Raw genomic sequence first — 115,343 nt, 5'->3', positions numbered from 1 at the left:
CATCATCTCCAGCGTCTCGACGGTCGTCGTGATGCTACTCGGAGTGCCAGCGGGGTACGCGTTCAGCCGATACCGCTTCCCCTTCGACAATCTGGTGTTCGTGTTCATCCTGTTCACCCGGTTGTTCCCGCCGATCGGTCTCGTAGTCCCGTACTACCGTATCATGACGGAGTTCGGACTGCTGAACACGAAACTGGGAATCATCATCGCCAACGTGTACCTCTGGCTGCCGCTGGTCATCTACATCATGCGGAACTTCTTCATCACGATTCCGCAGGACCTCGACGAGGCGGCGCGCGTGGACGGTTGTACGAAGATTCAGGCGTTCGTCCACATCGTCCTCCCGGTCGTCATGCCCGGCGTCGCGGCCGGTACGATTCTGACGTTCCTCTACTCGTGGCGCGAGTTCCTGTTCGCGTTCACCGTCAGTACGGACCTGTCGTCGATGACCATCCCGGTTTCGACGTTCCTCTTCGTAGGCGACACGTCCATCCAGTGGGCGTCGATGGCCGCGGCCGCCATCGTGGCGACCATCCCGTCGGCGCTCGTCGTGTTCTTCTTCCAGCGATACATCGTGGTCGGACTCACGGGAGGGATGAAAGGATGACGCGTGCCGCAGGAAACCGTGTGCCGTGGTATCGTTCGACACAACTAAATCGCCGCGCGGAGAAACGATTACAACGATAATGGGGGACAGAGTATGAGTGATTCCATCCGAGGGGAGGACCCGCAGGTTGCGGAACGCGGCCACGACGAGGCGCGAAGCGTCAGTCTCGAACTCGACGGACTGACCAAAGTCTTTCACGACGACGAGGGCGACGTAATCGCCGTCGACGACGTGTCGATGGACATCTACGACGGCGAGTTCGTCGTCCTCGTCGGGCCGTCGGGGTGCGGAAAGACGACTACCCTGCGGATGATTGCGGGACTGGAAGAGCCGACCCAGGGGAGTATCGTCCTCAACGGCCGCGACGTTGCGGGCCTCGAACCCCGCGAGCGGGACGTGGCGATGGTGTTCCAGAACTACGCGTTGTATCCTCACAAGACGGTTCGGGAGAATCTCGGGTTTCCGCTCCAGATTCGACACTTCCCGAACGACGAAATCGAGGACCAGGTCCGGGACGTGAGCGAACTCCTCGGAATCGGCGAGTTGCTGGACCGACGGCCCGGCGACCTCTCGGGCGGTCAGCAACAGCGGGTCGCGCTCGGTCGCGCCATCATCCGCGACCCGGAGGTGTTCCTGTTCGACGAACCGCTCTCGAACCTCGACGCCAAACTCCGAATCGAGATGCGGACGGAGTTGAACAAACTCCACGCCAGAGTCGGCAAGACGTCGGTGTACGTCACCCACGATCAGGAGGAGGCGATGACCCTGAGCGACCGAGTCGCCGTGATGAAAGACGGGAAACTCCAGCAGATAGCGCCGCCCCAGACCGTCTACGAGCGACCGGCGAACCTCTTCGTCGCCGGGTTCATCGGCGAACCGCCGATGAACTTCTTCGATTGCGAACTCGCCGAGCGCGACGACGGCACGTGGGTCGTCTCGGACGTGTTCGAACTGAAGTTACCCCAACCGATGGCGGCGAAACTCGACTCATGGGACGGGGACGTGGCGAATCTCGTGTTCGGCGTTCGCCCGGAGGACATGACCGACACGACGGTCGTGGAGGAAACGTTCTCGCCCGACACGACCTTCGAGGCGCACGTGAAGGTCGTCGAGCCTATCGGGGCGGACAAGGACCTCACGCTCGCACCGAGCGAATCCGCTCCGGAGGAAGACGAGTTCACCGTCCGAGTCGACTCGAACAGCACGGCGACGTCGGGTGACACGGTTACGCTCGCGGTCGACATGTCGATGTCACATCTCTTCGACAGGACGACCGGCACGAACCTCACGCTCTGATTCGCATGGGCGAAACGTACACGGTGGCGTTGCTCGGATTCGGTCGAATCGGACGCGCGCTCTACGACTACGTCGAGTCGGACCCGGACTTCGAACTCGGATACGTCTTCGTCCGGTCGCAAAAGGAGGGCGTCCCGGCGGACAAGCAGGTAACCGACCCGTCGGAACTCACGGACCGACCGGTGGACCTCGTCGTCGAAGCCGCCACGCACGAGGTGGTCGCCGACCTCGGCGAGACGGTCCTCGAATCGAGCGACCTGATGGTCCTCTCCGGGTCGGCGTTCGTCGACGAGGAGGTAGAAGAGCGCCTGGTGACGACGGCAGAGGCGAACGACACGGACGTGTATCTACCGCACGCCGCGCTACTCGGCATCGACGGCCTCGTGGACGCACGGGACGCCCTCGATACGGTGTCGATTCGGGCGACGAAAGCCCCGTCTCACCTCGATTTCGGTTACGCCGACTCGCTCGACCCGGACGACGTGGACGGCCGGACGGTCCTCTACGAGGGGCCGGTTCGCGGCCTCTGCGAGTTGTTCCCCCGGAACTTCAACTCCCACGCGGCGGTGGCACTGGCTTCGCTGGGGTTGGACGACACCGAGTCGAAACTCGTCGCCGACCCGAGCGCCGACAGTGCAGACCACGTCATCGCGGCGTCCGGCGACGGGTTCGACCTCGAAATCGTCCGCCGGAGTGCGATCGAGGGAGTGACCGGCGATTACACGCTCGTCTCTATCTGGGGGTCGGTCCGACGCGTTCTGGACGCAGACGGCGGGGTGACGTTTCTCTAAATCGGACGCGACCCCGGCCCTGCCCCAACGTACAAATCAAAATCCGTGGTAACGTTAGTCATGGCAACGTGTCCGCACTGCGAATCCGACATCAGCGAGTGGGCCCAGCGACTGGAGCAGGCAGACCGCGCGAGTACCCCGAAAGTCTGGACCTGTCCGGAGTGCGATTCGGTCCTCGGCATCTCCGACTGGGGGTCGGAGTAGCGTTAGCGTTTCCGTTTCCGTTTGCGTTAACGCTCATTCGCTCTCGACGTTCCAGCCGCGGAACCGGGATATCGCGCCGTGTTCGTCGATGGCGTACGCGCCGAAGGGGAGACCGGGGTCGATGTCGTAGGTGATTCTGGCGGTGTCGTAGTCGCCCTCGACCTGCGAGACGCCGTGGACCGAGTCGGCCTGGGCTATCCACCAGACCACCCGGTCGAGTTCGCTGTCGGGGTCGGTCGCGGCGACCTCGAACCGGACCTTCTCGGTGGTATTGTAGTTCGTTCTGAGGATTTCGGCTGTCGGCTCCAGACGCTCGACGACCGGCGGTAGGTTTCCGTCTGAACCGACCTCGACTGTCCACTCGACCACGTCGATGGGCTCGTCGCCCTCCCTTGACGCTTCGCCCTCGCGGTAGACCTCCGAGCGAATCCGGTAGGTACCCGGCGACTCGAAGCGGTGGGTGAACGTCGCTCGACTGCTCGAACCGAGGTGGCCGTAGAACAGATCGGGACCGACGCGCCACTCGCCGTCCACGTACCACTCGGCCGAAACGTAGTCGCCGGGATAGTCGCTGACCACGGTTTCGAACAACACCGAGGTATCCGGTCGAACCGTGATTTTCCGCTTCGGACTGCCGCGCGAGACGGTGGGAGAAGGTCGGGAGGGCGTCACCTCGCTCCCGTTCAGCGAGACCGTGGCGGGACCGGCGAGCGCGAACGCCGTTACCTCGCCTCCGACAGCGAACTCGTCGACACCCCTGTCGGGTCCGACGTGGCCGACCGCCCGGTTCCCGTCCACGATGTCGCCGCGGTCGAATTGCCGGACCGAACCGCTGGCCGTGAATTCGTAGACCGCGACACCGCCGCCGTCGCTCTCGATGCGGAGGCGGTCGGTGCCCGACCCGGCGTCGAAGTCGTCGCTCGTGAGCGACCCGGCCGGGCGCGAGAACGACGACGGTTCGACCCGCGTGTCGTCGCGGTAGAGGGTCGCCGGACCCGCGAGGACGAGGCCGGTGACGACGCCGGAGTACCGGAAGGTGTCGGTCCCGCGCTTCGGACCGACGTTGCCCGCGGCGTGACGACCGGTTACCCGGTCGCCACTATCTACCTGTCCGAGCTCACCGCTCACCGTGAACTCGTAGGCCGAGAGTCCGCCGCCCTCGCTCTCGATGCGGAGTGTCTTCGAGCGCGTGCGGTGCGAGGAGACGGAGTGGCTGACGAACGGTGTCGCCCCCACGGCGGCGGCCCCACGTTTCAGGAACCGCCGTCGAGAGTTCTCGTCGTGCATACGGAAACTACGAGAAAGAGAACGAAAGTTATACTCCGCGTATCGGAGGTAGCCCTCGTCTAACTCCCGGAATCGACGGAGTGAGAAGTTCCGTCCGCTCGCGTCGGCGCTCGGGCTAGGTCCTCTCGGAATCGCTGGCCTGTTCGTCATCTCTACCAGCGCGGAGATTTTGACGGTTCCGAGTCCGAAGCCGAGTGCGACGGTAGATAGCTAATAGACATATAAATAATTTCTACTACCATATAAATACACATCTAAGAAATGAAAATCAATCCCGTCCCGAAAATCGACCCACCAGTTCAGAACTCCGTGACGACTTCGATGCCGACCGTACCGTAGTCGCTCATCGCGGCGAGACGGTCGGGCACGTCACCGAGTGCGACCTCGTTCGTCACCAGTGCGGCGGGCGAGACCGTCCCTCGGTCCATCATCCGGAGGAGTTCGCCGTAGCGCGTTGGCGGCATCCCGCGAGAGCCGAGAAACGTGATTTCGCGCATCGTCATCGCGTCGGTCGGGAGCGCGACCTCCCCGCGCTCCTCGTCGGTCGTCAGACCGAGTTGGAGGTGCTGGCCGCGCTCGCGGAGGCACGCGACGGAGTTCCGACAGGTCTCGGCGACGCCGAGCGCGTCCACCGAGACGTGCGCCCCACCGCCGGACGTGAGACCACGGATTCGCTCCGGCACGTCCTCGACCTCCCCGGCGTTCACGGTCTCGTCCGCACCCAACTCGCAGGCCTTCGACAGTTTCTCGTCGGCGAGGTCGACCGCGACGACGTTCGCGCCGAGCGCGTCGGCGACGTGGACCGCCGAGAGGCCGACTCCGCCGCAACCGTGGACCGCTACCCAGTCGCCGGGCGTGAGGTCGGCGCGGTGGGCCAGTCCGTGGTACGCCGTGGCGAACCTGCAACCGAGTCCGGCCATCTCGACCGGTGAGACGTTCGGCGGGAGCTCGACGGCGTTGTAGTCGGCGTAGGGGACGTGGACCTGCTCGGCGAACGCGCCGGGCGCGTCGGTCTCGAACCCGAGCGCCAGTCCGTCCGCACAGACGTTGCCGTGGCCGTTCCGGCAGAACTCGCAGTCGCCGCGACCGAGGTTGAACGGCACCGCGATGCGGTCGCCCTCGCGGACGCGCTCGACGCCGGACCCCACTGCGACGACGCGCCCGGCGGGTTCGTGGCCGAGAATCTGACCCTTCGGCACTCGGTCGTCGGCCCACTCACCGTGGCCCTGCCACGCGTGCCAGTCGCTCCGACAGATGCCGCAGGCTTCGGTCTCGACGACGACGCCGTGGGAGTCCGGTTCGGGGTCGGGCACGTGCTGGATTTCGAGCGGTTCGGCGTACTCCCGTAGAACTGCGGCTTTCATGGGTACGAGGTCGGGAGGAAGGTGGTTAAATCGGTGGGTCGCGGCCAGACGTTCCCGGTTTCATCTCCGTCCAGTAATGAATACCCGGGTATCGGTCTTCTACGACGGAGGCTGTCAGCCAGAACAACACCTGTTAATGGTTCTTAGCCCGGGAAATATTAGCCAGACTGGCCAGTGAGTCGACTATTTCCAACCGCAGTACGGCAAGCAGTTCAAGTTCCGCGTCAGGTTGAATTACGGTCTGCGTACCGGGTTTCCGATACTTAACTATAAAATATGAAGAGTAGTAGTCGTGCAGTATGACACCAAAAGACACACTCACGGCCGATGTCGGGCGACGCACGTACCTGCGCGCGCTTGGCGGCACGGCTGCGCTGGGAGCACTCGGAACGCCGGGGTACCTCAGGCAGGACGACTCACTGACGGTGGGACTCTCGACGCACTTCACCTCGGGAGCGTGGGTTACAGCCGTCGTCGAAGCAACGCGGTTCTACGCCGAAGACAGGGGCTTCGACTACAACCTCTTCACCACCGGCGGAGAGAGCCAGAAACAGATTTCGGACATCCGCCAGATGGTCAACCAGGACTTCGACGGCATCGTTCTCGTCCCGTTCAACTCGGAGGCCATCGCATCGGTCGTCGAAGAAGCGACCGAAGCGGGCGTGCCGGTCTTCACCGCCGACATCGACGCCGCCACAGACGCCGTAAAGATGCACATCTCCTGGAGCGACGAAACCGCAACCCGTCGCACGGCAGAGATGCTCGTCGAAAATCTCCGCGAACAGAAACCGGACCAGGACAGCTACACGGTGCTCGAAGTTCGCGCCCCGCCGGGCCGAGACATCGCGCGACTCCGCCACGAACCCTTCGTCTCCGTTCTCGAAGAGACCGACGACGTCGAACTCGCTGGCACCGTGGTCGGCGACTGGGTGCGTTCGACCGCCAAACAGCGCGTCCAGGAGTGGGTCAACGCCAACGAGGTGCCCGACGGCGTCTACTCGGCGAACTTCCTGATGAGTCTCGGAGCACTCTCCGCACTCCAAGAGATGGACGCCACCGCACCGCGCGGCGAGGACGACCACGTCGTGATGACGCAACTCGACGGCTCGGCCAACACCCACCAGGCCATCCAGGATGGACTCATCGACGGGGCAGTAGACCAGCCGAACTACTTCTACGGACCACTGGCACTGGCGTGGCTCGAACGGTACGTCGAGCAGGGCGAACAGGCACTTCCCGAAGTGGGTTCGACCGTCACTGCATCCGGAGGCCAGACTACCCCAACCGGTACACCGACCGGGACCCCCACCGGCACCCCAGCCACGACCACGACTCCGGCGACCGACGGCGGAACCGAATCATCGACCATCTCCATCGAACCTGCCGAGCATCGCGGCGTCGAACTCTGGCAGGAACCCATCTGGTCACCTGCCGAAGTCGGCGAAGCGTTCGGCCATCGACAGTTCGTGACGAGCCATGTCGAGATAACCGAAGAGAACGCCGAGGCACCCTACCTCTGGGGTAACATCTGGGGCCCGGACGCCGCCATCGACGACTAACACTCCCCTAATCCGTTATGGCGACTGCTGAACACGTCCCGGAGTCGATGGAGGTGGACGACCTCTTGCTCTCGCTCCTCGACAACATGATCTGGCCCATCCTGGTCCTGATGTCGCTCGCGGTATGGCTGGTCGTTCCACGGACGTTCACCAACCTCCGGTCCATCGAGTTCATCCTCCACGGATCCGTGGGTCTCGGATTCGTCGCGCTCGCCGAGGCGGTCTGTCTCGTCTCGGGTAACTTCGATCTCTCGGTCGGCTCCATCGCTGGCTTCTCGGCCATGCTCGCGGGTCTCGTCGTCTCGGCCAACAAATGGAACCTCATCTCCGACCCGCTGCTCGGTGTCGCCGTCATCCTCGCCATCGGTCTCGTCGTCGGGACGACCAACGGCGTGATGGTCGGCAAGGTCGGTATCAACCCCTTCCTCCAGACACTCGCGTTCCTCATCATCCTGCAAGGGGCGAAACTCACGCTCAGCACCATCACCATCACCGGATTGCCGGACGGCTACACCCGAATCGGCAACGCTCCCGAAATTTCGGTCGGTCTGCTCTTCGCTACCTTCGCGCTCCTCGGCTTCGTGATGAAGTACACTCCGTTCGGACAGGCAGTGTACGCGGTCGGGAGCGACGACGAGGCCGCCCGCGCCGTCGGCATCGACACCGACCGGGTCGTCATCGCGGTGTACGCCATCAGCGGCGTCCTGTCCGCGGCGGGCGGACTGATGTTGACGGGATTCATCAACGTCGTTCCGCCGACGATCGGCGACGAACTCGTCTTCCCGGCGTTCGCTGCCGCGGTCATCGGCGGCGTCAGCCTCTACGGCGGCCGCGGCAAGGTCACGGGAGCGCTCGGTGGCGTCCTCCTGCTCGGCCTGATACAGGCGGCACTGAACGTCAGCGGTACGCCACCCGAACAGGTGACGCTGGTGAACGGACTGGTCCTGCTGGCCGCGATACTGGTGTACAGTTCCCGGCGGCGACTACGCGAGCGAATCCTCTCACGGCAGGTGGAACCACGTGACTATGGACAGTGACCGTCCCGCCGACACGACGAGCAACTCTACGACCGACGCAGTTACGGCAGACGACGCGGGCAGGGAGCGCGACGAGAAGGTTCGACTGGAAGGCGTCACCAAGCAGTTCGGTCGGGTCGTCGCCGTCGAGGACGTGACCCTGTCGGTGTACGAGGAGGAGATTCTGGCGCTGGTCGGCGACAACGGCGCGGGCAAGTCCACGCTCACCGGCATGATCTCGGGCATCCATCGGCCGACCGAGGGCCGGGTCGTCTACGAGGGCGAACCGGTACGCTTCTCGAACCCCCACGAGGCCCGCGAACGCGGCATCGAGACGGTGTATCAGGACCTCGCACTGATGGACGACCTCGACGTCGCTACCAACATCCACGTCGGGAAGTTCCCCACCCGCGTCTCGCTCGGACCGTTCGGCGTCATCGACTGGGACCGAACCTACGAGAACACGCGCGAGATACTCGATTTCCTGAATCAGGACGTTCGGCCGGACACGGAGGTCGTCTTCCTCTCGGGCGGCCAGCGCCAACTCGTCGCCATCGGACGAGCACTATCGTTCGACCCGGACGTGTTCGTCCTCGACGAACCGACGAGTGCGCTGTCTGTCGCGGGGACCGAACTCGTCCACGAGACGATGCGTCAGTTGCAGGCCGAGGGCCACACGCAGATCGTCGTGAGCCACAGTCTCGAAGACGTGTTCGACCTCGCCGACCGCATCGCGGTCATGTACCGCGGACAGCTCGCGGACGTGGTGGACCCGGACGAGGTGGACAAGGAGACCGTGACCGACCTGATCACGACCGGAACTCGTCGGTAGCCAATCCGACAGCCAGCCTTCTGCTCGCCCTGCCGGACGCGAGCCGGGGGAGTAGGACGCGAGGCCGGCGGGAAGCGGGGAAGACAGGAGGTAGACGCAATTAGAGCAATCCCCAGACACGTTTAGAGAACAATTTTGTTCCCTAGGAATTTCTTTGTACTTCTATTCTCGTTCAGATGCCCGTTCCCCCGAGGTCTTATGCCCCAGAATGTGTTACCCTCTACCATGTCTAAGGGGGAGAAATCGACGACGGAGACGTTCACCATGTACGTCGGGGGAGAACCGACCGCCAGCGAAAGCGGCGAGACGACCACGGCGACGAACCCGGCGACCGGCGAGTCGCTCGGTGAGGTGCCGAAGGGAACCCGAGAAGACGCCCGGCGAGCCATCGCGGCCGCCCGCGAGGTCCAGCCCGAGCTAGAAGCGATGACCGACTTCGAGCGAGCCGAGTTGTGCCACGAACTCGCCGACGCCGTGGAGGCGAACCACGAGTCCCTCGCGGAGTGGCTGACGAAGGACCAGGGCAAACCACTCTCGGAGGCCCGCACCGAAGTCGAACTCTGCGCCAAGGAGTTCCGGAACGCCGCCGAGGACGTGAAACGGGCCGAAACCGAGGTCATCCCGTCGGAAGACCCGGACAAACACATCTACACGATTCGCAAGCCCCACGGAGTGCTGGGCGTCATCACGCCGTGGAACTACCCACTCAACATACCGGCCGAGTACCTCGCCCCGGGGGTGGCGGTCGGCAACGCAGTGGTCTGGGTTCCCGCACCGACCACCTCGGTCGTGGCAGTGAAACTACTGGAGACGTTCGCCGAGGCCGACGTGAGTCTCCCGGACGGCGCGCTCAACCTCGTCACCGGAGACGGACCGGTGGTCGGCGACGAGGTAGTCGTCAACGACGGCACGGACGCCATCGGCTTCACCGGCAGTCCCGAAACCGGCGAGGAGATAGCCAGCAAGGCCGGGACGAAACCGACGCTGCTCGAACTCGGCGGCAACGGCCCCGTCATCGTGCTGGACGACGCCGACCTCGACGCCGCGGTCGGGTGTACGGCGTTCGGCTGTTTCAGCAACGCCGGGCAGATATGCTCGGCCAGCGAACGTGTCCTCGTCCACGAGGACGTGCGCGAGGAGTTCACCGAACGGATGGTCGAACGCGCCCGCGAGATGCAACTTGGCGACCCGACCGACCCGGGCACCGACCTCGGGCCGCTGAATAACGAGGGCGTGGCCGAGAAGATGGACCGGCACGTCGCCGACGCGCGCGATAAGGGCGCCGACGTGCTCGTCGGTGGTGGCCGCGCGGACGACCAGCCCACGGACCGCTACTACGAGCCGACCGTCCTCTCTGGCGTAACGACCGACATGACCGTCAACTGGGAGGAGTCGTTCGGCCCCATCGCGCCCATCATCGGATTCGAGAGCTACGAGGAAGCAGTCGAGATCGCCAACGAGATCGACCTCGGTCTCACGTCGAGCGTCTTCACGAGCAACCTCGAACTCGCCGAGTACTTCGCCGACCGCATCGAGACCGGCATCGTCAACGTCAACGACAGCAGCGCCTACTGGGAGATACACACCCCGTTCGGCGGCTACACCGGCAAGCGGAGCGGCCACGGCCGCATCGGTGGGAAATACTCCATTGCGGAACTCTCCCAACTGAAGACCATCGCCATCGACCACGGCAATGCCCGGTCACCGCTAGACACCGCGTGACCCGCAGAACGATGCAAGAAGTCACCACCGAGGACGCGCCAGCCGCCATCGGACCGTACTCGCAGGGCATCGTGGACGGTGACCGCGTCTACGTCTCCGGACAGGGACCGCTGGACCCCAAGAGCGGCGACGTAGTCGGCGACGACGCGAGCGAGCAGACCACCCGGACACTGGAGAACGTCGCGGCAGTACTGGACGCCGCAGATGCCTCGCTCTCGGACGTAGTGAAGACGACGGTGTTCCTGATCGATATGGACGATTACGAGGCGGTCAACGAGACGTACGGCGAGTACATGTCCGAACCGTATCCTGCCCGGAGTGCGGTGGAGGTCGCCGACCTGCCGGTCGACGTTCGGGTCGAAATCGAGGCCGTTGCCACCCGCAGGTAGCTACTCGTCGTGCGTATCGCAGACCGTCTCACTCTCCTCCTCGTTCTCGTGGTGAATAGAGCGTAGCAGGTCGGCGACTTCGTCGGCGAGTCGGTCGAATATCTCCGCGCCCTTCTCGGCACTGGCGAGTTCGGGTGCGCCGATAGCGCCGGATTCGGAGTACTCGTCGAACGACCGGTACACCGACAGGGGGCCAGTTCCGAACAGGTCGACTGCCGCGCGCTGGTAGGTCTCATCGGAGAGCGATCCCTCGATGCGGCCTTCGCGCACGAGTTCGGGGTGAAGGTCCAACAGGAGTGACGTCTCGAACTCGCCGCCGTGGGCCATACCACCGGGGTCGCTCTCCCGAACGTCGTCGATGAACGTCTCTGCGAGGTCGAAATAGGTCAGGCCAAGAACCTCCGTGTCGGGATGGCCGACCCCGATTGTACTGGTCGCGCTCTCGATCAGCGAGGCATTGCCACCGTGACCGTTGAGCAGGAGGACGGCATCAAAGTCGTTCTCCAGCACCGCGTCGGCAACCTCTTCCAGAAGGGTCACCAGCGTCCCGTGTTCGACGGTAATCGTTCCGCCGAAGGGGAGGTGGTGAGGCGAGTACCCCGTCCAGACCGGGGGCGTGACGAGTACCGGAACGTCGTCCGCGGCGGCCCGCGACGCGCCCTCCGTGCCGACCGCTTCCGCGAGAATGGAATCGGTGGCGACCGGCAGGTGATGGCCGTGCTGTTCGACGCTTCCCACCGGGACGACCACGATGGAACCGTCGCGGTCCCCGACGGTACGAATCTCGGGATATGGTTTGCCCGCCCACGAGACCACCGAGTCGAGACCGGTAGCGAACATGGGCGAAATACGGTGACGACCGGCAAAACAGTTCGCGTTTCGTAGATAACTATACCGTTTCTAAAGACGTATTTATAATGGTTTTGGTATTATATTTGTGTCTCTGGTCGTGGCGTCCCGCTCGCTGTCCTAGCGAAGCTACGCCGTCACTCGACCTCACCCATCCCTTTCCGCCCCCCACCTATCGCTTTCCGCGACGCACAGAACTAAGGGCGAAAACGGAGATTCTTCGCACATGGAGTACGTGAGACTCGGTTCGACCGGCACGAAGGTATCCGAAATCTGCTTCGGAACGTGGCGATTCGCCAAGGAGACCGACGGTACCGTCGAGACCAACCGCTCGACCGCCCACGACCTGCTCGACACCGCCTACGAACGCGGCGTGAACTTCATCGACACCGCGAACGTCTACGGCGACCCCAACGGCACCGCCGAGGAGTGGATCGGCGACTGGTTGGCCGACTACGACCGCGAGGAGTTCGTGCTGGCCTCGAAGGTCTACTTCGGGTTCGCCGACGGCCCGAACGACAGGGGCCTCTCGCGCAAGCACATCCGGAACCAGATAGAGGGCACGCTCGAACGCCTCGGAACCGACTACCTCGACGTGTACTATATCCACCGCTGGGACGACGAGACGCCCATCGAGGAGACGCTCCGGACGCTGAACGACCTCGTGCGCGAGGGGAAGGTCAACTACCTCGCCGCGAGTTCGATGGCGGCGTGGAAACTGACCAAGGCGCTCTGGACGAGCGATGTGGAGGGTCTCGAACGCTTCGAAGTCACGCAACCTCGATTCAACGCGGCCTACCGCGACCCCGTGGAGGACTACCTCGACCTCTGCGCCGACCAGGACCTCGCCGTCTGCCCCTACTCACCCCTCGAAGGTGGCTTCCTGACGGGCAAGTACGAGCGCGAGGGCGACGGACCGGAGGGGTCGCGCGGCGACCTCTACGACTGGAAGAACCGGTTCGACGACCGCCAGTGGGACGTGCTGGACGCGATTCGGGGAGTCGCCGACGAAGTAGACGCGACCCCGGCGCAGGTGTCGCTCCGGTGGCTGGCAGACCAGCGAGAGTTCCAGTGCATCCCGATCGTCGGAGCGCGGACGACCGACCAACTGGAGGAGAATCTGGGCGCGAGCGAGGTTTCGCTGTCCGACGAGCAGTTCGAGCGCGTCGAGGAAGCCTACCGATAGCACTCCGCCACTGTCTCGACGCCTCGACCTCCAACGGGACGAAAACCGGTTTCTTATCACGGCCTGCTTCGGAGAGTCGAACGTGAACCGAGACGCATTCGTGACCGGCCGAGACGTGGATCACGACGGAGTGACGGGCCGACTGTTCGAGGGGTTCGGTCCGGACCCCCACCACGGCGTTCTCGTCCTCCACGGCTCCGGCGGTGCCGGCGGATACGAAGAGGACTACGCCCGACTCCTGGCCCAACACGGCTACACCGCGTTCTGCGTCGAGTACTTCGGCGCGCCGGGGACCCCGGACTCGCTCGAACGGGTCTCGCTCTCGTACTTCGAGCGCGCAATCGAGTGGCTGACCGAACGATCGAACGTCGCCTCGGACAGAGTCGGAGTCGTCGGGTTCTCTCGGGGCGGCGAGGCCGCGTTGCTCGTCGGGAGTCACTGCCAGCAGGTCGGTGCCGTCGTCGGATACGTCTCGAGTGGTTACGCCTTCCCTGCACCGACGTGGATGGCGGGCATCGAGGAGGAGGGACCGGCGTGGCTCCGCGACGGCGAGCCCGTTCCCTATCTCCCCGTGGAGGGCGTCGCCGACGTGGACATGGCGGGGTACGACGACGTGGTGACGACCGACGTCGACGCCGCTGCACTGGCGGTCGAGCGCGCGACCCCGGAAGAACTCGAACGCGCGGCGATTCCGGTGGAGCGAACCGACGGGCCGGTACTGGTAGTGAGCGGCGATCAAGACACGGTGTGGCCCGCGTCCGACCTCTCCGAGGTAGTCGTCGAACGTCTCGCGGCCCACGGCCATCCGTGGCCGTTTCGACATCTCGCGTCTCCCGACGCCGGGCACGCGATTCGAGTCCCCTACCGATTCGACGGTGGGGACGACCCGGAGGCAGAACACGAACTCGGCGGAACCAACGCCGGGAACGCCCGCGCCGCCGCCGACGCGTGGCAGACCGTACTCGACTACCTCGAGCGCGGTTTGCGGAACAGGGAGGGCTTCGCGTAGCGGCCACGCCACAGTCAGGACGCTTCCAGCGAGTCCACCACTTCGCGGAACTCCTCGCCGTCCAGGTACTGCGACGCACCTGCCCAGACCGCGTAGCGAACGCCGTCCTCGGCCCAGATGGCCTCCCACGCGCCCTGCTCCTCGGTCAACGCAGCGTAGTGGACGGTCGTTCCGCGGAGGTCGGTGGACTCCCGCACCTCGCCCGACTGGTCGGACGATTCCGGCGGAAGCGACGGCGCGAGTGGACTCTCCTCGTCGGTCGCCAGCATCCAGAGGTGGTCGCTCCCGTTCTCCCGGTTTCGGAAGATCAGTTCCGTCGCGTCGGCCTCCGAGAACGCGAGCGCGGAGTCGAAGCCGAACTGCTCGCCGGACGGGACGAGCGCCGGAACCGGCGGGTCGGTCCGGAGCGCGACCGGCGAGAGCGCGAGGCTGTCCTCGTAGGGATGCTCGGGGGCGTAGTCCCACAGTCCGTGGGGGACGACCGGCGGGCGACACTTGTAGCGCGCCCAGTAGTCGAGCCGATGGAACGGGACCTGTCGGACGCGGCGCGCTCCCTCGGGGTCCGCGGGCGTCAGTCCGTCGAGGAGGCGGGTCAGTTCGTCGTCCGTGAACTCGCCCTCCGAGACCGAGAGTTCGATTTGGGTCCGGTCGCGCTGGACGCACGCGCCGCGCTGGTCTTTGTAGTCGGTGCCGAGCCACCCTACGGCGTCACCGCACTCGAACGGGGTCGGCTCCGGGGTGCGCCACAGCGGGGCGATGCTCGCGGCCGACGGTGCCCAGTCGTAGAGGAACTGCTTGAGTCGGAGTCGGCGGCCCTCGCCCGCGACGACCGTCCGGACGCTACAGGGGTTGCCGTCGCTGTGTGGCGTCTGGTCGATGTCCTCGGCCGACACGTCGGTCGGGCGACCGGGCGGTCGTTCGGGGCGGCGAGTGACCGTCTCGACGCGACAGTCTTCGGGGAGCCACTCGGCTTCGAAGACGACGAAGTTCACCGCCGCCTGCGCGTCGGCGGGCGTGGTCTCCCGCGGCGGGGCGGCCGCGTCGGTCAGTCTGGCTTCCGGGTCGGCGGTCTGCCAGACGGTCATCGAATCACGCTCGCGCTGACGGGGAGTGTCTCCATGGAATCACGTTCGCTCGACCCCGGGGAAAGTGTTGGCTGAATTGGGTTTTCGTTCGGTTTCCGATACGTTTCGGAGTCGCGTGCGCCGTTCGTCCGCCGAGATTTCCGGCAAGGCCGGAATTTTATAGCCTCCCCGAAAACGAACTCCCGTGACCGACGATTCGTCGCCTACCGATTCGTCTCGCCGCCACACCATCGGTCTCGTCGCCGGACTGTTCGCGCTCTCGGCCGCGGCGGGGGCCTACGAAATCGCTCCGGCGAGCGTCCTGCCGCTCGTCAGAGAGTCGCTCGGCGTGGGGCCGACCGCGGCCGGATGGCTCGTGAGCGTGATGTACCTCACCGCCGTCGTCGCCAGCGTCCCCGTCGGCGTCGTGCTCGACCGTGTGCGAGTCCGCCGGGCCGTCGCGGTGGCCGCGGTCGCGCTCCTCGTCGCCGGAGCGTGGGGCTGGTTCGCCGCGGTCGCGGGGGCCTACTGGTGGCTGTTCGCCTCGCGCATCTTGGGCGGGTTCTCCTACGTCGTGGTCTGGAACGCGGGCGCGAATCTGGTCGGACAGGCGGTCGAGCCCGACGTTCGAGCGACCGCGGTCGGCGTGTTCACCGCGAGTGCGCCCGTCGGATTCGCGCTGGGGCAGTTCGGCAGTCCGCTACTGGCCGACCCGTTCGGGTGGCCCGCCACGCTCCCCACCTTCGCGGCCATCGCGGTGGTCGGCGTCGGAGTCTTCCTGCTCTCGACCCGGGGCCGGAGTCTCGCGGTCGAGACCGGCGCACCCGACCGCAGGGAGGTACGGGACCTGTTCGCCAACCGGGCGGCGTGGACGCTCTACGGTCTCTGCTTTCTGGCGTTCTCGCTGTATCTTTTCCTCAACAGTTGGCTCCCGAGCTATCTGACCGACCGACTCGGGGTCTCGCTCGCGCTGAGCGGTCTCCTGACCGCACTGTTCCCCGCGGTCGGCGTCGTCTCGCGGACCAGCGGCGGAGTCATCTCGGACCGACTGTTCGGCGGGAAGCGCCGCCCGGTCGTCCTGCTGGCGTTCGTCGTGGCCGTGCCCGCGGTCGTCGGGTTCGTCGTCGTCTCGCGGGTCGGTGCGGCGGTCGCGCTCCTCGTCGTCTCCGGGTTCGCGGTCCAACTCACCATCGGCCTGCTATACACCTACGTCGCCGAAGTCGTCGCTTCGGCGGTCCGGACCACGGCCATCTCGATGCTGACCAGCGTCGGCCTGTTCGGGGCGTTCGCCGCGCCGATCGCTGGCGGCGCGATAATCGACCGGGCGGGCTATCGCCCGGCGTTCCTGCTCGCGGGCGTGGTCGCGGTCGCGGGCGTCGTGCTGGCGTGGTACGCGCCCGACAATCGGTGAGATTCGTATTCGATTTCATTAGAAATGAATACCGTCCCTAAGGACAACAAAATATATCTAAAAGACAGATTCTACTGTCCCAAGTCCTCTATCGACCCCGGGGGCGCGGGTTCGCCCGCCACGGTCTCCTCGTGCAGATGACACGCCGCCGGATGTCCGGCCTCGGTCTCCCGGAGGTCCGGATGGTCGCTCTCGCAGACCGTCTCGAACTCGTCGGCCAACAGCGCGCGGGCGGACTCCGCGTCGGCGTCGGTCACGAGCGACTCGACGGCCTCGCGTAGCACCCGGTCGGCGCTCGGGTCGGCGAGTCGGTCGGGGAGGTCGAACTCCGCACGGAGCGCCCACCGGAGTTGGTCGGCGGTGACTTCCTCGGTCGTCTCGGCGTCGGTCTCCGCGACCGCGAACTCCCGGAGACCGTCGAGGTCGAACTGGCCGCGTTCGAGGCGGACGCGCAGGTCCATCACCGCCCGCCAGTTGGCCTGGTCGAACTCGTAGCCCTCCGGTTGGATGATCTCCGGACAGCGCGTGTGGAACCGACAGCCCACGGGCGGGTTCGACGGCGACGGCACGTCGCCAGAGAGTTCGATGCCCTGCCCGCGCTGGCGGGGGTCGGGCGAGGGCATCGACGCGAGCAGCGCGCGGGTGTAGGGGTGCTGTGGACTCTCGAAGAGGGTCTCGGTCGGCGCGAGTTCCACGATTTCGCCGAGGTACATCACCGCCACGCGGTCGCAGACCTCCCGGACGACCCCCATGTCGTGGCTGATGAACAACATCGAGAGACCGAACTCCGCTTGCACGTCGTTCAACAGCGAGAGGATTTCGGCCTGCACCGACACGTCCAGCGCGGAGACGGGTTCGTCGGCGACGATGAGGTCGGGATTGACCACGAGCGCCCGCGCGATGGCGATTCGCTGTTTCTGGCCGCCCGAGAACTCGTGGGGGTAGCGGTCGTAGTCCGACGCCGAGAGTCCGACGCGCTCCAGCAGGTTCTCGACGATACGCCGTCTGCGGCGTTTATCGGCCATCCCGTGGACGACCAGCGGTTCGGCGACCGACTCGCCGACGGTCATCCGCGGGTCGAAACTCGACGTGGGGTCCTGAAATATCATCTGGGCGCGCCTGCGGAATCGCTTGAGTTCGTCCGAATCGAGGTCCGTCACGTCCTCGTCACCGAACCTGACCTCACCCGAAGTCGGCTCTTCGAGTCGGAGCATCGCCAGCGCCGCGGTGGACTTTCCGCATCCCGACTCGCCGACGAGACCGACCGTCTCGCCGGGGTAGACATCGAACGAGATGCCGTCCACGGCCCGGACCCGCCCGACTTCGCGTCTGAGGACGCCCTCGGTTATCGGGAAGTGCTTGACGAGGTTCCGGACCGAGACCAGGGGGTCGTCCTCAGGCATCGTCGGCCTCCCACTTCTCGTCCGCGAGACCGTCCTCCGGTCCGCCGTCGGCGAGACCGCGGTCTCGCTCCGGATGCGAATCCCGGTCGGGTGTCCCGCCCTCGGTGACGACCGAGGGGTCGTGGCTCCCGTCGTAGTAGACGCAGGAGACGCGGTGGTCGTCGCCGAACTCGTAGAGCGGCGGTTGCGCGCCTTCCCCGCACTCGGGGAGCGCGTAGGGGCATCGCGGGTGGAACCGACAGCCGTCCGGCGGGTCGGTCGGGTCCGGCAGGCGGCCGGGGATGCCGCGAGCGCCCGACCCGCGACCGGGCAGGCAGTCGAGGAGGGCGCGGGTGTAAGGGTGGGCCGGGTTCTCGAACAGGTCGTACACGTCGGCGGTCTCCATCACCTTCCCGGCGTAGACGACGACCACGCGGTCGGCCACCTCGGCGACCACGCTCAGGTCGTGGGTAATGAGCAGGACCGCCATGCCGAACTCCTCGCGCAACTCGGCCAGTAGGCGGAGAATCTGGGCCTGAATCGTCACGTCGAGCGCGGTGGTGGGTTCGTCGGCGACCAGCAGGTCGGGGTTCGCCGCGAGCGCCTGCGCGACCACCACGCGCTGTTTCTGGCCGCCCGAGAACTCGTGGGGGTAGTCGCCGAACCGGGTCGCGGCCTCCGGGATTCCCACCCTGTCGAGCAGGTCGATGGCTCGCTGGCGGGCCTCGGTCTTCGAGGCGTCGCTGTGGAGTTTGACCGCCTCGGCGATCTGCCAGCCGACGGTGTACACCGGGTTGAGCGCGTTCTGGGGGTTCTGGAAGACGTGGGCGATGCGACCGCCGCGAATCTCGCGGAGTTTCGCCTCCGAGAGGTCCGCGAGGTTCCGGCCGTCGAAGACGACCTCGCCGTCGATTTCGCCGGGCGGGGATTTGACGAGTCGAGTGATGGCCTCGCCGGTCACGGTCTTTCCCGACCCCGACTCGCCGACCAGACAGACCGTCTCGCCGGGGTACACCTCGAAGGAGACCCCGTCGACCGCCCGGACCTCGCCCTCCTCGGTCCGGAAGCTGACGTTCAGGTCCCGGACCGAGAGGAGGGGTTCGCGGTCGGGAGCGTCCCGGCCGTGCCTGTCGCGGTCGGGGCCGTCGTCCGCGGGCGAGTCGCGGTCGGGCGCGTCGCGGTCGCTCACGATTCGCCCTCCTGCCTCGGGTCGAGTGCGTCCCGGAGCGCGTCGCCGAGGAAGTTGAACGCCAGAATCGTGAAGAAGAGGAAGAAGCCCGGAATCGTGGATATCCACCACGCCGACGAGAGGTCCCCCCGGCCGTCGGCGATGACGCGACCCCACGAGGGGACCGTCGGGTCGCCCAGGCCCAGGAACGAGAGCGCGGCCTCCGCGAGGATGAGGCCCGGAATCGTGAGCGTCGCGGCCGTGATGACGGTGTTCGAGACGTTCGGTACGAGGTGCCGCCAGATGACGTAGGGCGTCGAGGCTCCCGCGCCCTTCGCGGCCCGGACGAACTCCTCTTCGCTCCGCTGGAGCGCCTCGCTCCTGACGAGTCGGGCGATACCACCCCACCCGGTCACGCCGAAGATGACGATGAGCAGGAAGAGGCTCCCGCCGAACAGGTAGACCAGCAGGAGGTAGAGGAAGAACGTCGGGAACGTCAACTGGATGTCCACGTACCGCATCAGGATCTCGTCCACGTACCCGCCGAGGTAGGCCGCCGTGGTCCCGACCGCGGTAGCGAGCACGATGGTGATGAACGTGGCGATGAGACCGACCTGCATGCTCACCTCCATCCCGAAGACGACCATCTTCAGGATGTCCTTGCCCTGTCCGGTCGTCCCGAGGGGATGCTCCCACGACCCCTGGCACTGCCCGCCCACCGTCTCGCCGGCGCAACTCACCGGCACCGACGAGTCCACGCTGGCGAAGACCGGCGGTTGATACGCCGAGAGCGTGTCGAGTTGCGGCGGTTCGACGAGCGCGGTCCCCACGGTGCCGACCACGAAGATGACCACCAGATAGACGAGGCTCACGACTGCCGCCCGGTTCTTCCGGAACTGCCGCCAGTAGTGGACGGTCAACCGACGGTCGACGACCAGCGGGACGACCCCGTAGAAGACGAACGCGAGCAGGGTCAGCAGGAAGAGCCAATCGACAGCCGAGACGTTCCACCCCACCACCGGAATCGTCGGTTGGCCGTCGGCCACGACGAAGTAGTCGTAGGCGAGTAGGACGGCGTAACCCGCGAGCGAGACGAGGAACGCGATAGTTCGTCGCGGCACGGCGAACCCGCCGAGTTCGTCCCAGTCTACGTCCTCGAATCGTTCGGGCGTCGGTTCGCCGGAGTCGGTCGCCATCAGGGTTCCCCCTCCGAGTCGTTCCAGTGCATCATCTATCACCGAAGTCGATTCGCGGGTCGAGGACCGTGTACGCGATGTCCTGTAGCAGGTTGCCGATGACCGCGATGAACACCGGGATGAAGGTCGTGCCGAGGACGAGCGCCGTGTCCTGATTCAGGATGGCGTCGAGGCTCAGTCGACCGAGTCCGGGGATGCCGAAGACGACCTCCACGAGGTAGGACGTCGTGAGGATGAGACCCAGCAGGTCGCCGACGAGGATGGTCGAGAGCGGGACGAGCGCGGGCCGAAGGATGTGGCGCGTCAGGATGCGCCGACCGTCCGCGCCCTTGGCCTTCGCGGTCTTGACGAACTCGGCGTTGACGTACTCCAGCGACTCGGCCCGAGCGTAGCGCATCTCGCTGGCTATCGCCGCGGTCGTCAGCACGAACACGGGCAGAATCAGTTGTTTGGCGTTCTGGACCGAGAACGTCGCTACGTTCGGGTCGAACAGGACGGGTACCCATCCCAACTGGACGGCGAACACCAGAAGCAGGATGATGCCGAACCAGAAGTTCGGGATGGAGATGCCGAAGAAGGCGACGAAGGTGCCGGCGTAGTCGGCAAGCGTGTATTGGTGGGTCGCCGAGTAGAGACCGATGGCGATGCCGACGACCGTCGAGACGAGGACCGCCGGGACGCCGTACATCAGCGAGTAGGGGTACGCGTCGAGTATCGCCTCGATTACGGGTTGGGAGCGAGTGTCCGACCACCCCCATTCGAGGGTGAAGACGTTGACCATGTAGTTGGAGTATCGCTCCCAGAGCGGGGCGTCGAGACCTCGCCGCGTCTCGTACGCTTCTCTGGCCGCCTCCGCATCGCCGCCGCCCTGGGCCGCCTGGAACTGGAGTTGTGCGGCCTGCGCGTCGGGCGTGATTTCCAACAGCAGGAACGTGATGGTGAGGATGACGAACGTCGCCACGAACGCCCACGCGAGTCGCCGGGCGACGTACCAGCGCATGCTCACCCGAGCATCACTCCTGCTGGAAGTACCACGTGTTGGAGTTCCACCCGAAGTCGAAGACCTCCTGAGGTCCGACGACCTCGTCCTGGAAGCCGTCGATATCGACGCCCATGTTCATGAAGTTACACGGCTGTTCCTCGCTCAGAATGCCGAAGATTCGGGCGTACAATTGCTGGCGCTCCGATTCGTCGGTCGCGCTCGACGCCCGGTCGTAGAGGCTCGCCATGTCGGCCTCGGGCACGTAGCCGAAGTAGTTGGTCGAGGAGGTCCGGGTCCAGAACGACCGCGTGGAACTCGGCGTCCGCGGAAACGTGTTGAAGATGATGCCGTACTGCATGTCCCACGACTCCTCGCTGACGGCCTCGTCGCGCGGTCCGGCGTTGAACGGCCCGGCGTTGTACTCGGGTTCTCCCTCGCCCTGGAAGGAGTTCTGGGCGTACTTCTCCAACAGGGTGTTGAACTGCACGCCTTCGAGTTCGACGTTGATCCCGATGTTGCCGTACTCCTGCTGGATGAACTCCACTGTCGTCCGGGTCGTCTGGGTCCCGACCGGCCAGACGAGTTTCAGGGTGAGTTGGTCGCCGCCGGGACCGACCACGGTGTCACCGTCGTAGGTGTACTGAGTTCCCCCGAGGGCTTCTTCGAGGCGGCTCCGGGCCTCTTCCGGGCTGTAGGCATCGCCCACGCCGGTTTCGACCACTTCGGAGTCGTCGTACCACCGGGAGAACTCGGGCTGGAAGGTGTGCGCGACGTTCCCGAACCCGCGCAGAATGTTCTCCACGACCGCCTGCTTGTTCACCGCGAACGAGAGGGCGAAGCGGACCTCCCTCTTCCGGAAGGGTTCCCACCCGTTCGCACGCTGGTTGTAGATGAGCAGCGAGTTGAACGGTTGCGGCGCGACGTTGACGTTGATGTCCTGATTGTCCTCGAACTGCGAGACCTTGTTCTCCGGAATCGAGGTCTGGGTGAGTTCACCTGTCTGGAGCGCCGAGAGGCGCGTACTCTCCTCCGGAATGACCTGATACGTCCAGCTCTCGAAGTACGGCGCGCCCTGCCACGCCTCGGCGTCGTACCCCTCGGGAATGTCCTCGACGTTCTGCATGTAGTAGTCGTCGTTGCGGGTGGCGACGAACTCGGCCTCGCGGTTCCAGCGCTCGAAGTTGTACGGTCCGAGGTTACCGGAGTAGGCCAGGGTCTGGACGTCCTCGTCCTGCTGGAGTCCCTCCAAGTCCTTGTCCGGGACGTACTGTTCGAGCAGTCCTCTCGGCATGCAGAACTCGCCCCACATGACGGGTTTCAACGGGAAGGCCGGGTCTACTTCCGGGAGTCGGATTTCGAAGGTGAGTTCGCCGGTCTGTTCGACCGGGATGAACTCGTCGTTGCGTATCCAGTCGCTCTGGTTCGCGTAGCCCGCCCAGTTGTCCTCGGCCTGAAAGACCTCGGTTATCATGTACACCCAGTCGTCGGCGGTCATCTGACCGTAGTCGCCGCCCCACTGGAGACCGTCCCGAATCTCGACCGTGTAGGTCTGACTGTCCTTCGTGGAGATGTCACACCAGAGCGGGAAGACCTCCGAGTTCGGTGGCGGCGTCAGCGCGTACGAACTGTCCAGCGTCAACGCGACTCGGTTGGCCGATGGCACGTCCGCGATCTGGATGAAGTTCAGCGTCTCGGCGTCTGTCGCATCGCCAACGACGTAATCACCTCGTACCTCTCGCTCGCCCTGAGCGGTCGTCTCCTGTCCGCCTTCAGTAGTCGTTTGCTGTGCCCCCACGCTCCCGGTTCCCACACCTGCGGCCCCTGCCGCACCCACACCCAACACCTTCAACAGTCCACGGCGGTTCGGGAACAGAAGTGCGCTCGGCGTATCACTTTGTTCCTCGTTGCCGAATGACATGGAAGTATATAATGGACTATGATTAAATATACACTTGGGTTTACCCCTTCTCACGCCGGTTGAATTCAAATCCGTTTCGGCGTTGTTTCCCGGCGTCAGTGCGTGAAGTTCGCGTTCGGTGCTTCGTCGGAAGGTATTTTGCCTCTGGAAAACGACTACTACAGTCGGACGGGGGAAAACCATGGCAGACAAACCACACCAGAACTTGGCCATCATCGGCCACGTAGACCACGGGAAATCGACGCTAGTCGGGCGACTCCTCTTCGAGACGGGGAGCGTCCCGGAACACGTTATCGAACAGCACAAAGCGGAGGCCGAAGAGAAGGGGAAAGGAGGGTTCGAGTTCGCCTACGTGATGGACAATCTCGCCGAGGAGCGCGAGCGCGGCGTGACTATCGACATCGCCCATCAGGAGTTCCAGACCGACGAGTACTACTTCACCATCGTGGACACGCCCGGCCACCGCGACTTCGTGAAGAACATGATTACGGGGGCGAGTCAAGCCGACAACGCCGTCCTCGTCGTCGGCGCGGACGACGGTGTCGCACCCCAGACCCAGGAACACGTCTTCCTCGCCCGGACGCTCGGCATCAACGAACTCATCGTCGCCGTCAACAAGATGGACGCAGTAGAGTACGACGAGACCCGCTACAAGGAGGTCGTCGCCGAGGTCAAGGATCTGCTGGATCAGGTGCAGTTCGACACGCAGGACGCCGAGTTCATCCCGATTTCGGCGCTGGAGGGCGACAACGTGGTCGAGCGAAGCGACAACATGGAGTGGTACGACGGCCGACTGATTCTCGAGTCGCTCAACGACCTCGAAGAACCGGAGCCACCGACCGACGCGCCGCTCAGGCTTCCGATTCAAGACGTGTACACGATTTCGGGCATCGGGACGGTCCCGGTCGGACGCGTCGAGACCGGCATCCTGAACACGGGCGACAGCGTGTCGTTCCAACCCAGCGACGTCGGCGGCGAGGTCAAGACCATCGAGATGCACCACGAGGAGGTTCCCAAGGCCGAGCCCGGTGACAACGTGGGGTTCAACGTCCGCGGCGTGGGGAAAGACGACATCCACCGCGGCGACGTGTGCGGACCCGCGGACGACCCCCCGAGCGTAGCCGAGACCTTCAAGGCTCAAATCGTCGTGATGCAACACCCGAGCGTGATTACGGCGGGTTACACGCCGGTCTTCCACGCCCACACCGCGCAGGTCGCCTGCACGCTGGAGTCCATCGACCAGAAGATAGACCCCTCGTCGGGGGAAGTCGAGGAGGAGAACCCGGACTTCATCCAGTCGGGCGACGCCGCCGTGATTACGGTCAGACCGCAGAAGCCACTCAGCATCGAGTCCTCGTCGGAGATTCCCGAACTCGGAAGCTTCGCGATTCGGGACATGGGCCAGACCATCGCGGCCGGTCGCGTGCTAGAAGTCAACGAACGCTGAGACGCCGGGGACCGCCTCGGCCAAGAGAACCCGGTTTCGAGCGAGTCTTCGGAAAGACGTACGAATTAATCGCCGAAAAGCCAGAAATTCCAATCCTCGTTATTCGGGATAACGAGTAGCAAAGAGATTGGACAAGTATTAGTGGTCCCCATAGCAAGCACCGATATCACTCGTCGATGAGCATCCCGGAAATTCCATTCGTCCATCAAATACGCGACTGGGGGCCTGATGACCGAATATTCGATACTCTGTTGCTCGTTGGCCCACTCGTTATTGCGGTTTTTGTTTTAGTAGGCCGAACCTCGGTTACGATGGGGCTCGCTGCGACGTATCTCGTCGCATTCGTCACGTACGTGCTGTACAAGTGCGTTCACTAACCCCCGATTCGAGTAACACGACAAAAGTAGCGTACGAACGAGGACCCCTTCTTCGAGTGCGGTCAACCATCACTGCACTCCCCCATCGATCGAACCCTATCGGCTACAGAGTATAAACACCTCCACACAGGATAGTTTCTGTATGGTCGAGTTCGAGGCGCTATCCCGCGACGTAGGCAGGATACTTCAGGCTCTTTCGGGTCTGATGTTCGTCTCCATCTTCGTATCCGTTGTCTGGGGGGAGTATTACGCCGTTCCGGGCTTGCTCATCTCCGGTGGAATCACGCTCGTCGTCGGGAGTGCCCTCACTCGTATCGTATCGGAAGAGGTGGAGATCGGAAAGTTACATGGAATGATTATCGCGGCCAGCGGATGGTTTCTGGTTGCGGTTTTCGGGAGTCTTCCGTTCTACCTGATCGCATTGACCGTTCGGAGCAATCCAGCCGTTTTAGCCACACCCGAACTGACGCCAACGCTCGACGCCTTCACGAATCCCCTCAATGCCCTCTTCGAGAGCATGAGCGGCTTTACCGGCACGGGTCTCACCATGACCGACGACGAGAGCGTCCTTCCGCACACACTCCAGTGGTGGCGGTCGTTCAGCGAGTGGGTCGGCGGTGTCGGCGTCATCGTCCTCACGACGGCCATCCTCGCCCGGCCCGGCAGCGGGTCGCTCACCCTCTATGAGAGCGAAGCGCGCGAAGAGAAAATCCATCCAAGTATCGTTTCGACCGTCCACACTATCTGGTGGATTTTCCTCTTGTTCACGTTCCTCTCGATTACGCTCTTGTGGTTGGCCGGTATGCCGATCTGGCACGCCATCAATCACGGCATGACCGGCCTCTCGACTGGGGGTTTCAGCGTCACTGATGGGAGTATCGGTGCGTACGACAGCGTCGTCATCGACTTCACGCTCGTTCCCGTCATGATTCTCGGGGGTATCGCGTTTCCCGTGCACTACCTCGTCCTCCAAGGCGAACTCCGGAACTTCTACACCGACCTCCAGACCCGGTGGTTCTTCGTCTTTCTCGCCCTCGGCAGTGGAGTACTGACTTCGCTACTCGTAATCACCGGCGTGTACGACTCGGAGTTCGAGGCGTTTCGCTACGGTCTCTTTCAGTTCGTCTCCGCGCTATCGTGTACCGGGTTCCAGACTGCTGGACGCCTCGGGCCGGCGTGGCCCGCAGAAGCGCAGTTAGCCATCGCGTTCGCTATGTCGATCGGTGCGGCGGCAGGTTCGACCGTCGGTGGCATCAAACTCATCCGCGTCGCGACGTTTTTCAAGGGAACGCTGTATCGTATTCAGGGTGTATTCTACCCGGACACGGTGATTCGCCGGTTCGAATTGGATGGACGGAAACTCTCCGACGAGGAAGCGTCTCGAGAGATCGAGGAAGCAGCCATCATCTCGTTTCTGTGGGTCGTGTTCCTGTCGGTCGGAACTGTCGTCCTACTCCTCGTCGTTCCGAGTGGGCCGAACCAGTTCACGTTGGAGAACGTTATTTTCGAGGTGACGAGTGCTCAAGGGAACGTTGGCCTCTCCGCAGGCATCACCGGGCCCGAGATGCCAACGCCAGCGAAGGTCATGTTTTTGTTCAACATGTGGATCGGCCGATTGGAGATTATCCCCGTACTCGTTCTGATTCGGAGTTTGTTCGAAACGTTCGACGGGTACTCGTAACATCGGGAGCGTCTTCCAGTCAGTTACTTGCTCTGTTGCAGAATGTACTTCGCGGGCTTTCTTCGTCGGTCCTTCGCAGCGTCGTACTGTTCTTCTCTACGGGTACAGAGTACCGGACGTTCAGAGGAGTCACCTCCGATGACGACCGATTTGGCCCCTACACTTTGGGAACCTGCAGTTGAACACTGCCTCGATGTACATCATCATCGTCGGAGCGGGACAAATCGGCACTCCACTCATCGACCTTGCAACAAGCACAGGGCACGAAGTCGTAGTAATCGAACAGAACACGGCCAGAGCCGACGAGATCGCAGATTCGTACGACGCTCTAGTTGTCAACGCAGACGCCACGACGATGAGTACGCTCGAAGATGCAAATATCGATCGGGCTGATGCCCTCATTACCACGACAGACGTGGACGCGACGAACGTGATGGTGTGCCTGCTCGCCAAACGGGTCGGAGTTCCATCAGTCGTCTCGGTTGTTCACGACCCCGACCACATGGACCTGTTCGAAGAGATCGGTATCAACATAATGGAGAACCCTCAGCGATTAATCGCTGAACACCTCTTCCGGTCCGTCGTCCGTCCGTCGATCGTTGATTACATGAAAATTGGCGAGCAGGCAGAAGTGTTCGAGATTACTATCGACGAAGATGCACCGATCGTTGGAAAGACGATTCAAGAGGCCGCGTCGGAGAGACTGCTAAAACCAGACATGCTCATTGTCGCCGTCGACCGAAGCGAAACGGACGAGCCAATCACTCCGAAAGGCGATCTCAGACTCGAACCAGGAGACTTAGTAACCGTGTATTCTGGTTCTGGGGCCACTCCCGAAGTAACAGATGTATTCGGCCACTACGAAAACCCCGAGTAACGTTCTTCCTCGGTGTCTTGTTGGCCGTCCCGAATCCTTGATGTGTAGCCAGAAATCGGACGCTCACAGTTACAGGAACTTAAGACGAAAATCCGTTATCTGACTCACGGGCGGAGAGAATAGCTACACCGATCGAGAGTAATCCTCACGGATAGGGTGTGGCTGGCCAGTAACCGAAACGGTCGCGAGCGATGGGAGACACCGCGACGTCACTTCAAGTTCCGGGACGCGGAGGCTTGTCCCCCTACAGAAGCCGTGGCCAATCCGACGAGGCCGCGACTAATAGACCGACGCCTGTGACGAAGATGCGCCGAAGCCGGTGTGTGTAACGAGGGTTTCTGTAGTTGTCGTTTCCCCACGGTAGAGGGGACGTTTCACGACGGATAACGTCGCGCGACGAACGACGAACACGCCGTGTACGGGACTTATAGGCACTGTCACGGCGTGACCATCGTTCACCGAGAGAGGGGATAGTGCGTCCGAGCATCTCGCTAGCTGTGATAACGTATGGCACAGAAACCGCGTGCATCGACTGCGACTCGGTCCGTGGCGAGCGATCGCCGGACGTTCCTGAAATCGCTCGTGTTCGCTCTTCCGTTCGGGCAGTCGATTCGGGGGATAGCCGACCAGTCAACCGGTTCGTATCCGCCCGGCTACGAAACCGACGATATCGATGCCACGCGCGCCCTCGCACAGCACACTCAGCGTGTCACCGGTTCCACCTCCGTCCACACGAACGTCTCGTATGCGGCGACCGCCAACGGCGGTGCATCCGTCCGTAGGGTCGAAGCGTGGACGGACTTTCGGCGGAACGTCCAGTTGGTAGACGCCACAGCGGTGTACGCGACCGGCCAGCGGTATGCCGCGGACGGGGTGGTGTACACGAAGACGGCGGTCAGTTACGCTGACACCGTCAGCTACGACCGTACGCGCGGCGACATCCTCGTAGACCGCTCCACGGGCGTCAACGTCTTGGAGAGTTTCCTCCCCGACCTCGACTTCGGTATCCACGAGACGACGACTGCGAATGGCCGACGTCTGTACACCTACGAGGCCTCCGATTTAGACGGCGAGTCGTTTACCATCTATATGCGGCGGGCCGAGACCGTACGGTCGGCTACTGCGTCGCTCACCGTCGATGAACGGGGCCAAATCCACGCCTTCACGTTCGACCTCGACGCGTGGGGTGACGACGGTAATCCGCTGACCGTCGAGACAACCGTCGAACTCGACGGCTTCGGCCAGACGACTGTCCAGGAACCCGAGTGGGTACAGACCAAGTTTCGGCAGGATTGAACCGATCAATCTCTGTTTCCCCCGCCATTTACGTACGCTCCCTCCGTGAGTGACCTTCGAGACGGGTTCGTCGTTCGACCGGATAGGTCCCGTCCGAATCTACAACTGGTAGTTTCCGGCGGGTATCTCGCCTCGTTTCGGTAGCGAGAGTACGCTGGACGATACCCGAAGAACTCCTGTTTCGACGTCGTTGGTTTCTCGATGGCAACGAGTCTGTACGCTGAAATAACGTCGATTATACTCTCTCCGTGTTCACGATTTCTCTCCGCGCGTGGCGAGTCGTCCTCGTTTTCGGACAGGCCCACTACGCGACAGGACGACGTCCGTGTGTAACCGTATCCTGTCGCTAGTAGTCTTGTACTACCGTGTACAGTCCTGAACAATATCGATTATTAATGGTCGTATAGCTGGTCGACGTAGGACAGAGGAGGGAGAGAAACCTGACCGAACACAGGCGTGCCAGTCTCGACTATCATGACAACACCACTCGACGACATCGCGTTTCTCGCGAACTCCGAAAACCGCGTGACGGTTCTCGATGCGCTCGCAACCACTCCTCGGACACGGCAGGACTTGCTCGAAGAACTCGACGTCTCACGCGTCACTCTCGCACGCATCCTTCGGGATTGTAAAGCGCGGCACTGGGTGGAACAGAAAGACGAGGCGTACACAGTGACACCGCTGGGTGAGTGGATCTACGACGAAATCACGGACGTCCTCGACGTACTGGAGACCGAACACCAACTCCGTGAGGTGTTACCGTGGTTCCCGATCGACGACGTCGACTTCGAGATAGAGTGGCTACGCGATGCCGAGGTCGTCCGCCCGACCGAGAGTGACCCGACGACGCCGATTCGGCGTGCCGCCGTCCAGTTGCGTGGCGGAACCTCCGTCCGGGTTCTCACGATGCAGGTAGTCGCCTCCTTTTTCGACATCGTCGGAGAGCCTCTCGTCCAGGGCGAGATGGCGTTCGAAGCCGTGGCTACACCTCGCGTTTACGAAACGATCACGAACGACTCCCGGATGGCGGTTGCATTCCGCGAGTTGGCCAACGCGGAGGACGTGACCTTCTTCGTCACCGACGACGTTCCGTTCGTCCTGCACGTCGTCGACGATAGCGTACTCATCGGTCTCGTCGACGATGACGGAACACCGCGTGCAGCGATAGAGAGTGCCGACGAGACCATCCACGCGTGGGCTATCGATCTTTTCGAGACCTACGTCCGGCGCGCAGAGCCGGTCACCCGTGAGGCAATCACGGCGTGAGTACGACGGTGCTGACCGACCGAGTACGCATCCCCCGTCGGCACTCCGTAGACCGTCGTTCGCTACAAATTACTCGTACCCGGTAGTTCCCAGATAAATTCATACCTATTTATAATGAGGTTCAGAGTATCGTCCAGTATGAACGCAGCAATAGACGAGCTCGCGTTCCTCGCCAACTCGTCCAACCGAGTGGAAATCCTCGACGCCCTCGCCGACGCGCCACGTACACGATACGACCTTCTCGAGCAAACCGAGATCTCCCGCGTGACGCTCGGTCGTATTCTCCGTGAACTCGAGAACCGTCGTTGGATCGTCCGACGTGACCGAGAGTACCGGCTCACACCACTTGGCGAGTGGATCTGCGACGAGTTCACCGACGTGGTGGAAGCGGTGGAAGCCGAACACCAGTTGCGCGAGGCTGTGCGGTGGCTCCCGTCGGAGTTAGTGACGTTCGACGTTCGTTGTCTGCGTGGTGCCGAAGTCATCCTGCTCGACGGAGCCGACATGACCAAACTCGAACGACGGATACTCGAGTTTCACCGCTCCGGCGAGTGGATTCGTGGCTTCGCACGTGGCGTTTCTCCGGAAGCCGTCGAGAACCACTGGGAATTGGCTCTGTACGAGGGAACGCGAATCGAGATGGTCGTAACACCGGATACACTCGACGCCCTCCAGAACGACCCGCCGTCGGTCCAGCGATTCCGTGACCTGCTCGACCACCACCGCGCCCACTATCTCTTGTACGAAGACGTCCCGCTTTCGGTTGGAATCGTCGATGACACCGTCGGAATCACGCTTACGGACGAGCGGGGAATTCCCCAAGGAGGCGTGGCGACCGACAACGAGGCCGTCTACGAGTGGGCCGTGGATCTCTTCGAGACCTACTGGGAGAAAGCAGAAGTGATCGATCCCGACTTGCTCACTGAATGAGGCCACGGTTACTGGGACACGACAGTGTCGTCTACCTCTCGATTCACCCTGTAACCGGCAACTACGTCACGTTCGTGGCGTGTACGTCGTTCACCCAAGAAGGTGTTACGAGAGGGGAGCGTTCCCGCAAGTGTGGTAGATCATGGCAATTCGATCGCGCGAAGCGGCCGACGACGAGTCTCCAAAACACGGCCGACGGACGTTCCTCGAAGGCGTTGGCGTGGCCACAACGACGGGGCTATTGGGGTCAGGTTCAGCGACGGCGTGCACACTGTCTGAATTCTCCCGTTCAGTTGGAAACGAAGTGCCGGAAGACGCCTGGCGGCAGTTCGCCCACGACCCCGGCAATACCGGCTACAATCCCGTCGCCACCGGGCCCGCCGACCGGAGACGACTCGGCAACGCCGAGCTGGCGATCTCCCTGCCGGAACTAGTCGAGGTGAAGTGGCAGTACACCTCGCCTGCGGGGAGTATCTGGCTGCCAACCATCGCTGACGACACGCTCTACGCTGGCGACTTAGACATGCACGACCCCGAGACGAGTCCGGGTACGGTACACGCGGTGAATCTGTCGGACGGCACGGAGCGCTGGCGTGCCAACGTGGCAGACGGTGCAACGAGCGCCACGGTGGTCGGTGATACCGTTTTCGTCGAGAGTTGGGATACGAACGTGTACGCCCTGGATGCGGCGACCGGCGAGGAACGCTGGCGCTACGACGCACCCACTGCACCGCCGGGCGAGATTCACGTGTACGACGGCACCGTCTACATCCCAAGCCGAGATACTACCCTGTACGTGGTCGATGCGTCGACCGGTGACGAACGGTGGCGGTTCGAGGAGATCACTGCCGGCGGGCCAGGGATTCCCGCTATAGCCAACGACACCGTGTACGTCGCCACGCCGGGGGCACAGACTGCTGCCGGGAACAGCGTCTACGCTCTCGACGTGGCGACAGGAGCAGTGCGCTGGCAGTTCGATGAACCGCGGCAGACGACGACGCCGATTGCACCGGATAACACGACGGAGGCGCGAAGCACGGTCTTCGTGGCTGAAGGCCCAGGTGAGGGCTCTGGAGAGGGTGTCGTGTACGCGATCAACGCTACGACCGGGGAGCAGCGCTTCCGATTCGACGCGCCAACGAGTCGGACGCTCGGGCTTGCGGTCGCTGATGACACCGCCTACGTCGGGAGTATCGACGGCGCCGTGTACGCGTTTTCGACGAAGACTGGTGAGGAACGCTGGCAGTTCGAGGAACTCAGCGGCCCAATCGCGTTCGTGCCGACCGCGGTGCCCGAGACCGTCTATATCGCCCACTCCGACGGGAATCTCTACGCGCTCGACGGGGAAACAGGCCGACTCCGCTGGCAGTTCGACGAGGCTCCCGGCGGTGTTCTCTCGCCATCGCTCGTGGGTGACACGGCCTACGTCGCGAGCGGAAACGGTACCCTGTACGCGGTGTCGTGACTCGCTGCATCCACGTATTGGGATAATCGCTCCGGTGTTCGGTATCCGTTCCGGAAGGAGGACGAAAATCACGATTCAGACGTTCGTAGTCTCATCACCTCCCGTTTCCCAGAGGTCGAGAACGAACTCCTGACAAAGAGGTAGCCGGAAGTGCGAGACCGACCCTGTGGTTGGCTCAACTACAGCCGATGCCCACAGCCACACTTCCCGATGCAGTAGCTCGTTCCCGCACCGGAGAACTCGACGCCGAGTGTCGCCAACACCCCCAACAGGCTCGAGAGAGTGTCTTCCCGAGGCCGAACCGTCGCAGCCGTCGCCCCGTACGGCATCGCCCCGACCGGAATCGTTGCAGTAACCTCGCCGCTGGCATGGTCGATGACCTTGACCTCGTCGTTCGTCTGCACGGGCACGTAGAGGCGCTCGCGGCTCGGCCCCCACGTGCCGACGAACGCCGACCCACCGAGGTCGATTCGGTCGGTCACCGCGCCCTCGTCTAGATCGATTACGGTAACGTCGTTCGAATCGGGCGTGAACACGTACGCCCACTTCGAGTCGGGGCCGATCTCGCTCGTGAACGCACCGTTTCCGAGTCCGTCGTCGGTCGTCAACCGTACCCTCTCGGTGGGCGCTGCCGGGTCACTGGTGTCCCAGATACTCTCGGTCCCGGATTCGCCCTCGAAGTTCTCTACGAGCAGTACGTCCCCGTTCCAGCCAGCGGTTCCCATGAACGGTTGGACGGCACCCGCACCGTCGTCTGGAGCAACCGATATCTGATTTGCGAGTTCGAACGCGTCGATGTCGATTACCGTCAGGGTGTCTGCGAAAATATCGGGGACGTAGGCGTACGCGCCGTCGGGATGAATGGTCACGTCACAGGGCCCCGGCCCATCGTTATCGCCACGACCTTCTTCGTCCGTGCGGTCGATCTTCACCGTGACCTCGCCGAACGAGTCGGAATCGGGGTCGGCGTCGATGCGATACTGGGTGTGGGCCGGTTCCCGTGCACTTACGACGAGATGCTTGCCATCTGGTGTCACTTCCTGCCAGTTCGCGCCCGACCCAGTCTCGACGGCTGCAACCTCCGAGAGCGACCCGACTTCCACCGCCCGTACGCCGCGGTCAACGTTGAGCCACAGGGGGTCGCTCGGGGTATCCGTCAACTGTGGTGTGAACTGGTTCGACGGGAACGACGACGTCAAATCCAGATACGGAGTGGCGACGACTTCGTCGCTGGCGGCGTCGATGACACTGACCGTCATGTCCCCGGTATTGAACACGAAGATGGTCTCGGAGTCGGTATTTACGTCGTCGTGGCTATACGTCGGGTCCGTCCATCCGGCGGTCATCCCAGCGCTGGCGGCCATCGATCCCGACAGGAGGCACCGTCGAGAGATGCCCGTTGGGCGTGAGGTCCCTCGGCCTCGATTCGGATAGAGAGTCTCGGAGTCACCCGTCACGTGTTCTCTCCCCGGTGGCGTGTCATGGTACAAGAGATAGACGTCGTTTTCCATCATCTTTGTTATTTGCTAACTATTTGCAGGGAAATGGCTCGAGGCTGTCGCCGATGGCCACGTCCGTCCGGACTCCAACAGTATCTGCTCGTGGAGGCAGGGACGAACTGCTTGAACGACTTGCACCACGCATTGATATCGTCGCTTTGCCATCGATTAGAAAGAGTCGCCCACGCTTGCTACCGACCTGTCCAGCGGTCGTCGAAAATTGCACCTAAATAGGTCGTTGACGACTCCGAAGCGCTTTCGGAACGCGGCCATGACGAACACACGAACCCGTCGTAGCCCTCCGCGTTCATCACGGGTACTTCCGTAATCCGGACCGAGTCGCGACCGACTCGTCCTCGGGAGCGCTGTCGAGTGTATCCGGATCAGAATCGGATTCCGACGTTGGGATAGTTGTGTCACGGGTGTCGTCACGGCTGACTGGGACGTGTTGTACCGCCCGCCGCTTATCGATCGCGCTTCGTGCCGTGACGGCGATTCGAATGACCATCCAGGTGACGACTACGGGAAGCGCGAAGATGAGTGTCCAGATTACCAACAGACCGAGCAACTCACCCGCCATCTGTCTTCCTCTGTCCCAGACGGCATAGCCGACTCCTGTCCGTAGCCGACCACCACCGAGATAGCGATTCGCCATCCCGTTCGGGTGGTCTCAACCGGTGAAAGCGGACACAGCATCGAGTGCCAATCACCCGTAGGAGGTACGGTGCCAAATGTTCGGTGTGGTTTGCACCGATTTCCATAAGAGAACGGTCGGTAGTCGAGGGTATCACATCTCCGGGTGTACACAGTACACACCATGATCAGCGGATATCGGCCAATCGTACCGTGAACGAGAGGATGGCCTCAAACCAGTAGTCGAGTCCCCGTCGGTCGAGACAGATAGAGAGCATACACTCGGAACACGGAAGAACTCCGGGAGTGACGTAACGAACTCCCCTTCTCTTGGCACGACGTAATCGTCACCGGAGCGCGAAAGAACGGGGCGTCGGAGTGACTTCCTCCCCGCCTGCTCGCTCCCTGGTCGTTAGTCTATATGCCGAGCCACTCGTCGTTCCGGACTTGGTACCCGTTCGCCCGGCAGAACTTCGCCGCTTGCCGGCGTACTCCCCTGGACCCCGGGAGTTTTTCTTTGTCGTTAATTTGCTCGACGATCCAGTCGCCGATAGCCTGAATCCCCTCGTCGTCGTCATCGGCGTCGATCGCTTCGAGTTCCCGGAACGTCTTCTCGTAGGCCTCGCGCTGTGATCCGCGGAGATTCGCGTTCGGAAGCTTCTCGTTGGCTTCCACGACCCGTTTCATCGCGGCGGCGACCGTCGGCCGTTGTACCCGGGTTCGGACGGCAGCAGGGGAGTCGAACGTCTCCTCGGCCGTGTCCGGTACCAGTTCCTCGACGGCGTAGGTCCTGTCGGCCGATTCGACCTCGCGGTCGCCGACCGCCGCGACGACCTCGGTCCCCGTTGCCGGGAACTCTAGCGATTCGAGTTCCGTCTCGATGTCGGCGAGTTCTCCCGCTTCGACCGGTGGCTCTACTTCGTCGCCGCGACTCAGTTCCGCGGCGACGTCGCGTTCTCGCTGGCGTCTCTCGGCGTCGTCCGCTTGCTTGTCTCTGCCCTTCTTGTTGTCTGCCATCCCGTAATTTTGGCGCTCTAGTCAAATAGTCCTGTGGTCCGTGACGGTTGCTCCCGAACGTTACGGACGAACTACGAAAACGAGTGATTCGTCCCGTGTCCGGCGAACGAACTCGTCGAGTTCGTCTCCGACGAGTGTCGCGACTCGCTCACTGTGTCGCCAGATTCGGTCACGCTTCTAGGACGGCGGCGGAGTCGAACAGCGTCGGTCAACGCCTCCGACCGGTGATACGGTGGCGGCAGCGCGGAGTCCCAGTCAGCGCGAATTACACACGGACGCCCCAGAAGAACGCGATTCCGAGGACGGTGACTATCGAGAGTAGAAACTGCAACGGTGCGCCGACCCTGAGGAAGTCCGAGAACGTGTATCCACCGGGGCCGTAGACGAAGAGGTTCGTCTGGTAACCCACGGGCGTCATGAACGCCGTCGAGGCCGCGAACGTCACGGCTAACACGAACGCGAACGCGTTCGCTCCGATCGACTGTGCAGTGTTGGCAGCGACAGGGATCATCAACACGACGCTCGCGTTGTTGCTGATGACGCTCGTCAACAAGCCGGTCGCGAGATAAAATATCCACAGGACACCGATTGCCGGCAAGAACGTCGCCGTCGAAGCGACGACTCCCCCGAGAAGCGCAGCGGCCCCAGTCTGTTGAAGGGCGATGCCGAGCGGGATGACACCGGCGAGGAGGAAGATGACGTTCCACTCGACGGACGAATAGAGTTCGGTCGGTTCGAGGACGCCGGTGAAGATCATCGCCACCACCCCTGCCAACGCCGAGACGACGATGGGGAGGACGTTCAACGCCGGGAGGGCGACGACTCCGGCGATGATGCCGACCGCGAACGGGATCTTTTCGGTCCGGTAGGTCGTCTCGTCGAACTCGTGGGCGACGATGAAGTCCTCGTTCTGGACGAGTCGAGAGAGGCTATCGGGTGGTGCCTGTACCAGAAGCGTGTCACCGACGCGGATACGGATGTCCTCGAATCGGTCGCGGACCACGTCACCTCTCGTCCGAAAGGCGAGGACGTTCGCGTCGTAGCGCTGTCGGAAGGTCGAACTCGCCAGGGTTTCGCCGGCGAGGAACGACCCCGACGGAATGACGACCTCGACGAGGACCGGTTCCTCCTCGTCTGGATGCAGGTCGTCTTCGGTTCGGGGACCCCCCGACAGGGTGAGTCCTTCCGCGTCGATAATGCGTTCGAGCGTCTCCCGATTCGTCCTGAGGCGGAGCGTGTCGCTCTCGTGAATCTCTTTGCGTGCGAGGGGTTCGGAGAAACGTTCCCCGTATCGAATCAGCTGTAACACGTCGATGTCCAACTCGTCGTCCCCGAGGGCTTCCTCGACGGTCTGCCCGATCAACGGCGAGTTCGCGGGAACGACGACGTCCGCGAGGTACTCCTGGAGGGCGTACTCCTCGACGAGGTCCTCCTCTGCTGGAATCCGCTTGGGAAGTAATCGAACGCCGACCGTCATGAGGTAGACGGTGCCGACCGCGAACACGACGACGCCGAGTTTGGTGAACTCGAACATCCCGAACGCGTGTAACCCGAGACCGGGCGACTCTGCACCGAGCTGGGCTGCGATATCACTCGCGAGGATGTTCGTCGACGTCCCGATGAGCGTCAACGTTCCCCCGAGCATCGAGGCGAACGACAGCGGCATCAGTAGCTTCGACGGCGACGTCTTCCCCTCGTGTGCGAGGTCTGCGATGACCGGCACCAGGATGGCGACGACCGGCGTGTTGTTGACGAACCCCGAGACCGGACCGGTGACGCCGATCGTCGCGGCGAGTTGCTTGCGCCGGTCGGTTCCGGCGAACGCGGCCATCTTTCGGCCGATCAGTTGGACGATGCCAGTTCGATTGATACCGGTGCTCAGAATGAGCATCGCGAGTACGGTGATGGTAGCGGGGTTCGCGAAGCCCGAGATTCCCTCCCGTGGAGAGATTCGAGTCCACGGCTCAAGAACCATCAACAGGACCATCACGAGGATGGCGGTGACGTCGATCGGAAACCACTCGGTCGCGAACAGAACGAGCGCGAGGAGAATGAGCGCAAAAACGACGAGCATATCGGCCGTCACCGGGCTCGAGACGAGGCCCTGAATTGCCGGCAAAGTCACGGAGAAAGACATACCGAAAGGAGACGTTGACGAGTGAAAAAGGCCGGGTGTCTGTACTGACTGCTATACGCTCCGTAAGCTGCCGGTCGTCGGGGACAGAGAACGCACCGAGAAGCTGCTGGTAGCCAAACCGTTATTCCTCTCAGTCCCCGAGACGGAACATGGAGCTCTCTGTCGTCGACCTTTCTCCGGTCCCCGACGGTGGTACCGCGACGGACGCCTACGCGAACACCGTCGAAGCCGCACGACAAACGGAGCGGCTCGGCTACTCCCGATTCTGGGTGGCCGAACACCACGGGATGGCAGACAGAATCGCGGGAACGACCCCCGAAGTGCTACTCGGGCACCTCGCCGCCGAAACCGATTCGATTCGGCTCGGCTCGGGAGCGGTACTGCTCAACCACTACAGCCCGTTCAAGGTCGCCGAAGAGTTCGGCGCGCTGGACGCACTCGCACCCGGACGCATCGACGCGGGTCTCGGTCGGGCGAACGGCTCGCCCGCCGCCGACCGCGCCCTCGGAACGCAGCGACGCGTCCAGAACCCCGACGAGGACCACACCGAGAAAATCGAAGCCGTCGTCAATCACCTCTACGACGACTACCCCGACGAACACGCCTACAGCGACCTCGAGATTCCACGCTCGGGCGGGGACGCACCCGTCCCGTGGGTACTCGGATCGAGTCCGTCGAGCGCTGCCATCGCCGGCAAACTCGGGTTGCGGTACTGTTTCGCGGCGTTCATTCGGCCGCAACTCGCCACGCGTGCGTTCGAGGAGTACCGCGAGCACTTCCACCCGTCACGGCTGGCTGGTAGCATCGACCACCCGCAGGGAATGGTCGCAGTGAACGCCGTCTGCGCAGACACCGACGAGGAAGCAGCGCGGCTTCGAGCGGTGGCCGAAGCGTCGTTCGAGCGGATGCAACGCGGCGTCGCGGGAACCACGCCGTCCATCGAGGAGGCCATCGACGAACTCGGCGGTGTCCCAGACCCGACACCGGCTACGCTCGATTCCGGCGAGTGGCCGCGAGCGATCTCCGGGAGCCCCGAAACGCTCGCCGACCTCCTGGAACAACTCGCCGAGCGCGTCGGCGTCGAGGAAGTGATGATTCAGCACGTCGTCGCCGAGCACGACGACGCGCTCCGTTCTCACGAACTACTGGCCGAGGGCGTCGGACTCACGCCTCGCTGAGGAGGTGTCCGCTCGCGCTCCACATATCCAGGTCGGTCCGACCACGTCAACCGTTTAGGCGGTCGGTTTGGGGATAGGGTCGCGCAAAATCACACCCGCCTCGCCCTCCGCTCGTAACTAAACACGACCTCGGCGAACACCGGATGATTTTACTATGCAGGGACCATCGTACCCAGTATGGGTTTTGGTAGCTACGACGAGTCCGAGCAAAAGGACCAAGAAAACGACTTCGACGAGGACGACGGCGTCAACGTCCACGAGAACACGCACGAAGGGGAAATCTCGTTCGACTCCGACGCCTCGCAGGACGAACTTCTCGACCAGCTAAACGAGATCAAAAACAGCGGCGACGAAGACGAAGAGTAGTCCTCCTCGGCATCGGCAGACGACTCGACGGTAGAATTTTCTCGATTTTCGCGTATCCCGAACCGACAGGAACGGTCTCGGCCGAGGAGCGCCTCCAGTCGAAAATCAGTTAAGCGTGTTACGCTATCACGAACCATGGAGACGGACAGCCTCGGTCAGTTCGAAGCGTCCTTACAGCGGATGAAGGTTGGACGAACGAGAGTCGGGGCCGAGACGTTCGAGAAGGCACTGACGGAAGTCGTCGAGACGCCCGCCGTCGGGTCGGCGCTCCCCTTCGAGGGCGTCTCGTTGTCGGGGACGACAGTCGAACTCGACCCCACGCCGGACCAGCTTCGAAGCGCGAAGACGGGCGTGACCGCCGCCACTCTGGGCATCGCCGACTACGGGTCGATTATCGTCGAGTCGTCGGCCGACGGCGACGAACCGGTGAGCCTCTTCCCCGAGACTCACGTCGCCGTCCTCCGGGAGAGCGACGTGGTTCCGAACATGCCCGCGGCCTTCGAGCGACTGGAGGAGTCGGTCGCTACCGGTCGGGGCGACGCAGTCATCGCCACGGGGCCGAGTGCGACCGCCGACATGGGCGAACTGGTGTACGGCGCGCACGGGCCGAAGGCGGTCCACGTCCTGATTCTGGAGGACCGATGAGTTCCGGCCGAGCGGCCAAGGCGGCCGAGATTCGACGGCTCCTCGCCGAGGAGGGCGACAGCGTGGCGTCGAACACCCGGGGGTTCAACGAGGGACGCTACGAGTCCGTCGGAAAGTTGGACGACTACGAGGAACTGAAAGGGGAGGCCCGGGCCATCAAGGAGGACGCCATCGAGCGCCTGCCGGACCTGATAGCCCAGGTCCGGGAGAGCGTCGAAGCGAACGGCGGAACCGTCTACCTCGCAGACGACGCCGAGGACGCCAACAGATACGCAGCGGAGGTCGCCGAGCGGAACGACGCCGAGACGCTGGTCAAGAGCAAGTCGATGACCTCCGAGGAAATCGAGGTCAACGACGCGCTCCGGGAGGCGGGCGTCGAGGTCTGGGAGACCGACCTCGGAGAGTTCGTGTTGCAGGTGGCCGACGAATCGCCCTCTCACATCGTCGCGCCGGCCATCCACAAGTCCCGCGAGAAGATCGCCGACCTGTTCAACGCACGTTTCGACCCCGACGAACCGCTCGAAACCGCCCAAGAACTGACCGAGTTCGCCCGCGAGTACCTCGGCGAGCGCATCGAAGACGCCGACGTGGGGATGACGGGCGCGAACTTCGTCGTCGCCGAATCGGGAACCATCGCGCTGGTGACCAGCGAGGGCAACGCCCGGAAGTCGATCGTCGCCCCGGACACTCACGTCGCCGTCGCGGGCGTCGAGAAGCTGATTCCGGCCCTCTCGGACCTCTCGCCGTTCGTGGAACTCATCGGCCGGTCGGGGACCGGCCAGGACATCACCTCCTACGTCTCGCTGTTCACCCCGCCGGTCGATTCGCCCACCATCGACTTCGAGGACTCCGAAACCCCGCTCTCGGAATCCGGCGACCCGGACGACCGCGAGTTCCACCTCGTTCTCGTCGACAACGGCCGGATGGCGATGCGCGACGACGACCAGTTGCGCGAGACGCTCTACTGCATCCGGTGTTCGGCGTGTGCCAACTCCTGTGCGAACTTTCAGTCGGTCGGCGGCCACGCCTTCGGCGGCGAGACGTACTCCGGGGGCATCGCAACCGGGTGGGAGGCGGGCGTCGAGGGGTTGGACACCGCCGCGGAGTTCAACGACCTCTGTACCGGCTGTTCGCGGTGCGTGAACCAGTGCCCCGTCGAAATCGACATCCCGTGGATAAACACGGTGGTCCGGGACCGAATCAACCGCGGAGCGGACGGCGACACCGAGTTCGACTGGCTCGTGGAGGGGCTGACCCCGGACGCCGAACCGGGCGGAATGAGCCCCCAGAAGCGGTTCTTCGGTAACTTCGCGGCAGTGGCCAAGGTCGGGTCGGCGCTGGCTCCGGCGTCGAACTGGCTGGCCGACGCCGGTCCCGCACGGTGGGCGATGGAGCGCGTCCTCGGCATCGACCGGCGGCGGGACCTCCCGGAGTTCGAGCGCGAGACGTTCGTGGACTGGTTCGAGGCCCGCGGCGGCACTCGTATCTCGCCGACCGACGCCGACCGCGTCGCCGTCGTCTACCCGGACCTCTACACCAACCACGTGCAGGTCGAGCGGGGGAAGGCCGCCGTCAGGGTGCTGGAGGCGCTGGGAGTCGCCGTCAGAGTGCCGGACGTGGCGTCGAGCGGTCGCGCGCCGCTCTCGCAGGGGATGATTGCGACGGCAACGCGCCACGCCGAGGAGGTCGCGCCCGCGCTCCTCGACCACGTCGAATCGGGGCGCGACGTGGTCGTGATAGAGCCGAGCGACCTCGCCATGTTCGAGCGCGAGTACGAGAAACTCGTAGACGCCGAGCGCCACGAGACGTTGGCGGCGAACAGCTACGAGGTGTTAGAGTACGTCTACGGCCTGCTAGACGGGAGTTCCGACGAGGACGTGAACGCTCTCTCCCGAGGGGACGGAGCGGAGGTGGCGTACCACAGCCACTGTCAACAGCGAACGATGGACCTCGAACCGTACACGACCGCCGTGCTGGAAGCCGCGGGCTACGACGTACTCACGTCCGACGTGGAGTGTTGCGGGATGGCCGGGAGCTTCGGCTACAAGTCCGAATACTACGAGTTGAGCGTAGACGTGGGCGACCAATTGCGCGACCAGTTCACCAGTCCGGCGGCCGAGGACCGCCTCGTCGCGGCGAGCGGGACCTCTTGTCTCGAACAACTCGACTCGCTCCTCGGCCGGCCGACTCGCCATCCCGTGGAGTTGCTCGACCCTGCGCGTCCCGTGCAGTCGCTCGACCGCGAGCGGTGACGTCCGCGCTCTCGTGGCTCCCGTAACACCTTCCGAAACCGGGCCGGATTTAACCCCGAGTCCACTATTCGGCCCCGTGAAGAACGTCACGGACAGAACCAGCAACCCCTTCGGAATGTCGCCGCCCTGCGCTCACGAGTGCGGCGGAACGGGCGACGAGTCGGGCCGTCGCGCCGTCTTCGGCTACGGCGACGCCAACGCCGACTTCCACGTCGTCGGCGACCATCCGGGCGTCCACGGCGGTGGCGAGACCGGGATTCCGTTCACCGGCAGTCTCGCGGGCGAGCGCCTCCAACCCGTCCTGAACGAGGTCGGCCTGCTCGGGGACGCGTACAGCGACGACCCGACAGTCGCCGACCTCTTCCTGAGCTATCGCCACATGTGCTGTCTCCCCGAGGGCCGCACGCCGACCGACCGGGAGTACGCCGACCTCGAACCGTTCTTCGACTCGGAGTTGCGGGCCATCTCGGCCCACGTCCTCCTGCCCGTGGGCGAACGCGCGACTCGATACGTCCTCGGAACCTACGCCGCCCGGGAGGCGCTGCTGGACGCCGAAAACGGCGGCGGTGCCGACAGCACCGACGACCCCGACGGCGGCCAGCGCGAGGACCGAATGGCAACTCTCCACGCCGACCACGTTCCGGGGCGGGGCTTTCTGGTCGTCCCGATTCGGGAACCGAGCGAGTGGGACGACGGCGACGGCGAGCGACTGGCCGCCTCGCTCGCGGACCTGCTGGCGTCGGACTACCGCCAGACCGCCGACCTCGGGCGCTTCCTCGCGGAACACGACACCTACGAAGTTCGGTGACGGAAGCACTCCGGTTCGCAGGTGTTCGGCAGGGTTCCGGTACCCTGTTCGGCAGGATTTCGGTCCCACGAAATCGGTGCTACTCTCGCTCGGTCGAGTCCCCCGGTAGGAGTCCGAGAACGCCGGTTAGTGCGCCGATGAGCATCACCACCATCCCGAACCCTCCGACGAAATCGGCCGAGTCGCCGAAGTACGCGCTGTTCAACGAGACGAACCCGCCGAAGACGACCATCAGGAGACCGAACTGGTACCCGCCACTCGTCATGCCGACGGCTGGACGTTCCAATCCGAAAAGTGTGCCGTCTGATACGTACTCGAACGAGAGAGCGTTTGTACGCCGGAGCGGAGAGATCGGTCGGGCCGAGTCTCTTTCATCTTTGCCGTCGAACCGCTCGACTGGAGGAAGCAACGAGCGCACACAGATAGAGTCCATCGTGGAGCGACACCAGCGGAGCGCCAACGTCCGTTCGGTGTACGGCGACTCGATAGAGCGCTGCGTGAAGACATCGTCTCCGTCGCGCGGGTCGCTTACGGCTTCGGCGGCGGGTACGGGCGAGGTGGAACGGACGACGAGCGAACGACCGAGGGCGAAGTCACTGGACAGGGTAGTAGAGGTGACGGCAGTGGCGGCGGTGGCGGCGCGACGGCACGTCCGGTCGGCGCGCTCGAAATCTCCGACGACGGCACGCGATTCGTCCGGTTCGAGGAGCGAAAGCGGTCGCTCGCACTGCTGGTCATCGTTCTCGCGGTCGGGATGCTGGTCGGTCGGCTGTCGAACTTGGACAGGTAATTATAGACGTTAGAGCACTATATAGTGGCGTTAAATATATTTTCTTGCCTGCCTTAGTAATGTATACTTGGTTTCGAGGTGCGGAGGTCCGGACCGAGAACGGCTAACCCCGAGTTGACGGCGGAGTCAGTCAGAAGTTGACGATAGCGTAGACGGAGAGTTGACGGAGAGAGTCGGTGAGGAGTTGACGAAAAGAGTCGATGAGGAGTTGCCGGTAGAGTCGATAGGAAGCTAGCTATCCCTCGAGCCTGTGAAGACCGCAACCGCTCCGCACCGCACGGCACCGCGACAGCCTCACACCTCCCCAGCCTCTTCCCTCACTTCGTTCGGTCGTCCCTCGCGCGCATGGGCGTGACCCGCACCGCGGGTCACGCCACCGCGCGCCGGGGGAGAGGAATTGCCAGCGCGCGCCAGGTTAGAGGATTACCAGCGCGCCGGAGTGGAGAGATGACGTACTTCGACACCGACGACCCTACGAGTAGGTTCTGCCGCCGGGGACGATAGCGTCGAAGACGCCTCGGAAGACGCCGATTACGAGGTCGAGGACGACCGGGACGAGCGGTACGACGATTATCAACGCGAGGAGCGCGCCGATGGCTACCGCCGCGGTTTCGAACGCGGTCGTCGGCTTCGGAACTGCCATGGAGTCCCTCACGGCGGCATCCGTGAAAACGGTGGTGTCGGCGAGTGTCGATGGGTGTCGGCGGGAATCAGTGGGTGTCGGAAGGAATCGGTGGGTGTCGCCGGGTCTCGACTCCGCAACAACAGCTAAGGACGTCTGCGGCGAATCAGGTCTGGAAATGTCTCTCGACACGGCCGAAGACCTGTTCGAGTACGAGCTTCGGGGCGTCTACTACGGCGAACGCCAACTCGTCGATACGCTGGACGAACTCCAGACCAGCGCGACCGAGTCCACGCTCGTCGGCGGGTTCGCCGACCACCGGGACGAGACCGTGACCCACGTCGAACGCCTCGAACGGGTCTTCGACGTTCTGGACCTCGAACCCCGGGAGCGGAACGTGCCGACGTTCGACGCGCTCCGCGAAGAGAAACGGGCGGCCGACGCCGACGCTGACGACGAGGCCGTGCAGAACGCCCTCTACAACCACGTCGGTAGGAAGGCCGAGCGACTCGAACTCACCGGCTACGAGGGACTGCTCGCGCTTGCGGACGCAATCGACCTGGACCGCGAGGCGGTGGACCTGCTGGAGCAGAATCGAGACGAAGACGAGGCCGCGCTCGCCGAACTCGAATCCGTCTCCGAAGGGGCCGAGTTCGAGTCGTTCATCGACCGACTCCTGTAAAAATCGGGTCGTGGTTACGAGTCGCCGAACTCCGACCCGCAGTTGCCGCAGGTCATGCTGTCGGAGGGCAGTGACCGCTGCGGCGTGACGAGACCGCAGTCGTCGCAGATACCGAAGAGGCGTTTGTCCGGGTCGATACCGCTGACGAACTCCATGCGCACCCACGCCTCGGAGTTCGTCTCGTCGTAGATTTCGACCCCGTCTTCGGTTCGCTTCCAGTTCACGGGGTCGCCGTCTCGCTCCCGTCGCTCCAGTCGTTCGCTCATCGCGTGGTAGAAGGGCGGACAGTATCTATCATAAAAGTTCCGTACTAATTTTTACTACGGGAGTAATAAAACTCCTCTCGACGGGCGAGACCGGAGAGAGTGCCGAGAGAGAAAACGACTTACCGGACACGGGCGGAGTACGAACGTGAAACGGATTCAACTCGGAAATACCGTCTTCGAGGGGCGAAACGACGTGTACCTGTTCGGAGACGACACGGGGCCGACGACGCTGGTCGACACGGGCGTGGCCACGTCCGAGGGCCGCGAGCAGTTGCGAGACGGACTCGCGGAGTACGGTCTCTCGTTCGGCGACGTAGACAGGATTCTGCTCACTCACTGGCACCACGACCACGCGGGTCTCGCCGGCGAGATTCAAGCCGAGAGCGACGCGACGGTGTACGTCCACGAGGCCGACGCGCCGATGGTCACCGAGGACGACATGAACCACGTGGCCGAAATCGAGGAGCGCAGTCTGTTCGAGAGATGGGGCGTTCCCGACGAGAAGGCCCAAGAACTCCTCGACTTCCTCGCCCTCCACGACCAGATTCAGGGCCGGTCACCGACCGTCGAGACGTTCACCGACGGCGCCACGTTCGAGGCCGGAGCCGTCGAACTCGAAGCGGTCCACTTACCCGGCCACGCCGCCGGACTGTCGGGCTTCGAACTGTCGGACGGAGAGGACCGCGAACTCGTCTCGGGCGACGTCCTCCTCCCGAAGTATACCCCGAACGTCGGCGGCGCGGACCCCCGAGTCGAGGACCCGCTCGGCACCTACCTCGACTCGCTCGCTCGGATTATCGAAGCCGATTACGCCCGCGCGTGGCCGGGCCACCGCGACCCCATCGACGACCCGTCAGGCCGAGCGCGCGAAATCGCCGCCCACCACCGCGAGCGGACCGAGCGCGTGCTGTCGGTCCTCCGCGAACGAGCGGAGACCGACGCCTGGACGGTCAGCGCCGACCTCTTCGGCGACCTGTCGAACATCCACATCATGCACGGGCCGGGAGAGGCGTGGGCGCACCTAGACCACCTCGAACGCCAAGGCGTCGTGGAGCGAACCGACGAGGGATACGCGCTTCTCGACGCCGACCCCGACCTCGACGCCATGTTCGAGTACGGCGGAGCGAGCGACGAAGCACCGACAGAGAGCGCGACCACGGAGGACTAACGAGTGACTACAGTCACAGTCTGGAACGAGTACCGTCACGAGCGAGCGGACGACGCGGCCCGCGACGTCTACCCCGACGGCATCCACGAGACCATCGCCGAGTTCCTCGAAGACCGGGGGTTCGACGTCCGGACCGCGACGCTAGACGAACCCGAACACGGCCTGACCGAGGAGGTGCTGGACGACACCGACGTACTGACGTGGTGGGGCCACGAGGCCCACGACGAGGTCGAAAACGAAGTAGTCGAACGCGTCCACGAACAGGTGCTGTCGGGGATGGGCCTCCTCGTGCTTCACTCCGGCCACTTCTCGAAGATATTCAAACGTCTGATGGGGACGACGTGCGACCTCAAGTGGCGCGACGAGGGCGAGAAGGAGCGACTCTGGACGGTCGAACCCGGCCACCCCATCGCCGAGGGCGTCGGGGAGTGCATCGAGATTCCGGAGACCGAGATGTACGGCGAGCGATTCGACGTTCCGGCCCCGGACGCGCTGGTGTTCACGAGCTGGTTCGAGGGCGGGGAAGTGTTCCGAAGCGGGTGTTGTTACCGACGCGGTGCGGGCCGAATCTTCTACTTCCGGCCGGGCCACGAGACGTATCCGATCTATCATCGGCCCGAGATTCAGAGAGTCGTCACCAACGCGACTGCGTGGGCGTCACCTGTAGAGATATCGGAACCTTCCTTCGGTAACGTCCCAGAGCCGCCCGAAAGCGAATGACACGGCCGTTTTCTCGGCCGTAATCATTCGGGAGGGGCGAGCATCGTCCCTGATATCGGAGCCCATAATGTCGAAAGAAGGAAACCATTTATTAGGTAGCCGCGAATCCGGCAAGACAGAGAATGCCGGAGGCCCCGCCCCGTATACTCCACGTCGAAGACAACGACTTCTTCAGTAGAGTCACGGCGGGGGTTCTCGCCGACGAGTACGACATGGACGTGGACACGGTGGGGAGCGCGAAGACGGCACTCGAACGACTCGAAACCGAGCGCTACGACTGCATCGTCAGCGACTACGAGATGCCCGGCATGGACGGACTGGAATTTCTGGACGCCGTCCGGGAAACCTACCCCGACATCCCGTTTATCCTACTGACGGGCGGTGGAAGCGAGCAGATAGCTAGCAAGGCGATCTCCGCTGGCGTCACGGATTATCTAAGTAAGGGAGAGGGCAAAGAGCAGTTCGCGGTGCTGGCCAATCGCATCGAGAACGCTATCGCTCGGCGGCGAACCGAGCGACTCGCCGACCGCCAGATTACGGTCAACGACCTCATCTGGGACGTGAGTCAAGCGGTCCTACGGGCCTCCTCCCGCGAAGACATCGAGGACATCGTCTGCGAGCGACTCGCTGACTCCGACCCCTACGTCCTCGCGTGGGTCGGCGACGTAGACGACGAGGCCGCCACGGTCCGACCGGAGGCGTCGGCGGGCGTCGACCAACGATACCTCGACCCCGTACTTCTCGACGGCGACCGAGCGGAGGGCGACCGGGTTCCCGTCCGCGAAGCGGTCGAGACGCAAGCGGTGCGCGTCGAACGGGGAGCGAAACTGGAGAACCGGTTCGAGCAGAAGGTCGACGTGAACGTCGAGCGGTACGCCGTCGCCGCCGTCCCACTCGTGTACGAAGACCGGGCCTACGGCGTTCTGAGCGTCTGGTCGGACGTGCGACACGCGTTCGGCGAGACCGAGCGACGCGTCCTCACGAAGTTCGGTAACAATCTCGCGTACGCCATCGATTCGGTGCAGACCCGCAAGGAACTCGTCCGACGGGAGCAGCGCCTACAGGTGTTCAACCGAATTCTCCGACACAACCTCCGGAACGACCTCAACGTCGTGTTGGGTCGTGCCGAGAACATCGTCGAGGAGTTTCCACCGGCCGCGAAGGAGGCCAGCATCATCGAACAGAAGGCGAGCGAACTCATCGAGATCAGCGAGAAGGCCCGCGAAGTCGGGAAGACGCTCGACCGCGAGGGCCGGACGACCAAGCAGATAGACGTGACCAACTGCGTGGAGCGGACCTGCGAGGAGTTCCGTCAGTCGTACCCCGACGCGGAGATAATCACCGACACCCCCGAGTCTGCGACGGTGTACGCCGACAAGACGCTGGAGGCCGCTATAAGCGAAGTCGTGGAGAACGCACTCGAACACTGCGGCGACCGGCCGTCGGTCACTGTCACCGTCTCGCCCACCGACGACGACCGCGAGTGGATAGAAGTGACCGTCTTGGACGACGGGCCGGGTATTCCCGAGGAGGAGCGCGAGGTCCTCACCGAGGGCGAGGAGACAGCGCTTCACCACGGAAGCGGTCTCGGTCTCTGGCTCTCGAACTGGATAGTCGGCAAGTTCGGCGGGGAACTGAGGTTCGACGACTATCACACGAGCGGCGGGGCAGTGACCCTGCGACTCCAGCGGGCGGCCGAAGACGTTTCGTCGCGGAAGAACGTCTCAGCGCCCGAGCTGGAGTGAGTATCGCCGAAACCAAACTGGAAGTGCACTACTCTCTCGAACGACAGTCGAACCGGTGTCGAACGGATGTCGAGCCTGTGACGAACCTGTTCGTTTTCTTTAACAACAGATATATGAAGAGAAAATAAAGAATACAGACAGTATGAGTACGAAATCCAACGGGTTCGTGGATCGATTCCGGCGACCGGAGTACACAGGGGAGAATCGGTGTACGCCGTGTACCATCGTCAACGTCGTCATCGCGGTCGTGGTGAGCGGGTTCGCCTCGTACCTCCTGACGCCGGTCGGTGGTGTCGTAGTACTCGCGCTGTCGCTGGTCTCCATCTATCTCCGAGGCTATCTCGTACCCGGCACGCCATCGCTGACCAAGCGATACTTCCCCGACTGGGTGCTGGCGAAGTTCGACAAACTCGAAGACGAGACGCCCGAAATCGGCGAGGAAGAGCGAGAACCCGAGGAAGTGTTGGCCGGCGCTGGTGCTGTCGAACCCTGCGAAGAGATGGACGACCTCTGTCTCTCCGAGTCGTTCGGCGAGGCGTGGTACGACAACATCGAGTCCATCAAGGCCGAAGAGACCGAGAAGAGCGACCTGAGCAGCGTCCTCGACGTGGAAGAGGAGAAACTCTCCTTCGACGAACACGAGGAGGCGCTGGTCGCGCAGTACGACGGTGGCCGCCTCGGGCAGTGGGAGTCCCGCGCGGCGCTGGTCGCCGACCTCGCGGCCGCGAAACTACTGGAGACCCGCTACGACGACTGGGACGCGCTGACGGTCACGAACCAGAGTCGCGTCCTGAGCGGTCTCCGAATCTTCCTCGACTCCTGTCCCGACTGTGGCGGCGACGTCGCCATGGAACAGGAAACCGTCGAGTCCTGCTGTCGCACGATGGACGTGGTGGCGGTCAGTTGCTCGGAGTGCGACTCCCGGATTCTGGAAGTCGAACACAGACAGTGAGATAGCGTTTCGCAAGAGATAGAGGTTCGCAATCGCAACGTTCTGATTTCGAGATCGAGGCCGACGACGGGTCGAGTTGTCCCACCGTAACCCCTTCGTTTCCGCTGTCTACAGCGGAAAAGACGAGCAGTCGAAGAACCCCAGTGTTTCCGCTGTCTGCCGACGCCGACGCCTCTCCTCGCCTACACCGGCGTTTCCGCTGATGGGGGACGGGTACTCCCGACGTCCTCCTCTCGGGGCGACCGGGGTTCGGAACACCGAGATTTCCGCTGTTCTGCCGACAGTCGCGTCGAATCGGTACCCCACCGTTTCCGCTGTTTTCCGTCCTCGTCGTTCGTCTCGCGAGACCGTGCTGAACCAAATTCGAGAGTGGAAGTTGGATAGAACGGGGAAGTAGCGGATCAAGGTCACGGCCAGGTTATCGAAAGAAGCGGTCGTCAAACGCCGGCCGACAGCGGAAACGATGGGGTTCTCGGCAAGGGACGAGGGGAGTCGCTCCGAGAGAGGTCGTCGGGCGACAGCGGAAACGGTGGGGTAGACGGTAGAAGAGCGCCAGCGGAAAACAGCGGAAACGATGGGGTAACGAAACGAGGAGGTTGGAAGAGGGAAGCGAAGAGAGTGAAACGGGGGAACAAGGAGAGTAAAACGGGGAACAAGGAAAGGGGAGAAGTGAGGAGGTGAAGGATGAGAAGCGAGGAAACGGGGGAAGCGAGGAGACGAGAAAGCGAGAGCAGTGAGAGGGCGGAAAGGAGAGCGAGATTCACGTCGGGAGGTCAGTTCTCCGCGTCCTCGAAGGTGGTCTGGTAGTACGGCCTGATGCTCTCGTGGACGCCCGCGAACTCGATGGTCTCTTCGAGCGCCGTGACGACGAGTTGGAGGTCCTGCTTCAGGGCGTGTTCGCGGTACTTGCCGCCGGACATCCCCTCGTTCTTCTCGGTCGAGGAGATGACTCCGAGCATGGCGAGGTCCGCGAGGTGGTCGCGCATCCGGCGACTGGTGAGGGGTTCGGTGCCGACGTGGTTGCAGAGTTGCTCGTACCGCGGTCGGATGTCCCGCGAGCGCGCGGGCGTCTCGTCCTCCGCTTCGAGCGACGTGAGCGCGTAGAGGATGAGGCGGGCGTGTTCGGTCAGGTCGGCGACTCCCTCCATGATTCGGTCGCGTTCGAGTTTCTCGCGGGCCTCTTGGACGTGTTCGTCCGTGACCTGCTCGACCGCCTCCTTGCGGGCGAGATCCCCGGCTTCGAGCAGGAGGTCGAGGGCCTGGCGCGCGTCTCCGGCGTCCTGCGCACCGTACGCGGCACAGAGGGGAATCACGTCCTCGGCGAGCGCGCCGTCGTGGAACGCGACCTGTTCGCGCTGGCTGAGAACCTTCTGGAGTTCGGTGGCGTCGTAGGGTGGAAACGAGACTTCCTTCTCGCAGAGCGACGAGCGAACCTTGGCGGAGAGCGAGTCGCGGAACGAGAGGTCGTTAGAGATGCCGACGAGTCCGATTTTGGCGTGTTCGAGGTAACCGTTACTCCGGGCCCGGGGAATCTGGTAGAGGATGGAGTTGTCGTTGATGTGGTCCACCTCGTCGAGGACGACGATGATGGTGCCACCGAGTTTGTCGAGTTCCTCCCAGAGGAAACTGTACACCTGCGCCTGGGGGTAGCCCGTGTTACTGATCTGCTCGGAGGGGTCGCGGAGGGTGTTGACGAGTCGGACTGCGACCTGATAGCTGGAGTTGAGGCCGTCGCAGTTGATTTCGATGACGTTGAGCGAGATGTCGTCGTACTTGGCGGCGTCGTCCTGAAGGCGGTTGAGTAGGAATCGGGTAGCCGCGGTCTTGCCCACGCCACTCTTCCCGTAGAGGAAGATGTTCGACGGGGCCTCGCCGTTGATAATCGGTTGGAGTGCGGCGTGGTACTCTTCTAACTCCTCGTCGCGACCGACGAGGTTGTCCGGGGTGTACTCCTCCAGTAGCGCGTCCCGGTTCTTGTAGAGGGAGTTGTCCCTGTCGAAGCTAAACGATGACATGCGCGTTTTTTGGACGGAGGGGGACATAAAGCCTCGTGGTTAGCATGGTGTCCGCTGTTTCTTCTGTCCCGAAGATACTTATTCGAGGACGGAATTCCGAGGGTGCAGCGTTTCTTCTGTTTCTGATGTTCGGTTATACTTAAAGACACACCCACCCCATCGTTTCCGGAGTTATCGCGGGAAGTGTGATAGGTGTCACGTTGCTCCTATATGGATGAAAAGATTTATAGTGGCGAATGTTAAACCATACCCGTAGTGCAAATAGCCTAAATAGACTATTAGGCTCTAGTCTACATCTAGAGATGTCTTCGACCGCTTTTTTACGCGAAAGCGGGTCCGGAGGGCGAACTCGTACAGATTCATCGACATCAAATTGGAACGGCACGGTCCGCGTTAGCCACCCCTCCCGCCCTCTCCCCGAAAACAGCGGAAACAGTGGGGTGGGTGTCTTCGTTTCTACCCTTTCTCTCTCCTCGAAAACAACGGAAATGGTGGGGTGAGTGTGTCCCGCTTCGCTCTCGGTTCCCGATCCTTCTCGTTCCTTTTCCTCCTATCGGGTTACAATCCTACGACGTCACAGCTCTCGTTTCTCCAACACGGCTACTCGTCTCTCGAACTCTCCGTGGACAACGGAGGAGGAACTCAGCGGACGGTGTATCGGGAAACTACAGCACGAGAAGACCGCAGACCGGAAGATAACAGAACCAGTAAACAGCGGAAACGGTGGTGTTGAGATACGTTCCAACCGTCTGTTTCTCGGAGCACCCGCTACAGTAATCGTTTCCCCACCTTCTAATCGTTTCACGTCACCTTCATTTCCCACACGCGGAACCGAAAAACAGCGGAAACGGTGGGGTTGCTTCCGTCTTCGGACCTACCGTTTCCAACGCCGAAAGCTTCGACGCCGACATCTCTAACGTCGTTACCTCTATCGATACCTCTAACCCCGACACCACCGACGTCGACACCTTCGACGCTGACATCTCCGACGCCGAAAGCTTCGACGCCGATACCTCCGACTCCTCCGACGCTGACCACTCGCCACTATCAAGAGGCCGTCCTCGTGAAGTCCTCGTCGTCGAGTTCTCACTCTTCTCGAAACAGCGGAAACGACGGGGTCACCGAACGGAGTTCACTAAACCAAACAGTAGACACTGAATCCGCATCTCTCGTCCGGAGTCGTCGTCTCTCGCAGGCGCTCGGCAGACACTCGACGAACTATCGACTCGATACAAACGCATCGACCCGACAGAGGCTCGTCGTGTTCGAACAATATCTACGATTCTAAGAGTTATACGAAACCACCTCTAATCGACCAACACCGCCTCCGCCGGACGGCGCGGCGACGGTTCGGACGCACCGCCAGCGTATCCGAGTCGGAAGAGGTGCTGGGACGACCACTCCGACCGCCCGAGTAAGTCGGTTAGTTCTCGGCGAAGGCTCGGTACCTCGAGTACCGCGCTCATCGGGTGAGTCTGCACGCCGAGAACCGTCGCCAGCAGACTCACCCGCTCGAAGACCTGTCCGGCACGAATCTGGGCGCGTCTCCCGTCGGATTTCGTCCGAACGACCGCGACGAGCGGCGTACTCCGCAGCAACTGGCCGTCCTCGCGCGCCTGCCGACGGCCGACGTTCAGATACGTCACGAGGAGTTTCCCGACCTTCGACCCGAGCCACGAGCCGCCGAACGCGCCTCGGCCGATCCACCGGCCGAGTTCCCGGCGGTACGCGGGGTCGGCGAACTGTCGACGGTCGGCGCGGGCGGTCAGGTCGGCGATGGTTCCCATCTTCACCGGGTCGGCGACGAACTGGAGCGTCACGTCGTCCTCGACGCAGACCTCCTGAAGCGCCCGGAGGTCTTCGCGCGGAATCGCTCGCTCCTGATACCGGCCTCGGTGCGTCCGCCGGCGCGGAATCGCCTCGAACAGCCTCGAATCCCGGCGGTCGGTCGAGGCTTCGGCCGACCGCTCGTCACCCGCCAGTTCGTCATCCGACCGCTCGCTACCCGACGACAGTCGAACCGTCGCGGCGTGGTTGCTATCGCTCCCCGGCAGGTAGCGGACCTCGTGGCCTATCCCGAAGTGTTCGGCCGCGACGAGCAGGTTCTCCAGCGCCGCCCCCAGACTGACGTAGAGTTCTCGCTTGTCGGGGTCGGCGACCGTCAGCCACCGGTTCGTGTCGGCGAAGAGCCGAATCTCGTCGTCGGAGACGGTGAACAGCCACTGCTGGGTGTTGTGACTCGACGGAGCCAACACCGCGTACCGGACCAGAAACTGGGCCTGTTCGACCGGCGTCCCCTCCTCGGGAAACGCCGCGGCCGAGACCCGCCACGGCCGCTTATCGCCGACCCACTTGTAACGACGCGAGAACCGACCAAACGCGTCGAGTCCGAGGGTATCGAGTAGGGACGTGTCGAGTTCGCGTTCGTCGGTCTCGCCTCTATCGGTTCTGCCCGCGGTCCGTTCGCTCTCGTACACTCGCGTCGGGTCCCCCATGCTACCTCTGCGACGAGAGCCGTCAACTTAGTTCTCCGCGTCGGCGCGGCCGCAACCGCGAGTGTCGCGGCCGCGCCGGCGAGGACGACCAGCTAGTTCGCCGGGCGTGGTATCTCCAGAACTTCTTCCGCCGTATCTCCCTGTTCCGGACTCCGAGCGAGCAGACGCCCGAGAACTGGTTCGAGCGACTACCCGAGGGCGACGAGACGAACGACGTGTCGCCACTTCGACGGAGCGCGAGTAACATCTTCTCGCCGACAGTTCCGCCGGCACCTCGAGTACCTATACCTTTCTGAAAGAATCACAATTGTACTCTTAACAAACAAAAATGACTATCGGTTAATCCGGGCGGTGCACGCATAGTTTTGGTCCCGGACGTCGCGTTGTCGAGTATGGCGACGAACGCACAACTCTCACGCATCGCTATCGTGGCAGTGGCGCTTCTCCTGTTGCTCCCGGTCGTGACGATGCTGTTCGCGTGGCCGATGATGGGAATGGGTTGGTGGATGCACGGTCCGGTGGACGGGCAAGTCGGTCCCGGCGGGGTCGGCGGAGCGACGCCGACGTGGATGTTCGGCTTCTGGCTCGTCGGCCTGCTGGTACTGGTCGGCGTCGGCTACCTGCTCTACCGCGGCGTCTCGGATTCTACGTCCGACCCCGCGCTCGAAGAACTCCGGCGGGCGTACGCTCGCGGGGACCTCTCGGACGAGGAGTTCGAGGAGCGCCGCCAGCGACTACGAGAATGATTCGGCGATTCGGAGGTAGTGAGGGTCGAGTCCCTACGAATAGTTAGGCTTGAGCCAGTACGAATAGTCAGGCTTGCGCCACTACGAAGAACGTCTCGGGTCGCTCGTCGGCCCGAACGACCTCGAAGCCTGCGTCTTCGAGGAGTTCGACCGCCTCGTCGCGGTCGTACCGCTCGTCGACGGGCGGGCCGCTCTCGCCTTCGCCGCTCGCCGACCAGTCGGCGACGACGAAGCGTCCGCCGTCGGCGAGGACGCGCGCGACTTCTGTCTCTGCGCCGCTCCCGCCGTCGCCGTGGCCGTCGCCCGCGAACTCGTGGAAGGTCATCGTCGAGAACGCGGCGTCGAGTTCGCCGTCGGCGAACGGGAGGTCGCCGACGTCGGCGGTCACCAACGCGACGTTCTCGGGAACGCCCTTCTCGCGGTACAACTCGTGCATCTCGTCCTGCACGTCCACGGCGCGAACTTCGCCGGCGAACGCGGCCACGTCGTCGGTGTAGAAACCGGTCCCGCTTCCGAGGTCCGCGACCGCGGCGTCTCGGTCGGACCCGAGAGCCAGCGCGGCGACCAGTTCCTCCCGCGAGAGGTAGCGATACCGGGAGTCGTCTTCGAGTTTGTCGGCCGACTCGGGGTCGAACGTGTGGAAGCCCATCGTCTCGGCATGGGTGGCCGACCGTCTTAACGACTGCGGGATGTGGGTCACGCGTGCAAGATTGTGGCATCGGTCGATACTCGCGCTGTCCCCTCTTCCCACTATGATGCCAATCGCTCGCGCAGAGCGAACGGAAGGCGGGCGTAGACCGCCGCGTTGTGGCGAAGGGCCGCCGCGGTGGTGTACTCGTCTACCGCGTGGGCGGTGTCGGTCCCGAGGCCGAACTCGACGGCCGGGATGCCTGCGCTCCGGAGTTTCTTCGCGTCGCCGCCACCGGTCGCACTCCGTCGGTAGACGCGCTCGCCAGTCACGTCCTCGGCGGTTTCGACGACCGCCGCGACCAGCGGACTGTCCGGCGATTCGTAGGTCCCGTCGGCCCGTGAGACGTCCGCGATTTCGACGCCCTCGTGGTCGGCGAGGACGGCCTCGATAGCGGCCAGCACGTCTGCGGTGCTGGCGGAGGCCGTCACTCGCACGTCCACCTCCGCGGTGGCGGCGGTCGGCACCGCGTTGATGGTCTCGCCGCCCGAGAGCGTTCCGAGATTTACCGTCGGGTATTCGAACGTCTCGCGTGCGACGCGCTCGCCCATGCGCGGTGCGTAGAACGCGACCGAGTCGTCGAGTATCGCGTCGAGTTCGGGGTCGAGCGCGAGGCGGTAGTCGGACAGTCGCTCACGCACGTCCGCGACGGCCCGGTAGAGGCGGTCGATGGCGTTGACACCGAACGCGGGCCGCGAACCGTGGGCGGCGGTCCCGCTGGCTTCGAGACCCAACCAGACGCTTCCGCGGTCGGCGACCGCGACCGAGTGACGGCCGCGCTCGCAGGTGGTCTCGCCGACGACGCAGGCTTCGGCCGCGAGCGCGTCTGTCGCCAGCAGATAGCCGAGACCCGCCTCGCCGCCGGTCTCCTCGTCGCTCACGAACGCGAATTCGAGCGTCACTGGCGGGACGGTCTCGGCGAACGCGCGGGCGACTGTCGCCATCGCGGCGACTGCTCCTTTCATATCGGTCGCACCGCGGCCGTAGAGACGCTTCTCGCCGTCTTCGGTTCCCGAGTCGGTCCACTCGCCGCGTGGGTCGCGTGACCACTTCTCGAGGTCGTAGGGCACCGTATCGACGTGGCCGACGTACAGAAGCTTCTCGCGTCGCTCGCCCGGAATCGTGACGACGAGATTCGGTTTCTCCTCGTCGCGGGCGAGAACCTCCGTTTCGAGGCCTGCACTCTCCATCGACTCCCGAAGAAAGGTCAGCAGGTCACGGGTCCTCCCCGGTGGGTTCTGCGAGTCGAATTCGAGCAGCGTTTCGGCGTCTGCGAACAGTTCCTGCTCGCGGGCGTCGAGAAACCGCAGGACGGACGGGAGGCCGTCCGGCAGTTCAGAGTCGTCCGAACCGCCCGAGTCGTTCATCTGGCTTTAGCCGTGGCGCTCCACGAGGTTCGTAAGGGTCGCTTCGTCCTGCACGCCGACGACCTGCTCGACCTGTTCGCCGTCGGCGAACACGATCAGGGTCGGGACGCCCCGAACGCCGTACTGCGTGGCGAGGTCCTGGTGCTGGTCGATGTCGACCTTCGCCACTGCGGCGTCGGTTCCGCTGGCGATGGACTCCACGATCGGTTCGAGCATATTGCACGGACCGCACCAGTCCGCGTAGAAGTCCACCAGCACTACGCCGTAGTCGGTGGTCACGTCTGAGAAGTGTTCGACGCTCTCGACGTGAATGGGTTCGTCCGGTGCAGTTTCGGCGTCGTCTGTCTCACCCTCTCCGTCGAGGAGTTCGTCGCGCTTCTCGTCGCGGATGGATTCGAGTTCGTCTTCGCTCATCACCTCGTCGTTGGCACTCCACGGGTTTAACTGTTTTGTACGAACTACACAATACCGGTTCCTAACTTCGCGCGAAGCGCGGACGATCCGGAAAACTGCGTTCGGGCGAAGTCACGAACGTTCAAATACCATTACGCTCACAGTACGACCGTACGATGGCCGAGAACCCCGCCTACGCGCTCGCACCGCTCGCCGCTGCCTCGCTCTGGGGCGGGATGTACGTCGTGAGCAAGTGGGGATTCTCGGCCATTCCACCGGTCACGCTCGGATTCCTCCGGGTCGCGCTCGGGGCGGTTGCCCTCCTCGTCGTCGTCCGTCAGGCCCGGCCAGTACGCGAGTTCTCGCGCGCCGACCACCGCCGATTCGTCGCGCTCGGCGCGGTGGTCACTGCGACCATCGTCACCCAGTTTCTCGGCACCGACCTCACCAACGCGAGTCAGGGCGCGCTCCTGACGGTTCTGACGCCCGTCTTCACGCTCCTTCTCGGAGTCACGGCCCTCTCGGAACCGCTGACACTGCGGAAAGTCTCGGGGATGACCCTCGCGGCGGTCGGCACCCTGGTCGTCCTCGCGGGCCAGTACGACCTCACTCGGATGACGGGCGGAAACGCCGCCGGAATCGCGGCCCTGCTGGCGGCGAGTCTCGCGTGGGCGGCCTACACCGTCTACGGCAAGTCGCTCGTCCGGACTTACTCCGCGTTGGAGACCGCGACCTACTCGACCATCGCCGCGGTACCGATGCTCGGCGTCCTCGCGGCCGGAGAACTCGCCGTTTCCGGACACCGACTCGGCGAGGTACCCCTCACGCTCTCGGTCGTCGGGGCAGTTCTCTATCTCGGACTCGCCAGCATAGTGGCCGCGTGGTACCTCCGGTACCGTGAGAACAACGCAGCACTTCTCCGTATTGTCGTAGCCATCATTACCGGAGTTCCAGTTGTCGTCAGTCTAATCTGGACAGTGATGCTCGTTCCAATGACGCTTCCGGTCGTTGGGGCAGTCATCTACCTCGGCGTGCTTTCGACCGCCGCTGCATGGTATCTCTGGTACAAAGGATTGGAGTACGTCGATGCAGGGACGGTCGCCGTCTTCTTCTTCATTCAACCGCTAGTCGGCACCCTTCTCGGTGCGCTCTTGCTACAGGAGGCAATCGGACCTGGTTTTGTCGCTGGCGGGGTCGTCATGGCTGTTGGCGTTTACGTAGTCTCCAGGTCTACTACTTCCTGAGCGAATCCACTCCATCGTCACCTTCGACTTTTGGGTCGTCTTTCGGTAGCTTACGACGCGACATCTACGTATGAAGATGACTGTGCTGAGTACCGGTGGCAACCTTCCGGCACAGAAGGCGCGCCGCAAACTCACGTTGGCGCTTACCGCGTACGACGACGCGAAAAAGGGCCGACAGGCTGTCTACGACCGCTGGACACGTACGTCATCGATGACAACCTCGTCCGTGCCCTCACCTCCGTTGACGACGCCGACGTAGAGTGCGGCAGCCGTCTCCCCGGAGATGCCCTCGACAGTCCCTTCCTGCAACTCCGCCAGTGTGGTCTCGGTTTCGGCACCAGCGAGGGTGAACACCGTGTCGCCGTCGATAGTCACTTCTCCACTCGCGGCAGACGAGAAGAGCCCTTCCTCATCGCCGCCGAACCCGACCCAACTATCAGTTCCGTTCGTGGCTTCCCACTCGAAGAACTCCGCGTTATTATTTCCGTCTAGATACAGCCCGAGAAACAAGACGGCGGGGCCCGTCGTGCGCGGGGTCTGGAGTGTGCGTGACGTGACGGTCACTGTCTCGATCGCGTCGAGTCGCCCGAGGTGCACGTCGAACCCAGTGTTCCGATTCGGCGGCTCTGTGCCGAGGTTCTGTGCGAGACAGCGCACGCTACCATCGGACCGGAGCTGGGCCAGCCATCGACTCTCCCCGTCTTGCATATCGTACGGTGTTGTTGACCGGCCCCACGACTCGGGTCCCAACGGGAACCACGCGTAGTGGCCATGACCCTCGATTTTGGACGCGAGACCCACTTGCTCGTCTTGGGCTACTGCGTTTCCGACGACCGTCGTTCCGCCGAAGACGACTGCTCCTGAGGCGACCGCTCCCTTTCGCAGGACGCTGCGACGCGAGACGGTTTCGGGTAGTGTCATGGTCTTGCTCCCGACCCCGCGAATCATGTTACTTGCTAACCAAAAACATTGGAAATTTTTCTATCGTTCACTCGTCGTAATCTGGATTGCTGTCGACCCAACCTCCTAACGCAAGTACGTGACCGATGCGTAACGTCTCGTTGTGCGCCACGAACGACGTCACTTCGTCTGAACGCGGTCGGCGAACGACCTCGTGATGAGTAGACGCTCTATCTTGCCCGCAATCGATTCCGTCACGTCCGGAGACGGGGAGTTCAACGAGGACCAACTTCTCCGTAAACGATGAAAAATATCCAGAGACCTCCTCGTACTCGATATTTGGTAATCAACTGCTGTTGTGGTGTTAGTGAAGAATAAGAATGCCGTTACTGGTCCCCGGCGATGCTCCGGAACTCGAATCGTGCTCCGTCAGTTGCGCTTTCGGTCACCGCACAGTCCCACTCGTACACCTCGGCGAGTTTCTGGACGAACGCCAACCCGAGTCCGGTTCCACCGCTGTCAGCAGCCGTCGTGTACCCCTCGTCGAAGACCGAGTCCCCTTCTTCGACCGAGATACCCACGCCGTCGTCGGCTACGTAGAACCCGTCGGAAAGTTCACCGACTGTTACGGTAACGCCGTCCCCGCCGTGTTCCACGGCGTTATCGAGGAGGTTGTAGAATAGATGTCTGATGTACGTCTCGTCGGCCCGTATCGTCTGGTCGAGTTCGACTTCGAGTTCGGCATCGGCCGCATCTATGTCCTCCCACGCTTCCTGTGCCACGTCGGAGAGTTCGATGGGTTTCTCCTCACCGACCGCTTTGCGACCACGTGCCAACACCAGCATGACGTCGATCATGTCCTCGATACGGTCGAACGCTTCCGTGACGTAGTCGACAGCCTCCGAACTCGACTCGCCCGGGAGTTGTTGACTGTAGATTTGACCGATCGTCACGGGATTTCGGAGTTCGTGGGCGAGCATGCTGGCGAAGCTCTCCAGGCGCTCGTTCTGCTCCTTGAGCTTTTGCTGGTTTTCTTTTCGCTCGGTGATATTCTGGGCCATCGTCATCCCGGCGAAGACGTTTCCGCTCTCGTCAGTGACCGGCACTGCGTAAATCACCCATTCACGACCCTCGTACGAGACTTCGATCGAACTCTTCTCACCGTCGAGGGCGGCCCGACACAGAGGTTCGAGCGCATCGGCCACGTCGTCGTCCCACACTCCACGCAACGTTCGGCCCTCGACGTCACCTCGGGAGACCGGAAGGTCCTCGAAGGCTCGTCCTGCGGCGAGCGTGTACTGGAGCTCCTCGTCGAACAGGGTGACGATGCCGTTCGGGAACGACTCGGCGAGCGTGCGGTAGCGTTGCTCGCTCTGTGCGAGGGCACGTTCGCGCTCCTTGCGTTCGGTGATGTCGCGGTCCGAGACGATGACCGACACGACGTCGCCCTCTTCGTTCGTGACGGGTCTGAAGACACCATCGAGGGTGTACCGCTGGCCGTCCGGCCGGGTAAGATCGGCCTCGAAGTCCACGTACTCGCCAGTCGCGGCTCGCTCGACCCACTCCCGGACGTCACTCTGTACCTCGTCGCCCTCTCCCCACCACGGCGTCTCCCAGAACGGTTCGCCGGTCACCGCGTCGAGGTCGGCGTCGATGTACTCCATCGCCGTCTGGTTGATGTCGAGTACCGTCCCGTCCGGGTCGAGTAGACCGACGAGGATGTTCGGGTCCTCGAAGATGGCCTCGAAGCGACGCTCCTTCCGCTGGAGTTCCTGCTCGCGCTCCATCCGCTCGGTGACGTCCTGTGTCATGAGCATCCCTGCGTGAATCTCGTCGTCGGCGTTCCGAACGGGAAGCGTGTGCGCTAACAGGACTCTGTCACCGATATCGATCTCGAAAACGTTCGATTCGCCGTCGAACACGGCGCTGAAGTTCGCTTCGATCTCGTCGATGAAATCGTCGGGATAGCGGTCGTATATCGTCGTACCGACGACGTCGTCCGGGGCGAGTCCGATGTCGTCGAGGAGTTCACCACCGACGACTTTGTAGGTGTAGGTCTCGTCGAAGAGTCCGACCGAACCGTTCGGGAAGTTCTCGACGAGCGTCCGATACCGGCGCTCGCTCTCCTCGAGGGCGCGTTCCCGTTCTTTCCGCTCGGTGACGTCACGCGTCAGCGCCACGTGGGCGGTCGTTCCGTCGGGACGGTGAAGCGGGGCCGCGTGCGATTCCATGTGGCGGCGCGTGCCCTCCAACCCGACGATGTCGAACTCCAAGGTTCCGCGTTCACCTCGACAGATTCGCTCGTTGAACTCGCGGAACCGCTGGCGGTGTTCGGGAGCGATCAAGTCGTAGACGCATTCGCCGACCACGTCCGACTCGACGGGGGCTTCCACCATGTCCAGTCCGGCCGAGTTCATCTGGAGCAGGGTACCGTCTTCGGCGACAGTCTTGATGCATTCGGGCGTGGTCTCGACGAGCGCACTCAGATACTCCGTGCGCTCGCGGAGTTCCCGCTCGCGCTCGCGACGCTCGAGTTCGTACTCGACCCACTGTCCCATCAGGTCGAGGAACGTGCGCTCGGCCTCTGAGAACTCCGCGTCTCGCGGTTCCTCGGACGCGAAGAAGAACGTCCGGTCGCTGCTCCCCTCGACGTCGAGGGCGGTTCCGAGATAGGTCTCGAACCCGTGGTCGCGATAGGCGCGGTGATCGTCGTACCCCTCGGCGACGGGATCGACGAAGCTCACCTGCGCGTCGGCCTCGACGGTGGTCGCCCAGAGCGTCTCCGTCAGCGGGAGTTCGAGTCCGGCCTCGAAGGTCTGGTGATCGCCGCTGACGTGTTCGACTTCGAGGCGGTCGGCCTCGCGGTCCACTTTGGCCATCCCGCCGAATTCGACACCGAACTGCTCGCACCCCAACTCGAACAGGGCGTCGAGCTTCTCGTCGAACGAGCGGTCGGGGTCGGACGTGATCTCGTACAGTTCCCGCTGGGCCTCGTTGTGGTCGCGGCGTTCGATTTCGTAGCTTACCCACTGTCCGATCAGTTCGAGGAACGTGCGCTCGGTCTCGGAGAACTCGCGGTCACGCGGGTCCTCGCTCCCGACCCACAGCGTCCCGTACGGCGTCGAGCCACTGGTGACCTTCGTACCGAGATAACACGTCAACCCGTGTTCTCGGTAGACCTCGTCGTCTTCCCACTCGGTGTCGCGGACGTCCGCCATTCCGATCGGTTCGTCCTCGACGATCGCCTGTCGGCAGTAACATCCCTCGGCGGGGTCGGTCCACATGTCGTCGGACGCGTCCACCACCCCGTCGCCTTCGCTACTGTATCCGATAGCGTACTCGGTGAGGAACCGGCCGTCCCACTCCGGTAGGTGGGTCAACCCGGCCGCGTCGAGATTCATTCGTCCGCGGGCGAGATCGAGCAACTGGTGGAGTTTCGCCTCGAAATCGAGCGCTGAATCGGACGTAATCTCGTAGCACTCGCGGAGGAACCGCTCGCGCTGGCGGCGGTCGAGTTCGTAGCCGACCCACTGCCCCATCAGTTCGAGGTACGCCTTGTCCTGTTCGGAGAACGACTCCTCGTACGACCCGTCGGGGACGAACGCGAGCGTCCGGTCCATACCGCCGTCGACCGGGATGTACGTCCCGAGATACCCGTCGACTCCGAAGTCTTCGTAGACGAGGCGGTCGTCGAACCCCTCCTCGGCGGGGTTCGAGACGTTGGCGGCCGCCTCGATATCGACGGCGGCCCGACAGTACGTCTCCGACAACGGGAGTTCGTCACCGGGTTTGTAGTACTCGTGGTCGTCGCTGGCGTACTCGACCTCCAGTCTGTCGGCGTCGGGGTCGACACGGTTCAAAAAGCCGAAGTCGAGGTCGAATCGCTCGCAACCGAGGTAGAACAGCGCGTCGAGTTTCTCCTCGAACGACCGAGTGGGGTCGGACGTGATCTCGTAGCTTTCGCGGAGGTATCGTTCGCGTCTCCGAAGTTCGACTTTCGCGTCGGTTTGCTCCCGGAGCGACTCCAGCAAGCGGTCGACCTTGCGGGCCGACTTCTCCGGGCCGAAGTACTCCCCGGGCGGGGTGTAGTGGACGTTGTAACTGACTCTGTTGTCGTGGATGAGGAGCGGGTGGGTGCTGATGACCTCGCGGATGACGTCCGCGGAGAACCGATTCCGGTTGTATTGGCAGAGTGCGAGGCCGTCGACGTCGTCGAAGAGGTAGTTGGCCTTGGCCTCGCATCTGACGAGTTCCTCGCCCTCGGGGTCCTCTCGTAAGACGCTGCTCATCTCGCCGGTCACACGTAACGCTTCGTACTCCTCGGTGGCCTCCTCGATAGCGGCGTCGAGGAACTCGATCGTCTCGTCCGCGTCGAACGTCTCGTTCCGGAGGTAGGTTTCCTCCTCGTCGTGGATGGAGAGTTGTCCCGAGTCGAGGGCGGCGTCCACGTCGATGCCGTAGTCCCGCATCGCCGCCACGACCTCCTCGCGGGAGTTCTCGTAGGTGATGTACAGACAGCGCTCGCCACGTTCGAGTCCTTGGCGGAGGAACGGGATGGCGGCCGCGAACTGCTCTGACTGGGACTCGTAGATGAGCGCGAAGTGGTCGTTCGCGTGGGCGTGTTCCCCGAGGGGTTCGACCGGGCCGCGAAACTCCGGACTCGACCGGAGGGCCTCGAGTCCGGTCTCGAGGGTCACCGACTCGCCCGTCTCGGCGGGTGGGGACGCGTGTTCACTCATGTAGGCCCCTCCCTCTACCGTGAGACCGCAGTCCCTCGACCCATCGTTTCGCTCGTCTCATTCTATACGCAGACAGCGCCTCGGTAGGGAAAAGTATACTGCACTAATTTACTCTCGACTGCCAGCGCCTCCCGACCGCGAACTCCGATTGCGAAAAATAATAGAAAACAGACAGTTCAGAAGGATTAACTCCTACACCGTGGTATCAGTTTTCCGACGCCGAACTATGGGGGGAGAACACACCAGACGGAACCTCTTGGGACGCGCGGCACTCGTTACGGCAGCGCTGACCGGGATTCCGAGCACGGTCGCCCGAAGTGCCGATATCGAACGCCTGAGCCCCGCTCGGGAGGTCAGCGTCGTACCGGGAACTCAGATACTCTTCGAGGTCGCAGTTCGCGACTCCGGCGGTGACGACTACAGGAAGCGACTGTACGTGAACGGCGAGCGGTCTCACGCCGAACCCGACGCCTTCTACGGCCAGTTGGACCGGGCCGACCGCGAAGTAATGACCCACACGTTCGACCGGAGGGGGACTCACCGCGTCCGACTGGAGTTCCACCGGGACGGCGCGACGTTCGGAACCGTGCGCTGGACGGTTCGGGTCGCCGACGACGGCGACCGGCCGCCGACCGCCGAACGCCTCGAACCACGAGCGAAGGTCGTGGAACTCGCCACGGACGAGTCCCGACGGCGGACGTTTCGGCTCCGGGCGACCGACCCCGACGGCGAACTCGATCGAGTGGTCTGGTGGTCGAACCAGTGCGACGAGGTGGTCGGCGTCTCGCCGCTCTCGGGGTCCCGCGACGAAGCGACCGTCTCCTACGACCCGTACGGCGGTTGTCCGCTCCGCCCCGCGGTCGTGGACGCCGACGGGGCCGTCTCGTGGGACGACGGGTGGATTCTCAGGCGGGCCGACGCGGCGGGCCACTACGTTCGCATCGAGAGCGAGGGCGGCGGGGTGGCCCGATACGAGTTCAGCGCGAGCGAGTCGGTCCGCCAAGTGGACGAGGGTGACGAGGTGGACGCCACCCGCGCGTCGGGTCGCGTCGGCCCGGAGCGAGGCGAGGACCTGTTCTACTTCGAGGGCGACCTGACGGAGTTGACGGTGGACGGTCCGGCCTCGGTCTGGGTAGACGGCGAGGAGGTGGACCCCGCGAACTACCCGGGTAACGACGCACCTCGGCGGAACACCATCGAAATCGTGAGCCAGGGCGGCGGGGTGGCACGATACGAGTTCAGCGTGAACGGGTCGGTCCGCCAGCGTGACAGCGGCGACGACGTCTCCGGGAACGTCGTCTCCGGTCACGTCGGACCGGACCGCGGCACTGATACCTTCGGCTACACCGGCGAGATAACGTCGTTCAGCCTCAGCGGCCCGGCGTCGGTGTACAGAAACGGCGAGCGCGTGGATCCGGACACGCTCGGGTGACGACGGTAACGCCGGATTTCCGGTCGGACACGCCCGGAGTAACCCTCGCCGCGAAATTCTTGCCGGGCTTGCTCGGTCAATAACAATGGGTCGGTCGGTGGAGTTCGAGGCATGGTCGGAATCGCCGCGACGACGCTCGGAGCAGACGCCCTCGACTCGATGGTCGAGTCGCTCGACGCCGAGGAGTGGTACCGAATCGAACGGTTCGAGGCGGGCGAGACGGGTCCGGCGGGAGACGTGGGCCTCGCGCTCGTCCACCACGGCGAGAAGGACCCCGGCGGTCACGCGACGTGGGAGGGCGACGCCGGTTTCGGAGTCGTCCACGGCGCGATATCGAACCGGGCCGACCTCGGTCTCTCGCACGCCGAAGTCTTCGAGCGCGTCCTCGACCGCCCGACCGTGACGCTCCCGAAACTGAGCGGCCCTTTCCTGCTCGCGGCGGCCGACCGCGACGGAACCCTTCTGGTCGCCAGCGACAAACTCGGCACGCGGGAGTGCTACGTCGCCGGGACGCCCGACGGCGTAGCCGTGGCTTCGGACCTCTCGGCGGTCGCCGGGCGACTCGACTCGCCGGAAATCGACGTACGGACCGCCGCCGACCTGCTCTCGTTCGGGTTCGCACTCGGCGAGAAGACGCTCGTGGCCGGCGTCGAATCGCTCTCTCCGGCCAGTTTTCTCCGGGTGAGCGAGAGTGATTCTCCCCGAGCGGGCGAGAGGAATTTTCCCCGGGTAGGCGAGGGTGAGAGTTGGAGTAAGAGCGGGAACGAGACCGGTGCCGGACGATCGTCGATTCGACGCTACTGGGAACCGTCCTTCTCGCGCCTCCCCGAGGAGGGGTACGTCGAGCGCGTGCTCTCGGCCTACCGGCGGGCGGTGGCCGACGCGGCCGGGACCGTCTCGGGTCGCCTCGGGCTCTGGCTCTCCGGGGGACTCGACAGTCGGACGATGGCGGGCGTCCTCCGCGAGGAGTTCGGCCCGCTCCGGACGTTCACCTACGACTCGAACCCGCCCGACGCCTCGAATCTGGCTCCGGCCCGGCGGGTCGCAGACGCGCTCGGCGTGGACAACGACCTCGTGGTCGAGACGCCCGACGACTTCGCCGAGTCGTACGCCGCGACGGTTCGGGCCTGCGACGGGATGGTTCCCCACCAGAACCTTGTCGCGCCGTCGTTCGTCTTCGGGGACCTCCACGCGAAGGTAGACGTGACGATGGAGGCCGCACCGCAGGGCGAGTTCTTCGGCGAGGAAGTCTGGACCTCGCACCTCGACGCGCCCTCTGCGGTCGACGCCTTCCGGTCGATGCTGGCGTTTCGCCGGGAGTCGGCCGACGACGTGTGCGCCCTGCTCGCCGACTCGGGGCACCTCGGCCGCGGTAGGTCGGACTCCGCCCCGGTGGATCCCGACCGGTCCATCCGCGAGATGGTCGCCGACAGCACGAAGTCGAGCGTCCCGAATCGGGTGTTAGACGTGTGGTTCCGCAACTTCCCGAAGAACGCTCACTTCCGGGGTAACGAGGCGGTCCGGAGTCAAGTCGGGATGCGCGTGCCCTTCGCCGACGGCGACTTTCTGGACGCCGTGGCGGGGATGGACCACCACAGACTTCGCCGGGGGACAGTCCCCTTCACGGGCGGTCGGATTCCACGCTCGATGTCGCCGCTGAAGCGCGCGGTGGTCCGCCGACTCGACGCGGGCCTCGACGAGATACCCTACGAGCGAACCGGATTCGCCCCGAAACGACCGCTCGCGCTCCACGACGCTGGCTACGTCGCCAAGCAACTCCGCTGGCAGATCGCGGGACGTCCGGGACGGTGGAACGACTGGTACCGGGACGCGCCGGCGGTCCGGCGCACGGTGAACCACTGGTTGGACTCGGCCCGGGACCGACCGCTCTTCGACGGCGACTTCGTGAAGGAACTCCGCCGTCAGCATCTCGCGGGCGAGACCGACCGCTGGGGTCTCATCTCGGGCATTCTGAATCTGGAGGTCTGGATGGAACAGACCGTGGACCGCGCTACCGTGACTCCTCGACTTAGCCGAACGGGTTGAAACGTCTCGAACGTTCTCTCGGCTAACTATTTATTTTCTTGATATATGTAAATACGTGTTTAAAGACGATTGTTACACCTCGAACACCGGCGCGTGCTGGCGACATCGCGCCGACGGCGTGATTGCTCGGCAGACGCGGTTTGTCTGCCGTCTGGGCGAGCGAAGCGAGTACAGGCTCGGAGGACAACCACGTCCTCCGGTAGGTGAGCATCGCAGGGAGCGGAGCGACCGAGAAGCGCAATCGGTCGGGGCGGGTGTGGCCCGCGGTGGCGGTGCGGGGCTGTGCGGTTGCGGTACGATTGGCCCACGGAGTAGCTACCCGCATCCTGTCTCTACGTTCGTCGGTAGACTTCCGTTTCCAAGTCTGCCAGCGGAGAAGCGAGGTTTCAAAGTCTGCAAGTAGAGAAGCGAGATTTCAACGTCTGCAAGTAGAGAAGAGAGGCCAGTGTAGAAGCTAGCTACAGGCTCGAACCAAGGAGTCACTGCACCGCCCCGCACCGCAACCTCACGCCTCCCCAACCTCCTGCGCTTCTCGGCCTCCGCTTCGCTCCGGTCTGCAATGCTCGTCCCTCGCGCGCGTTGCTCGCGCGCGCCGGGATGACTCGTGACTTTCGTCACTGTGACTCGTGGAAGTAGACACTGTGATTCGAGGAAGTAGCCACTGCGGTTCGTGACAGTAGTCACTGCAGTTCGTGACAGGAGACACCGTAATCCGTGACGGTAGTCGCTGTGAGATTCCGCCTTGCCCCTCCCCACACGCTGAAGGCGGCGGCCCGCCACAGTGTCACCATGACTCGACCGCTCGACCTCGACGATTTCTACGACCTGTCGCTCGTGACCGACCTCGCCGTCTCGCCGGACGGGCGCAGAGACGCCTTCGTCGCCGACGAGTTCGACCGCGAGGACGACGAGCGACGGAGTTCGCTGTTCGTCGTGCCGACCGACGGTTCGCGCGACCCGCATCGACTCTCGCGGGCCTCCGACGCCAGCGCGCCGGTCTGGAGTCCGGACGGGTCGAAACTGGCGTTCACCGCCGCCCGCGACACCGACGCCGAAATCGAAGTTACGCGCGAGACCGACGAGTCGGAGGCAGACGGAGAGACCGACGAATCCGACGACACCGACGAGTCGGACGAGGACGCCGACCAGCAAGCCGACACCGGGACCGACGACCCGGCCGACGAACCCAGGCCGCAGGTCTGGGCGTTCGACCTCGAACTGGGCGGGGACGCCCGCCAACTCACCGAGTTCGAGGAGGGCGCGAAGGGGTTCGACTGGGGACCCGAGGGCGACCGCCTCGTGGTCGCCGCCCGCGACCCGACCGACGACCAGCGCGAGTATCTGGCCCACCGCCGGGAGGAGGACGGCCCGGTCGTCACCGAGCGCCTCCAGCACAAGTTCGACGGGCAGGGCTGGTTGGACGACGTGACGACCTACCTCTTCGTCGTGGACTACGCGACCCGCGAGACCGAGCGTCTCGACGACGCCTACGGCGGCGGGGCGCGCGAACCGGCCACCGGCCTGAGTCCCGCGTGGTCGTCCGAGGGGACCATCGCCTTCCTCTCGAACCGGACCGACCGCCCGGACGACAACTACGTGATGGACGTCTACACCATCGCGCCCGACGGGTCGGACTGCCGGAAACTGACCGACTCGGACCTGACCGCGAGCAGAGTTCGCTGGCATCCCGAGGGCGACCGCCTCGCGTTCGTCGGCGGCGACCCCGAGAACTGGTACGCTCCCTCTCGAGTGTTCGTCGCTCGCGGTGTGGATACCGCGAGCGACTCCCCGACCTACGAGTCGTGGTCGGGCGACCTCGACCGGACGGTCGCCCGATACGGCGAACTCGCGTGGGACGGCGACGACCTGCTCGCGGCCATCGGCGACGAGGGCCTGACCCGCCTCGCGCGCTTCAGCGAAGACGCCGACCCGGAGCGCACCTTCGACGCGCAGGGCCGGGACCGAACCGTCGAGGGGTTCGACCTGCGCGGCGGGACCGGAGTCGTCCTGCTCTCGGACCCCGGAGACGGCAAGGACCTCCACGCCGTGGACGCGGACGAACTGAGTGGCGGTTCCGAACCCACGCGCCTCACCGCGGTCAACGACGACCTGCTGGCCGACCGCCACACCCCGGAGGCCCGCCGGTTCACGTTCGAGTCCGAGGGCGACGAAATCGAGGCCATCGCCTACTTCCCTGACGACTTCGACCCGGACGACCCCGACCCCGGGCCCCTCGTCGCCTCCATCCACGGCGGCCCCATCTCCTACGACGCGCCGACCTTCTCGTTCGACTACTCCTACTTGACCGGCCGAGGCTACGTCGTCGTCCGGACCAACTACCGCGGCAGTTCCTCCTACGGCCGCGCGTTCAGCGAGCAAATTCGCGGCGAGTGGGGCCCGCGCGAGACCGCTGACGTGCTGGCGGCCGTCGAGGAGTCCGTCTCGCGCGGGTGGGCCGACACCGACCGATGCTTCGCTACCGGGTTCTCCTACGGCGGCATCACGACGGGCTACCTCGTCGCCGAGAGCGACCGATTCGCTGCGGCCGGGGCCGAACACGGCGTCTACGACTTCCGGTCGGCGTTCGGCACCGACGACAGCCACGTCTGGTGGGAGAACGACTTCGGCCTGCCGTGGGAGAACGAGGAGGGGTACGAGGCGGCGTCGAGCATCGTCGACGTGGGCGAGGTGGACACGCCACTGCTCGTCACCGCGGGCGGCGAAGACTGGCGATGCCCGCCCTCCCAGAGCGAGCAACTCTACGTCAGCGTCAAGAAACAGGGCGTCCCCGCGAGACTGGTCGTCTACCCCGACGAACACCACGACATCGGCGACCCGGACCGGGCGATTCACCGACTCGAAGAACTGACCGACTGGTTCGAGCGCCACGACCCCGAGGCGTGAACCTCGCTCCTCACGAGTTACTTCTCGCTGAAACCGTTCTTCGCCGAACTACTCCTCGCCGAAGAGTTCCTGCTGGAGGTTCCGGCGGTGGTACTGCACGAGGTGGTGCTGTGTCACCAGCACGGCCGCGATGACCATCCCGGCGGTGAATCCGGCGATTTCGACTATCGGCACGTCGTGGACGTAGCCGTTGAGTAACTGTGCGAGACCGAGAAAGACGGGAACGACGGTTGCAACCGTCGTTCGGACGGGTAGGTCGCGGTACATCTCCCAAAACGAACTGTTGTCAGTGACGGCCATACGGTAATCGGTCCTTGAACCAGAGTTCGAGTACACCCTGATTACCTTTTCGTATGTCGATTCTGACCGTTTCCGCTCGGCGTTCGCGTTCCGCTTCGTTCCGGACGGTAGTCGAACCTTACACCGACTGTACGGCCGACGTGGTGGACTCCTCGTGGTCTTCGGGTTCGTAGACGAGGAGTTCACCGTCGGCGTGTACTTCGACCCGGCACCCCTGGAGTTCGAAGACGACCCGGTCCGTCGTCTGACCGACTCCACCGTTCCGGTCGGCGAAGATGCGGTCGAGTGCGTCCGGGTCTACCACGTCGTACAGCACGCAGTCGCCGGAGAGAGGGTCGCTACCGACCACCTCGGTGACGGCCTTGACGACGGTCGTGCTGACGTTCCAGTCGGTCGATGCTACCCGATACGCCGCCCGTCCGTCTCGGTCGAACGACGGCGCCCGCTCCGTGAGGGTCTCTGTGTCCCGGGTCATATTTTTGATGTCGGTGCCACCGACTACCACTATCGGCGTACCGGTTCAACCAGACCCTAATATAAAAAGATACACGGTTTCCGTCTAGAAAACCATCAAGTACTAAAATCGAATAGTCGTCTGGCTTAGGTTTCTTTCTCCTGTCTGATTGCGGAGATATCAGTTGGAGCCGTAATTCGGAAGCGTATCGTCCTGCATGACTGCGGTCCGGCCGCCGTCCACCAGCAGACTCGTCCCCGTCACGTAACCTGCGTCGTCGCTGGCGAGGAACGTCACCGCGCCCGCCACGTCTTCGGGGTCGCCGATGCGCCCGACGGGGTGAATGGATTCGAGGCGGTCGCGCTCTTCGGACGAGAGGCCCGCTTCCGTGCGCTCGACGGCGACCCAACCGGGGTTGACCGTGTTGACTCGAATCTCCGGTCCCAGGTCGAGCGCCATCGCGCGAGTCATCCCGTTTATCCCGGCTTTGACCGCGTTGTACGGGAACATCTCGGGCATCGTCACGAACGCGTGGTTCGACGAGACGTTGACGATGGCTCCCTCCTCGATGTACTCGACGGCGTGCTTGGCGGTCAGCCAGTACGCCCGGAAGTCGGTTTCGAGGACGAGGTCCCAGTCGTCCAACGTCGCCTCGGTGACGGAGGTGTCGGTCTCGACGCCCGCGTTGTTCACCACCACGTCGATACCGCCGTACTCCTCGGCGGTGGCCTCCACGAGGGCCGCGATGTCGTCGGGGTCGCGCATGTCGGCTTCGACGAAGGTCGCGTCTCCGCCTTCGTCGCGGATTTCTTGGGCGGTCGCCTCGCCGTCTTCGGCGGTCCGGCCCGTCACGACGACCGACGCGCCCTCGCGCGCGAATCGTTTCGAGATTCCCTCGCCGATGCCTCGGGTGGACCCCGTGACGAGGACCGTCTGGTCTTCGAATCGGTTCATACGAGAGTCATCGCCGGCTTCGGCTTTCACTCCTTCGTCAGAATCATCGCCTCGTCGCTGGCCCCCTGCCCGACACTGGCCCTGAACTGCTCGTCGTGAACCTGCTTCAACCTCTCCAACTCCTCCTCACCCAGCTCCATCCGTTCCCCAAATTCGTCCCAGACGTGGCCTCGAACCGAGAGAAAATACGCCGTCCCGTCCTGCGTCACGAGGGGGTCCCGATGGAACTGGGTCCGGTACTCGTAGACCAGTCCGTCCACAGTCACACCGTCCAGTTCGCGCACTGCCACCTGATGCCGGGCGGCCAGTTCGCGGTCGCTTTCGTCTTTCACGTCGGGAAACGCGGCCAATGGCTCGGCCATTTTACCACTCCGCGACGCTGCCGTCGTCGTGTCGCCAGACGGGGTTGTGCCAGTTCACCTCGCCCGACACCTCGCGGACGACTTCCTCGTCGATTTCCACGCCGAGACCCGGCCCGTCCGGGAGTTCGACGTACCCCTCGTCGTACTCGAAGACCGAGGGGTCGGCGAGGTAGTCCAGCACGTCGCTGGACTCGTTGTAGTGGATGTCGAGGCTCTGCTCCTGAATCAGGGCGTTGGGCGTGCAGGCGTCCACCTGAACGCAGGAGGCCAGCGCGATGGGTCCGAGCGGGCAGTGTGGTGCCAGCGCCACGTCGTAGGCCTCGGCCATCGACGCGATCTTCTTGACCTCGGTAATCCCTCCGGCGTGGCTCAGGTCGGGTTGAATCACGTCCACGGCCTGCGATTCCAACACCTGCTTGAAGTCCCACCGGGAGTACATCCGCTCGCCCGTGGCGATCGGCGTGGTGGTGTGGGCCGCGATTTCCGGCAGGGCGTCGTTGTGTTCGGGCAGAACCGGCTCCTCGACGAACATCGGTTCGTAGGGTTCGAGGGCTTTGGCGAGTCGCTTGGCCATCGGTTTGGCGACTCGGCCGTGGAAATCGACACCCACGTCTACCTCGTCGCCGACCGCCTCGCGGACTTCGCCGAGACGCTCCTCGGCCTCGCGGATTTTCGCGGGTGATTCGACGCGCTCCATCTCGGGCGTGGCGTTCATCTTGAGCGCGGTGAACCCGGCTTCGACCTTCTCCCGCGCGGCCTCGCCCACGTCCGCGGGCCTGTCACCGCCGACCCACTGGTAGACCCGAACGCGGTCGCGCGCCCTGCCACCGAGGAGTTCGTAGACGGGAGCGCCGAAGTGCTTGCCCTTGATGTCCCAGAGGGCCTGGTCGATGCCCGCGATGGCCGACATCAGGACCGGCCCGCCGCGGTAGAAGCCGCCGCGATAGAGCGTCTGCCAGTGGTCCTCGATTCGCAGCGGGTCTTCGCCGAGCAGGTACCCCTCCAGCAGTTCCTCGACGGCGGCCCGGACGGTGTGGGCGCGGCCCTCGACCACGGGTTCGCCCCACCCGACGGTGCCGTCGCTGGTTTCGAGGCGCAGGAACAGCCATCTCGGGGGTACCTCGAACAACTCGTAGTCGGTGATTTCCATGTTCGAAGACTACGAGAGCGACAGGCTAAATCCCCGGGGATGCGGTCGGAGCAACGACCGGCGGTTCTTACTCGGAAACTTCGACAATAGATACCAAATACCTATAAAATACTGCTGCACAGGGGAGAATAAAAATAGATAGAATTAAAAACAAGAAATATGAAAATTCCTCTCGATGGACAAGCTTGACGGCGTCCCCCTCTCGGCGTTGCAGGACCAACTCGACGCGGCCGAGAGTGCGAAGGCGGCGAAACGCCTGATGGTCGCCATCGCGTACAAGGACGGCGTGTCGGTCTCGGCCCTCTCGGAGCGATACGGCGTCCCGGAGTCGACGTTGTACTACTGGCTCGACCGAATCGCCGAAAACCCGCTCTCGGAGGCCGTCGAGGACGACGACCGGCCCGGTCGTCCGTCGGAACTCGACGACCGCGACCGCGAGGCCCTGTTCGACGCCCTCGCGGACTCGCCCGACGCCTACGACTTCGAGGCGTCGTCGTGGACGCCGCAACTCGTCCGGGAGTTCATCGAGCGAGAGTTCGGCGTCTCCTACTCGCTGGGCCACGTCAGGCGACTGATTCGGGAGTCGGACGCTTCTCTCTGAGTCGCTGGCGTTCGATTCACCCGTTCGCGAGGTGGTCAACGACCGCCGACGCCACTCGGAACGCGTTCTCCAGTCCGAGGTTGATGACCAGTCCGCCGTCGTCGAGGCTCTCGCGTGTCGTCTGATCGGGCGCTGGTTGGTCGAAGTTGACGACTCCGCGGACGCTCAGATACCGGTCCAGTTTGTCGAATCGCGCCAGCGCCGTCGCGGTCCCGAAGTCCTCCATCTCGGAGGTGGCGTAGACGCCAGCGTCGTACTGCTCGACCAGCCACTGGACCTGCTCGGAGAACGCCCGGCCGTGCCAGAACTCGTCGCCACAGACCGTCGCACCGACGCCGACGAACGGCGCGGAGCGCGCGACCGACTCGTCGTACCGCTGGCGATACGTCGCCGCCTCCTCGGTGTCGGCGAGTTCGACGCCCTCGGCCACTTCCACGGCCGATTCCACGAGGTCGTCGTTCAGACGATACACGTAGTCTCGCGGGCGGTACCTGAGGAGGTCGATGGGCGAGACGCCCTCGTTCCGGTCGGAGTCCCGGCCGTCTACCTCGTCGGGGGTCTCCCCGCCCGTCTCGCCGCTCCAGCGGTGCTTCAGGTCCCAATCGACCACCGCGTCGGCGACGAAGACCGCGCCGAGGGTGCCGACGCTCGGCGGTGCCCCGGCGACTCCGGCGGTGACGAAGTACGTCTCCGAGAGGTCCAACTTGGGCGAGGCCAGCAGGGCCGTGAGCGTGGTCGCGGCCTCGACTTTTCCCATCCCGGTCGCCGTGATGCCGATACCCCCGTCGGTGACGTAAACGGGCGCGTTCGAACCCGAGACCCGAATCTCCCTCTCGAAGTCGTAGGCGTCCACCCAGCGGTCGAGTTCGGTCGCCGCCTCCTCGTCGTCGGGCAACTCGAAGTCCTCGGCCGCGAACGCCGGCAGGACTAACACGTCGAGGGCCGGTGGTCCGCCTCGACTGCCGGATGACTGCTCCATGGCGGGTCGGTCGCGCCGTCGCCAAATCAGCGTTCGGGTCTCACGCTCGATGCGACTCACCATTGGGGTGCGCTTCGGTACGCAAACTGCCCTCGGGGGCTTTCGAGAACATGGTCTCCGTGTCCGACGCCGATTGTCGGTCGATTCGGGCAATATTTACGTTTCTCTAACACGTATATACGAACCTTAAAAATAACTGGACCTATCTATAACCGTCGTCGCGCGACCAGCATCCCTGCGGCCGCGAGACCGACCGCCGCGGTCGTCCCCCTGTCTGCGAGCAGCTCCGTGAGTTCGAGTGATCCGTCGGTCGCGTTCGACCGATTCGGCGTCTCGGGGTCGTAGCACACCGCGAACTGGTCGATAGGGAACGGATTCCCGCCGGGGTTGTCGGGCGCGCTGAGTTCGGCCCGTGCGGAGACTCCCTCGCGGAAGTCGTAGACGTTCCCGCCCGGCCCGCCGTAGACGATGGCCGCGTCCACCCGGAGCGTCGAGTCGAACGTCACCGCTACGGGGTCGCCGTCGTCGTTGCGCTCGGCGGTCACGAGTTCGATTTCGAAGGTTTCGCCTTCGACCTCGAACTCGAAGGTGTCCGACTCGACGCTGGTGGCGTTCTCGCTCGTGAACTCGCCGTCCTCGTAGGTCAACACCAACCCGCGCTCCAGTCCGAAGTCCTCGCACCGCGGGAATCCGGCGACCGGCTGTGGCGTGATAGCCGGTTCGGGTATCGTGGTGGTAGTGGTTTCAGTCGTCGTCGTGGTGGTAGTGGTTTCAGTCGTGGTTGTGGTCTCTTCTGTCGTGGTTGTGGTGGTCTCAGTCGTAGTCGTCTCTTCGGTCGTGGTCGTCTCGGTCGTCGTCGGAGTCGCCGTCGTGGTGGTAGTCGTTTCCGTCGTAGTCGTGGTGGTCTCTTCGGTCGTCGTGGTAGTCGTCGGCGTAGCCGTGGTCGTGTCCTCCTCCGCCGCGTCCGGACAGTCGGCGACGGCGACCGAGACGTTCTCCGTGCCGTTTACCGTCACGCGCTCGCCGGTCGCCTCGACGACGTACTCGCCGGGTTGGGCGTCCGTCAGCGTGCGCTGTTGGCCCGGCGGCACCGTCACCTCGTCGGCGAAGCCGTCCGGTCCCGTGACGCTGATTCGAACTGCACGCTGGCCCTCGTTCCTCAGCGTCAGCGATTCGCAGTCCTCGCTCTCGGCGACGACGTTGACCGCGGGCGGTCCCGGCTCTTCGGTGGTCGTGGTAGTCGTCGGCGTCTCTGTCGTAGTCGTGGTCGGCGTCTCTGTCGTGGTAGTCGTCGGCGTAGCCGTGGTAGTTGTCGTCTCGGTGGTCGTAGTTGTCGTCTCGGTGGTCGTAGTTGTCGTCTCGGTGGTCGTAGTTGTCGTGGTCGTCGTCGGTGCTGGTGCCACGGCGACGGTCACGTTCGCTCGACCGTTGACGGTCGCCTTTCCGGGTTCCTCGCCGACGAACCCGGTCCGCGCTCGGACCACGTAGTCGCCGGGCGTCAGGTCCTCCAGCGTCGTCTCGTCGCCCGGAGCAAGTTCCACGGTCTGGTCGAACTCGCCCGGTCCGGTGACGCTGACGGTCACGCGCAGGTCGGTCGGGTTCCTGATGGTCAGCGACTCGGGTGCCGCGGACTCGACTTCGACGTTCGGACAGTCGGTCACGCTCACGGTCGCGGTCTGGTCGCCGTTGACCGTCGCGCTCCGGCGGTCTTCCTCCTCGCTCTCGTCGTCCGCGTCGTCCGCACCCTCATCGTCCACCTCGTCGCCGTCTGCGTCCTCGCTCGACACCGTCGCCTCGATTACGTAGTCGCCGGGCGTCAGGTTCGTGAGCGTCCGACTCTCGCCGGGACCGACGGTCAACTCCCGCGCGAACTCGTCCGGTCCCGTAACCCTGAACGTCACGTCTCGCTCGCTCGGATTCTCGACGGTCAACTCCTCGCACACCTCCGAGTTCGCCTCGACGTTCGGCGGCGGCGCGGGAGCCTCGGTCGTGGTCGTCGTGGTCGTCGTGGTTGTCGTTTCGGTCGTAGTAGTGGTCGTCGGGGTCTCAGTCGTGGTAGTAGTGGTCGCTGTGGTCGTAGTCGTAGCTGTGGTAGTAGTGGTCGTCGGGGTCTCCGTCGTCGTGGTAGTCGTCGTTTCTGTCGTGGTCGTAGTCGTCGGCGTCGGACACGCCTCCACCGTGATGGTCGCTATCTCGTTCCCGTTGACCGTAGCGGGTCGGGTCGGTTCGACCAGGCCGCCAGCCTTCGCCTGCACCCGGTAGGTACCCGGCGAGATGGCGAACGTCTCGACTTGCCCCGGGTTCAGGATGACGACTCGCGTGAGCCCCGAATCCGCAGTCACCGAGAACGTGACGCGCTCGGTGGTCGGATTCGCCAACCGGAGTCGCTCGCAGGCCGGACTCGCGGCGCGGGCGTTCGGCGGCGGTCCCGGTTCCTCCGTGGTCGTGGTCGTCGTCGGCGTCTCGGTCGTGGTCGTCGTCGGCGGTTCGAGCGTCGTGGTGGTCGTGGTCGTCGTCGTGTCGCGCTCCACGCAGTCCTCGAAGTCGGGGTTGCGCTGCGAGACAGTCTCGTCGTCGCGCTTGACCACCGCGCGCTCGACGACCTCCCCGCGGTTGGCTCCGGTCCCGAAGAAGACGTTCCGGCCCCGGAACTGCCCGCGGAATGTCTGTCGGTCACCGTCCTCGAACACCAGCGTCACAGCGTCGTAGCGATGGGCGGAGACGGCGACCTTCTTGCAGGCGAAGTCGTACTGCGGTTCGAGAGGCCGGGGCGTCTCTGTCGTAGTCGTCGTGGTCGTAGTGGTCGTCGTTGTCGTCTCCGGCTCTGCACAGGCCTCGAAACTCGGATTCCGGCGGGTCACCGACTCGCCGTCCGGTCCCCGGACGATGGCGAACTCGATCACCTCGCTCTGATAGTCACCAGTGCCGACGAACTGCGCGCGGTCCCGGAAGTCTCCGCGGAAGGTCTGTCGGTCGCCGTCCTCGAACACCAGCGTCACCGACCGGAACTCCTCGGCCTGCACCACGGCCTTCTCGCAACTCACGAAGAAGATCTTCGGCACGAACGGTTCGTCCGGTTCCTCGGGCGCTGGTTCGCAACCGCTCACGTCGTTGCGCCGGACTTCGAACCGGTCGGGACCGTTGAACACCCTGACCTGTTGGACGACCTTGCCCTCGTTCGCTCCCGTGCCCGAGAAGGTGTTGGTTCCGCTGTAGATGCTGGTGAACGTCTGCTTGTCGCCGTCGGCGAACGTCAGGACGACTCGGGTGTACTGCTCGGCGGCGACCGTCACCGCCCGGCAGTCGAACCCGACTCGAACTCGGAGCGGTTCGGGCGTCGGGGTCTCGGTGGTCGTGGTGGTCGTCTCGGTCGTGGTCGGCGTCTCCGTCGTCGTTGTCGTCGTCTCGGTCGGTTTCTGCGGGCAGTCGCCGTTCACCATGTAGGCCGACCCCGTGTTCGTACTCCCGTCGGTGAAGGGCGCGCCCACCAGCAGGTCTGTCGCCGAGTCGTCGTTCACGTCACCGCCCGCCAATGCGAAGCCCGCGAGGTCGCCCTCATCCTCGCCGCTGAACTTGGCGTGGGCTCCCGAAAGCGAGTGCCTGTCGGCGATCTGGGAACCGTAGAGCAGGTAGGCCGCCCCGGCGTCGGGCGCGGTGCTATTGTTGAATGGCGCACCCACCAGCAGGTCGCCGTAGCCGTCTCCGTTGGTATCGCCCGCGCTCGCAACCGACCATCCGGCGAAGTCGCCCGCGGATTCGCCGGGGAGCGCGGCGTCTGCCTCTGTCGAGAGATTCACCGAGCGCGAGAGGTCGCCGCCGTAGGCCACGTAGGCCGCGCCCGCGTCCTCGGCGGGTACGTCGTGGAAGGGAGCGCCGATTGCCACGTCGTCCCTCCCGTCGTCGTTCAGGTCGCCCGCGTCACCCACCGCGAAGCCGGCTTGGTCGCCCTCGTCCGCTCCCCGGAACTTGACCGGCGAGTTCACGAGCAGGGAGGTCCCCGACAACTGCGGGCCGTACTGGAGGTAGGCCGCGCCGGCGTCCTCGGCGGTCGAGTCGTTTCCGCGTGCCCCGATCAGCACGTCGCTCCCGGTATCGTTGTCGGCGTCGAGCGCCGCCACCGACGACCCGGCGTAGTCCTTGCGGGCCTCACCGAGGTAGGTCGCGTTGGCGCTCTCGAGGCTGTAGGTCCCGACGAGCGGCATGTACATCAGGTGGGCCGCGCCCGCGTCCTTCGCCACGCCGTCGTGCTGTGGCGCGCCGACGAGCAGGCCCGAGGTCCCGTTGGTCGCGTTCGACATCGTGGCGAGCGACCACCCCGCGCGGTCGCCCTCCGCGGCACCGTGGAAGGTCGCGGTGGCGAACTTGAGTTCGACCAGTTCGGGCAGGTTTCCGCCGCCGTAGACGACGTAGGCCGCGCCCGAGTCCCGGCCGTTCACGTCCGCGAGCGGTGCGCCGACGACGATGTCGGCGTAGCCGTCGTCGTTCAGGTCGCCCAGTTCGACCGAGAACCCGGCGCGCTCGCCCGACTCGCGTGCTCGGAACGTGACGTTCGCCTCGGAGAGTTCGACCTCGCTCCGGTTCACCGGCCCGTAGAAGAGGTAGGCCGCCCCGGAGTTCTGCCCGGCGGAGTCGTTGGACGGCGCGCCGACGAGCAGGTCGGCGTGCCCGTCGTTGTTCACGTCGCCCACGTCGGTCGACCATCCGGCGCGGTCGTTGCTCGCCGCGCCCGTGAACTCGGAATCGGCGTCCGAGAGGTTCGCGGACCCGGCCGGACCGCGGGGAATCGCGCCGCGACCGCATCTGGTGTCGGCGTCCCGACTGTCGCTTTTCGTACTTTCGGCGTCTCTCACGTTACCGTTTTCTTCCGCGCCCACGCGCGAGTCCGCGGGCCCGTTCGCTCCCCTTTGCGCCCGCGCAGACGCATCCTCCTGTGAGCGCGCAGACAGGCCCTCCTGCGAGACCGCACTACTACTCGTACCCTCGTGCGAGAGCGCGTCTGCGCTCGCGGGTGCGGACGCGCTGGCAGGTTGCGCCGCACTCCCGACCACCAGCGAAAGCCCGCTCGCACCGACGATGCTACTGGCGACCAGTAGCCACGCGAGAACCAGTGCGTCTCGCTGCCGCCGCGTTTCGCCGCCCCCTTGGTCGCCTCCCTCCCCGAGTGTCATTTTGACTCGTTCGAGGAGTAACCTACCACCTCCCTTTGTTATGGGGAGCGCAAGCGATGCGTAACCTCGCGTTGCCTCGGCCTGTCCGGCCGATAGGTTCGGCTTATCGCCAGCGGGGAGTGGAGTCGTCTCTCACCGCCGGGCGGCGAGCAGGACCCCAGCAAGCGCGACGAGCGCGGCGAGCGCCGCCCAGACGCCGAACCCGGAGACCGGTCGCTCGGAGGTAGCGGTCTTCGTGGCGGTGTCACCCCGTATCGCTTCGTCGGTGGTTTCGTCCGGGTTCCCGGCGCTTCCGTCGCTCGTCGCCGCGGTTCCGCCACCGGCCGACTCCGCGCCGATTCGGACGACCCAGCCGTCCTTGCCTTCGGCGCCGTCGCCGGAGGTCTGACCGGCGAGCAGGTACCCCGGTCCGTGTGCGCGGACGGCGGGCCACGGCTTGTCCCATCCGTCCGTTCCGTAGTACTTCTGCCATCGGGTCTCGCCCGCGGCGTCGGTCGCCAGCACGTAGCCGTCTACGCCGCCGTTCGGCCCGGCGTCGGACCCGCCGGTGAAGAGGAACCCCTCTTCGGTTCGCATCGCCGAGTCGAGCCACTGCGTGCCCTCGCCGCCGGGTCTTCGCTCCCACTCGACGGTGCCCTCTGGTCCGAACTTCACCAGCCACCCGTCTCGCGGACCGGTGCTGTCGCTCTCGGTCTCTCCGGCGAGGACGAACCCGGCGCTGGCGTCCGTGGCGTTGCCGTGGCTCGCTCCGGTCGACGAGGCAGGCGTGATGGGTGCGGCGGGAGCGGCGGCCCACACGTCGTCTCTGGCCGGGCCGCCGGCCGTGGTCTGCCACTCGCGGGTGCCGTCGGCGGCGAGTCGGAGCGCCCACGCGTCGTCGCTGTCGCCTTCGACTTTCCCGGCGAGGTAGTAGCCCGAGTCGGTGGCCACGACCGCTCGGAGGTAGCCGTCGGAGTACCCCTCAGGGACGGAGAAGCTCTTCTGCCACGCCGTCGAGAGGTCCTCGGAGAGCTTCGCGGTCCAGCCGTCCGCTCCGCCGCCGTCGCCGCGAGTCCACCCGGCGAGCAGGTAGTCGGTGGCCGAGTCGGCGTCGCTACCCGCCTCGCGGCGTTCGACCGCGTAGAAGGCCCCGGAGCCGAGGGTGCGCTCCTCGCGTACGTCGCCGTCGGCGCTCATCTCGACCAGCCAGCCCTTCGCTCCGCCGTCGCTGGTCCGACCCGCGAGCAAATAGCCCGAGTCGGTCCGGACGACGCCCCAGAGTCGGTCGGTGCCCGGGCCGCCGAGGGTCCGGTTCCACTGCGCCTCGCCCTCGCCGTCGATCTTGAGGACCCACCCGTCGCGGTCGTCCCCGCCGGTCCAGCCGACCAGCAGGTAGCCGCCGTCGTCGGTTCGCACTACGTCGGCGAACATGTCGTCACCGCTCCCGCCGTAGGTTCGTCGCCACTCCTCGGGGAGGTCGGGCGGTGAATCCCGCTTCTCGACCGTCGCGTCCGGGGGACCGAGGTCGCCGGTCGCGGCCGCGGGGAAGACCGCCACGACGCTCGCGCCGACTACCAGCACGGCCAGTGTCACTGCTAGTTTCCGCATGCGCGTCTCTGAGGACGGGATTCGCTTTGTTATGGGCCGTCTGTCTCCGCGTAGGTCTCACCTGTTGGCGGGTCACGGTGATTCGACGGACCTGTGGTCCGACTGTGTCCGAACGGCCGAGGCGGAGCTAGCTTCTTCGACTGTCCATCCGTTCGCGGTGCGGTCGAGACGTGAACAATGTATAGTTGTCTCTACAATGCAAAAACATTCACTTACCACATCTAAAACCACTCGAACTCGATACTCGTCTCGAACCCGGAGGCTATACGTCACCGCCGCGTGACCGAACGAGCATGACTCGAACGGCGCTCGAATTCGCGCTCGTCGCGATGGTGGCGTGGGGAATCTGGGCCGTGTTCGCCGAGTTCGCCACGCGGTCGCTCGCTCCCGCAGTGGCGATGGTCGTCTCCTACGTCGCAGGTATCGGCGTGGCCGTCGCGTACGTCCTCGGGCAGGGCCACAACCCCGACCTGTCCACGGTCGGCGTCGGCTACGCGGTGGCTGGCGGTCTCTTCTCCGGCGTCGGCGCGATAAGCTACTACGTCGCGCTCCGGAAGGGAGCCACCGCCGTCGCGACCACCGTGACCGCGCTCTACTTCGTTGTCGCCGCCGTTCTCGGCGTCGTCTTTCTCGGCGAGTCGGTCTCGGCGCGGGACGTGGCCGGTATCGCGCTCGCGGTCGGCGCGGTCGTACTGCTCTCGACCTGACTACTCACGCTTTCGCTCGCGCTCCCGACCGACCGTCGTCAGCGGTCGTCCTCTTGGGCCCCGCTCGAACCCTCGGCGACCAACTCCGGACGGGTCACCGTTCCCACGCGGGCGGCGCGCGCCCGAGTCGTCGCAGAACCGCGGGGTAGCCGAACGCCACCAACAGCGCGACGACGATTCGTGGCAGGAACCCTCCCACGCCGACCGCTTCCAACGCGATGACAGCGACGAAGTACAGGAGTAGCATCGCGAAAAACTGCGGGAGCAACTGTCGCCACGTCGAAGCCATGCGAAACGTGACGGCTTGCGGGGTGTTAAGTGTGGGTGGGATAGTGTCCTCGTCTAGCTGTGTTACTGATCGAACTAATCGTGACCGCGACTGCACCGCGATCGTGAGGGTCGAGAACGAGCCAGCTACTTCTCGAGCCCCGTCACGGTGTCTAACGTCTCTGCGCTCTGGAAACGGTCGAGTGGAAGCTAGCTACTTCTCGAGCCACGGAGTCTACCGCATAGCGCCGCGCCGCACCGCGGCGGCCTCACACCTCCCCAGCCCCCTGCGTTGCTCGCTCCGCTGCGCTACCCGTCCCTCGCGCGGTTGGCGCGACCACTTCGGGTCGCGCCAGCGCACGCCGGGACGGATTGGTTCAGATATTTCGGCGGAGAATGGCCCCGACGGTCGAAACGAGGGGAACGAGTCACCAGCCTCGGCAGTTCACATCGTCACGCCGAGATGGCGGTCCATCACCTCGCTGTTCTCGCGCAACTGATCGCTCGTGCCGTGATAGACGATTTCCCCGCGGTCCAGCACGTAGTGGCGGTCCGCGAGTTCGAGCGCGACCTGCACGTTCTGCTCGACCAGCAGGACCGAGATGCCCTCGGCATTCAGACTCGTCACGAGGTCCTCGACCTGCCGGACGACGAAGGGCGCGAGTCCCTCGGTGGGTTCGTCGAGCAGGAGCAGGTCGGCCCCCGCCACCAGCGCCCGCGCGATGGCGAGCATCTGCTGTTCGCCGCCCGAGAGCGCCGCGCCCTTGCGGTCGGGGTGGTCGCGCATGTTCTCGAACTCCGCCAGCACCTCCTCGGGGTCCCGTGGGTCTGCGGTCTCGCCGCCGCCCAACTGTCCCACTCGGAGGTTCTCCGCGACCGTCAGGCCGGGGAAGATGCGGCGCTCCTCCGGCACGAACGCCACGTTTCGCTGGACGGTCTTCTCGGCCGACAGGCCGGTCACGTCCTCGCCGTCGAAGGTGACGCTCCCCGCCGAGGGGACGACGTTGCCAACGATAGAGCGCAGCGTCGTCGTCTTGCCCGCGCCGTTGCGCCCGACCAGCGAGACCACCTCGCCTTCCTCGACGCAGAGCGAGACCCCGTGCAGGACCTCGGTCGCGCCGTACCCCGCCACGAGACCCGACACGTCGAGCAGTGGGTCCCCGCAGGCCCCCGAATCGAGGCGATTCGACTGCGTCGAACTCTCGCGGCTCACTCCCGGACACCTCCGAGGTAGGCCTGCTGCACCTCGTCGTCGTCGGCCACCGCCTCGGGCGTGCCGGTCGCCAGTATTTGGCCGCGATTCAGGACCGTCACGCGGTCCGAGACGTTCATCACGAGGTCGATGTCGTGTTCGATGAGTAGCATGGTTCGGTCGGCCAGCACCTCCTCGATGAGGGCTATGGTCCGGTGGGTCTCCTCGCTCCCCATCCCCGCAGTGGGTTCGTCGAGCAACACGAGGTCGGGGTCGGTCGCCAGCACGAGTCCGAGTTCGAGTCGCCGCCGGTCGCCGTGAGCCAGGTTGCGGGCGTACTCGTCGGCCCGGTCGGCGAGACCGATTTGGGCCAGCACCTCGTCGGTCCGGGACTCGACCTCCTCGAATCGCCCGGTCGGAGTGAACAGTTTCCGCTGAATCGGAAGCCTCCCCTCGCCCTCGGCGACCGACTGGGCCGAGAGTCTGACGTTCTCCCGGACCGACAGGCCGCCGAAGACGGTGCTTATCTGGAACGACCGGCCCATCCCGCGCCGGACGCGCTCGTGGGGAGCCATCCGAGTCACGTCCTCGCCGCGGAAGCGGACCGCCCCCGAGGTGGGCCGGAGCGCGCCCGTGATGCAGTTGAACAGCGTGGTCTTGCCCGCGCCGTTCGGCCCGATGACGCTCCGGAACTCGCCCTCGCGGACTTCGAGGTTCACGCCGTCCACGGCCACGAAGTCGCCGAACTGCTTGGTCAGGTCCTCGGTCCGGAGGAGCGCCTCGGTCGCGGCGTCGAAGTCGTCGGCGTGTGCGGTCGCCATCACTCGTTCACCTCCTGCTCGGCGAGGGGTTCGGTCTCTTCGCCGCGGTCGCCCCCGGCACCCGCCTTCGGTCCGCGCGCCGATTGCAGTCTGTCCGGGAGCGAAACCAGTCCTCGCGGGAGCAGGATGACGAACACGACGAAGATGGTGCCCAGCACCATCTGCCACTGGTCGGTGTACGACGACAGCACGTCCTCGAACCCGATGTAGACGCCCGCACCGACCATCGGGCCGTAGAGGGTTCCCATCCCGCCGAGGACCGTCATCACGATGACCTCGCCCGAGTTTATCCAGTGGAGTAGCGAGGGCGCGACGTAGGCGTTGTGGATGGCGAACAGGCCGCCTGCGAGGCCGGCGAGCGACCCGCTGACCACGAACGCCCGGCGCTTGTAGGCGGTCACGTCGTAGCCGACGAACTCGGTCCGGCGCTCGCTCTCGCGTATCGACTGGAGGACGCTCCCGAAGGGGGCCTGCATGATGCGACGGGCCAGTAGGTACGACCCGACGACCACTCCGAGCAGGAAGTAGTAGAACAGGGCGTCTTCGCTCACCAGCGGAATCGACTCCGCGATTTCGTCGAGTTCGAACGCGACGCTCCCGACTCCGTACAGCACGTCCGCGCCGAACAGGCCGTCGCTCCCGCCGGTCCAGTCGAACTTGAACACCGCGTTGTAGAACAACTGGGCGAACGCCAGCGTTATCATGGCGAAGTAGACTCCCGACACGCGTATCGAGAGGTAGCCGATGGCCCACGCGACGACGCCGCAGACGACCACCGCGACGGCGAGTGCCACGAACGCCGAGGGCGTGAGATGCAGGAGGGCCAGCATCGCGGCGTACGCGCCCGAACCGTAGAACAGCGCGTGACCCAGCGACACCAGTCCGGCGTAACCCATCACGAAGTCGAGGCTGAGCGCGAACAGCGCCCAGATGAGCACCTCCGAGAGTATCGTCAGGGCGTACTCGGAGTAGAACACCTCTACACCGAGGGGGACGAGCGCGAGCAGGCCGACGACTACTGCACCGATACCGAACCGCTGGCGGTCGGTCAGTAGTCCGCCGCGAGTCCCCGCGAGCAGTTCCTCCTCGGACTCGGCGGTCGTCTGCCACTCCGGACTGCCGAACAGCCCTTCGGGCTTGACGAGCAGGACCCCTATCATCAGTCCGTACACGATGAGTCCCTCCAGACTCTGGACGTACGTCCGGGCCAGCGTCTGGATGACGCCGATGCCCAGTCCCCCGACGACCGCGCCGCGGAAACTTCCGAGGCCGCCGATGACCACGACCACGAACGCCGGGATGATGATCTCGCTTCCCATGGTCGTGCTGACGTTCTGGTAGGCCCCGAGGACGACGCCCGCGACTGCTGCGAGGGCGGCCCCGACGCCGAAGACGAGGGTGTAGTATCGGTCGATGTCGATGCCGAGGTTCCGGACCATCTCGCGGTCCTGGGACCCGGCGCGCACGACGAGACCGAACCGGGTGTTGTTCAGCGCCCACCACGTCGCGAGCGACAGGACCGCTCCGAACGCGACGATGAAGTAGCCGTACAGCGAGTGTGTGACGCCCAGCACCGTGACCGGCCCGTCGAGGAGGGGTGGCGCGCTGAGCGGCTTGTCCTGTCTACCCCAGAGCAGGGTGATCACGTCGTTGAGTATCAACACCAGTCCGAAGGTCAGCAGGATGTGATACAGCGGATTCCGGTCGTAGATGGGTCTGAGCGTGAGTCGCTCGATGGCCGCACCGACCACGCCGACGAGCAGGGGTGCCACCACGAGAGCCACCCAGAACCCCGCGCCGCCGAGCGGTGCGGTGATGGCGAACGCCATGTACGCGCCGAGTGCGAACAGTTCGCCGTGCGCGAAGTTTATCACGTCCATCACGCCGAAGATGACCGACAGTCCCGCCGCTATCAGGACGTAGACCATCCCGATGGTCAGTCCGTTCAGCAGTTGCTCGGCGAACCCCGCGAACCTGACCATGTCAGAGGTCGCAGTTGGTCTCGTCGCAGGACGGGATGGCGTCCTGACCTTCGATCATCTCCCGCAGTTCCACCGTGGCGGCCTCCCCGGAGTCGGGTTCGACGTTCTCCCCGGCCCAGACCGGGTTCGTAGCCTGGTGGTCGCACTCCCGGAACTGGTTCGGGCCGAACAGGCTCGGCACTTCGAGGCCCGCCAGAACGTCTTTGACCTCCTCGGGGTCGTTGGTCCCCGCCTCCGAGATGCCGTGGGCGGTCATCCGGATGGAGTCGTAGGCGACCCGGGCGAAACTGTCCGGCGTCGAGTCGTAGGCTTGCTGGTAGGCACTCACGAAGTCATGATTGTCACCGGTGTCGACTTGGGCGTTGTACCGGACCCCGCCGTAGGTTCCGTAGGCCGCCGGGCCGAGCGCGTTCCTGACGACCTGGAACGTCATGGTCGGACTCACGATTTCCACGTCGTCTTTCAATCCCTGGTCGGCGGCCTGCGCGGTGAAGTTGATGAGGTCGCCGCCGGTCATTCCGACCACCACCACGTCGGCGTCGGAGTTGCTTATCTGACTGATGTACGACCCGAAGTTACTCGACCCGAGTTGCGACCGGGAGACGCCGACCTCCTCGAAGTCGTCGCTGGCCTCCGCCATTCGGGAACTCCACTCGCGGCGGACCGAGTTCCCGTAGGCGTAGTCGGCGATGTGGAACCAGACTTTGGTTCCGACGTTGTTCGCGGTCCACGGAGCGACCGCTTCTGCGATTTGGGCGGTGTGGGTCTCGGCTCGGAACACCCACTCGTTGCACTCCGCGCCCGTGATGTTCATCGCGGCCGCCCCTGGATTGTAGATGATCTCCTCGCTCTCGGCGAACGAGTTGAGCGCCAGCGCGGTCGAACTCGAAATCGCGCCCATGATGTACTGCGCGCCGTCCTGCTGGACGACCTTCTGTGCGCGCTGTCGGCCGGTCGAGGCGTCGGCCTCGGTGTCCTCGTAGACGGCGTCCATCTCGAAGCCGAACTCGTCGCTCTCGTTTACGTGTTGGACTGCGAGTTTCGCTCCCTGTCGCTGGCCCTCGGCGAGTCCGCCGTAGGGACCGGTCATCGGGTTGAGCATCCCGTACGTGACGGTGTCGATGCCCTGACCCCCGCCGAGTCCTGCGCCGCCGACGCACCCCGCTAGCGCACCCGTCCCGACGACGCCAGCGAGTCTGAGAACGTTCCGCCGCGAAGAGAGTCCGCCGGTCCGCAGTTCCGAATCCTCGCTCCTTTGAGGGTTGTTTGCGTGACCCCATGCCCGTATGCGGTATCCATAATGATAAATATCTTTGCGTGAGATTGGCAATCGTCCGATTTCGAAAGTAACTGAAACGAATCGCTGGCGCGCTACGGCGTGACCGCGACCACTCGATTACGCCGGTTCTCGACGCTCGACCGCGACGTCGGTCGAAGTTTGACAGCGCGTCACTCGAAGTGCGGGACCACTTCGTCGCCGAGTCGTTCGACGCACTCGACCATCCGGTCGGTGCCGATTCCGGGGTGGTAGGTCCGGAAGACGAAGTGAACGTCGTCACCGAGCGCCTCGCGGTACTCCTCTAACTGGTCGATTACCTGGTCTGGCGTGCCGAAGATGGCCTGCTCTTCGAGTTCCTGCTTGCGCTCGTCGTCGAGTTCCTCGACCGACTCGCCAGAGAAGATCTCCGCGTAGCGCCGCTGGATGTAGAAGTAGCCGTCCTTCATCTGTTCCCACGCCTCCTCCTTCGAGTCGCCGACGAAGCCGTGCTGGAGGACGTAAATCTGGAAGTCGTCGCCGTCGTCTGCGCTCAGTCCTTCCTCCTCGCGGACGTTCCGGATGTCCTCCACGCGCTTGCGGACGCCCCCCACCGAGAGCGCGGAGGGCGCGCACCACGCGTCCGCGACGCGGGCCGCCCGACGAACCGCTGGCTTGGCCGACCCGCCGTACATGACGGGAATCTCGCCGTCCGGCTTAGGGGTGACGCTCACGTCGGGCGAGACGTCGTGGAACTCGGCGTCGTAGTCGAGGGGCCCCTCGGACCACGCCGCCCGGAGCAGGTCGGTGGTGTCCTCCAATCGCACGACGCGCTCCTCGCGCGGTACGCCGAACTCCTCGAACTCGGTGGGGTTCGACCCGATGGCGAGACCGAGGGTGAGGCGACCGTCCGCGAGCAGGTCCACGGTCGCGGCGTCCTCGGCGAGGCGAACCCCGTCGTAGAGCGGTGCCAAGGCTATGCAGGTGCCGAGTTCGACGTTCTCGGTCTCGGCCGCCAACGCCCCGAGGGTGGGCATCGTCGCCGAGAGGTAGCCGTCCTCGGCGAAGTGATGCTCGGAGACCCACGCGCTGGCGAGGCCCGAATCGTCGATGGCCCGCCCGAGCGTCAGCATCTCGTCGTAGATCTCGCTCGTCGTCCGGTCGTCGTCGGGCCGCCGCTGGCAGGTGAACAGTCCCGTCCCGATTTCCATACTCTCACGGTCGGCCCCTGCCGCCTTAATGTTTTATAAGGGATACATTCGGCCACCACGAAAATTATGACGGACGAGCGAGGACTTCGAAACACGGTTGGAGGCCCCGGCGGTAGCGGTGGCGCGAGTAGACCCGAGGTCTCGGAGAACCCGACGGTGGCCTCGACGGCCCGAAGAGACGATTTTCGAAATCCTGAGATCCGCACGGGTGTTGGTCGGGATGCTAGTGGTGTCCTTCCTGCTGTTGTACTTCCTCGGGTAGCGTGCCGGGCCGATTTTTCGACGATAAACCCTCGTGCGAGCCTTTTTGACCGATGAGGAGACGAATCGGTCGCAGGACATGGCAGAATCGAATTCACCAGCGTCGGCGAGCGACGAGCGTCGGTCGAATCGGAACGGGGTCGAAATCGGTAGCGGTCAGCAAGTCCTGTTGACAGAGGCGCGCAAGACGGCTACCCAACAACTCACGCAAATCAACAAACTCGATGGCGAAGCGGTTCGGACGGTTCGGATAACGTTCGTCCTGTTCGGAGTACTCGTCGGCGGTGCGAAGCTGCTCCCCTCGACTGGCCTCGGTCTCCTCGGTGCGTTCGGGACGGTCTCGCTCGTCGTGTCGCTCGTCACATCGCTGTTCGTGTACGGGACTTCGAGGCTCTTCATCGGGTCCAGTCCAGACAAAATCCCGATCGACTACGAGCAGGAGACGAATGCCGAAACCGCGCACGTCGAAATCATCGGCCAGTACGAACGCGGCCTTCGAAGAAATCGACGCATCCTCTGGTCGAACGCATTCTTCCTCGATGTATCCCGCTTCCTACTGGCCTGCGCGGTCGTTCTGTTCGTTCTGGCCGTCACGTTCCACGTCGTCGCTCGGCCGATTCGGATTCACGCGCCGTACCAATCTTTATCACTCGTCCCGACGCAATTCTGAAATAACTATGGCTACAACAGATGACGACGAGCAGGGCATCGTCAGGGCGGAGTACATCTACACGGGCGGTTCGAAACGTCTCGCGGACCTCAAACTCCGCGTCGGGGAGTGGCTAGAGGAACGCCGTGGCTGGTGAAAAGTGACGAATTCTGTCTCAAACCAACAAAATTATTTCTCTACTAATCTATTTTGATTCTTTAACTCGCTACGTCTCGTCTTTCTGCACCGTCTCCTGTCCGATGAACCGCGGGCGCTCGTCGATTGCGAGGAAGTTGTTCACGTCTTCGCGGGCCTCCTTGGCTTTCCCCTTGTCGGGGTCGTAGTCGCGGGACCCTTCGCTTCCCAAGGCGTCGTAGAGTTTGTCCAGGTCCTCGAAGTAGAGCTCGGCGATACCGTCGAACTCGGCGTTCTCGGGGTCCGTGGGGAGGACCGTGGCGTACCGGACCACGCCGTCGATTTCGCGGGCGATGGGCGTATGGTTGTTCTGCCAGTAATCTACGAACTCCTCGTGGGTCATGTCGTCCTGCCGGACGAGGAACGCCGAGTGCTTGTAGAGTCCGTCGGTGTCGCCGTCCACCTCGTCCTTCTGGATGATCTCCTCGCCGATGAACCGCGGGCGCTCGTCGATTGCGAGGAAGTTGTCCACGTCCTCGCGGGCCTCCTTGGCCTTGCCCTTGTCGGGGTCGTAGTCACGGGACCCTTCGCTCCCCAGCGCGTCGTGGAGGTCGTCCAAATCCTCGAAGTAGAGTTCGGCGAGTCCGTCGAACTCGGCGTTCTCGGGGTCCGTGGGGAGGACGGTCTGGTACCGAGTGACACCCTCGATTTCGCGGGCGATGGGGGTGTGTTCGTTCTGCCAGTAGTCCACGAACTCCTCGTGGGTCATGTCGTCCTGACGAACCAGAAGGGCCACGTGCTTGTACATATTTAGCCGAACACGAGGGACGCTCATAAAACCATCCAGACGCGTCGCGGAGGTCGCCCTCCGGACTCGCAACGGTGCCGAAGCGGTCGCGCGACTCAGTGCCCGCCCGAGGCGAGATGCAAGCCGACGATGCCGACGACGATGACGCAGATGAACGCGATTCGCGTGAGGTCTGCGGGTTCGTCGAACAGAAAGATGCCCAACGTCGCGGTTCCGACCGCCCCGATGCCGGTCCAGACGGCGTAGGCGGTCCCCACGGGCAGGTCTTCGACCGCTTTGGCCAGTAGGACCATGCTGACGACGAGCGCGAGGACGGTGGCGGCGGTCGGAACCGGCTTCGAGAGACCGTCGGAGTACTCTAATCCGATGGCCCACGCGACTTCGAACAAACCCGCGACGAGGAGGACGTACCACGACATTCGTTCGCCGGTAGCCTACTCACGGGGCTATATCTTCCGTTCCGGGACGGTCGCTCGGGACGCTGACGTCGCGCTCTTTCACCTACTTTCATTACCGCCCTCGGAGTACTCGCGCCTATGGGCTTCTATCAGCGCGATTTCATGGAAGGCACCCGCGGCACGATGGGCGTCGATTGGGAGGAGCGAATCGACTTCCAGCGGATGCGCGAACAGCGCAAGGAGCGCGCCCTGGAACGTATGCAGGAGGAAGAACTCGGCAGTATGCTCCTCATCGACGACCCCAACGTCCGGTACGTCACCGGACTCGCCATGACCGGGGGAAGCGGGGCCGACCACTACACTCTCCTGACCGAGGACGGCGACGTGGTCCACTGGGACACCGCCGACCACGCGAGCAACCAGCGATTCAACTGCCCGTGGCTCGACGACATCCGGTACGCCGCGCCGGGTCTCGGTAACGTCCCGCGTGCGTCCGGGCGCGACTCCGCCCGCAGTTGGCTCAAGGGCAAGATGGCCGACCTCGTGGTCGAGGCGATGGACGAGTACGGCGTGAAGAAAGAGCCGATGGGCATCGACGTGGGGAATCAGGCCCTCGTCTCCGAGTTCGAGGACCGCGGAGTGGACGTCCGGCCCGGCGAGTGCGCGCAGGTGATGGAGGACGCCCGGAAGGTCAAGACCCGCGACGAAATCGAGTGTCTGCGGATGGTCGCCGCGCTCTGCGAGGCCGGATTCCAGCGAATCACGGAGACGGCCAAGCCCGGCATGCGCGAGTCGGAGGTCTGGGGGGAGGCCACCAAGGAACTCTGGCGTCTCGGCGCGATGGTGCAGGGCGGGTACGTCACCTCGGGACCGAACACGTGGCCCAAGCATCAGGCCAACACGACCGACCGCGTGATTCGGCCGGGCGACCTCGTCTACGCCGACTTCTACAACATCGGCTTCATGGGCTATCGCTCGTGTTACTACCGGACCTTCAGCGTGGGTGAACCCACGCAGGCCCAGAAGGAGGCCTACGAGAAGGCCCGTGACGACCTCTACGACGTACTCTCCCGCATCGAACCGGGAGCCACGACCGACGAAATTTGCAAGGGCTTCCCCGACAAGGAGGGCGAGCACATGGACTGGTACGACGCCGACGACTACTGGGAGATGACCACTAACCACTGGGCACACGGCCTCGGCCTCCAACTCTACGAGGTCCCGCTCATCTGGCGCGGCCTCTCGCCCGACCACCCCATCGAAATCGAGGAGGGGATGACGATGGCCGTCGAGACGATGCAACCCGCCGACCGGCAGGGCGTCCGGGTCGAGGAGATGGTGGTCGTCCGCGAGAACGGCGTCGAGATTCTGAGCCAGTGGCCCGTCGAGGAGATAACGACCATCGACCACTGAGCGGACGACCGTCTGACGCTTCGGCTGGTTCGACTGCTTCTCGCCTTTCGGCTGGTTCCCGTGTTTCAGCGGCTTCCGATGGTTCGACTGTTTCGACTGGAGGTGACCGAACCGTCCCGTGCTACGACTGGTCGACTTCCGTAATCGCGTCGTCTTTCACGTTCGGTGCGCCGACGACCAACAGTCGGCCGTCCTCCAGCGCTTCGAACTGCCGCCACGTCTCGGGCGGTATCACGACCACCTCGTCGCTCTCGAGTTCGAAGGTCTCTCGCTCCTCGTCCTCCCCTTCGACGGTCACGAGAAACTCGCCCGCCAGCACGTAGTATAGCTCCTCCTGCTCTTCCTGGCGATGCCAGTCGTTCGTCTCGCCCGCCTCGAACTCCCAGACGCTCGGGCGCATCTCCGACGGTCGAAGCTGATACCCCACCGCCTTCAGGCCGGGTTCGATGTCGTCCACGTCCCGGGTATCGAGGTCCGAGAGACTGGTCGTTTCGTACATGGTCGGGAGTTCGACGCGGAGCGGGAAAAGAACGGGGGCGTAACGGAGGCCAGCGCCGTGGGGACCGGGCAGTCGCTCAGAACTCCCCGGCGACGATGTTCGAGACTTCACTGCGGTCGAACAGTTTGCCGGAGAACGTGTCGGGGTAGAGGAGCGTGGCGAATCGCTCGGTCAGGAAGAGGTTCTGGACGGGACCCTGATAGATGGGGCCGCCGCGGTACACGTCGTCGTTCTCCACGGCGGTGAGTTGGCTGGCGACGTTGTGGTCCTCCATGAACGCCACCACGGTGTTCCGGAACTCCTCGCGGGTCTTGGTCTCGTGACCCCGGACGAACAGCGCGTCTGGGTCGACTTCGAGCAGGGTCTCGTAGTCTATCTTCCCGCGGTTGGACTCGCTCAGACCCTTCACGTCGGTGCCTTCGAGGGCGTCCGAGACGCCGAGGTCGTGGAACTGTTTCTTGTTCGAGCCCTTCCCGTTGATTCGGTACGGCGAGAACTTCTCGGGTTCGTCGCTCGCGGCGAAACAGAGCAGGCCGTTCGGCCGGTCTTTCTCCGCCGGGAGTTTCTCCCGTACGTCGTCGAGATACGAGTCGTGGAACGATTTGAAGGCCTCGTACTGGTCTTCTTTCCGGAACACCTCAGCGACCTTCTCGAAGGCCTCGTACATCGTGTAGTAACGGTAGTCGTGCCAATCGTCGGTTCGACGGAAGATGGTGTTGCCGACGAACGGCCCGACCTGCTGGGTTATCTGTTCTACGTCCTCGCGTTCGAGACCGAAGAAGGAGTTGCTGACCAGCCACTCCGGGTCGGTGAGGTGAACGTCGTTGTCGAGTTCGTAGTAGATCTCCTTGTCGATGCCGCTGTCTCCCACGAGTTCGACGACGTTCTCCTTGTCCAGCGATACGCCGTCCAGTTCGTCGTAGTAGGAGGTGTAGAACCGCGACTTCGACCCGACCGCCGAGAGGCCGTCCGCCTGTCCGAGCGCGACGCCCATGTCGGCGTAGCCGGGGAAGTACGACTCCCACGTTTCGGGAACCTGTTCGAAGGTCACGTCGCCGACGGGAACCATCGAGACGGTGTACGAACCGCTTTCGTTCGCCTCCTCGGTCGTCGTTCCGTCGTCCTCGGTCGTGGTAGCTTCGGTCGAAGTCGCCTCGGTGGTCGTCTCCGCGTCTCCCTCGCTCGAACCGCCGGTACAGCCAGCGACCGCGAGTCCGGTCGCTACGCCCAGACTGCTCTTGATGAAGCGACGCCGCGTCCCGTCAGTAGGTTCTGCCATGTGTTTTAGGCCAGCCTAAGAATACAAAGGCGCTTCGATTTAGGATGGCCTAAAACCTGGGGCTGCTGTCGATTCGCTCGCGAACTACTCGTCCGAGAGCGCCCGCTTCGGCCGGATTCGGAGCTCGGGCGACCGCGTGACCGCGGCGTCGACGCCGAACACGTCCGCGAGCAGTTGCTCGGTCACGACCTCACCGGGTGGACCCCAATCGTAGATCTCGCCGTCGTCCATGGCGACGAGGTAGTCGGCGAACCGGACCGCCTGCGAGAGGTCGTGGAGGACCACCGCCACGGTGACGCCCTCCTCCTCGTTGAGGCGCCTGACCGTCTCCAGTACCCGAAGTTGGTGGTGGAGGTCGAGGAAGGTCGTCGGTTCGTCGAGCAACAGCACGTCGGTCTCCTGAGCCAGCACCATCGCTATCCACACCAACTGCTTCTGGCCGCCGCTCAGTGCGCCGACCTCCCTGTCTCGGAGGTCGGCCACGCCAGCGAGGTCGATGGCGCGCTCGACTGCCTCTCGGTCCTCCTGAGTCACGGTGTCGAAGAACCCACGGTGCGGGTATCGGCCGTGGGACACCAGTTCCTCGACCGTGATGCTCCCCGGCGAGTCGTTCTCCTGGGAGAGATGACCGAGTTCGCGCGCGAGTTCCTTCCCGTCGTACTCCTCGACGTTCCGACCGTTCAGCGCGACGACGCCGCGTTCGGGTTCGAGGTGGTTCGAGAGGGCCTTCAGGAGGGTACTCTTTCCGCTCCCGTTCGGTCCGACGAGGGCGGTGATTTCGCCTTCCGGCACGTCGAGACGGGCGCAATCTACCACCGGTTCCTCGGTCGTCGGGTAGCCGACTTCGAGGTCCTCGGCGAGGAGCGCGCTCTCGACTTCGATTTCCCGACTCATACTTCACCCATGTCCTGTTGTTTCCGCATCAGATAGAGGAAGTACGGCCCGCCGACCAACCCGGTCACGACGCCGACCGGAATCTGGGTCGGAGCGAGCGCCAGCCGTGCGCCCACGTCCGCGACGACCACGAGCGCGGGACCGGCGAAGACGCACCCCACCATCAGGCGCTTGTAGTCGCTTCCGACGAGGGTCCTGACCATGTGGGGGACGACCAGTCCGACGAAACTCACGATGCCGGCGACCGAGATGGCCGCGCTGGCCGCGAGGACCGCCACGCCCGCAAGTGCGAACCGGACTTTCTCGACCGACATGCCGAGCGACTTCGCGGTGCGCTCGCCGAGCAGGAGGACGTTCAACTGCCTCGCGCTCGCGAGCGCGAGGGCGACCGAGAACGCGGTCCACGGGAGCGCGATTCTTACCTGCTCCCAGTCGACGCCCGTGAGCGACCCGGTCGTCCACGCGATGGCCGACTGGACTACCCCGAGGTCGTCGGCCAGATAGAACAGTCCTCGCTGGAGCGACCAGAAGACGGTACTGACGATGACGCCCGCGAGGACAAGTCGGACCGGACTCGTCCCGCCCTTCCACGCGATGAGGTAGACGAGCAGGAAGGCCGTCGCGCCGCCGAGCGAGGCCAGAATCGGGAGGAACGGCGCGAGCCCAGAGAACACGACGAGCGTGAGCAGGACCGCGAGACCGGCCCCGGAACTCACTCCGAGGACGTACGGACTGGCGAGTTCGTTTCGAGTCACGGCCTGAAAGATGGCTCCCGACACCGCCAGATTCGTCCCGACGAGCGCGGCCACTATCACCCGCGGAAGTCGGATATTCCAGACGATGAGACTCTGTTTGCTCATCTCGGGCAGTTCGCCGCCGAGCAGGTACGCCTGCCAGACCCGGGGGTCGAAGAGGACGGCCGGGTCGGACACCGCGTGCCACGCCTCGACCAGCGTCATCGAGTACGTCCCGAAACTCACCTGCACCAGTCCCGCCACGACGACCACGGCGACGCTCCCGAGGACGACCGTAGCGAGCGACCCGTCTATCCACCCGAATCGGCCTGATTCGGCCGGTGTCCGTCCCCTCGTGCGATTGTCGCTCGCCATTCTATAGTTTAGGTTTGCCTAAATCCATACAAAGGGGTTTCGATACCGTCACGGACGGACCCCGCTCGCACCCGAAATTCTGCCGACACGACAGGGACAAAAATATATCCCAGTTGACCACAACAGTCCGATATGGCCGACCTGTTGCCCTCCAGCCCCGACCCTTCGGCCGGAGACGGGGGTGAACCCAAGGTCATCGGCGTGGACAGCGACGACGCCGACGACCTACTCGCCGCCCTCCAGTCCGAGACTGCCCGCGACATCCTCGGGATGCTGTACGACGACCCCGCGACGCCCTCCGCGCTCGCCGACGACGTGGACACCTCCATCCAGAACGTCCGGTATCACCTCGAAAAACTGAGCGACGCCGACCTCGTGGAAGTCGCCGACACCGTCTACTCCGAGAAGGGCCGCGAGATGGAGGTGTACGCGCCCGCCGCGAAACCGCTGGTCGTCTTCGCCGGGAGCGACGACGACGCTCCGGGCGTCGAGTCCGCGCTCTCCCGTCTCCTCGGCGCGCTCGGGATTCTGGGTCTGTCGAGTCTCGTCGTACAGCGACTCTTCGGCGGTCGAACCCCGGGAGGTGGCGTCGTCGATACCGACCTGTCGTGGGACGGCGGTGGCGGCGGTGATTCCTTGGCCGCGACGACCACGGCGGAAAACGCGAGTGCATCAGGCGCGAACGCCGGGGACACGGCCGAAACCGCGTCCGACCAGAAGGTCACTACGGGCGAAGCCGAGACGGCCGCCGACGCCGGAACGTCGACCGCGGCCGAATCGACTCGGACTGCCGCGGAATCGACTCAGACCGCCGCGGAAGCGACTCGTACCGCCACAGAAGCGACCCAGACCGCGGCGGAACCGACGCGAACGGCGGCCGAAACGACCCGGTTCGTCACCGAGGAGGCCGCACGTTCTACGACCACCGTCGCCGAGTCGGCCGGGGTCGCGACCAGCGGTCTCCCGCCGGGACTGGTCTTCTTCGCTGGCGGGGTGGTCGTCCTGCTCGCGCTCGGGGCCGCGTGGTACCTGCGCACGAGGTGAGACGGGTCCGTAGCCCCAGGTTCGAATTCTCCGATCCTACGGCTAAATTTTCGAATCGTTTCCCGAACGTGTGGAAAAACGGTGGGTCTTTTATACGATGCTGCGATATATACGAGTATGGAACAACTGCTCGAGAGTCGGGAGACCGGCACTGACGACGTAGACCTTTCCCGCGCGGCGGACGACTTCGACTCGCTGCTGTTTTGTGGCCGATGTGGCGAGCGATTTCAGGCCTCGGAGGCTACCGACGACGGGTGGTACTACCGATGTCCGAACGACGACTGCGACGCGGAGGGGATTCACGAGGACCTCTATCCGGTGAAGGACGTGCTTCCGTCGACACACTGAGTTTCGATCTACCACACCGCGACGGCCCTGACGGGTGACCCGTCCGCCGCCAGCGCGAGCGGATAGGCCCGGAGTTCGAACTGCGCTGGCAGGTCTCCGAGAGCCGTCAGGTTTTCCAGAACGAACAGACCGCTCCCGAGCAGTTCGTGATGGGCGGGCACTCCGTCGGGTTCCGATTCCGTTTTCGAGTCGTCTTCCGTTTTCACGCCTCTTTCCGCTTCGGTTTCCGCGCCGGTCGCGCTCGGCGACGGGTCCGGATTCAGCGCGTCGATTCCGACGTGATAGCCGCTCTCGGCGCACTTCCGGGCGGTCTCCGGAGCGAGATAGGGATGGTCGTAGTAGCGGTCGGTGCCCCAGTGGTCGTCCCAACCGGTCCGGAAGATCAGCATCTCCGCGTCCGCGTCGTCCGGCACCGCCTCCGGGCCGATGGAGTCGCGCGCGCCCGACTCCGAGCAGTCAACGAGGCGCGCGTCGAACGCGAACTGCCCCACGTCGAACTCGTCCAGACTCTTTCCGTCCGGTTCGGTGTGACTCGGGGCGTCGAGGTGGGTCCCCGAGTGAGTGCCGAGTCGGAGTTCGGTCACGCGATAGCCGTCCGTCTCGTGGGTCGCCGCGGGGGTCGTCTCGACTTCCGGGTCGCCCGGATAGACGGTAGCGGCGTCGTCCAGGGATTGAGAGAGGTCGCGGGTAGGCACGGGATGGCGTTGTCGCTCGGTGGCTAACGGTGTTCGGGTTTCGGTCACTTCTCGGGTCGGACTTTCCAGCACGCGGTAGCCCGACGGTCGAAAGTGTGAACGTAGGCACCGAATGACACGGCACGCCTTTATACCACCTGTACCCTACCCCTCGAATACATGATGGCGACTACCCACGCCCTGTTCGGTGTCGTCCTCGCCAGCGCCGCGATGGGCGTCGCCCCCGAGTTCGCGCCCGTCGCGCTCGTCGCTGGCGTCGTCGGGAGCGTCTTCCCCGACCTCGACCTCTACGCGGGCCATCGTCGGACGCTCCACTACCCGGTGTACTACGCCGTCGCTGCGCTTCCGGCGATCGGTCTCGCAGTCGTGGCTCCCGGCGTAGCGACGGTCGCGCTCGCGGTCTTCCTCGCCGGAGCCGCGGCCCACTCGCTGATGGACGTGTTCGGCGGCGGTCTCGAACTCAAGCCGTGGCAGGCCCAGTCCGAGCGAGCGGTGTACGACCACTACCGCGGGCGGTGGGTCGCCCCGCGGCGCTGGATTCGCTACGACGGCGCGCCCGAGGACCTGCTCGTCGCGGTGGTCTTCGGTGCCCCGGCGTTCGTGGCCTTCGACGGCCCGGTCCGGACGTTCGTCGGCGCGGTCCTGCTGGTCTCGGCGGGGTACGCGATCGCCCGCAAGCACCTCGCGGCACTGGTCGAGCGCCTCGTTCCGCTCGCTCCGTCCGCGGTGCATCCGCACCTCCCCGAGCGATTCCGCGACGGGAGCGACCCGACGCCGCGGGTCGAGACCGGCGACTGACTCGGACGACTGGCTTCCGAGCGTCGGACTCTCGGCGACGACCCCCGTTTCTATCGACCTCCGACCAATCGCGAGTTTCGTGACTGGCGACGAACCACGGCTTTCGCGTCCGTAATCGACCGCGCGTTTCGTGAATCGTCACCGACCACGGGCCGCGACCGCGTTTGCGCGAGCGCAAACGCGGTCGGGTACGGGGCGCGGTTGACGTGCGGTCGCGCGCAGTACTGTTGCTGTGCGGTCGCTGGCGGTACGGTTGCTGTGCGGTCGCTGGCGGTACGGTCGCAGTACTGTGCGGTCTGGTCTACTCGAACTGTACTCGAATCCGCGAGACAACTGAATAATTCTTTCAGAAAGTAAAGTTTGGTATAAAGGTAGGAATACGGTATTCTAACACCTACATATCGTTCTCTACCGCTTCCCGATACTGTTCCCGCGAGACGGTGTAGCGGTGGAGGTCCCGAACCTCGTCGTCCGACGGCACGAAGTTGCGAAGCACGCCGTCGTGTTGGCCTCCGAACCGCTCGACGTACTTCTCGATGGCACGTCGGGAGCGCTCGTTGCCGTCCTGATGCGACGCGCCGACGAGTTCGAGGTCGAGTCGGTCGAACGCCAGTTCCAGCATCGCCGCCGCGCGCTCGCCGGAGTAGCCCCGGCCCCAGAAGGGCTTGCGGAGCCAGATGCCTAGTTCGGCCGAGTGACGCTCCCAATCGAAGTGGAGGTTGGTCGTGCCCGCGAGTTTACGCTGGCCGTCGGACTCCCCCGTCTCGCCGCTGGACTCCCCTGCCTGCGGAAAGATAGCGTAGGTGGCCTGCCCGCGGTCGTCCCACTGGTCCTCGACGTCGGTGAGGTAGTCGTGGGTGTCCTTCGGCGTCTCGTGGGGGTCCCACATGACGTACTCGCTGACCTCGCTCATATGAGGTGCCCCGGCGCGCATGTGTTGGTAGAGTTCCGCCGTCGGTACGTTCTCCCGGCAGAGACGCACGAACCGCAGGCGCTCGGTCTCGATTTCGTCGGGAAACACGGGCCAAGTACGTCGGCTGGAGGCATGTGTGCTTCGGCCCGCGACAGAATCGACTGTTCGATGGTCGAATCGGAGTACTCGAACCGCCGGAAGCCAGTTTGGGGGTAGTGATGATGGGATACCAGCCCAGGACGCCAGACACTGACTATCAATCAGGTTGGCGTTCGTACTTCACTCTCGGCGGTTATCAATCTACGTGTTCGTACGATACTCTCCATCTCTGTCGTCTACAGAACGGGAACGTACGACCGCGAGCGACCACTTTCAGTTTCACCGCGCTTGGCTCATCGCTTTAGGGCTCTCGGTCCAGCACTCTCACATGGCCAGTTCAGCCACGCCCGCGGGAGACACCGACCTCTTCGACCGACTCTGCGAGGCCATCGCCCGCGAACGAGGCGGTGTCGACGTGTACGTGAAGGCCGCCCACCTGCTGCGCCGGAACAACGGAGCCTACTCGCTCGTCGGACTGGAAGACGGCGGCGAGCGCGTGGTCTACCACTACGAAGGCGTGTTCGCGTCGGTGATGCCGTTCGACGCCGAGGGGGTCCGCCAGGACGAGGCCGAGACGCTGGCGCGCAACTACGACGTGCGCGAGGGGTTGGAAACCGTCGAGTACGCGTGGGTCCACCCGGAGTACCGCGACCTGCTGAAGTGAACTCGGACGGTCGTCTCTCGGCAGACCACTGTCGGCGCGTTCCGCCACAAACCACCGTCGGGGAGTGAAAGGGGCCGCGAGCGCGGGGTTTCTGAAGCGAACGAGTTCCGACTCTGTCACCGGTTCTCGCGTCTATCGTGACCAACTGGTCTCGATTTCGGCGTACCCCACTCTTTTCCGTCAGTCTCGACAATGGTTGACCATGGGGAGCGACACCTACCTCTGCCCCGACTGCGGTTGGACCGGGAACGAATCGAAACTCGACCAGAGTGGCGACGGCCACTCGTGTCCCCTCTGTCGCGCCAGCATCCGCGTCTAAGCGTAGGTCGGCCGGCGCTCGCGCCGAGGCATTTTTCGGTGTGTCACACCAACCGTTTCGACCCGTCGCCGTCCCAAATCATATACACTAAGACCCTTCCAACTAACCCTCCCCACTAATGAAACTCCAGAACTCCTTCATCGCGGCACGTGGGGTGGGCGAGAAGACCGAACGCAAACTCTGGCAACGGGGCGTCACGCACTGGGACGACTTCGAGGACGACCTGCTCGGCCCGAAGACCGGCCAGAACGTCCGAGAGTTCATCGACGCCGCCCGAGAGCGACTCGACGCTGGCGACGCCACCTTTTTCGGCGAGAACCTCCCGAGCGGGAGCCTCTGGCGGGCTTACGACAACTTCGCCGAGGACGTCTGTTTCTTCGACATCGAGACCACCGGCCTCGACAGCGCGCGCCACGACGTGACCACGGTCAGCCTCCACCGCGGCGGCGACACCCGGACCTACGTGCAGGGGAAGGACCTCTCGACCGACGCCCTCCGCGAGGAGTTCGCCGAGTCGAGCATGCTGGTCTCGTTCAACGGCAAGCGGTTCGACCAACCGTTCTTGGAGGACAGTTTCGACCTCGACGTGACCACGCCGCATCTCGACCTGATGTACACCTGCAAGCAGGTCGGCCTCTCGGGCGGCCTGAAGAACGTCGAGAAAGAGGTCGGCATCGACCGCGCGGACGACGACGTGGACGGCCGCGAGGCGGTCCGACTCTGGCACCGCTACGACCGCGACGAGGACGACGCTGCGCTGGAACGTCTGGTAAAGTACAACCGCGAGGACACCGAGAACCTGCGAAATCTACTCGAACACGTCCACGGGACCCTGCGGTCCGAGGTGTTCGAGCAGTACGTTTAGTCGGTACGACGAGCAGTACGAACCACTTCGACCTCGTCGTCGTCCAGTCCGTACAACCGGTAGACGATTTCGTCGATGGCTTCTTCCAGCGTAGCGATTCTCTCATCGAGGTAGTTCGCCCGCGTGCGAACCTCCCGATACCGCTCCACCTCGTCGGCGACCGTCTCGGGGTCGGGCAGGGCCAGTGCCCGCAGGCGGTCCATCGGCGAGTTCGTCTTGGTCGCGTACCTCCTGAACCCGGCGAACCCCTCGGCACGCTCTACTGCGGCCGGAACCCACGTTTCGACCAGCGCTCGCTCGGTCTCTCGGAGGTCCCGAAATCGCAGTGCCGGAATGGGGTCGGTCTCGGCGTACCCCCACTCGTCGGTCTCGCGATCGTCTCGCCCGTCGTCGTCGGGTTTGTAGCGCGCAGTCGTCGTCAAGACGAGGTTCCGGTTTTCGCTATCGTCGCTATCACTACTGTCACCACCATCGTCCTCTCGCCGGACCTGCACGTTGCCGATTCGGAGGCCTTCGCGGTCGGTCGTCGTCTCGGCAAGTATCGAGTCGCCGACGCCCGACGCGGGGACGCCGGCCTCGCCGAGTGCGAGTCCCGACTCCTTTGTTACTTGCTCTGCGATGTCACCCAGATAGTCCAGTACGTCGAGACGTAGTGCTGCGCGCTCGTCTCGGATCTCCCGAAGGCGTCGAGTCAGGGCCGCCACAATTTCTTCGGGGTCCGTGGACGTTTCGAGTGCGTTTTCGGAGTGCTCGGGCACGCCTTCGACCCCGGCGTGCGCGGCGATTTCGGCGACCTCGCTAGCTTCGATCGGGGCGCCGTCGGGGTCGGGCACCGGAATCCGCTCGGCGAACATCGGCTTGAACCGGAGGTAGTCGCCACTGACGTGGGTGCCGCCGTACACCTGTCGAAAGTAGGTCGCTACGAACGCGGAGTTGAACACCCCGAGCAGGTACCGGAGCGAGAGGTCCGAATCCTCGCGGAGTTCGACGCTGTAGAGGGTGTTGAGCGCGTAGTGATCCTCGTCGTCGTACACTGCGACGGGCCGGTCGCTGATGTCTCGGACGAGCAGTTTCTCGCCCTCGAAGCAGTCGGGACGCCGGAGGTCGGCGTAGTCGCCGTTCTGTCGCTCGACAAGCGACTCGTCGTAGCGAATCCACCTCCCGTCCCAGTCGAGGTGATACCTCTCGACCGACGTTCCATCCACGATTTTTCGGCACGGAGCGTCTTCGGCCGCCGCGTCGGGGTCGTCGGTCAGCAGTTCTTCGCGGACGTTGCCCGTGTGGACGCCCTCGGTCAGGGTCGCGTGGTCGGCCAGTCTATCGCATCTGGCCAGCACGTCGGACGCCACGTCGGCGAACTCGGGGTCCAGGTCGAGGGGGACGACTCGGCCGCCGAGGCGGTCCACGAGCGACCGGGAGACGGCCGTGGTCCGGGCGGCGTTCAGCGCGCGCTCGTCGTCGGGGTGGCGGACCAGTATCTCGCGATCGAAGTCGTCCGATCGCTCCTCCCCCAAGGTGACGACTACGGGATAGACGTTGGCGTCGGGGAACACGTCGAGGTTCGAGACGTCCAGTACCTCGCGGAGGCCCCAATCGTCCAGCAGTGAGTTCCGGAGTTCCCGGCCGTAATCGGTCGTCGTCCACTTGTTCGGGACGACCAGCGAGACCCGGCGTCCGAGGTCGACCGCGAGTTCCACGAAGGGGACGTAGAGGTCGTAGGAACCCTGCGCGGTCCGGAACTCCTCTCGGTAGTACTCCTTGCGGTCGTCGGACAGGTTTCGACTCCGGACGTAGGGCGGGTTGCCGATCACGGCGTCGAACTTCGCCTCCGTCCCGGTCTTCGGCGGGGCTTCCTCGTCGACGAACACCTCTGGAAAGGCGAGTTTCCAGTGGAAGAACTCGCGGTCGTCGGCCATCCGTTGGGCCTCCTCGAACCACGACTCCTCGGCGACCTCTGCCCACGCCCTCGCGTCGTCCAACGCTCGGCCCATTCGTTCGTAGGCCCCCGAGGGCACGTCGAGTCCGAATCGCTCGGCGGTGTGGACGTTCGCCATCGCGGTGAGTTGCCGCCCGAGGTCGTCACGCTGGAGCTCGGCGTACTTTCGCTTCATCTCCTTCACGTCGGCGAGTGTCTCGCTCTCCGAGACGGCGAACTCCCGCTGGGCGTCCATCAAGTCGCCGATAGCGTCGGTTCGGTTCGGGCCGAACTCGGTCAGCGCGGCGTTCGAGCCGGTACCGAAGGTCGACTCCTCGATCTCGGTCACGTCGGTTCCGGCCAGCGAGTCGCCCTGCACGAGTCGGTGGTCGAGGAACGCGAGCGGTTGCTCGGCCGCCAGCGTCCGGAGCCACAGCGACATCTTCGCCAGTTCGACCGCCATCCCGTTCTGGTCCACGCCGTAGATGCACTGCTTGGCGACCTGCCTGCGCGCCCGGTGGACGTCGCGGACGTCGCCGACACTTTCGGCGTTCGTACGCTCGGCCCCCTCTCGGTCGGCCCCTTCTCGGTCGTCGCGTTCGACCTGCACCTGCTGGGCCTCGACGACGGCCCGCGCGAGGTACTCGACGGTCTCGACGAGGAAGTGGCCGCTCCCCATCGCGGGGTCGAGGACGGCGAGGTCGAAGACGCGCTCGGCGAACGCCTCGGCGTAGTCGGGGTCGGCCGGGTCGAGGTCAGCCCGAATCTCGTCCAGCAGAGGTTCGAGCGTGCGCCCGACCACGTACTCCACGACGAACTCGGGCGTGTAGTACGACCCCGTGGTCTTGCGCTTGCCGGTCTCGGTCGTGAGGTACGCGTCGCCGGGTTCGACTCGCGCGACGGTCTCCGCGGGGTCGGCCGCGTCGGCGGAAACCCACTCCTGCTCGCCGTCCTCTCGCACCGCGGCCACCGGAGCGTCCGCGATTTCGAGTTCGTACTCCAGCAGGCCCTCGTAGATGCTCCCGAGGTGGCGCACGTCGAGCGACGAGTAGTCCACGAACACCCAGCCCTCGTCCTCGCGGGCCGAGTCCCGGCGAGTGAGCAGTTCGACCACTCGTGCGAGGTACGCGTCTCCGACCGCGTGCGAGTCGAGGAACGCGCCGATTTCCCCCGAATCCGCGCCGCTCTCGAACAGTCCGCCGTCGTACGCCGGAACGTAGAAGTCGTCCGCGGGGATTCCCTGCGCTCGGCTCCCCCGATTCACGAGCGCGAACAGGTCGTCCAGTCGGTCCCAGAGGGTGGTCTGCCACGACCGATAGACGGGGTTCGGACTGTCGAGTTCCGCCGCGACTCGACGCTTGAGCGCGTTCAGGCTGTACCGCCTGCGGTAGACCTCGTTGTCTGTGTCGAGCAGGTTCCGGCCGTCGCTCTCGGCGTACAGCACGAAGATGAGTCGGTAGAGGTAGGTCAGCGACGCCTCGTACACCGTTTCGAGGTCGCACGCGAGGGAGTCACGCCCGGGTTCGGCCGCGCTATTTTCTCCGCGGTGTTCCGCGCTGTCTTCTCCGCGGTCTCCCGCGCTGTCCTTCCTTGCGCTCTCCACGAACCCCTGTGCGAGCAGCGAGAGCGCCTCGTAGACGTTCTCCCGGAGGTCCTCGCTCAACTCCTCGGCGAAGACGTTGCTCTTTCGGTGGACGCGTTCGACGAACGGGCGGTCGGTGTCGAGACGGCTTGCGGACACTGCCTCGACGTTCCGACCGGCCGTTTCGCCGACGAACGCCTCCCGGCGGAAGAACAGATAGAAGTACTTGAACTCCTCCGGTTCGTCGGTCGCCAGCAGTTTCGGAAGGTCGATTTCGTAGTAGGAGTCGAATCGGTGGCCGGTCGGCCCGTAGTAGAGCCGCCACTTCTGGCCGTTCGTGAGGATGCCCCGGTCGAGTCCCGTCGCGTCGATGTAGGCGTGAATCCGATAGCTCGGGTCGGCGAAGTCGCGGTCGCTCCCGCCGTCGAGCGACTGGCCCCACCGCTTGACCTCGGCGACGGCGAGCGCGTTCGCGTGGAACGACCGGCCGTCGCGTCGCCGCTGGAAGGCGTCCTCGCGGGCGCGTTCGCTCCCGAAGAGGGTGTAGTCGGGGCGGAGCGGCCCGCCGCGAACCGGTTGCCCGACTGCGGTCTTCAGGCCGAGCGTCTCGAACACCGGGCCGACGAGGGTCTCGCGCAGTTGGCGCTCGCCGTATTCGGCCGCTAGGCCCGACTCCTGCCGGTAGCGGTCCCGAATTTCCTCGTGGGCCGCCCGAACCTCGGCTTCGTCGGCGACGTTCCAGTCGTCGGTCTCGGGGAGATGCTCGTCTAGATAGTAGTTCGAGAAGAGGTCCCGGTTTTTGCGGTAGTTCAGCGTCGTCCACATAGGTTCTCACGCGTCATCTCGGAAGTTCTCCTAGCCCCGAATCGTCTAACAAAAATGCGTTGTCACTTCCGCCCCGTAGTTACGAGAACCGACCAGAAGAGTACTCTGGCTAGCTTCGTAATCTCGGAAGGTCACCGCGACGGTCCGAGCGCCCGGCGGTCGTTCGGAGGCTTCGCCGAGAATCAGACAGTCGTTTGTTACCATCTACATCATTTCCCAAAACCACATTTTTATTTGTTATCGCAATATATAACTTTACCTCCGGTCGTACGCGATGCACGCCTTCCTCGTTCGTGGGACCGTTCGAGGTAGTCGGCCAAAAGGCAACTTTGGTCCGCCGAGCAGTCGGTCGCATCGCTCCCGACGACTACGCGCCAGCGCGCTCCGGGCCGAATGGTCACTGAAATTGGACTAGACCGATTTACCGTTGGTTTCGAGAGGTTGGTCGGACTCGGCAGGACTGCAAACCGCGGTTCTGAAGCGTGGACTGTGGCCTGTCTTCCCCGTCGAACCTGTCAACCATGTTGCGCGGTTTCAGTAAAGACTAAATACGCATTCGTTGCCAAACCTGTAGTGCCTCGAAAACGCCGCCTTCGCGCAGTTTTTATCGTCCTGCTCGCAGTTATGGCGCTCACCGTCGGGTCCGGATACGCGATAAGTTCGGCCGACGGAACCGTCGAGGATCACCTCGACGGTAGTGGTCCCACCGATCCCGGAGCGCAGGTCGTACCGCCGAACGACGGAGTCACGGTCGTCGCGACCGACTCGAACTCGTGGCTCGGAGACCGCGGCGAAGGGCCGCGCGCGCGGGCCGAACTCGTCGCGTTCGCACAGAACGGGTCGATGCTCTACTACAACGATTCGCACACTCGCTACTGGGACGTGGACCCGGTGGCGGGCACCGAAGCCACCGTCGAGTACGGCTACGCCGACCATCTCACCGCGTCGGAGTGTCCCGACGACTGGAACGTCTCGCAGTACGCCGTGGACCGCGAGACGTGGAACGAGTACCTCGACCACCAGCAGGACGTTGGTGCGTGTACCAGGAACGGCTTCGAACGAGTGAACCTCACGACCGGCGAGGTCACGCCGGTCTGGTCGCAGGTGACGCCCGGCAAGTCGGGCACGCGCTACCACGACGTGGACCGCATCAACGACACGCACCTGCTGGTCGCCGACATCTATCTCGACAGGGTGTTCGTCGTGAACGCCGAGACCGGCCGCATCGGGTGGCGGTGGAACGCCTCCGACGCCTTCTCGCCCGCCGATTCGGGAGGTCCCTACCCCGAAGACTGGTCGCACATCAACGACGTGGAGCGACTCCCCGACGGCCGAATCATGGTGAGCAGTCGGAACCACGACCGCGTCCTCTTCCTGAACCGGAGCGGCGGCCTGATGGAGGACTGGACTCTCGGCGCTGAGGACGACTACGACACGCTCTACGAACAGCACAACCCGGACTACATTCCGGAATCCGAGGGCGGCCCCGCGGTCATCGTCGGCGACTCGGAGAACAACCGCGTCATCGAGTATCAGCGCGAGGACGGCGAGTGGGTCCAATCGTGGACGTGGCGCGACGCCCGGATGCAGTGGCCCCGGGACGCCGACCGCTTGCCCAACGGCAACACCCTCATCACCGACTCCAACGGCAACCGAGTCTTCGAGGTGAACGAGCAGGGTGAAACCGTCTGGAGCGCCGACCTGGCGTTCCCGTACGAGTCCGAGCGCCTCGGCACGGGCGACGAGAGCGCCGGCGGGGAGAGCGCCGAACGCGGAGCAATCGAGTCCCGGACGCCGCCGCTTGACGAACAGTTCTGGATATTTCTGAAGAACCTGATTCCGGGCAAGTACCTCAACGGTCTCATGTACGTCACGCCGGCGTGGATGGGCTTCCCGGCGCTGTTCGCGTCGGTTCTCGGGGTGCTCGTCGCCGTGATATGGCTCGCCTTCGAGTCCTACTGGGCCGTCGCGCCCCGCTTCAGGTCGTCGCAGGCGGGGTCGGAACTCGACGACCACCGGGTCGAGGACGACTGACGGACCTCGGACCGACGCTTTCGACTTCTCACGCTTCGTCGTCGGGAAGCCGCGCCACCCGGACGGTCGGCAGTGACCCGAACAGCCGGTCGATTTCGTCGTTCCGACGCTCGCCCGCCGACCGGTCTCCGAAGTCTCGGTGTCCGACACCCCGGCCTCCGGCATCCCGGTCTCGGACGTCTCGATTGTCGGAACTCACGGGAGAGTGTAGGGCCTGCTGGCCCTTGAAACCTGATTCCAACTGGTACGTGGTCCGACGAGTCGTTCGCGTGGAGGGAACTGCGTTTCAAGCGACAGCTATTACATCGCACTGTCCTAAGGGCCGACCATGACCACAGGAGTCGTCCTACTCAACTTCGGCGAGCCGTCGGAACCGACTCGCGATAACGTCGTCGCCTACCTCGAACGCATCTTCCGCAACAACGCCTCGCTGGAGGAGGCCGACACCGACGAGGAGCGACGAGAGCGCGCCCGTCAACTCGCGGAGCGACGCGCGCCCGGTCTCATCGAGGAGTACGAGGAAATCGGCGGCTCTCCGTTGAACCCTCAGGCCGAGGCTCAGGCCGACGCGCTGGCCTACGAACTCGACGCCCGTGGCTACGACGCCGAAACCTACGTCGGCATGCAGTTCACCGAACCGTTCATCGGTGACGCCGTCGAGGCCGCCCGCGAGGACGGTGTGGACGAACTCGTCGGCCTGCCGGTCTACCCCCTCTGCGGCGCCTCCACGACCGTCGCCTCGCTCGAAGAACTGAAGGACGCGACCGCGGAACGCGACTGGGACGTGCCGGTCGCCGAAATCACGGGCTGGCACCGCCACCCCCTCTACAACCAGATTCGAGCAGAGAACGTCCGCCGATTCGCCGAGGCTCACGGGGTGGACCTGACCGACGATAACACCGAACTCGTCTACTCGGCCCACGGCACACCGCGTCACTATCTGGACGAGGGAAGCCGGTACGACCACTACGTCGAGGAGTTCTGCGAGGTCGTCGCCCGCAAACTCGGCGTCGACTCCTACACGCTCGGCTACCAGAACCACGAGAACCGCGACATCCCGTGGACCGAACCCGACGTGGAGGACGCAATCGAGGACGTCGGTGAGGCCGGTGACACCGAACGCGTCGTGGTCGAACCCATCAGCTTCATGCACGAGCAGAGCGAGACCCTCTCGGAACTCGACGACGAACTCCGCGAGGAGGCCGAGGAACTCGGACTCGACTTCTACCGCGTCCCGGTTCCCCACGACGACGACCGCTTCCGAACCGTCCTCGGCGACCTCGTGGAACCGTTCGTCGGTGACTTCGACCCCGGCTACTACCAGTTCCGGCAGTGCCAGTGTTCGGACTCGCCCGACGCGATGTGCCTGAACGCGCCGGTCGAGCGAACATGAAGCCGGGCGAGGACTCCCGGCAGTCGGTCGGCATCGTCGGTGGCGGCATCACCGGTCTCTCGCTGGCCCACTACCTCGACCAGCGCGGCGCGGAGTTCACCCTGTTCGAGGCCGCGCCCGACCCCGGCGGCGTCGTCCGGAGTCGCAACGTCGACGGCCACCTGTTGGAGCGGGGCCCCCAGCGCGTCCGACGCACCGACCGCATCGACGACCTCGTTGCGGACCTCGGCCTGGAGTCGGAGGTTCGGACCGCCGACCCGGACCTCCCCATCTGCGTCTACGCCGACGACGAACTCCGGTCAGCGCCATTCTCCGCCGAGGAGTTCGGCGAGACCGACCTGCTGTCGGCCGACGCGAAGCGCGAGGTCCTCGGCGAACCCTTCACCGACCCCGCCGACCCCGACGAGACCGCCGCCGAGATGTTCACTCGGAAGTTCGGCGCGGAGACCTACCGAAACCTGCTCGGCCCTCTCTTCGGCGGCATCTACGGTTCGGACCCCGCGGAGATGCCGGTCGGTCACGCGCTCTCGGGCCTCCTCGAACTCGAACGGCGCCACGGAAGCCTGTTGAAGGCCGCCATCCAGCGCACGGCGGGCGGTCGGGAGACCCCGCCGGCTATCTCGCTCGACGACGGCCTCCAGCGACTGCCGGAGGCCCTCGCAGAGACCCACGCCGACTCGATTCGACTCGAAACGCCAGTGACGGCAGTTCGAGAGGGTGACGGCGGCGAAGACGGTCCGACCTACGAACTCGAAACCCTCGACGGTACGTCAGCGTTCGAGCAGGTCGTCCTGACCACGCCCGCTGGGCTCACGGCCGACCTCGTGGCCGACCTCGCGCCCGACTCGGCCGACGCACTCCGCGAGTTGAACTACAATCCGCTCGCCATGGTCTACCTCCGGGCCGACATCGAAGCGGAGGGTGACGTGGACCCGGCGGCGTTAGGCTATCAGGTCGGGTTCGACGAGGACCTCCGGACGCTCGGCGTCTCGTGGAACGCGAGCATGTTCGACCGGGGAGTTTACACCGCGTTCCTCGGCGGGATGCACGACCCCGAAATTCTGGACGAGAGCGAGGAGCGGATGGGCGAGATTGCGGCCGCGGAGTTCGAGCAGGTCACGGGCGCGCCAGCGGAGGTCGTGGACGTGAACCGCCTCCGGCGCGGGTTCCCGGCCTACGACACCTCGTGGGAAGCCGTGGAGCGGGTGGAACTGCCCGAGGGCGTTCGATTGGCGACCAACTACACCGCGAGGATGGGCGTCCCGAGTCGGATTCGGGAGGCCGAGTCGCTGGCCGACGAGTTCGCCGAGCGCCTCGACTGATTGGCTGACGCTTTTTCACTTCCGTCGAAGTATCACGGTTCTTCCTACCCGAAGCCGAATCCATCACGATAATTCCATGTCGAGATGGGACCCCATCCCAAACCGTCTCCCGATAGAAATATTTACTACAATCTGAGTTCCTATTTCTGAATACGGACGCCCCGCCGCACGGTCCCTCCACGGCGGGGGTTTCCATCTACTCCAACCATGTGGCAAGACATCGTCATCCTCGCTGGTAGCATCGTCGCGATAGCAAGCCTCTTCCCGACCCTCTTGGACGAGAACGCCTCGGTCCCCCACTCGACCAGCGTCCCCACGCTGGTCGTCCTCTCCGGACAGGGGGTCGCGTTCTACTCGCTCGGCCTGATGGGGTCTGCGCTCGGCGCAGGTGCCGGGTTCGTCGTCTGGAGTCTCATCGCCTACTACAAGGCCCCCGACGACTCGGCGGTCTCCGAGTCGGTCTCCGAACCGACCCCCGACCACGCGCCGGACGCGTCGTCTCGGACGACCGGCGCGCAGCCTCACGCCGACTGAAAACGGTTCGCTGATTCTTCGATTCGATTTCGCGGACTGCTCTTACTCCCAGTTCCACTCCTTCGCGGTCTCGACGAACGCCTTCGCGTTCTCGACCGGCGTCTCGCGGTCGATGCCGTGGCCCAGATTCAGGACGTGACCCTCGGGTCCGGCCTTCTCGATGACGTTCTCGGTCTCTTGGCGGACGAACGCCTCGTCGCCCAGCAGGTACGAGGGGTCGAGGTTGCCCTGCACGGGCAGGTCGCCCAACTGGTCGCGCGCTTCTCGCATGTCCACGGTCCAGTCGAGGCTCACTACGTCCGCGCCGGAGTCGGCCAGCAGGTCGAGTTTGCCGCCCGGGTTCCGAGCGTACACGACCGAGGGTACGTCGCAAGCGTCGAAGATGCGCTGGTGGAGCGGTTGGACGAACTCCCGATAGTCGTCGGGAGTCAGGAGTCCGGCGTAGGTGTCGAACAACTGAATCAGGTCCGCGCCCGCCTCGACCTGATACTCGACGTACTCGACCACCACGTCGGCGAAGCGTTCGAGCAGACTCCGGAACGCCTCGGGGTACTCGACCCGGAACCGGCGGATGGGCTTCTGTTTCTTGCCCGCGGGTTGGCCCGCGACGGCGTAGGCCGCGAGGGTGAACGGCCCGCCGGCGAAGCCGATGATGCTGGTCCGGTCACCGACGCTCCGCTGGAGGCGTTCGAGGAGCGCGCCGACGTAATCGAGTTCCTCGCGGACGTCCGCGTGGCTCTCGGGCACCTCCGAGGGACGGGTCACGGGGTTCTCGATGACCGGGCCGGTGCCGCTCTCGATGTGGTAGTCGAGACCGAGCGGTTCGAGGACGGTCAGGATGTCCGAGAACATCACGAGGCCGTCGGGTTCGAAGATGTCCCACGGCAGGAGGGTGATGCGCTCGGCCACCTCGGGCGTCGAGATGGCCTCCTTGAAGGTGTAGTCCTCCCGGATGTCGCGGTACTCGGGGATGTACCGCCCGGCCTGTCGCATCAACCAGACCGGCGGTCGCTCGGTTCGCTCGCCTCGCGCCGCTCGTACCAGCAAGTCGCTCATTACTCCGGGCGTTGGCACGGCGTGGGCTAATGGTTTCGGAATCGTGGCCGGGAAACTGTGGCCGGTCTCGGAGGGGTGTACCGTCGATTAGCAACGAAGACCGACGAGCGAGCAGTGGGGAGTTGCCCCCGCGACGACCGAGAAGGTGCCCGGCCCCTTCGTCCGCTCGAAAACAGTTCGCCGGGCCTACTGCGTCGGTTGACGGTCGGTCGCTATCGGACCGGCAGCCGATTGTATAGGCGCTTCCGATCTTTATATATGATTCCTTGAAACGTGTAAATACTATTTTTAAGCATAATTTTCTTTTCGAGTCCGGCGCGTGCTGGCGCGACGCCCGCGGGCGTCGCGCCCAACCGCGCGGAGTCCTGCGGCCGCGGGTGCCGTGCAGGTGCGGTCTTCCTTCGTTCGAGCGGTGCTAGCTTCTCTCTGTTCCCCTCAGTCGGGACCAGATTCTTCGGTCTCCGGTATCGACACCCTCGAACCCTCTCGATACCGTCGAAAACGAATGACAGGGAATAACTCTAAGTCCCGGTAGTCTGTGTGCCACGTTATGGAAGGACACGCAGACCTCCGAGTCGTGAACGCGCGGGTCGTCACGCCCGCCGGAACCATCGACGGCGGCGTCGCGGCCGCGGACGGCGAAATCGTCGCGGTCGGGTCCGAGCGCAATCTCCCCGACGCGGACCGAACCATCGACGCCGAGGGTAACTACCTGATTCCGGGGTTCATCGACCCCCACGTTCACTGGGGGCTCTCGCGCTACGAGTACGACTACCACGAGGGGTTGGCCCACGACTTCGAGACCGAGACTCGCGGGGCGGTCCACGGCGGCGTCACGACCGTCGTGAACTTCCTGCTTCAACCCGACCGCTACCTCCCAGACATGGACTTCTTCCGCGAGGTGGGCCGAGAGAACTCCTACATCGACTTCGCGTATCACGCCATCGTCCACCAAGACCACCACGTCGAGGAGATCGAGGGACTGGCCGAGGAGGGCGTCCGCTCGTTCAAAATCTTCTTCAACTGGTACAAGCACGCCTCGCCCGAGCTGGGTATCGACCACTCCGACGCCGGGCGCGTCTACAAGGTGCTGGACAAGGTCTCGGAGATCAACAATGGCGTGGTGATGTTCCACGCCGAGAACGAGGACCTCGCCCACGAGCGCAGGCAGGAGTTGCAGGAAGAGGGCCGCAACGACCTCGAAGCGTGGTCCGAATCCGCACCGAACATCTGCGAGGCGATGCAGATCGAACAAATCGGGCGACTCACAGAGTACACCGACTCGCGCGCCTACATCGTCCACATGTCCACGGGCGAGGGCGTGGACATCTGCGAGCGGTTCCAAGAGCAGGGAGTCCAACTCCACGCCGAGACCCTGCCGGCGTTCCTCGGCCACACCAAGGACGAAGACCTCGGCGTCTGGGGCAAGATATCGCCGCCGCTCCGGGGCGAGGACAGCAAACACCGACTCTGGGAGGGCCT

98 protein-coding genes (2 of these 98 only partly in view) are annotated in these 115,343 nt (G+C 64.3%); 50 read left to right on the top strand and 48 right to left on the bottom strand.

The annotated features are described in order from the left end of the window. The 4 genes from E2484_RS16835 to E2484_RS25130 all read left to right on the top strand — a co-directional run. Nucleotides 1-607, top strand: partial view of a carbohydrate ABC transporter permease gene (locus E2484_RS16835; RefSeq protein ID WP_137286338.1) — the 3' portion only. It extends 260 nt beyond the left edge of the window; 607 of the gene's 867 nt are visible here — the last part of the coding sequence; the start codon falls outside the window, past its left edge; its stop codon occupies nucleotides 605-607. 93 nt (nucleotides 608-700) lie between these two features. Beyond that, nucleotides 701-1,903 carry an ABC transporter ATP-binding protein gene (locus E2484_RS16830; protein WP_137286337.1) on the top strand — a complete coding sequence of 401 codons (1,203 nt, stop codon included), beginning with the start codon at nucleotides 701-703 and terminating at the stop codon, nucleotides 1,901-1,903. 5 nt (nucleotides 1,904-1,908) lie between these two features. Then, complete coding sequence (locus E2484_RS16825; protein ID WP_137286336.1) at nucleotides 1,909-2,694, top strand: aspartate dehydrogenase domain-containing protein; 786 nt, start codon at nucleotides 1,909-1,911, stop codon at nucleotides 2,692-2,694. A gap of 60 nt (nucleotides 2,695-2,754) precedes the next feature. Then, on the top strand, nucleotides 2,755-2,898 hold the full coding sequence (locus tag E2484_RS25130) for a hypothetical protein (protein ID WP_170977394.1): 144 nt from the start codon (nucleotides 2,755-2,757) through the stop codon (nucleotides 2,896-2,898). A 33-nt stretch (nucleotides 2,899-2,931) separates the two neighbouring features. Here E2484_RS25130 and E2484_RS16820 read toward each other — a convergent pair whose 3' ends face one another. After that, nucleotides 2,932-4,185 carry a twin-arginine translocation signal domain-containing protein gene (locus E2484_RS16820; RefSeq protein WP_170977393.1) on the bottom strand — a complete coding sequence of 418 codons (1,254 nt, stop codon included), beginning with the start codon at nucleotides 4,183-4,185 and terminating at the stop codon, nucleotides 2,932-2,934. A 299-nt stretch (nucleotides 4,186-4,484) separates the two neighbouring features. Further along, the gene (locus tag E2484_RS16815; protein WP_137286334.1) at nucleotides 4,485-5,549 is read right to left on the bottom strand and encodes a zinc-dependent alcohol dehydrogenase family protein; all 1,065 of its coding nucleotides are present in this window, start codon (nucleotides 5,547-5,549) and stop codon (nucleotides 4,485-4,487) included. 299 nt (nucleotides 5,550-5,848) lie between these two features. Between E2484_RS16815 and E2484_RS16810 the strand changes: the two genes are divergently transcribed. The 5 genes from E2484_RS16810 to E2484_RS16790 all read left to right on the top strand — a co-directional run bounded on the left by E2484_RS16810 (nucleotide 5,849) and on the right by E2484_RS16790 (nucleotide 11,067). Further along, nucleotides 5,849-7,108, top strand: a complete 1,260-nt coding sequence (locus E2484_RS16810) for a sugar ABC transporter substrate-binding protein (protein WP_137286333.1) — start codon at nucleotides 5,849-5,851, stop codon at nucleotides 7,106-7,108. Between the two features lie 17 nt (nucleotides 7,109-7,125). After that, a complete protein-coding gene (locus tag E2484_RS16805; protein WP_137286332.1) occupies nucleotides 7,126-8,145 on the top strand; it encodes an ABC transporter permease in 1,020 nt (339 codons plus the stop codon). Further along, nucleotides 8,135-8,956 carry an ATP-binding cassette domain-containing protein gene (locus E2484_RS16800; RefSeq protein WP_137286374.1) on the top strand — a complete coding sequence of 274 codons (822 nt, stop codon included), beginning with the start codon at nucleotides 8,135-8,137 and terminating at the stop codon, nucleotides 8,954-8,956. The genes E2484_RS16805 and E2484_RS16800 overlap by 11 nt, the downstream gene beginning before the upstream one ends. Before the next feature lie 225 nt (nucleotides 8,957-9,181). After that, complete coding sequence (locus E2484_RS16795; protein WP_321112687.1) at nucleotides 9,182-10,678, top strand: aldehyde dehydrogenase family protein; 1,497 nt, start codon at nucleotides 9,182-9,184, stop codon at nucleotides 10,676-10,678. An 11-nt stretch (nucleotides 10,679-10,689) separates the two neighbouring features. Continuing rightward, the gene (locus tag E2484_RS16790; RefSeq protein WP_137286331.1) at nucleotides 10,690-11,067 is read left to right on the top strand and encodes a Rid family detoxifying hydrolase; all 378 of its coding nucleotides are present in this window, start codon (nucleotides 10,690-10,692) and stop codon (nucleotides 11,065-11,067) included. Here the strand turns inward: E2484_RS16790 and E2484_RS16785 are convergent, their stop codons facing one another. After that, nucleotides 11,068-11,907: a creatininase family protein gene (locus E2484_RS16785; protein WP_137286330.1), complete on the bottom strand. Its 840-nt coding sequence runs from the start codon at nucleotides 11,905-11,907 to the stop codon at nucleotides 11,068-11,070. Between the two features lie 235 nt (nucleotides 11,908-12,142). On the opposite strand from E2484_RS16785, the gene E2484_RS16780 reads away from it, so the two are divergent. Together E2484_RS16780 and E2484_RS16775 are read left to right on the top strand one after the other, a co-directional pair. Then, a complete protein-coding gene (locus E2484_RS16780) occupies nucleotides 12,143-13,102 on the top strand; it encodes an aldo/keto reductase (RefSeq protein WP_137286329.1) in 960 nt (319 codons plus the stop codon). 82 nt (nucleotides 13,103-13,184) lie between these two features. Next, nucleotides 13,185-14,111: an alpha/beta hydrolase gene (locus E2484_RS16775; protein ID WP_170977392.1), complete on the top strand. Its 927-nt coding sequence runs from the start codon at nucleotides 13,185-13,187 to the stop codon at nucleotides 14,109-14,111. A gap of 14 nt (nucleotides 14,112-14,125) precedes the next feature. On the opposite strand, the gene E2484_RS16770 is transcribed toward E2484_RS16775, so the two are convergent. Further along, a complete protein-coding gene (locus E2484_RS16770; RefSeq protein ID WP_137286327.1) occupies nucleotides 14,126-15,196 on the bottom strand; it encodes a hypothetical protein in 1,071 nt (356 codons plus the stop codon). A 184-nt stretch (nucleotides 15,197-15,380) separates the two neighbouring features. On the opposite strand from E2484_RS16770, the gene E2484_RS16765 reads away from it, so the two are divergent. Next, entirely contained in the window at nucleotides 15,381-16,586 is a 1,206-nt protein-coding gene (locus E2484_RS16765; protein WP_137286326.1) for an MFS transporter, read from the top strand. A 71-nt stretch (nucleotides 16,587-16,657) separates the two neighbouring features. Here the strand turns inward: E2484_RS16765 and E2484_RS16760 are convergent, their stop codons facing one another. The 5 genes from E2484_RS16760 to E2484_RS16740 form a co-directional block, all read right to left on the bottom strand. Then, nucleotides 16,658-17,989: an ABC transporter ATP-binding protein gene (locus tag E2484_RS16760; protein WP_137286325.1), complete on the bottom strand. Its 1,332-nt coding sequence runs from the start codon at nucleotides 17,987-17,989 to the stop codon at nucleotides 16,658-16,660. Further along, nucleotides 17,982-19,046 carry an ABC transporter ATP-binding protein gene (locus E2484_RS16755; RefSeq protein WP_321112690.1) on the bottom strand — a complete coding sequence of 355 codons (1,065 nt, stop codon included), beginning with the start codon at nucleotides 19,044-19,046 and terminating at the stop codon, nucleotides 17,982-17,984. Before E2484_RS16755 ends, E2484_RS16760 begins: the two co-directional genes overlap by 8 nt. Nucleotides 19,047-19,153: 107 nt before the next feature. Continuing rightward, nucleotides 19,154-20,332 (bottom strand): ABC transporter permease, encoded by a 1,179-nt coding sequence (locus E2484_RS16750; RefSeq protein WP_137286323.1) that lies wholly within the window; start codon nucleotides 20,330-20,332, stop codon nucleotides 19,154-19,156. 31 nt (nucleotides 20,333-20,363) lie between these two features. Further along, the gene (locus E2484_RS16745) at nucleotides 20,364-21,332 is read right to left on the bottom strand and encodes an ABC transporter permease (protein WP_137286322.1); all 969 of its coding nucleotides are present in this window, start codon (nucleotides 21,330-21,332) and stop codon (nucleotides 20,364-20,366) included. Nucleotides 21,333-21,345: 13 nt separating this feature from the next. After that, complete coding sequence (locus E2484_RS16740) at nucleotides 21,346-23,232, bottom strand: ABC transporter substrate-binding protein (protein WP_137286321.1); 1,887 nt, start codon at nucleotides 23,230-23,232, stop codon at nucleotides 21,346-21,348. Between the two features lie 181 nt (nucleotides 23,233-23,413). Between E2484_RS16740 and tuf the strand changes: the two genes are divergently transcribed. From tuf to E2484_RS16700, 7 genes are all read left to right on the top strand, one after another. After that, nucleotides 23,414-24,679, top strand: coding sequence for a translation elongation factor EF-1 subunit alpha (tuf, locus tag E2484_RS16735; RefSeq protein WP_137286320.1), 1,266 nt, complete (start codon nucleotides 23,414-23,416; stop codon nucleotides 24,677-24,679). A gap of 519 nt (nucleotides 24,680-25,198) precedes the next feature. Next, nucleotides 25,199-26,737 carry a TrkH family potassium uptake protein gene (locus E2484_RS16725; RefSeq protein ID WP_137286318.1) on the top strand — a complete coding sequence of 513 codons (1,539 nt, stop codon included), beginning with the start codon at nucleotides 25,199-25,201 and terminating at the stop codon, nucleotides 26,735-26,737. A 178-nt stretch (nucleotides 26,738-26,915) separates the two neighbouring features. Then, nucleotides 26,916-27,614 (top strand): potassium channel family protein, encoded by a 699-nt coding sequence (locus tag E2484_RS16720; protein WP_394347926.1) that lies wholly within the window; start codon nucleotides 26,916-26,918, stop codon nucleotides 27,612-27,614. Between the two features lie 546 nt (nucleotides 27,615-28,160). Then, entirely contained in the window at nucleotides 28,161-28,910 is a 750-nt protein-coding gene (locus E2484_RS16715; RefSeq protein ID WP_137286316.1) for a DUF7537 family lipoprotein, read from the top strand. Nucleotides 28,911-29,384: 474 nt separating this feature from the next. Further along, complete coding sequence (locus tag E2484_RS16710; protein WP_137286315.1) at nucleotides 29,385-30,176, top strand: helix-turn-helix transcriptional regulator; 792 nt, start codon at nucleotides 29,385-29,387, stop codon at nucleotides 30,174-30,176. A gap of 138 nt (nucleotides 30,177-30,314) precedes the next feature. After that, on the top strand, nucleotides 30,315-31,106 hold the full coding sequence (locus E2484_RS16705; protein ID WP_170977391.1) for a helix-turn-helix transcriptional regulator: 792 nt from the start codon (nucleotides 30,315-30,317) through the stop codon (nucleotides 31,104-31,106). 304 nt (nucleotides 31,107-31,410) lie between these two features. After that, nucleotides 31,411-32,571: an outer membrane protein assembly factor BamB family protein gene (locus E2484_RS16700; protein ID WP_170977390.1), complete on the top strand. Its 1,161-nt coding sequence runs from the start codon at nucleotides 31,411-31,413 to the stop codon at nucleotides 32,569-32,571. A 179-nt stretch (nucleotides 32,572-32,750) separates the two neighbouring features. Here E2484_RS16700 and E2484_RS16695 read toward each other — a convergent pair whose 3' ends face one another. The 3 genes from E2484_RS16695 to E2484_RS16685 all read right to left on the bottom strand — a co-directional run bounded on the left by E2484_RS16695 (nucleotide 32,751) and on the right by E2484_RS16685 (nucleotide 37,794). Next, on the bottom strand, nucleotides 32,751-33,935 hold the full coding sequence (locus E2484_RS16695; protein WP_170977389.1) for a hypothetical protein: 1,185 nt from the start codon (nucleotides 33,933-33,935) through the stop codon (nucleotides 32,751-32,753). Between the two features lie 1,185 nt (nucleotides 33,936-35,120). Further along, nucleotides 35,121-35,720: a DUF5789 family protein gene (locus E2484_RS16690; protein WP_137286312.1), complete on the bottom strand. Its 600-nt coding sequence runs from the start codon at nucleotides 35,718-35,720 to the stop codon at nucleotides 35,121-35,123. Between the two features lie 265 nt (nucleotides 35,721-35,985). Next, entirely contained in the window at nucleotides 35,986-37,794 is a 1,809-nt protein-coding gene (locus tag E2484_RS16685) for an SLC13 family permease (protein ID WP_137286311.1), read from the bottom strand. Between the two features lie 212 nt (nucleotides 37,795-38,006). Between E2484_RS16685 and E2484_RS16680 the strand changes: the two genes are divergently transcribed. The 5 genes from E2484_RS16680 (at nucleotide 38,007) to E2484_RS16660 (ending at nucleotide 43,106) form a co-directional block, all read left to right on the top strand. Next, entirely contained in the window at nucleotides 38,007-39,035 is a 1,029-nt protein-coding gene (locus tag E2484_RS16680) for an LLM class flavin-dependent oxidoreductase (RefSeq protein WP_137286310.1), read from the top strand. 177 nt (nucleotides 39,036-39,212) lie between these two features. Next, nucleotides 39,213-39,401: a DUF5786 family protein gene (locus tag E2484_RS16675; protein WP_137286309.1), complete on the top strand. Its 189-nt coding sequence runs from the start codon at nucleotides 39,213-39,215 to the stop codon at nucleotides 39,399-39,401. A gap of 135 nt (nucleotides 39,402-39,536) precedes the next feature. Next, nucleotides 39,537-40,046: a LutC/YkgG family protein gene (locus tag E2484_RS16670; RefSeq protein ID WP_137286308.1), complete on the top strand. Its 510-nt coding sequence runs from the start codon at nucleotides 39,537-39,539 to the stop codon at nucleotides 40,044-40,046. Then, nucleotides 40,043-42,298: an LUD domain-containing protein gene (locus tag E2484_RS16665; RefSeq protein WP_137286307.1), complete on the top strand. Its 2,256-nt coding sequence runs from the start codon at nucleotides 40,043-40,045 to the stop codon at nucleotides 42,296-42,298. Before E2484_RS16670 ends, E2484_RS16665 begins: the two co-directional genes overlap by 4 nt. 76 nt (nucleotides 42,299-42,374) lie before the next feature. After that, nucleotides 42,375-43,106 carry a uracil-DNA glycosylase family protein gene (locus tag E2484_RS16660; protein ID WP_137286306.1) on the top strand — a complete coding sequence of 244 codons (732 nt, stop codon included), beginning with the start codon at nucleotides 42,375-42,377 and terminating at the stop codon, nucleotides 43,104-43,106. A 79-nt stretch (nucleotides 43,107-43,185) separates the two neighbouring features. On the opposite strand, the gene E2484_RS16655 is transcribed toward E2484_RS16660, so the two are convergent. Beyond that, the gene (locus tag E2484_RS16655; RefSeq protein WP_137286305.1) at nucleotides 43,186-43,371 is read right to left on the bottom strand and encodes a hypothetical protein; all 186 of its coding nucleotides are present in this window, start codon (nucleotides 43,369-43,371) and stop codon (nucleotides 43,186-43,188) included. Between the two features lie 108 nt (nucleotides 43,372-43,479). Here E2484_RS16655 and E2484_RS26175 point away from each other — a divergent pair, with 108 nt between their 5' ends. Further along, nucleotides 43,480-43,896 carry a spore germination protein GerW family protein gene (locus tag E2484_RS26175; RefSeq protein ID WP_170977399.1) on the top strand — a complete coding sequence of 139 codons (417 nt, stop codon included), beginning with the start codon at nucleotides 43,480-43,482 and terminating at the stop codon, nucleotides 43,894-43,896. 472 nt (nucleotides 43,897-44,368) lie between these two features. Here the strand turns inward: E2484_RS26175 and E2484_RS25125 are convergent, their stop codons facing one another. Beyond that, nucleotides 44,369-44,539 (bottom strand): hypothetical protein, encoded by a 171-nt coding sequence (locus E2484_RS25125; RefSeq protein ID WP_170977388.1) that lies wholly within the window; start codon nucleotides 44,537-44,539, stop codon nucleotides 44,369-44,371. A gap of 157 nt (nucleotides 44,540-44,696) precedes the next feature. Between E2484_RS25125 and E2484_RS16645 the strand changes: the two genes are divergently transcribed. Then, complete coding sequence (locus tag E2484_RS16645) at nucleotides 44,697-45,200, top strand: YciE/YciF ferroxidase family protein (protein ID WP_170977387.1); 504 nt, start codon at nucleotides 44,697-44,699, stop codon at nucleotides 45,198-45,200. Between the two features lie 14 nt (nucleotides 45,201-45,214). Here E2484_RS16645 and E2484_RS16640 read toward each other — a convergent pair whose 3' ends face one another. After that, entirely contained in the window at nucleotides 45,215-45,466 is a 252-nt protein-coding gene (locus E2484_RS16640; RefSeq protein ID WP_137286303.1) for a hypothetical protein, read from the bottom strand. A gap of 145 nt (nucleotides 45,467-45,611) precedes the next feature. On the opposite strand from E2484_RS16640, the gene E2484_RS16635 reads away from it, so the two are divergent. The 4 genes from E2484_RS16635 to E2484_RS16620 all read left to right on the top strand — a co-directional run bounded on the left by E2484_RS16635 (nucleotide 45,612) and on the right by E2484_RS16620 (nucleotide 50,051). Beyond that, on the top strand, nucleotides 45,612-46,634 hold the full coding sequence (locus E2484_RS16635) for an MBL fold metallo-hydrolase (RefSeq protein WP_137286302.1): 1,023 nt from the start codon (nucleotides 45,612-45,614) through the stop codon (nucleotides 46,632-46,634). A gap of 3 nt (nucleotides 46,635-46,637) precedes the next feature. After that, nucleotides 46,638-47,354: a ThuA domain-containing protein gene (locus E2484_RS16630; protein ID WP_137286301.1), complete on the top strand. Its 717-nt coding sequence runs from the start codon at nucleotides 46,638-46,640 to the stop codon at nucleotides 47,352-47,354. 122 nt (nucleotides 47,355-47,476) lie between these two features. After that, nucleotides 47,477-49,099, top strand: coding sequence for a response regulator (locus E2484_RS16625; protein WP_137286300.1), 1,623 nt, complete (start codon nucleotides 47,477-47,479; stop codon nucleotides 49,097-49,099). Between the two features lie 142 nt (nucleotides 49,100-49,241). Next, nucleotides 49,242-50,051 (top strand): hypothetical protein, encoded by an 810-nt coding sequence (locus tag E2484_RS16620; protein ID WP_137286299.1) that lies wholly within the window; start codon nucleotides 49,242-49,244, stop codon nucleotides 50,049-50,051. A 773-nt stretch (nucleotides 50,052-50,824) separates the two neighbouring features. Here E2484_RS16620 and E2484_RS16615 read toward each other — a convergent pair. The 3 genes from E2484_RS16615 to E2484_RS16605 all read right to left on the bottom strand — a co-directional run bounded on the left by E2484_RS16615 (nucleotide 50,825) and on the right by E2484_RS16605 (nucleotide 54,561). Further along, the gene (locus E2484_RS16615) at nucleotides 50,825-52,066 is read right to left on the bottom strand and encodes an orc1/cdc6 family replication initiation protein (RefSeq protein WP_137286298.1); all 1,242 of its coding nucleotides are present in this window, start codon (nucleotides 52,064-52,066) and stop codon (nucleotides 50,825-50,827) included. 801 nt (nucleotides 52,067-52,867) lie between these two features. Continuing rightward, nucleotides 52,868-53,104, bottom strand: coding sequence for a hypothetical protein (locus tag E2484_RS16610; RefSeq protein WP_137286297.1), 237 nt, complete (start codon nucleotides 53,102-53,104; stop codon nucleotides 52,868-52,870). 269 nt (nucleotides 53,105-53,373) lie between these two features. Further along, nucleotides 53,374-54,561 carry an Acg family FMN-binding oxidoreductase gene (locus E2484_RS16605; protein ID WP_137286296.1) on the bottom strand — a complete coding sequence of 396 codons (1,188 nt, stop codon included), beginning with the start codon at nucleotides 54,559-54,561 and terminating at the stop codon, nucleotides 53,374-53,376. A gap of 392 nt (nucleotides 54,562-54,953) precedes the next feature. Here E2484_RS16605 and E2484_RS16600 point away from each other — a divergent pair, with 392 nt between their 5' ends. Next, nucleotides 54,954-55,307, top strand: a complete 354-nt coding sequence (locus E2484_RS16600; protein WP_137286295.1) for an SHOCT domain-containing protein — start codon at nucleotides 54,954-54,956, stop codon at nucleotides 55,305-55,307. Between the two features lie 67 nt (nucleotides 55,308-55,374). Here the strand turns inward: E2484_RS16600 and E2484_RS16595 are convergent, their stop codons facing one another. The 3 genes from E2484_RS16595 to trxA all read right to left on the bottom strand — a co-directional run bounded on the left by E2484_RS16595 (nucleotide 55,375) and on the right by trxA (nucleotide 57,776). Further along, complete coding sequence (locus E2484_RS16595; protein WP_137286294.1) at nucleotides 55,375-55,956, bottom strand: class I SAM-dependent methyltransferase; 582 nt, start codon at nucleotides 55,954-55,956, stop codon at nucleotides 55,375-55,377. 101 nt (nucleotides 55,957-56,057) lie between these two features. Next, nucleotides 56,058-57,362 carry a M20 family metallopeptidase gene (locus E2484_RS16590; protein ID WP_137286293.1) on the bottom strand — a complete coding sequence of 435 codons (1,305 nt, stop codon included), beginning with the start codon at nucleotides 57,360-57,362 and terminating at the stop codon, nucleotides 56,058-56,060. 6 nt (nucleotides 57,363-57,368) lie between these two features. Next, complete coding sequence (gene trxA / locus E2484_RS16585) at nucleotides 57,369-57,776, bottom strand: thioredoxin (protein ID WP_137286292.1); 408 nt, start codon at nucleotides 57,774-57,776, stop codon at nucleotides 57,369-57,371. 155 nt (nucleotides 57,777-57,931) lie between these two features. Between trxA and E2484_RS16580 the strand changes: the two genes are divergently transcribed. Further along, nucleotides 57,932-58,999, top strand: coding sequence for a DMT family transporter (locus E2484_RS16580; protein WP_137286291.1), 1,068 nt, complete (start codon nucleotides 57,932-57,934; stop codon nucleotides 58,997-58,999). 183 nt (nucleotides 59,000-59,182) lie between these two features. On the opposite strand, the gene E2484_RS16575 is transcribed toward E2484_RS16580, so the two are convergent. Both E2484_RS16575 and E2484_RS16570 read right to left on the bottom strand, forming a co-directional pair. After that, entirely contained in the window at nucleotides 59,183-59,947 is a 765-nt protein-coding gene (locus E2484_RS16575; RefSeq protein WP_170977386.1) for a hypothetical protein, read from the bottom strand. 338 nt (nucleotides 59,948-60,285) lie between these two features. After that, nucleotides 60,286-64,638, bottom strand: a complete 4,353-nt coding sequence (locus E2484_RS16570) for an MEDS domain-containing protein (RefSeq protein WP_137286289.1) — start codon at nucleotides 64,636-64,638, stop codon at nucleotides 60,286-60,288. A 226-nt stretch (nucleotides 64,639-64,864) separates the two neighbouring features. Between E2484_RS16570 and E2484_RS16565 the strand changes: the two genes are divergently transcribed. The 3 genes from E2484_RS16565 (at nucleotide 64,865) to E2484_RS16555 (ending at nucleotide 71,020) form a co-directional block, all read left to right on the top strand. Beyond that, complete coding sequence (locus E2484_RS16565) at nucleotides 64,865-66,070, top strand: hypothetical protein (RefSeq protein ID WP_137286288.1); 1,206 nt, start codon at nucleotides 64,865-64,867, stop codon at nucleotides 66,068-66,070. 111 nt (nucleotides 66,071-66,181) lie between these two features. Continuing rightward, complete coding sequence (locus E2484_RS16560) at nucleotides 66,182-68,116, top strand: asparagine synthase-related protein (protein ID WP_137286287.1); 1,935 nt, start codon at nucleotides 66,182-66,184, stop codon at nucleotides 68,114-68,116. Between the two features lie 789 nt (nucleotides 68,117-68,905). Next, nucleotides 68,906-71,020: a prolyl oligopeptidase family serine peptidase gene (locus E2484_RS16555; RefSeq protein ID WP_137286286.1), complete on the top strand. Its 2,115-nt coding sequence runs from the start codon at nucleotides 68,906-68,908 to the stop codon at nucleotides 71,018-71,020. A gap of 48 nt (nucleotides 71,021-71,068) precedes the next feature. Here E2484_RS16555 and E2484_RS16550 read toward each other — a convergent pair whose 3' ends face one another. From E2484_RS16550 to dgoD, 5 genes are all read right to left on the bottom strand, one after another. Continuing rightward, nucleotides 71,069-71,320, bottom strand: coding sequence for a hypothetical protein (locus E2484_RS16550; RefSeq protein WP_137286285.1), 252 nt, complete (start codon nucleotides 71,318-71,320; stop codon nucleotides 71,069-71,071). A 118-nt stretch (nucleotides 71,321-71,438) separates the two neighbouring features. Then, complete coding sequence (locus tag E2484_RS16545; RefSeq protein WP_137286284.1) at nucleotides 71,439-71,795, bottom strand: HalOD1 output domain-containing protein; 357 nt, start codon at nucleotides 71,793-71,795, stop codon at nucleotides 71,439-71,441. 159 nt (nucleotides 71,796-71,954) lie between these two features. Then, on the bottom strand, nucleotides 71,955-72,728 hold the full coding sequence (locus E2484_RS16540; protein WP_137286283.1) for an SDR family NAD(P)-dependent oxidoreductase: 774 nt from the start codon (nucleotides 72,726-72,728) through the stop codon (nucleotides 71,955-71,957). 26 nt (nucleotides 72,729-72,754) lie between these two features. Continuing rightward, entirely contained in the window at nucleotides 72,755-73,090 is a 336-nt protein-coding gene (locus E2484_RS16535; RefSeq protein ID WP_137286282.1) for a hypothetical protein, read from the bottom strand. Between the two features lies 1 nt (nucleotide 73,091). Beyond that, complete coding sequence (gene dgoD, locus E2484_RS16530; RefSeq protein WP_137286281.1) at nucleotides 73,092-74,240, bottom strand: galactonate dehydratase; 1,149 nt, start codon at nucleotides 74,238-74,240, stop codon at nucleotides 73,092-73,094. A 175-nt stretch (nucleotides 74,241-74,415) separates the two neighbouring features. On the opposite strand from dgoD, the gene E2484_RS16525 reads away from it, so the two are divergent. After that, the gene (locus E2484_RS16525) at nucleotides 74,416-74,841 is read left to right on the top strand and encodes a helix-turn-helix domain-containing protein (protein WP_137286280.1); all 426 of its coding nucleotides are present in this window, start codon (nucleotides 74,416-74,418) and stop codon (nucleotides 74,839-74,841) included. A gap of 16 nt (nucleotides 74,842-74,857) precedes the next feature. Here E2484_RS16525 and E2484_RS16520 read toward each other — a convergent pair whose 3' ends face one another. The 3 genes from E2484_RS16520 to E2484_RS16510 form a co-directional block, all read right to left on the bottom strand. Then, nucleotides 74,858-75,820: a phosphorylase family protein gene (locus E2484_RS16520; RefSeq protein ID WP_137286279.1), complete on the bottom strand. Its 963-nt coding sequence runs from the start codon at nucleotides 75,818-75,820 to the stop codon at nucleotides 74,858-74,860. A 206-nt stretch (nucleotides 75,821-76,026) separates the two neighbouring features. Then, entirely contained in the window at nucleotides 76,027-80,988 is a 4,962-nt protein-coding gene (locus tag E2484_RS25730; RefSeq protein WP_137286278.1) for an integrin alpha, read from the bottom strand. 132 nt (nucleotides 80,989-81,120) lie between these two features. Beyond that, nucleotides 81,121-82,575, bottom strand: a complete 1,455-nt coding sequence (locus E2484_RS16510; RefSeq protein WP_137286277.1) for a hypothetical protein — start codon at nucleotides 82,573-82,575, stop codon at nucleotides 81,121-81,123. 293 nt (nucleotides 82,576-82,868) lie between these two features. On the opposite strand from E2484_RS16510, the gene E2484_RS16505 reads away from it, so the two are divergent. Further along, nucleotides 82,869-83,282 carry an EamA family transporter gene (locus tag E2484_RS16505; RefSeq protein WP_137286276.1) on the top strand — a complete coding sequence of 138 codons (414 nt, stop codon included), beginning with the start codon at nucleotides 82,869-82,871 and terminating at the stop codon, nucleotides 83,280-83,282. Between the two features lie 94 nt (nucleotides 83,283-83,376). On the opposite strand, the gene E2484_RS16500 is transcribed toward E2484_RS16505, so the two are convergent. The 6 genes from E2484_RS16500 to E2484_RS16475 all read right to left on the bottom strand — a co-directional run bounded on the left by E2484_RS16500 (nucleotide 83,377) and on the right by E2484_RS16475 (nucleotide 90,010). Next, nucleotides 83,377-83,571 carry a hypothetical protein gene (locus E2484_RS16500; protein WP_137286275.1) on the bottom strand — a complete coding sequence of 65 codons (195 nt, stop codon included), beginning with the start codon at nucleotides 83,569-83,571 and terminating at the stop codon, nucleotides 83,377-83,379. A gap of 423 nt (nucleotides 83,572-83,994) precedes the next feature. Beyond that, on the bottom strand, nucleotides 83,995-84,762 hold the full coding sequence (locus E2484_RS16495) for an ABC transporter ATP-binding protein (protein WP_321112685.1): 768 nt from the start codon (nucleotides 84,760-84,762) through the stop codon (nucleotides 83,995-83,997). Then, complete coding sequence (locus E2484_RS16490) at nucleotides 84,759-85,562, bottom strand: ABC transporter ATP-binding protein (RefSeq protein ID WP_137286274.1); 804 nt, start codon at nucleotides 85,560-85,562, stop codon at nucleotides 84,759-84,761. The genes E2484_RS16495 and E2484_RS16490 overlap by 4 nt, the downstream gene beginning before the upstream one ends. Next, the gene (locus E2484_RS16485; protein WP_137286273.1) at nucleotides 85,562-87,544 is read right to left on the bottom strand and encodes an ABC transporter permease; all 1,983 of its coding nucleotides are present in this window, start codon (nucleotides 87,542-87,544) and stop codon (nucleotides 85,562-85,564) included. Before E2484_RS16485 ends, E2484_RS16490 begins: the two co-directional genes overlap by 1 nt. A 1-nt stretch (nucleotide 87,545) precedes the next feature. Beyond that, entirely contained in the window at nucleotides 87,546-88,781 is a 1,236-nt protein-coding gene (locus E2484_RS16480) for an ABC transporter substrate-binding protein (protein ID WP_170977398.1), read from the bottom strand. A gap of 212 nt (nucleotides 88,782-88,993) precedes the next feature. Further along, complete coding sequence (locus tag E2484_RS16475; RefSeq protein WP_137286272.1) at nucleotides 88,994-90,010, bottom strand: LLM class flavin-dependent oxidoreductase; 1,017 nt, start codon at nucleotides 90,008-90,010, stop codon at nucleotides 88,994-88,996. Between the two features lie 340 nt (nucleotides 90,011-90,350). On the opposite strand from E2484_RS16475, the gene E2484_RS16470 reads away from it, so the two are divergent. Next, nucleotides 90,351-90,941 (top strand): hypothetical protein, encoded by a 591-nt coding sequence (locus tag E2484_RS16470; protein ID WP_137286271.1) that lies wholly within the window; start codon nucleotides 90,351-90,353, stop codon nucleotides 90,939-90,941. Between the two features lie 7 nt (nucleotides 90,942-90,948). Continuing rightward, a complete protein-coding gene (locus E2484_RS25725; RefSeq protein WP_321112683.1) occupies nucleotides 90,949-91,077 on the top strand; it encodes a hypothetical protein in 129 nt (42 codons plus the stop codon). 69 nt (nucleotides 91,078-91,146) lie between these two features. Here E2484_RS25725 and E2484_RS16465 read toward each other — a convergent pair whose 3' ends face one another. Together E2484_RS16465 and sugE are read right to left on the bottom strand one after the other, a co-directional pair. Beyond that, nucleotides 91,147-91,863 (bottom strand): EthD domain-containing protein, encoded by a 717-nt coding sequence (locus tag E2484_RS16465; protein WP_137286270.1) that lies wholly within the window; start codon nucleotides 91,861-91,863, stop codon nucleotides 91,147-91,149. Between the two features lie 95 nt (nucleotides 91,864-91,958). Beyond that, nucleotides 91,959-92,282 (bottom strand): quaternary ammonium compound efflux SMR transporter SugE, encoded by a 324-nt coding sequence (sugE, locus tag E2484_RS16460; RefSeq protein WP_137286269.1) that lies wholly within the window; start codon nucleotides 92,280-92,282, stop codon nucleotides 91,959-91,961. A 117-nt stretch (nucleotides 92,283-92,399) separates the two neighbouring features. Between sugE and E2484_RS16455 the strand changes: the two genes are divergently transcribed. Further along, on the top strand, nucleotides 92,400-93,674 hold the full coding sequence (locus E2484_RS16455) for a M24 family metallopeptidase (RefSeq protein ID WP_137286268.1): 1,275 nt from the start codon (nucleotides 92,400-92,402) through the stop codon (nucleotides 93,672-93,674). Nucleotides 93,675-93,795: 121 nt separating this feature from the next. Here the strand turns inward: E2484_RS16455 and E2484_RS16450 are convergent, their stop codons facing one another. The 4 genes from E2484_RS16450 to E2484_RS16435 form a co-directional block, all read right to left on the bottom strand. After that, nucleotides 93,796-94,173 carry a cupin domain-containing protein gene (locus E2484_RS16450; RefSeq protein WP_137286267.1) on the bottom strand — a complete coding sequence of 126 codons (378 nt, stop codon included), beginning with the start codon at nucleotides 94,171-94,173 and terminating at the stop codon, nucleotides 93,796-93,798. Between the two features lie 76 nt (nucleotides 94,174-94,249). After that, the gene (locus tag E2484_RS16445) at nucleotides 94,250-95,452 is read right to left on the bottom strand and encodes an ABC transporter substrate-binding protein (protein WP_137286266.1); all 1,203 of its coding nucleotides are present in this window, start codon (nucleotides 95,450-95,452) and stop codon (nucleotides 94,250-94,252) included. Between the two features lie 84 nt (nucleotides 95,453-95,536). Next, on the bottom strand, nucleotides 95,537-96,346 hold the full coding sequence (locus tag E2484_RS16440) for an ABC transporter ATP-binding protein (protein WP_137286265.1): 810 nt from the start codon (nucleotides 96,344-96,346) through the stop codon (nucleotides 95,537-95,539). Beyond that, complete coding sequence (locus E2484_RS16435) at nucleotides 96,343-97,455, bottom strand: FecCD family ABC transporter permease (RefSeq protein ID WP_137286264.1); 1,113 nt, start codon at nucleotides 97,453-97,455, stop codon at nucleotides 96,343-96,345. The genes E2484_RS16440 and E2484_RS16435 overlap by 4 nt, the downstream gene beginning before the upstream one ends. A 132-nt stretch (nucleotides 97,456-97,587) precedes the next feature. Here E2484_RS16435 and E2484_RS16430 point away from each other — a divergent pair, with 132 nt between their 5' ends. Together E2484_RS16430 and E2484_RS16425 are read left to right on the top strand one after the other, a co-directional pair. Further along, the gene (locus E2484_RS16430) at nucleotides 97,588-98,499 is read left to right on the top strand and encodes an ArsR/SmtB family transcription factor (RefSeq protein WP_137286263.1); all 912 of its coding nucleotides are present in this window, start codon (nucleotides 97,588-97,590) and stop codon (nucleotides 98,497-98,499) included. A gap of 117 nt (nucleotides 98,500-98,616) precedes the next feature. Next, a complete protein-coding gene (locus E2484_RS16425; RefSeq protein WP_137286262.1) occupies nucleotides 98,617-98,847 on the top strand; it encodes a recombinase zinc ribbon domain-containing protein in 231 nt (76 codons plus the stop codon). 8 nt (nucleotides 98,848-98,855) lie between these two features. Here the strand turns inward: E2484_RS16425 and E2484_RS16420 are convergent, their stop codons facing one another. After that, a complete protein-coding gene (locus tag E2484_RS16420; RefSeq protein WP_137286261.1) occupies nucleotides 98,856-99,542 on the bottom strand; it encodes a cyclase family protein in 687 nt (228 codons plus the stop codon). Nucleotides 99,543-99,701: 159 nt separating this feature from the next. Between E2484_RS16420 and E2484_RS16415 the strand changes: the two genes are divergently transcribed. Continuing rightward, nucleotides 99,702-100,340, top strand: coding sequence for a metal-dependent hydrolase (locus E2484_RS16415; RefSeq protein ID WP_137286260.1), 639 nt, complete (start codon nucleotides 99,702-99,704; stop codon nucleotides 100,338-100,340). A 394-nt stretch (nucleotides 100,341-100,734) separates the two neighbouring features. Here the strand turns inward: E2484_RS16415 and E2484_RS16410 are convergent, their stop codons facing one another. Further along, nucleotides 100,735-101,361: a GNAT family N-acetyltransferase gene (locus E2484_RS16410; RefSeq protein ID WP_137286259.1), complete on the bottom strand. Its 627-nt coding sequence runs from the start codon at nucleotides 101,359-101,361 to the stop codon at nucleotides 100,735-100,737. Nucleotides 101,362-101,680: 319 nt separating this feature from the next. On the opposite strand from E2484_RS16410, the gene E2484_RS16405 reads away from it, so the two are divergent. Both E2484_RS16405 and E2484_RS16400 read left to right on the top strand, forming a co-directional pair. Then, nucleotides 101,681-102,016 carry a hypothetical protein gene (locus E2484_RS16405; protein ID WP_137286258.1) on the top strand — a complete coding sequence of 112 codons (336 nt, stop codon included), beginning with the start codon at nucleotides 101,681-101,683 and terminating at the stop codon, nucleotides 102,014-102,016. Nucleotides 102,017-102,453: 437 nt separating this feature from the next. Beyond that, nucleotides 102,454-103,200, top strand: coding sequence for a ribonuclease H-like domain-containing protein (locus E2484_RS16400; RefSeq protein WP_137286257.1), 747 nt, complete (start codon nucleotides 102,454-102,456; stop codon nucleotides 103,198-103,200). Here the strand turns inward: E2484_RS16400 and E2484_RS16395 are convergent. After that, nucleotides 103,197-107,522 carry an Eco57I restriction-modification methylase domain-containing protein gene (locus E2484_RS16395; protein WP_137286256.1) on the bottom strand — a complete coding sequence of 1,442 codons (4,326 nt, stop codon included), beginning with the start codon at nucleotides 107,520-107,522 and terminating at the stop codon, nucleotides 103,197-103,199. The genes E2484_RS16400 and E2484_RS16395 overlap by 4 nt on opposite strands. Nucleotides 107,523-108,095: 573 nt before the next feature. Here E2484_RS16395 and E2484_RS16390 point away from each other — a divergent pair. Then, complete coding sequence (locus E2484_RS16390; protein WP_321112682.1) at nucleotides 108,096-109,556, top strand: arylsulfotransferase family protein; 1,461 nt, start codon at nucleotides 108,096-108,098, stop codon at nucleotides 109,554-109,556. 28 nt (nucleotides 109,557-109,584) lie between these two features. Here the strand turns inward: E2484_RS16390 and E2484_RS25100 are convergent, their stop codons facing one another. Then, a complete protein-coding gene (locus E2484_RS25100) occupies nucleotides 109,585-109,755 on the bottom strand; it encodes a hypothetical protein (RefSeq protein WP_170977385.1) in 171 nt (56 codons plus the stop codon). A 129-nt stretch (nucleotides 109,756-109,884) separates the two neighbouring features. On the opposite strand from E2484_RS25100, the gene hemH reads away from it, so the two are divergent. The 3 genes from hemH (at nucleotide 109,885) to E2484_RS16375 (ending at nucleotide 112,805) form a co-directional block, all read left to right on the top strand. After that, on the top strand, nucleotides 109,885-110,949 hold the full coding sequence (hemH, locus tag E2484_RS16385) for a ferrochelatase (RefSeq protein WP_137286255.1): 1,065 nt from the start codon (nucleotides 109,885-109,887) through the stop codon (nucleotides 110,947-110,949). Continuing rightward, on the top strand, nucleotides 110,946-112,271 hold the full coding sequence (gene hemG / locus E2484_RS16380; RefSeq protein ID WP_137286254.1) for a protoporphyrinogen oxidase: 1,326 nt from the start codon (nucleotides 110,946-110,948) through the stop codon (nucleotides 112,269-112,271). The genes hemH and hemG overlap by 4 nt, the downstream gene beginning before the upstream one ends. 207 nt (nucleotides 112,272-112,478) lie before the next feature. After that, nucleotides 112,479-112,805 (top strand): hypothetical protein, encoded by a 327-nt coding sequence (locus tag E2484_RS16375; protein ID WP_137286253.1) that lies wholly within the window; start codon nucleotides 112,479-112,481, stop codon nucleotides 112,803-112,805. A gap of 42 nt (nucleotides 112,806-112,847) precedes the next feature. Here the strand turns inward: E2484_RS16375 and hemE are convergent, their stop codons facing one another. Then, nucleotides 112,848-113,861, bottom strand: coding sequence for a uroporphyrinogen decarboxylase (gene hemE / locus E2484_RS16370; protein WP_137286252.1), 1,014 nt, complete (start codon nucleotides 113,859-113,861; stop codon nucleotides 112,848-112,850). Nucleotides 113,862-114,411: 550 nt separating this feature from the next. Here hemE and E2484_RS16365 point away from each other — a divergent pair. Then, on the top strand, nucleotides 114,412-115,343 hold the 5' portion of the coding sequence (locus tag E2484_RS16365) for a dihydroorotase (protein WP_137286251.1). The gene runs 493 nt beyond the window's last position; only the first 932 of its 1,425 coding nucleotides appear in the window; its start codon is at nucleotides 114,412-114,414; the stop codon falls past the right edge of the window.

This window comes from Halorussus salinisoli, assembly GCA_005239435.1.
Lineage (GTDB): Archaea > Halobacteriota > Halobacteria > Halobacteriales > Haladaptataceae > Halorussus > Halorussus salinisoli.
Note: the sequence above shows the minus strand (reverse complement) of the source record. Positions and strands in the feature narration are given on the sequence as shown.

What these genes read in the sequence shown, in the direction of transcription:
- E2484_RS16830 (WP_137286337.1), top strand. Translation starts at nt 701, where the DNA reads ATGAGTGATTCCATCCGAGGGGAGGACCCGCAGGTTGCGGAACGCGGC.
- E2484_RS16825 (WP_137286336.1), top strand. Translation starts at nt 1,909, where the DNA reads ATGGGCGAAACGTACACGGTGGCGTTGCTCGGATTCGGTCGAATCGGA.
- E2484_RS25130 (WP_170977394.1), top strand. Translation starts at nt 2,755, where the DNA reads ATGGCAACGTGTCCGCACTGCGAATCCGACATCAGCGAGTGGGCCCAG.
- E2484_RS16820 (WP_170977393.1), bottom strand. Translation starts at nt 4,185, where the DNA reads ATGCACGACGAGAACTCTCGACGGCGGTTCCTGAAACGTGGGGCCGCC.
- E2484_RS16815 (WP_137286334.1), bottom strand. Translation starts at nt 5,549, where the DNA reads ATGAAAGCCGCAGTTCTACGGGAGTACGCCGAACCGCTCGAAATCCAG.
- E2484_RS16810 (WP_137286333.1), top strand. Translation starts at nt 5,849, where the DNA reads ATGACACCAAAAGACACACTCACGGCCGATGTCGGGCGACGCACGTAC.
- E2484_RS16805 (WP_137286332.1), top strand. Translation starts at nt 7,126, where the DNA reads ATGGCGACTGCTGAACACGTCCCGGAGTCGATGGAGGTGGACGACCTC.
- E2484_RS16800 (WP_137286374.1), top strand. Translation starts at nt 8,135, where the DNA reads ATGGACAGTGACCGTCCCGCCGACACGACGAGCAACTCTACGACCGAC.
- E2484_RS16795 (WP_321112687.1), top strand. Translation starts at nt 9,182, where the DNA reads ATGTCTAAGGGGGAGAAATCGACGACGGAGACGTTCACCATGTACGTC.
- E2484_RS16790 (WP_137286331.1), top strand. Translation starts at nt 10,690, where the DNA reads ATGCAAGAAGTCACCACCGAGGACGCGCCAGCCGCCATCGGACCGTAC.
- E2484_RS16785 (WP_137286330.1), bottom strand. Translation starts at nt 11,907, where the DNA reads ATGTTCGCTACCGGTCTCGACTCGGTGGTCTCGTGGGCGGGCAAACCA.
- E2484_RS16780 (WP_137286329.1), top strand. Translation starts at nt 12,143, where the DNA reads ATGGAGTACGTGAGACTCGGTTCGACCGGCACGAAGGTATCCGAAATC.
- E2484_RS16770 (WP_137286327.1), bottom strand. Translation starts at nt 15,196, where the DNA reads ATGACCGTCTGGCAGACCGCCGACCCGGAAGCCAGACTGACCGACGCG.
- E2484_RS16760 (WP_137286325.1), bottom strand. Translation starts at nt 17,989, where the DNA reads ATGCCTGAGGACGACCCCCTGGTCTCGGTCCGGAACCTCGTCAAGCAC.
- E2484_RS16750 (WP_137286323.1), bottom strand. Translation starts at nt 20,332, where the DNA reads ATGGCGACCGACTCCGGCGAACCGACGCCCGAACGATTCGAGGACGTA.
- E2484_RS16745 (WP_137286322.1), bottom strand. Translation starts at nt 21,332, where the DNA reads ATGCGCTGGTACGTCGCCCGGCGACTCGCGTGGGCGTTCGTGGCGACG.
- E2484_RS16740 (WP_137286321.1), bottom strand. Translation starts at nt 23,232, where the DNA reads ATGTCATTCGGCAACGAGGAACAAAGTGATACGCCGAGCGCACTTCTG.
- tuf (WP_137286320.1), top strand. Translation starts at nt 23,414, where the DNA reads ATGGCAGACAAACCACACCAGAACTTGGCCATCATCGGCCACGTAGAC.
- E2484_RS16725 (WP_137286318.1), top strand. Translation starts at nt 25,199, where the DNA reads ATGGTCGAGTTCGAGGCGCTATCCCGCGACGTAGGCAGGATACTTCAG.
- E2484_RS16710 (WP_137286315.1), top strand. Translation starts at nt 29,385, where the DNA reads ATGACAACACCACTCGACGACATCGCGTTTCTCGCGAACTCCGAAAAC.
- E2484_RS16705 (WP_170977391.1), top strand. Translation starts at nt 30,315, where the DNA reads ATGAACGCAGCAATAGACGAGCTCGCGTTCCTCGCCAACTCGTCCAAC.
- E2484_RS16695 (WP_170977389.1), bottom strand. Translation starts at nt 33,935, where the DNA reads ATGGCCGCCAGCGCTGGGATGACCGCCGGATGGACGGACCCGACGTAT.
- E2484_RS16690 (WP_137286312.1), bottom strand. Translation starts at nt 35,720, where the DNA reads ATGGCAGACAACAAGAAGGGCAGAGACAAGCAAGCGGACGACGCCGAG.
- E2484_RS16685 (WP_137286311.1), bottom strand. Translation starts at nt 37,794, where the DNA reads ATGCTCGTCGTTTTTGCGCTCATTCTCCTCGCGCTCGTTCTGTTCGCG.
- E2484_RS16680 (WP_137286310.1), top strand. Translation starts at nt 38,007, where the DNA reads ATGGAGCTCTCTGTCGTCGACCTTTCTCCGGTCCCCGACGGTGGTACC.
- E2484_RS16675 (WP_137286309.1), top strand. Translation starts at nt 39,213, where the DNA reads ATGGGTTTTGGTAGCTACGACGAGTCCGAGCAAAAGGACCAAGAAAAC.
- E2484_RS16670 (WP_137286308.1), top strand. Translation starts at nt 39,537, where the DNA reads ATGGAGACGGACAGCCTCGGTCAGTTCGAAGCGTCCTTACAGCGGATG.
- E2484_RS16665 (WP_137286307.1), top strand. Translation starts at nt 40,043, where the DNA reads ATGAGTTCCGGCCGAGCGGCCAAGGCGGCCGAGATTCGACGGCTCCTC.
- E2484_RS16655 (WP_137286305.1), bottom strand. Translation starts at nt 43,371, where the DNA reads ATGACGAGTGGCGGGTACCAGTTCGGTCTCCTGATGGTCGTCTTCGGC.
- E2484_RS25125 (WP_170977388.1), bottom strand. Translation starts at nt 44,539, where the DNA reads ATGGCAGTTCCGAAGCCGACGACCGCGTTCGAAACCGCGGCGGTAGCC.
- E2484_RS16645 (WP_170977387.1), top strand. Translation starts at nt 44,697, where the DNA reads ATGTCTCTCGACACGGCCGAAGACCTGTTCGAGTACGAGCTTCGGGGC.
- E2484_RS16640 (WP_137286303.1), bottom strand. Translation starts at nt 45,466, where the DNA reads ATGAGCGAACGACTGGAGCGACGGGAGCGAGACGGCGACCCCGTGAAC.
- E2484_RS16625 (WP_137286300.1), top strand. Translation starts at nt 47,477, where the DNA reads ATGCCGGAGGCCCCGCCCCGTATACTCCACGTCGAAGACAACGACTTC.
- E2484_RS16620 (WP_137286299.1), top strand. Translation starts at nt 49,242, where the DNA reads ATGAGTACGAAATCCAACGGGTTCGTGGATCGATTCCGGCGACCGGAG.
- E2484_RS16615 (WP_137286298.1), bottom strand. Translation starts at nt 52,066, where the DNA reads ATGTCATCGTTTAGCTTCGACAGGGACAACTCCCTCTACAAGAACCGG.
- E2484_RS16605 (WP_137286296.1), bottom strand. Translation starts at nt 54,561, where the DNA reads ATGGGGGACCCGACGCGAGTGTACGAGAGCGAACGGACCGCGGGCAGA.
- E2484_RS16600 (WP_137286295.1), top strand. Translation starts at nt 54,954, where the DNA reads ATGGCGACGAACGCACAACTCTCACGCATCGCTATCGTGGCAGTGGCG.
- E2484_RS16595 (WP_137286294.1), bottom strand. Translation starts at nt 55,956, where the DNA reads ATGGGCTTCCACACGTTCGACCCCGAGTCGGCCGACAAACTCGAAGAC.
- E2484_RS16590 (WP_137286293.1), bottom strand. Translation starts at nt 57,362, where the DNA reads ATGAACGACTCGGGCGGTTCGGACGACTCTGAACTGCCGGACGGCCTC.
- trxA (WP_137286292.1), bottom strand. Translation starts at nt 57,776, where the DNA reads ATGAGCGAAGACGAACTCGAATCCATCCGCGACGAGAAGCGCGACGAA.
- E2484_RS16580 (WP_137286291.1), top strand. Translation starts at nt 57,932, where the DNA reads ATGGCCGAGAACCCCGCCTACGCGCTCGCACCGCTCGCCGCTGCCTCG.
- E2484_RS16575 (WP_170977386.1), bottom strand. Translation starts at nt 59,947, where the DNA reads ATGATTCGCGGGGTCGGGAGCAAGACCATGACACTACCCGAAACCGTC.
- E2484_RS16570 (WP_137286289.1), bottom strand. Translation starts at nt 64,638, where the DNA reads ATGAGTGAACACGCGTCCCCACCCGCCGAGACGGGCGAGTCGGTGACC.
- E2484_RS16565 (WP_137286288.1), top strand. Translation starts at nt 64,865, where the DNA reads ATGGGGGGAGAACACACCAGACGGAACCTCTTGGGACGCGCGGCACTC.
- E2484_RS16560 (WP_137286287.1), top strand. Translation starts at nt 66,182, where the DNA reads ATGGTCGGAATCGCCGCGACGACGCTCGGAGCAGACGCCCTCGACTCG.
- E2484_RS16555 (WP_137286286.1), top strand. Translation starts at nt 68,906, where the DNA reads ATGACTCGACCGCTCGACCTCGACGATTTCTACGACCTGTCGCTCGTG.
- E2484_RS16550 (WP_137286285.1), bottom strand. Translation starts at nt 71,320, where the DNA reads ATGGCCGTCACTGACAACAGTTCGTTTTGGGAGATGTACCGCGACCTA.
- E2484_RS16545 (WP_137286284.1), bottom strand. Translation starts at nt 71,795, where the DNA reads ATGACCCGGGACACAGAGACCCTCACGGAGCGGGCGCCGTCGTTCGAC.
- E2484_RS16540 (WP_137286283.1), bottom strand. Translation starts at nt 72,728, where the DNA reads ATGAACCGATTCGAAGACCAGACGGTCCTCGTCACGGGGTCCACCCGA.
- E2484_RS16535 (WP_137286282.1), bottom strand. Translation starts at nt 73,090, where the DNA reads ATGGCCGAGCCATTGGCCGCGTTTCCCGACGTGAAAGACGAAAGCGAC.
- dgoD (WP_137286281.1), bottom strand. Translation starts at nt 74,240, where the DNA reads ATGGAAATCACCGACTACGAGTTGTTCGAGGTACCCCCGAGATGGCTG.
- E2484_RS16525 (WP_137286280.1), top strand. Translation starts at nt 74,416, where the DNA reads ATGGACAAGCTTGACGGCGTCCCCCTCTCGGCGTTGCAGGACCAACTC.
- E2484_RS16520 (WP_137286279.1), bottom strand. Translation starts at nt 75,820, where the DNA reads ATGGAGCAGTCATCCGGCAGTCGAGGCGGACCACCGGCCCTCGACGTG.
- E2484_RS25730 (WP_137286278.1), bottom strand. Translation starts at nt 80,988, where the DNA reads ATGACACTCGGGGAGGGAGGCGACCAAGGGGGCGGCGAAACGCGGCGG.
- E2484_RS16510 (WP_137286277.1), bottom strand. Translation starts at nt 82,575, where the DNA reads ATGCGGAAACTAGCAGTGACACTGGCCGTGCTGGTAGTCGGCGCGAGC.
- E2484_RS16505 (WP_137286276.1), top strand. Translation starts at nt 82,869, where the DNA reads ATGACTCGAACGGCGCTCGAATTCGCGCTCGTCGCGATGGTGGCGTGG.
- E2484_RS16500 (WP_137286275.1), bottom strand. Translation starts at nt 83,571, where the DNA reads ATGGCTTCGACGTGGCGACAGTTGCTCCCGCAGTTTTTCGCGATGCTA.
- E2484_RS16490 (WP_137286274.1), bottom strand. Translation starts at nt 85,562, where the DNA reads ATGGCGACCGCACACGCCGACGACTTCGACGCCGCGACCGAGGCGCTC.
- E2484_RS16485 (WP_137286273.1), bottom strand. Translation starts at nt 87,544, where the DNA reads ATGGTCAGGTTCGCGGGGTTCGCCGAGCAACTGCTGAACGGACTGACC.
- E2484_RS16475 (WP_137286272.1), bottom strand. Translation starts at nt 90,010, where the DNA reads ATGGAAATCGGGACGGGACTGTTCACCTGCCAGCGGCGGCCCGACGAC.
- E2484_RS16470 (WP_137286271.1), top strand. Translation starts at nt 90,351, where the DNA reads ATGGCAGAATCGAATTCACCAGCGTCGGCGAGCGACGAGCGTCGGTCG.
- E2484_RS25725 (WP_321112683.1), top strand. Translation starts at nt 90,949, where the DNA reads ATGGCTACAACAGATGACGACGAGCAGGGCATCGTCAGGGCGGAGTAC.
- E2484_RS16465 (WP_137286270.1), bottom strand. Translation starts at nt 91,863, where the DNA reads ATGTACAAGCACGTGGCCCTTCTGGTTCGTCAGGACGACATGACCCAC.
- sugE (WP_137286269.1), bottom strand. Translation starts at nt 92,282, where the DNA reads ATGTCGTGGTACGTCCTCCTCGTCGCGGGTTTGTTCGAAGTCGCGTGG.
- E2484_RS16455 (WP_137286268.1), top strand. Translation starts at nt 92,400, where the DNA reads ATGGGCTTCTATCAGCGCGATTTCATGGAAGGCACCCGCGGCACGATG.
- E2484_RS16450 (WP_137286267.1), bottom strand. Translation starts at nt 94,173, where the DNA reads ATGTACGAAACGACCAGTCTCTCGGACCTCGATACCCGGGACGTGGAC.
- E2484_RS16445 (WP_137286266.1), bottom strand. Translation starts at nt 95,452, where the DNA reads ATGGCAGAACCTACTGACGGGACGCGGCGTCGCTTCATCAAGAGCAGT.
- E2484_RS16440 (WP_137286265.1), bottom strand. Translation starts at nt 96,346, where the DNA reads ATGAGTCGGGAAATCGAAGTCGAGAGCGCGCTCCTCGCCGAGGACCTC.
- E2484_RS16435 (WP_137286264.1), bottom strand. Translation starts at nt 97,455, where the DNA reads ATGGCGAGCGACAATCGCACGAGGGGACGGACACCGGCCGAATCAGGC.
- E2484_RS16430 (WP_137286263.1), top strand. Translation starts at nt 97,588, where the DNA reads ATGGCCGACCTGTTGCCCTCCAGCCCCGACCCTTCGGCCGGAGACGGG.
- E2484_RS16425 (WP_137286262.1), top strand. Translation starts at nt 98,617, where the DNA reads ATGGAACAACTGCTCGAGAGTCGGGAGACCGGCACTGACGACGTAGAC.
- E2484_RS16415 (WP_137286260.1), top strand. Translation starts at nt 99,702, where the DNA reads ATGATGGCGACTACCCACGCCCTGTTCGGTGTCGTCCTCGCCAGCGCC.
- E2484_RS16405 (WP_137286258.1), top strand. Translation starts at nt 101,681, where the DNA reads ATGGCCAGTTCAGCCACGCCCGCGGGAGACACCGACCTCTTCGACCGA.
- E2484_RS16400 (WP_137286257.1), top strand. Translation starts at nt 102,454, where the DNA reads ATGAAACTCCAGAACTCCTTCATCGCGGCACGTGGGGTGGGCGAGAAG.
- E2484_RS16395 (WP_137286256.1), bottom strand. Translation starts at nt 107,522, where the DNA reads ATGTGGACGACGCTGAACTACCGCAAAAACCGGGACCTCTTCTCGAAC.
- hemH (WP_137286255.1), top strand. Translation starts at nt 109,885, where the DNA reads ATGACCACAGGAGTCGTCCTACTCAACTTCGGCGAGCCGTCGGAACCG.
- hemG (WP_137286254.1), top strand. Translation starts at nt 110,946, where the DNA reads ATGAAGCCGGGCGAGGACTCCCGGCAGTCGGTCGGCATCGTCGGTGGC.
- E2484_RS16375 (WP_137286253.1), top strand. Translation starts at nt 112,479, where the DNA reads ATGTGGCAAGACATCGTCATCCTCGCTGGTAGCATCGTCGCGATAGCA.
- hemE (WP_137286252.1), bottom strand. Translation starts at nt 113,861, where the DNA reads ATGAGCGACTTGCTGGTACGAGCGGCGCGAGGCGAGCGAACCGAGCGA.